Annotated in this window: 94 protein-coding genes, 1 tRNA gene and 1 pseudogene (2 of these 96 only partly in view); 40 read left to right on the forward strand and 56 right to left on the reverse strand. The window is 54.9% G+C overall.

From position 1 onward, the window contains the following. The 4 genes from ACB496_RS02475 to ACB496_RS02490 all read left to right on the forward strand — a co-directional run. Positions 1 to 339 carry the 3' end of a DgaE family pyridoxal phosphate-dependent ammonia lyase gene (locus tag ACB496_RS02475; protein WP_100777832.1) on the forward strand. Its footprint begins 780 nt before the window's first position, so the window shows 339 of its 1119 coding nt (coding positions 781-1119); the start codon falls outside the window, past its left edge; the stop codon is at positions 337 to 339. Further along, positions 336 to 1076 (forward strand): 2-dehydro-3-deoxy-phosphogluconate aldolase, encoded by a 741-nt coding sequence (gene dagF, locus ACB496_RS02480; protein ID WP_371974257.1) that lies wholly within the window; start codon positions 336 to 338, stop codon positions 1074 to 1076. The genes ACB496_RS02475 and dagF overlap by 4 nt, the downstream gene beginning before the upstream one ends. A 77-nt stretch (positions 1077 to 1153) precedes the next feature. Next, positions 1154 to 2299, forward strand: a complete 1146-nt coding sequence (locus ACB496_RS02485) for a lactonase family protein (RefSeq protein ID WP_371974258.1) — start codon at positions 1154 to 1156, stop codon at positions 2297 to 2299. Positions 2300 to 2318: 19 nt separating this feature from the next. Beyond that, the gene (locus ACB496_RS02490; RefSeq protein WP_371974259.1) at positions 2319 to 4229 is read left to right on the forward strand and encodes a transcription antiterminator; all 1911 of its coding nucleotides are present in this window, start codon (positions 2319 to 2321) and stop codon (positions 4227 to 4229) included. Positions 4230 to 4261: 32 nt separating this feature from the next. Here the strand turns inward: ACB496_RS02490 and nrdG are convergent, their stop codons facing one another. The 5 genes from nrdG to treR form a co-directional block, all read right to left on the reverse strand. Then, positions 4262 to 4726, reverse strand: coding sequence for an anaerobic ribonucleoside-triphosphate reductase-activating protein (gene nrdG / locus ACB496_RS02495; protein WP_123429588.1), 465 nt, complete (start codon positions 4724 to 4726; stop codon positions 4262 to 4264). A gap of 70 nt (positions 4727 to 4796) precedes the next feature. Beyond that, complete coding sequence (gene nrdD, locus ACB496_RS02500; protein WP_100777827.1) at positions 4797 to 6935, reverse strand: anaerobic ribonucleoside-triphosphate reductase; 2139 nt, start codon at positions 6933 to 6935, stop codon at positions 4797 to 4799. A 375-nt stretch (positions 6936 to 7310) separates the two neighbouring features. Further along, the gene (gene treC, locus ACB496_RS02505) at positions 7311 to 8966 is read right to left on the reverse strand and encodes an alpha,alpha-phosphotrehalase (protein WP_371974260.1); all 1656 of its coding nucleotides are present in this window, start codon (positions 8964 to 8966) and stop codon (positions 7311 to 7313) included. 51 nt (positions 8967 to 9017) lie between these two features. Next, positions 9018 to 10436 carry a PTS trehalose transporter subunit IIBC gene (gene treB / locus ACB496_RS02510; RefSeq protein ID WP_181827912.1) on the reverse strand — a complete coding sequence of 473 codons (1419 nt, stop codon included), beginning with the start codon at positions 10434 to 10436 and terminating at the stop codon, positions 9018 to 9020. 125 nt (positions 10437 to 10561) lie between these two features. Then, positions 10562 to 11509: a trehalose operon repressor TreR gene (gene treR / locus ACB496_RS02515; protein WP_371974261.1), complete on the reverse strand. Its 948-nt coding sequence runs from the start codon at positions 11507 to 11509 to the stop codon at positions 10562 to 10564. A gap of 191 nt (positions 11510 to 11700) precedes the next feature. Here treR and mgtL point away from each other — a divergent pair, with 191 nt between their 5' ends. The 3 genes from mgtL (at position 11701) to ACB496_RS02530 (ending at position 17257) form a co-directional block, all read left to right on the forward strand. Further along, positions 11701 to 11754, forward strand: coding sequence for a mgtA regulatory leader peptide MgtL (gene mgtL / locus ACB496_RS02520; protein WP_220186778.1), 54 nt, complete (start codon positions 11701 to 11703; stop codon positions 11752 to 11754). A 213-nt stretch (positions 11755 to 11967) separates the two neighbouring features. After that, a complete protein-coding gene (mgtA, locus tag ACB496_RS02525) occupies positions 11968 to 14676 on the forward strand; it encodes a magnesium-translocating P-type ATPase (RefSeq protein ID WP_371974262.1) in 2709 nt (902 codons plus the stop codon). Positions 14677 to 14872: 196 nt separating this feature from the next. Beyond that, entirely contained in the window at positions 14873 to 17257 is a 2385-nt protein-coding gene (locus ACB496_RS02530) for a beta-N-acetylhexosaminidase (RefSeq protein ID WP_371974263.1), read from the forward strand. Positions 17258 to 17313: 56 nt separating this feature from the next. Here the strand turns inward: ACB496_RS02530 and ACB496_RS02535 are convergent, their stop codons facing one another. The 11 genes from ACB496_RS02535 to arcA form a co-directional block, all read right to left on the reverse strand. Next, complete coding sequence (locus ACB496_RS02535; RefSeq protein ID WP_371974264.1) at positions 17314 to 17544, reverse strand: hypothetical protein; 231 nt, start codon at positions 17542 to 17544, stop codon at positions 17314 to 17316. Further along, positions 17528 to 18097 carry a hypothetical protein gene (locus ACB496_RS02540; RefSeq protein ID WP_371974265.1) on the reverse strand — a complete coding sequence of 190 codons (570 nt, stop codon included), beginning with the start codon at positions 18095 to 18097 and terminating at the stop codon, positions 17528 to 17530. The genes ACB496_RS02535 and ACB496_RS02540 overlap by 17 nt, the downstream gene beginning before the upstream one ends. A 194-nt stretch (positions 18098 to 18291) precedes the next feature. Beyond that, entirely contained in the window at positions 18292 to 18678 is a 387-nt protein-coding gene (locus ACB496_RS02545; RefSeq protein ID WP_100777818.1) for an enamine/imine deaminase, read from the reverse strand. Between the two features lie 190 nt (positions 18679 to 18868). Continuing rightward, positions 18869 to 19330 (reverse strand): aspartate carbamoyltransferase regulatory subunit, encoded by a 462-nt coding sequence (pyrI, locus tag ACB496_RS02550; protein ID WP_100777817.1) that lies wholly within the window; start codon positions 19328 to 19330, stop codon positions 18869 to 18871. A 12-nt stretch (positions 19331 to 19342) separates the two neighbouring features. Next, complete coding sequence (pyrB, locus tag ACB496_RS02555) at positions 19343 to 20275, reverse strand: aspartate carbamoyltransferase (RefSeq protein WP_100777816.1); 933 nt, start codon at positions 20273 to 20275, stop codon at positions 19343 to 19345. A gap of 34 nt (positions 20276 to 20309) precedes the next feature. Continuing rightward, positions 20310 to 20414: a pyrBI operon leader peptide gene (locus ACB496_RS02560; RefSeq protein ID WP_095280562.1), complete on the reverse strand. Its 105-nt coding sequence runs from the start codon at positions 20412 to 20414 to the stop codon at positions 20310 to 20312. A 100-nt stretch (positions 20415 to 20514) separates the two neighbouring features. After that, entirely contained in the window at positions 20515 to 20994 is a 480-nt protein-coding gene (locus ACB496_RS02565) for an arginine repressor (protein WP_095280563.1), read from the reverse strand. Between the two features lie 106 nt (positions 20995 to 21100). Then, on the reverse strand, positions 21101 to 22504 hold the full coding sequence (locus ACB496_RS02570; protein WP_371974266.1) for a YfcC family protein: 1404 nt from the start codon (positions 22502 to 22504) through the stop codon (positions 21101 to 21103). Between the two features lie 47 nt (positions 22505 to 22551). Next, the gene (argF, locus tag ACB496_RS02575) at positions 22552 to 23556 is read right to left on the reverse strand and encodes an ornithine carbamoyltransferase (RefSeq protein WP_371974267.1); all 1005 of its coding nucleotides are present in this window, start codon (positions 23554 to 23556) and stop codon (positions 22552 to 22554) included. 103 nt (positions 23557 to 23659) lie between these two features. Beyond that, positions 23660 to 24571: a carbamate kinase gene (arcC, locus tag ACB496_RS02580; RefSeq protein WP_100777813.1), complete on the reverse strand. Its 912-nt coding sequence runs from the start codon at positions 24569 to 24571 to the stop codon at positions 23660 to 23662. Positions 24572 to 24581: 10 nt separating this feature from the next. Next, on the reverse strand, positions 24582 to 25802 hold the full coding sequence (arcA, locus tag ACB496_RS02585) for an arginine deiminase (RefSeq protein WP_107702354.1): 1221 nt from the start codon (positions 25800 to 25802) through the stop codon (positions 24582 to 24584). 675 nt (positions 25803 to 26477) lie between these two features. On the opposite strand from arcA, the gene ACB496_RS02590 reads away from it, so the two are divergent. The 5 genes from ACB496_RS02590 to ACB496_RS02610 all read left to right on the forward strand — a co-directional run bounded on the left by ACB496_RS02590 (position 26478) and on the right by ACB496_RS02610 (position 33389). Next, on the forward strand, positions 26478 to 26930 hold the full coding sequence (locus tag ACB496_RS02590; RefSeq protein WP_371974268.1) for a YhcH/YjgK/YiaL family protein: 453 nt from the start codon (positions 26478 to 26480) through the stop codon (positions 26928 to 26930). Between the two features lie 199 nt (positions 26931 to 27129). Beyond that, complete coding sequence (locus ACB496_RS02595; RefSeq protein ID WP_371974269.1) at positions 27130 to 28038, forward strand: dihydrodipicolinate synthase family protein; 909 nt, start codon at positions 27130 to 27132, stop codon at positions 28036 to 28038. 14 nt (positions 28039 to 28052) lie between these two features. Next, positions 28053 to 30020 carry a YjhG/YagF family D-xylonate dehydratase gene (locus ACB496_RS02600; protein WP_371974270.1) on the forward strand — a complete coding sequence of 656 codons (1968 nt, stop codon included), beginning with the start codon at positions 28053 to 28055 and terminating at the stop codon, positions 30018 to 30020. A 354-nt stretch (positions 30021 to 30374) separates the two neighbouring features. Further along, on the forward strand, positions 30375 to 31757 hold the full coding sequence (locus ACB496_RS02605; protein ID WP_100780771.1) for an MFS transporter: 1383 nt from the start codon (positions 30375 to 30377) through the stop codon (positions 31755 to 31757). A gap of 12 nt (positions 31758 to 31769) precedes the next feature. After that, on the forward strand, positions 31770 to 33389 hold the full coding sequence (locus ACB496_RS02610; RefSeq protein ID WP_371974271.1) for a glycoside hydrolase family 43 protein: 1620 nt from the start codon (positions 31770 to 31772) through the stop codon (positions 33387 to 33389). 4 nt (positions 33390 to 33393) lie between these two features. On the opposite strand, the gene ACB496_RS02615 is transcribed toward ACB496_RS02610, so the two are convergent. The 3 genes from ACB496_RS02615 to argL form a co-directional block, all read right to left on the reverse strand. Further along, entirely contained in the window at positions 33394 to 34152 is a 759-nt protein-coding gene (locus tag ACB496_RS02615; protein ID WP_100777807.1) for an IclR family transcriptional regulator, read from the reverse strand. A gap of 153 nt (positions 34153 to 34305) precedes the next feature. Further along, the gene (gene argF, locus ACB496_RS02620; RefSeq protein WP_181827253.1) at positions 34306 to 35310 is read right to left on the reverse strand and encodes an ornithine carbamoyltransferase; all 1005 of its coding nucleotides are present in this window, start codon (positions 35308 to 35310) and stop codon (positions 34306 to 34308) included. After that, positions 35280 to 35375 carry a putative translational regulatory protein ArgL gene (argL, locus tag ACB496_RS02625; protein ID WP_228483316.1) on the reverse strand — a complete coding sequence of 32 codons (96 nt, stop codon included), beginning with the start codon at positions 35373 to 35375 and terminating at the stop codon, positions 35280 to 35282. Before argL ends, argF (ACB496_RS02620) begins: the two co-directional genes overlap by 31 nt. A 99-nt stretch (positions 35376 to 35474) precedes the next feature. On the opposite strand from argL, the gene rraB reads away from it, so the two are divergent. From rraB to ACB496_RS02650, 5 genes are all read left to right on the forward strand, one after another. Beyond that, positions 35475 to 35900 carry a ribonuclease E inhibitor RraB gene (gene rraB / locus ACB496_RS02630; RefSeq protein ID WP_100777805.1) on the forward strand — a complete coding sequence of 142 codons (426 nt, stop codon included), beginning with the start codon at positions 35475 to 35477 and terminating at the stop codon, positions 35898 to 35900. 182 nt (positions 35901 to 36082) lie between these two features. After that, positions 36083 to 36841, forward strand: coding sequence for a tRNA isopentenyl-2-thiomethyl-A-37 hydroxylase MiaE (gene miaE, locus ACB496_RS02635; RefSeq protein ID WP_371974272.1), 759 nt, complete (start codon positions 36083 to 36085; stop codon positions 36839 to 36841). 27 nt (positions 36842 to 36868) lie between these two features. After that, entirely contained in the window at positions 36869 to 37600 is a 732-nt protein-coding gene (locus ACB496_RS02640; protein WP_100777803.1) for a topoisomerase II, read from the forward strand. 106 nt (positions 37601 to 37706) lie between these two features. Continuing rightward, positions 37707 to 37791, forward strand: a tRNA-Leu gene (locus ACB496_RS02645). A gap of 188 nt (positions 37792 to 37979) precedes the next feature. Continuing rightward, on the forward strand, positions 37980 to 39242 hold the full coding sequence (locus ACB496_RS02650) for a tyrosine-type recombinase/integrase (RefSeq protein ID WP_371974273.1): 1263 nt from the start codon (positions 37980 to 37982) through the stop codon (positions 39240 to 39242). Positions 39243 to 39544: 302 nt separating this feature from the next. Here ACB496_RS02650 and ACB496_RS02655 read toward each other — a convergent pair whose 3' ends face one another. From ACB496_RS02655 to ACB496_RS02695, 9 genes are all read right to left on the reverse strand, one after another. Further along, positions 39545 to 40894 carry a phospholipase D-like domain-containing protein gene (locus ACB496_RS02655; RefSeq protein WP_371974274.1) on the reverse strand — a complete coding sequence of 450 codons (1350 nt, stop codon included), beginning with the start codon at positions 40892 to 40894 and terminating at the stop codon, positions 39545 to 39547. A 122-nt stretch (positions 40895 to 41016) separates the two neighbouring features. Further along, a complete protein-coding gene (gene brxL, locus ACB496_RS02660; protein WP_371974275.1) occupies positions 41017 to 43086 on the reverse strand; it encodes a protease Lon-related BREX system protein BrxL in 2070 nt (689 codons plus the stop codon). Between the two features lie 10 nt (positions 43087 to 43096). Then, positions 43097 to 45694, reverse strand: coding sequence for a BREX-1 system phosphatase PglZ type A (gene pglZ / locus ACB496_RS02665; protein ID WP_371974276.1), 2598 nt, complete (start codon positions 45692 to 45694; stop codon positions 43097 to 43099). Next, the gene (locus tag ACB496_RS02670) at positions 45694 to 46263 is read right to left on the reverse strand and encodes a hypothetical protein (protein WP_371974277.1); all 570 of its coding nucleotides are present in this window, start codon (positions 46261 to 46263) and stop codon (positions 45694 to 45696) included. The genes pglZ and ACB496_RS02670 overlap by 1 nt, the downstream gene beginning before the upstream one ends. Further along, positions 46257 to 47378 carry an AAA family ATPase gene (locus ACB496_RS02675; protein ID WP_371974278.1) on the reverse strand — a complete coding sequence of 374 codons (1122 nt, stop codon included), beginning with the start codon at positions 47376 to 47378 and terminating at the stop codon, positions 46257 to 46259. The genes ACB496_RS02670 and ACB496_RS02675 overlap by 7 nt, the downstream gene beginning before the upstream one ends. Continuing rightward, complete coding sequence (gene pglX / locus ACB496_RS02680; RefSeq protein ID WP_371974279.1) at positions 47378 to 51019, reverse strand: BREX-1 system adenine-specific DNA-methyltransferase PglX; 3642 nt, start codon at positions 51017 to 51019, stop codon at positions 47378 to 47380. Before pglX ends, ACB496_RS02675 begins: the two co-directional genes overlap by 1 nt. Positions 51020 to 51067: 48 nt before the next feature. Next, the gene (gene brxC / locus ACB496_RS02685) at positions 51068 to 54682 is read right to left on the reverse strand and encodes a BREX system P-loop protein BrxC (RefSeq protein ID WP_371974280.1); all 3615 of its coding nucleotides are present in this window, start codon (positions 54680 to 54682) and stop codon (positions 51068 to 51070) included. A 12-nt stretch (positions 54683 to 54694) separates the two neighbouring features. Next, a complete protein-coding gene (locus tag ACB496_RS02690) occupies positions 54695 to 55297 on the reverse strand; it encodes a DUF1788 domain-containing protein (protein ID WP_023285783.1) in 603 nt (200 codons plus the stop codon). Next, the gene (locus ACB496_RS02695; RefSeq protein ID WP_032634496.1) at positions 55294 to 55911 is read right to left on the reverse strand and encodes a DUF1819 family protein; all 618 of its coding nucleotides are present in this window, start codon (positions 55909 to 55911) and stop codon (positions 55294 to 55296) included. The genes ACB496_RS02690 and ACB496_RS02695 overlap by 4 nt, the downstream gene beginning before the upstream one ends. A gap of 256 nt (positions 55912 to 56167) precedes the next feature. Here ACB496_RS02695 and ACB496_RS02700 point away from each other — a divergent pair, with 256 nt between their 5' ends. Further along, the gene (locus ACB496_RS02700; protein ID WP_371974281.1) at positions 56168 to 59683 is read left to right on the forward strand and encodes an AAA domain-containing protein; all 3516 of its coding nucleotides are present in this window, start codon (positions 56168 to 56170) and stop codon (positions 59681 to 59683) included. Positions 59684 to 59850: 167 nt separating this feature from the next. Here ACB496_RS02700 and ACB496_RS02705 read toward each other — a convergent pair whose 3' ends face one another. The 7 genes and pseudogenes from ACB496_RS02705 to ACB496_RS02735 form a co-directional block, all read right to left on the reverse strand. Next, on the reverse strand, positions 59851 to 60792 hold the full coding sequence (locus tag ACB496_RS02705; protein WP_371974282.1) for a glycosyltransferase: 942 nt from the start codon (positions 60790 to 60792) through the stop codon (positions 59851 to 59853). Positions 60793 to 61336: 544 nt separating this feature from the next. Next, a complete protein-coding gene (locus ACB496_RS02710; RefSeq protein WP_371974283.1) occupies positions 61337 to 61729 on the reverse strand; it encodes a VOC family protein in 393 nt (130 codons plus the stop codon). A gap of 47 nt (positions 61730 to 61776) precedes the next feature. Continuing rightward, on the reverse strand, positions 61777 to 61986 hold the full coding sequence (locus ACB496_RS02715) for a zinc ribbon domain-containing protein (protein ID WP_371975206.1): 210 nt from the start codon (positions 61984 to 61986) through the stop codon (positions 61777 to 61779). 169 nt (positions 61987 to 62155) lie between these two features. Beyond that, positions 62156 to 63796: a methyltransferase domain-containing protein gene (locus tag ACB496_RS02720; RefSeq protein ID WP_371974284.1), complete on the reverse strand. Its 1641-nt coding sequence runs from the start codon at positions 63794 to 63796 to the stop codon at positions 62156 to 62158. A 7-nt stretch (positions 63797 to 63803) separates the two neighbouring features. Beyond that, positions 63804 to 64061, reverse strand: coding sequence for a YjhX family toxin (locus ACB496_RS02725; RefSeq protein ID WP_004131894.1), 258 nt, complete (start codon positions 64059 to 64061; stop codon positions 63804 to 63806). A gap of 252 nt (positions 64062 to 64313) precedes the next feature. Next, positions 64314 to 64424 (reverse strand): annotated as a pseudogene (locus ACB496_RS02730) (restriction endonuclease); the annotation flags it as partial. 210 nt (positions 64425 to 64634) lie between these two features. After that, positions 64635 to 65645 (reverse strand): LacI family DNA-binding transcriptional regulator, encoded by a 1011-nt coding sequence (locus ACB496_RS02735; protein ID WP_371974285.1) that lies wholly within the window; start codon positions 65643 to 65645, stop codon positions 64635 to 64637. A 197-nt stretch (positions 65646 to 65842) separates the two neighbouring features. Between ACB496_RS02735 and ACB496_RS02740 the strand changes: the two genes are divergently transcribed. Continuing rightward, on the forward strand, positions 65843 to 66931 hold the full coding sequence (locus ACB496_RS02740; RefSeq protein WP_371974286.1) for a cellulase family glycosylhydrolase: 1089 nt from the start codon (positions 65843 to 65845) through the stop codon (positions 66929 to 66931). Between the two features lie 45 nt (positions 66932 to 66976). Further along, positions 66977 to 68371 (forward strand): MFS transporter, encoded by a 1395-nt coding sequence (locus ACB496_RS02745; protein ID WP_371974287.1) that lies wholly within the window; start codon positions 66977 to 66979, stop codon positions 68369 to 68371. Between the two features lie 38 nt (positions 68372 to 68409). On the opposite strand, the gene trpS is transcribed toward ACB496_RS02745, so the two are convergent. Next, positions 68410 to 69414 carry a tryptophan--tRNA ligase gene (trpS, locus tag ACB496_RS02750; RefSeq protein WP_371974288.1) on the reverse strand — a complete coding sequence of 335 codons (1005 nt, stop codon included), beginning with the start codon at positions 69412 to 69414 and terminating at the stop codon, positions 68410 to 68412. 203 nt (positions 69415 to 69617) lie between these two features. Here trpS and ACB496_RS02755 point away from each other — a divergent pair, with 203 nt between their 5' ends. Next, positions 69618 to 70040 carry a FosA family fosfomycin resistance glutathione transferase gene (locus tag ACB496_RS02755; RefSeq protein WP_371974289.1) on the forward strand — a complete coding sequence of 141 codons (423 nt, stop codon included), beginning with the start codon at positions 69618 to 69620 and terminating at the stop codon, positions 70038 to 70040. Here the strand turns inward: ACB496_RS02755 and ACB496_RS02760 are convergent. After that, on the reverse strand, positions 70025 to 70843 hold the full coding sequence (locus tag ACB496_RS02760; protein ID WP_371974290.1) for a GNAT family N-acetyltransferase: 819 nt from the start codon (positions 70841 to 70843) through the stop codon (positions 70025 to 70027). The two genes, ACB496_RS02755 and ACB496_RS02760, sit on opposite strands and share 16 nt — an antisense overlap. A gap of 102 nt (positions 70844 to 70945) precedes the next feature. Next, positions 70946 to 71332 (reverse strand): VOC family protein, encoded by a 387-nt coding sequence (locus ACB496_RS02765; protein ID WP_371974291.1) that lies wholly within the window; start codon positions 71330 to 71332, stop codon positions 70946 to 70948. Positions 71333 to 71600: 268 nt separating this feature from the next. Between ACB496_RS02765 and ACB496_RS02770 the strand changes: the two genes are divergently transcribed. Then, entirely contained in the window at positions 71601 to 72371 is a 771-nt protein-coding gene (locus ACB496_RS02770) for a DeoR/GlpR family DNA-binding transcription regulator (RefSeq protein ID WP_149044991.1), read from the forward strand. A 64-nt stretch (positions 72372 to 72435) separates the two neighbouring features. Continuing rightward, positions 72436 to 73041: an ATP-dependent Clp protease proteolytic subunit gene (locus tag ACB496_RS02775; RefSeq protein ID WP_102104512.1), complete on the forward strand. Its 606-nt coding sequence runs from the start codon at positions 72436 to 72438 to the stop codon at positions 73039 to 73041. A 29-nt stretch (positions 73042 to 73070) separates the two neighbouring features. Here the strand turns inward: ACB496_RS02775 and ACB496_RS02780 are convergent, their stop codons facing one another. Next, a complete protein-coding gene (locus tag ACB496_RS02780) occupies positions 73071 to 73367 on the reverse strand; it encodes an SH3 domain-containing protein (protein WP_129035776.1) in 297 nt (98 codons plus the stop codon). 205 nt (positions 73368 to 73572) lie between these two features. Between ACB496_RS02780 and ACB496_RS02785 the strand changes: the two genes are divergently transcribed. The 3 genes from ACB496_RS02785 (at position 73573) to foxA (ending at position 77981) form a co-directional block, all read left to right on the forward strand. Beyond that, a complete protein-coding gene (locus tag ACB496_RS02785; RefSeq protein ID WP_371974292.1) occupies positions 73573 to 74694 on the forward strand; it encodes a JmjC domain-containing protein in 1122 nt (373 codons plus the stop codon). 85 nt (positions 74695 to 74779) lie between these two features. After that, entirely contained in the window at positions 74780 to 75751 is a 972-nt protein-coding gene (locus ACB496_RS02790) for an AraC family transcriptional regulator (RefSeq protein ID WP_371974293.1), read from the forward strand. 121 nt (positions 75752 to 75872) lie between these two features. Further along, entirely contained in the window at positions 75873 to 77981 is a 2109-nt protein-coding gene (gene foxA, locus ACB496_RS02795; RefSeq protein ID WP_371975207.1) for a ferrioxamine B receptor FoxA, read from the forward strand. A gap of 39 nt (positions 77982 to 78020) precedes the next feature. Here foxA and ACB496_RS02800 read toward each other — a convergent pair whose 3' ends face one another. Further along, positions 78021 to 79436, reverse strand: coding sequence for a PLP-dependent aminotransferase family protein (locus ACB496_RS02800; protein ID WP_181827279.1), 1416 nt, complete (start codon positions 79434 to 79436; stop codon positions 78021 to 78023). A 176-nt stretch (positions 79437 to 79612) separates the two neighbouring features. On the opposite strand from ACB496_RS02800, the gene ACB496_RS02805 reads away from it, so the two are divergent. Continuing rightward, positions 79613 to 79783, forward strand: a complete 171-nt coding sequence (locus tag ACB496_RS02805) for a DUF1127 domain-containing protein (protein WP_100777782.1) — start codon at positions 79613 to 79615, stop codon at positions 79781 to 79783. Positions 79784 to 79828: 45 nt separating this feature from the next. Here the strand turns inward: ACB496_RS02805 and ACB496_RS02810 are convergent, their stop codons facing one another. Next, positions 79829 to 80083, reverse strand: coding sequence for a DUF4282 domain-containing protein (locus tag ACB496_RS02810; RefSeq protein ID WP_102104517.1), 255 nt, complete (start codon positions 80081 to 80083; stop codon positions 79829 to 79831). Positions 80084 to 80188: 105 nt separating this feature from the next. Then, entirely contained in the window at positions 80189 to 81580 is a 1392-nt protein-coding gene (locus tag ACB496_RS02815; RefSeq protein WP_107702327.1) for a PLP-dependent aminotransferase family protein, read from the reverse strand. A gap of 101 nt (positions 81581 to 81681) precedes the next feature. Between ACB496_RS02815 and ACB496_RS02820 the strand changes: the two genes are divergently transcribed. Further along, positions 81682 to 82161, forward strand: a complete 480-nt coding sequence (locus ACB496_RS02820; protein ID WP_100777779.1) for a carboxymuconolactone decarboxylase family protein — start codon at positions 81682 to 81684, stop codon at positions 82159 to 82161. On the opposite strand, the gene ACB496_RS02825 is transcribed toward ACB496_RS02820, so the two are convergent. Continuing rightward, positions 82148 to 83050: a LysR family transcriptional regulator gene (locus ACB496_RS02825; protein ID WP_371974294.1), complete on the reverse strand. Its 903-nt coding sequence runs from the start codon at positions 83048 to 83050 to the stop codon at positions 82148 to 82150. The two genes, ACB496_RS02820 and ACB496_RS02825, sit on opposite strands and share 14 nt — an antisense overlap. A 99-nt stretch (positions 83051 to 83149) precedes the next feature. On the opposite strand from ACB496_RS02825, the gene ACB496_RS02830 reads away from it, so the two are divergent. The 8 genes from ACB496_RS02830 (at position 83150) to ACB496_RS02865 (ending at position 94405) form a co-directional block, all read left to right on the forward strand. After that, positions 83150 to 84559, forward strand: coding sequence for an aldehyde dehydrogenase family protein (locus tag ACB496_RS02830; RefSeq protein ID WP_371974295.1), 1410 nt, complete (start codon positions 83150 to 83152; stop codon positions 84557 to 84559). Between the two features lie 126 nt (positions 84560 to 84685). Continuing rightward, positions 84686 to 85150: a MarR family winged helix-turn-helix transcriptional regulator gene (locus tag ACB496_RS02835; RefSeq protein WP_100777776.1), complete on the forward strand. Its 465-nt coding sequence runs from the start codon at positions 84686 to 84688 to the stop codon at positions 85148 to 85150. Between the two features lie 2 nt (positions 85151 to 85152). Then, the gene (locus ACB496_RS02840) at positions 85153 to 86220 is read left to right on the forward strand and encodes an HlyD family secretion protein (protein WP_371975208.1); all 1068 of its coding nucleotides are present in this window, start codon (positions 85153 to 85155) and stop codon (positions 86218 to 86220) included. Further along, entirely contained in the window at positions 86210 to 87277 is a 1068-nt protein-coding gene (locus tag ACB496_RS02845; protein ID WP_181827284.1) for a DUF2955 domain-containing protein, read from the forward strand. Before ACB496_RS02840 ends, ACB496_RS02845 begins: the two co-directional genes overlap by 11 nt. Positions 87278 to 87346: 69 nt before the next feature. Further along, positions 87347 to 89020 carry a hypothetical protein gene (locus ACB496_RS02850; protein ID WP_371974296.1) on the forward strand — a complete coding sequence of 558 codons (1674 nt, stop codon included), beginning with the start codon at positions 87347 to 87349 and terminating at the stop codon, positions 89018 to 89020. Positions 89021 to 89270: 250 nt separating this feature from the next. Continuing rightward, complete coding sequence (locus tag ACB496_RS02855; RefSeq protein WP_371974297.1) at positions 89271 to 91658, forward strand: hypothetical protein; 2388 nt, start codon at positions 89271 to 89273, stop codon at positions 91656 to 91658. Next, entirely contained in the window at positions 91655 to 92743 is a 1089-nt protein-coding gene (locus tag ACB496_RS02860) for a glycoside hydrolase family 105 protein (RefSeq protein WP_129035758.1), read from the forward strand. The genes ACB496_RS02855 and ACB496_RS02860 overlap by 4 nt, the downstream gene beginning before the upstream one ends. A 33-nt stretch (positions 92744 to 92776) precedes the next feature. After that, positions 92777 to 94405 (forward strand): alpha-glucoside-specific PTS transporter subunit IIBC, encoded by a 1629-nt coding sequence (locus ACB496_RS02865; RefSeq protein ID WP_371974298.1) that lies wholly within the window; start codon positions 92777 to 92779, stop codon positions 94403 to 94405. Positions 94406 to 94432: 27 nt separating this feature from the next. On the opposite strand, the gene ACB496_RS02870 is transcribed toward ACB496_RS02865, so the two are convergent. The 4 genes from ACB496_RS02870 to xapA form a co-directional block, all read right to left on the reverse strand. Continuing rightward, the gene (locus tag ACB496_RS02870; RefSeq protein ID WP_371974299.1) at positions 94433 to 95704 is read right to left on the reverse strand and encodes a DUF445 domain-containing protein; all 1272 of its coding nucleotides are present in this window, start codon (positions 95702 to 95704) and stop codon (positions 94433 to 94435) included. A gap of 47 nt (positions 95705 to 95751) precedes the next feature. Beyond that, positions 95752 to 96687: a LysR family transcriptional regulator gene (locus ACB496_RS02875; protein WP_233210362.1), complete on the reverse strand. Its 936-nt coding sequence runs from the start codon at positions 96685 to 96687 to the stop codon at positions 95752 to 95754. A 65-nt stretch (positions 96688 to 96752) separates the two neighbouring features. Further along, positions 96753 to 97907, reverse strand: coding sequence for an MFS transporter TsgA (gene tsgA / locus ACB496_RS02880; RefSeq protein ID WP_371974300.1), 1155 nt, complete (start codon positions 97905 to 97907; stop codon positions 96753 to 96755). A gap of 44 nt (positions 97908 to 97951) precedes the next feature. Continuing rightward, complete coding sequence (gene xapA, locus ACB496_RS02885) at positions 97952 to 98785, reverse strand: xanthosine phosphorylase (protein ID WP_371974301.1); 834 nt, start codon at positions 98783 to 98785, stop codon at positions 97952 to 97954. Between the two features lie 401 nt (positions 98786 to 99186). On the opposite strand from xapA, the gene ACB496_RS02890 reads away from it, so the two are divergent. From ACB496_RS02890 to ACB496_RS02900, 3 genes are all read left to right on the forward strand, one after another. Further along, positions 99187 to 99327, forward strand: coding sequence for a hypothetical protein (locus ACB496_RS02890; RefSeq protein ID WP_164971804.1), 141 nt, complete (start codon positions 99187 to 99189; stop codon positions 99325 to 99327). A gap of 136 nt (positions 99328 to 99463) precedes the next feature. Next, positions 99464 to 100834 carry an NAD-dependent succinate-semialdehyde dehydrogenase gene (locus ACB496_RS02895; protein WP_371974302.1) on the forward strand — a complete coding sequence of 457 codons (1371 nt, stop codon included), beginning with the start codon at positions 99464 to 99466 and terminating at the stop codon, positions 100832 to 100834. A gap of 216 nt (positions 100835 to 101050) precedes the next feature. Then, positions 101051 to 103591, forward strand: a complete 2541-nt coding sequence (locus tag ACB496_RS02900; RefSeq protein ID WP_371974303.1) for a penicillin acylase family protein — start codon at positions 101051 to 101053, stop codon at positions 103589 to 103591. A 59-nt stretch (positions 103592 to 103650) separates the two neighbouring features. Here ACB496_RS02900 and ACB496_RS02905 read toward each other — a convergent pair whose 3' ends face one another. The 5 genes from ACB496_RS02905 to ACB496_RS02925 form a co-directional block, all read right to left on the reverse strand. Continuing rightward, positions 103651 to 104196 carry a YfaZ family outer membrane protein gene (locus ACB496_RS02905; RefSeq protein ID WP_100777764.1) on the reverse strand — a complete coding sequence of 182 codons (546 nt, stop codon included), beginning with the start codon at positions 104194 to 104196 and terminating at the stop codon, positions 103651 to 103653. Positions 104197 to 104556: 360 nt separating this feature from the next. Continuing rightward, positions 104557 to 105510, reverse strand: a complete 954-nt coding sequence (gene yjiA, locus ACB496_RS02910) for a GTPase (RefSeq protein ID WP_371974304.1) — start codon at positions 105508 to 105510, stop codon at positions 104557 to 104559. Between the two features lie 10 nt (positions 105511 to 105520). Beyond that, a complete protein-coding gene (locus ACB496_RS02915; protein WP_100777762.1) occupies positions 105521 to 105724 on the reverse strand; it encodes a YbdD/YjiX family protein in 204 nt (67 codons plus the stop codon). Between the two features lie 97 nt (positions 105725 to 105821). Then, on the reverse strand, positions 105822 to 107975 hold the full coding sequence (locus tag ACB496_RS02920) for a carbon starvation CstA family protein (protein ID WP_371974305.1): 2154 nt from the start codon (positions 107973 to 107975) through the stop codon (positions 105822 to 105824). 211 nt (positions 107976 to 108186) lie between these two features. Continuing rightward, positions 108187 to 109089, reverse strand: coding sequence for a helix-turn-helix transcriptional regulator (locus ACB496_RS02925; protein WP_371974306.1), 903 nt, complete (start codon positions 109087 to 109089; stop codon positions 108187 to 108189). Between the two features lie 239 nt (positions 109090 to 109328). Here ACB496_RS02925 and tsr point away from each other — a divergent pair, with 239 nt between their 5' ends. Then, positions 109329 to 110999: a methyl-accepting chemotaxis protein gene (tsr, locus tag ACB496_RS02930; protein WP_102104533.1), complete on the forward strand. Its 1671-nt coding sequence runs from the start codon at positions 109329 to 109331 to the stop codon at positions 110997 to 110999. A gap of 96 nt (positions 111000 to 111095) precedes the next feature. Here the strand turns inward: tsr and opgB are convergent, their stop codons facing one another. The 4 genes from opgB to dnaT form a co-directional block, all read right to left on the reverse strand. Beyond that, on the reverse strand, positions 111096 to 113387 hold the full coding sequence (gene opgB, locus ACB496_RS02935) for a phosphatidylglycerol--membrane-oligosaccharide glycerophosphotransferase (protein ID WP_371974307.1): 2292 nt from the start codon (positions 113385 to 113387) through the stop codon (positions 111096 to 111098). Between the two features lie 271 nt (positions 113388 to 113658). After that, entirely contained in the window at positions 113659 to 114144 is a 486-nt protein-coding gene (locus ACB496_RS02940; protein ID WP_371974308.1) for a DUF2501 domain-containing protein, read from the reverse strand. An 83-nt stretch (positions 114145 to 114227) separates the two neighbouring features. Continuing rightward, a complete protein-coding gene (gene dnaC / locus ACB496_RS02945; protein WP_100777757.1) occupies positions 114228 to 114965 on the reverse strand; it encodes a DNA replication protein DnaC in 738 nt (245 codons plus the stop codon). Position 114966: 1 nt separating this feature from the next. Beyond that, positions 114967 to 115343, reverse strand: the 3' portion of a protein-coding gene (gene dnaT / locus ACB496_RS02950; RefSeq protein WP_100777756.1) for a primosomal protein DnaT. It continues 163 nt past the right edge of the window; 377 of the gene's 540 nt are visible here — the last part of the coding sequence; its start codon lies beyond the right edge, outside the window; the stop codon is at positions 114967 to 114969.

Genomic DNA, 115343 nt, shown 5'->3' on the forward strand with positions numbered 1-115343 from the left:
CTGACGGCGACCAAAGAGAGCGGGGCAGAGATGGTGGCGAAGATGACGCCCTTTATCGATGCGCTGAATACGCTCAATGGCGTCACGGCCCGCGTGGTATGGGACAGTGCTGGCCGCGATATCGCTCGTACCGAAATTAAATTCGATGAAGCCACCACCGGCGTGGGCACCGGCGAGCTGGTCAGTCAGCTCAAGCAGGGCGAATACGCGATCTATTTCCGTGGCTACAAGGCCAACGAAGGGATTATCGAAGCGGATGTGCGCAGCGTCAGCGCCGATCAGCTGAACATTGTTTATCGCCGCATCCGCGAAGTCTTAAGCCAGGAGAAACAAGCATGAAACTGACCCCCAATTTTTATCGTGACCGCGTGTGCCTGAACGTGCTGGCCGGTTCCAAAGCCAACGCCAGCGCGATCTATGAAGCCGCAGAAGGCCATGTACTGGTGGGCGTGCTTTCCAAAAACTATCCTGATGTGGCGACTGCCGTCGCTGATATGCGCGAGTATGCAGCGCTGATCGACAACGCTCTCTCCGTCGGACTCGGGGCGGGCGATCCGAACCAGTCGGCGATGGTCAGCGAAATCTCTCGCCAGGTGCAGCCGCAGCACATCAACCAGGTGTTCACCGGTGTGGCGACCAGCCGCGCACTGCTGGGGCAGAATGCGTCGGTGGTTAACGGTCTGGTCTCGCCAACGGGAACCGTCGGAATGGTCAAAATCTCCACCGGCCCCCTGAGCAGCGCGGCACCGGACGGTATCGTCCCGGTTGAGACGGCGATTGCCCTGCTGAAAGATTTCGGCGGCAGCTCCATCAAATACTTCCCGATGGGCGGCCTGAAATGCCGTGACGAATACCAGGCCGTTGCCGAAGCCTGTGCCCGCCACGATTTCTGGCTGGAGCCAACCGGCGGTATCGATCTGGAAAACTTTGAGGAGATCCTGCAGATCGCCCTCGATGCAGGAGTGAGCAAAATCATTCCGCATATTTATAGCTCGATTATCGACAAAGCCAGCGGCGATACCCGTCCTGAGGACGTGCGCACGCTGCTGGAAATGACGAAGAAGTTGGTCAAGTAGTTCTCGCCGCGCCTGAACCCTCTCCCTTCGGAGAGGGTCGGGTGAGGGCATCAAACCGCACAACACCAGGAGCCGCCATGCATACCCATCACCTGCTCGTCGCTTCACTCTCCCTGCTTGCCACCGCCGCCGTCGCACAACCCCAATACGCCTGGGTCGGCACCTACAACCCGAACGGCGAAGGGCTGTACCGTTTTACGGTCGATCCCAACAATGGCGCGCTCGGGGAGAAAACCCTCGTGAGCCAGTTACCCAACGCGGCACAGCTTACGGTTTCTCACGATGGCAAAACCCTCTATCTGGCGAGCGAAGCGGAGAAAGGGGTGATTCAGGCGTTACGCATCGGGGCAAACGGTGAACTGACCGAGCTGAATCAGGTGGCGTCCGGCGGGGCGGGACCTGTGTATGTGTCTCTGACGCCAGAGGGGCGTCATCTGCTGGTGGCGAACTATGTCAGCGGCTCGATTGCGGTGCTGCCCGTGAAGGCTGACGGCAGTCTGGGAGAGGCGACGGACACCCATCAGGATCAGGGTGAACCCGGTGCGGCGAAACCGGAAGCGGCTGTCGAAGGCAGCTTTGCCATAAGCGATCATAACGGCCCTCACGCCCATATGATCGCCGCCGATCCGAGCGGGAAATATGTTTTTTCGACGGATCTCGGTCTGGATCGGATCTATCAGTACCGTTTTGACAAGCAAAGCGGAAAGCTCACCCCAAACGAGCCGCCGTTTATCAACGCCTCGTCCAAAGGCGCCGGGCCGCGCCATTTTGTCTTTACGCCGAAAGGCGACGGTCTGTGGCTGATCAACGAAGAGTCCTCGACCCTGACCTGGTATGTCCTGGATCAGGCCTCCGGCACGCTGAAAGAGGGCAAAACGATCTCTTCCCTGCCGAAAGAGTATAAAGGCACCAGTTTTGCCGCAGGGCTGGCGTTGAGCGCTGATGGCCAGCAGCTTTACGTCGCGAACCGTTTGCATAACAGCATCGCGCACTTTAGGGTAACGGCCGAGGGCACGCTGGTGCATCAGGAGGATGTCTGGACCCGTGGCGATTACCCACGCTCTCTGACCCTGGATACGCAGGGCCGCTGGCTGTACGTTATGAATCAGCGCAGCGATAACATCACCCGTTTTCGCGTTGCACCCGATGGCAAGCTAAGCTTCGAACCGGACTACACGCCGGTCGGCAGCCCATCACAGATGGTCATTTCAACCGGGCCATGAGCCGTAAGAGGATAAAGACGTGCGATTTCCGAACCAACGTTTAGCGCAACTGTTTGATCTGTTGCAAAACGAGACGCTGCCGCAGGACGAGCTGGCGCAGCGGCTGTCGGTATCCACACGTACCGTGCGGGCGGACATCACCGCCCTGAACGCGCTGCTGGCAGGCCACGGCGCACAGTTTATTCTCAGCCGCGGCAACGGCTATCAGCTCAAGATTGACGATGCCGCGCGCTATCAGTCGTTGCAGGATTCTCGCCCGCGCGCGCTGCGGATCCCGCGCACCGGACAGGAGCGCGTGCATTATCTGGTGGTGCGTTTTCTCACCTCTGCTTTTTCGTTAAAGCTGGAAGATTTGGCTGATGAATGGTTTGTCAGCCGCGCGACCCTGCAAAACGACATGGTGGAGGTGCGAGAGTGGTTCCACCGCTACAGCCTGACGCTGGAAACGCGCCCGCGCCACGGCATGAAACTGTTCGGCAGTGAGATGTCGATTCGCGCCTGCCTGACGGATTTGCTCTGGGAACTGGCGCAGCAGGACAGCCTCAATCCGCTGGTGACCGAAGTCGCCCTGAATGCGGGTGTGCCTGAGCAGCTGGTCATGGTGCTGCATGACACCCTCACGCGCCATCACATTCGTCTCACGGATGAAGGCGAGCTGTTTGTGCGGCTCTATTGTGCCGTGTCCGTGCGCCGCATCAGCGAAGGCTATCCGCTGCCGGAATTTAACGCCGAGGATGTCGAAGAGAACGTGCGTGACGCCGCGCGGGATATTGCTGCGGCCATCGCCCGGCTGGCGGATAAAGTGCTCTCACCGTCAGAGGAGAACTGGCTTTGCGTCCACATCGCTGCGCGCCAGATCCAGGAGATCGCCCCGAGCGCGATTAACGCTGACGACGACGAAGCGCTGGTGAACTATATCCTGCGCTACATTAACACCCACTATAACTACAACCTGCTGAACGATGCCCAGCTGCACGCGGATCTGCTGACGCATATCAAAACCATGATCACCCGCGTGCGCTACCAAATCATGATCCCCAATCCGCTGCTGGATAACATCAAACAGCACTACCCGATGGCGTGGGATATGACCCTGGCGGCGGTCTCCGGCTGGGGGAAATACACGCCGTACGTGATCAGCGAAAACGAGATTGGTTTTCTGGTGCTGCACATCGGCGTCGGGCTGGAACGCCATTACAACGTCGGCTATCAGCGCCAGCCGCGCGTCCTGCTGGTGTGCGACGCCGGGAACGCGATGGCGCGCATGATTGAAGCGGTGCTGCAGCGCAAATACCCGCAGGTGGAAGTGACGCGCACCGTCACCCTGCGCGAGTACGAGCTGGCGGAAAGCATCAGCGAGGATTTCGTGATCTCCACCGCCCGCATCAGTGAAAAAGCGAAACCGGTGGTGCAGATCGCGCCGTTCCCGACCGACTATCAGCTGGAGCAGATCGGCAAGCTGGTGCTGGTGGATCGCACCCGTCCGTGGATGCTGGAAAAATACTTCGACGCCGACCATTTCCGCGTGATTGATTCAAACAGTGATCAGCAAACCTTGTTCCAGGAACTGTGCGGGCAACTGTGTGAGGAAGGGTTTGTCGACGCGGAGTTTCTCGACTCGGTGGTCGAACGTGAAGCCATCGTCAGCACCATGCTCGGCGACGGTATCGCGCTGCCCCACTCCCTCGGTCTGCTGGCGCAAAAAACCGTGGTCTACACCGTACTGGCTCCGCAGGGAATAAAGTGGGGCGACGAAACGGCGCACGTGATTTTCCTGCTGGCGATCAGCAAAAGCGAATACGAAGAGGCGATGGCGATTTACGATATTTTCGTCACCTTTCTGCGCGAGCGGGCGATGACGCGCCTGTGCGGCTGCCGTGATTTTGCAGAATTCAAAACGGTGGCGATGGAGAGTTTGAGTCGATTTTGAGGCGATGGGCGGAAAACGTCTCCGCCCACGGTTTATCGCAAATGATGTACAACCTGGTTGCTGCTGCCGCGCCAAATCAGCGCCGGGTCTTTCAAATCCTGCACGAACTTACCATCCACCAGCACGTTAATCAGGTCGACGATTTCCATCTGAGCGTCGTTCAGCTCATCCAGCTTATAGCCGGTCCACACCCAGATATCCTTCCCCGCGCACTCTTCTCGAATGCGTTTCACCAGTTTCAGAATGTGCGGCACGTTCTGCGGATGGAGCGGATCGCCGCCGGAGAGGGAGATCCCCTGGCGCGGGATCCGCGTGTCGTTCAGATCCCTGATAATCCGGTTTTCCATCTCGTCGTCAAACGGCAGGCCCGAGTTCAGACGCCAGGTGCTTTTGTTGTAGCAGCCAGGGCATTCGTGAACGCATCCGGACACAAACAGCGTGCAGCGGGTGCCGGGGCCGTTGACGATGTCGACGGGGTAATACTGGTGATAATTCATTTTCGCTTCTCAATTATCGCAATGCCCGCGCTGGCTGCTCTTGCTCACCCGGCATCAGCGCGGCAGAGGATTACCCGATCTGGCCATTCCCCAAATGTTTCACGCGGCGCTTCACTTCTTCCTGCTTACCGGCGTTGAACGGACGTGCGTCCGGGCTGCCGAGATAACCACAGACACGGCGGGTCACGGAGACACGCGCGGCGTCGTGGTTACCGCATTTCGGACAGGTAAAGCCCTTGCTGGTACATTCGAATTCACCGGTGAAACCGCACTCGTAGCACTCGTCGATCGGCGTGTTGGTGCCGTAATACGGCACGTGCTGATAGCTGTAATCCCACACGTCTTCCAGCGCTTTCAGGTTGTGCTGAATGTTCGGGTACTCGCCGTAACAGATAAAGCCACCGTTCGCCACCGGCGGGTAGGCCGCTTCAAAGTCGATCTTGTCGTACGGATTGACCTTTTTCTCCACGTCGAGGTGGAAACTGTTGGTGTAGTAGCCTTTGTCGGTCACGCCGTTCACCACGCCAAACTCGGCGGTATCCAGACGGCAGAAGCGATCGCACAGGTTTTCGCTCGGCGTGCTGTAGAGGCTAAAGCCGTAGCCCGTTTCGTCTTTCCACTGGTCGACCGCATCGCGCAGGCGCTGAACGATAGCGATGCCTTTCGCGCGCAGGGCTTCGCTGTCATACATGTGCTGATTGCCAAACAGGGCGTTGATGGTTTCGTGGATGCCGATATACCCCAGCGAAATTGACGCGCGGCCGTTCTTGAAGATTTCAGAAACGTCATCGTCTGCTTTCAGGCGCACGCCACAGGCACCTTCCATATAGAGGATCGGCGCCACGCGCGCTTTTACTCCTTCCAGACGCGCAATACGGGTCATCAGCGCTTTACGCGCCAGCTGCAGACGTTCGTCGAGCAGGGTCCAGAACGCGGCTTCGTCACCCTTCGCTTCCAGCGCGATGCGCGGCAGGTTGAGGCTGATCACGCCGATGTTGTTGCGGCCTTCATGCACCTGCTCGCCGTTTTCATTTTCATACACGCCGAGGAAGCTGCGGCAGCCCATCGGGGTTTTGAACGAACCCGTGACTTTCACCACCTGGTCGTAGTTCAGAATATCCGGATACATGCGCTTGCTCGCGCATTCCAGCGCCAGCTGTTTGATGTCGTAGTTCGCATCACCAAACTTGTGATTCAGGCCATCGCGAATGGCGAAGACCAGTTTTGGGAACACCGCGGTTTTGCGGTTTTTGCCGAGGCCCGAAATACGATTGCGCAAAATCGACTGCTGAATCAGACGCGACTCCCAGCTGGTCCCCAGACCAAAACCGAAGGTCACGAACGGCGTCTGGCCGTTGGCGGTGTGCAGGGTGTTCACTTCGTATTCCAGGGACTGGAACGCGTCGTAGCACTCTTTCTCGGTGCGGGAGCGGGCATAGCCGTCCGCGTCCGGGATCTGCCACTCCTGCGCCACTTTGCGATGCTTGTTAAAGCTCTCGGTGACAAACGGTGCCAGCACTTCGTCGATGCGGTTAATGGTTGTGCCGCCGTAAATATGGCTGGCGACCTGGGCGATGATTTGCGCCGTTACCGCCGTGGCAGTAGAGATGGATTTTGGCGGCTCAATCTCGGCGTTGCCCATTTTAAAGCCGTGGGTCAGCATGCCTTTCAGGTCGATCAGCATACAGTTGAACATCGGGAAGAACGGGGAGTAATCGAGATCGTGGTAGTGGATCTCACCGCGTTCATGCGCCTGCACCACGTCGCGCGGCAGCAGATGCTGACGGGCATAATGCTTGGCGACAATACCGGCCAGCAGGTCGCGCTGAGTCGGGATCACTTTGCTGTCTTTGTTGGCGTTTTCATTCAGTAGCGCAGAGTTGGTCTGCTCGACCAGGCCACGGATCTCCTGATTCAGGCGACCGCGCTTTTCACGCTGGATGTCACGGTCGTGACGGTACTCAATGTAGGCGCGCGCCAGCTGCTTGTACGGGCCTGACATCAGTTGGTTTTCTACCGCAGTCTGGATCTCGTTGATATCCACCTGACTGCGCTCATTCATCTGGCTACTGACGATTTCTGCGACGGTGGCGCAGTAATCTGCGTCATCGACTCCCGCTGCTTTAGCTGCACGCAGAATCGCTTCTTTGATGCGCTCTGATTTAAACGGCACTTTACAGCCATCTCGTTTCATCACATGCGGTGTCATGATCACTCCATTAAAAACAGGTTATCCACAGAGGTGGGGAAGGCTGCACAGGACGCAAGTCCCGATGCCTCAGTCACTTCCCTCGTTCCCGACGCTTGTTATCCACAATTCCGGCCGGCGTCGTCGCCGTTGTCTTGTTGGAATAGTAGACGATAAATACAATATGTTGGGTCGGCGTGCATTTTAAGTTCTATATGTAGTGATTTGCATCAAACATGTTTGCGATTTTTTTGATTCAGAACAAAGTAAAAAGACGAGAGTACAAACGGCGGGCACTACAGCGATTGTAAATCCGGGCAGGAAAAATCTGATTAAATATTCAACAAAAACAGTAAAATATTGCCGGGCAAACGCAGCGCTGCCCGGCATTTTGTACTACGCCTGCAGCCACCACACCGCCTCAAACGGACGCAGTGTCATCGCGGCGGGTTGGCTGGCGACTTCGGCGTAGTTGCTGAGCACTACGCGCCAGTCGCCGCTGAGGGCGTCCGGCTGCCACGCCTGGCATTCATGACTCAGGTTAGCGACCACGATCAGCGTCTGCCCCTGCCACTGGCGGCGGTAACACCACAGGGAAGGATGCGTCGGCAGCAGATCCTGATAGTCGCCCCAGGTCAGCAGCGGCAGCGATTTGCGCAGAGCGATCAGCGACTGATAGGTATAAAACACGGAGTCGGGATCGCTGAGCGCCGCGTCAACGTTGAGGGTTGCGACGTTATCGCACAGATCGATCCACGGCTCGCCGGTGGTAAAACCGCCGTTCGGGGTGGCATCCCACTGCATCGGCGTGCGGCTGTTGTCGCGGGATTTACTCGCCAGAATCGCCAGAAGTTCCTCTGCATCGCGCCCCTTTGCACGCTGTTCGGCGAACATGTTGTGGCTCTCCACATCGCGATAATCGGTGATGCGGGCGAAGTGCGGGTTGGTCATGCCAATCTCTTCACCCTGGTAGATGTACGGCGTGCCCTGCATGCCGTGCAGCACCATTGCCAGCATTTTGGCGGAGGTGGTGCGGTATTCCCCCTCGTCGCCAAAGCGCGAAACGATGCGCGGCTGATCGTGGTTACACCAGAAAAGAGCGTTCCACGCAACGCCATGCATCCCTTGCTGCCAGTGGCTGAACAAAGTTTTCAGCGCCACGTAATCGGGCTTCGCGAGTGTCCACTTTTCGCCGTTCGGGTAATCGACTTTCAGGTGATGGAAGTTAAAGGTCATCGACAGTTCGCGCCCGTCGAGCGCGGCGTATTGCTGGCAATTTTCCAGCGAGGTGGAGGACATCTCGCCCACGGTCATCAGGTTGCGCGGGGTGAACACATCCCGGCTCATCTCCTGCAAATATTCATGGGCGCGCGGGCCGTCAGTATAGAAACGGCGGCCATCGCCGAGGTTATCATCCGGGAAATCCTGGTCCTTGGAAATCAGGTTGATCACGTCGAGACGCAGGCCGTCCACGCCGCGATCGGCCCAGAACTCGCACACTTTTTTCAGCTCGCTGCGGACCTGCGGGTTTTCCCAGTTCAGATCCGCCTGCTCGGGGGCGAAAAGGTGCAGATAATACTGCTCGCTCTCGGCGTGCCAGCGCCAGGCGTTGCCGCCAAATTTGGAGCGCCAGTTGTTCGGCAGCGCGTCCGGCGTACCGTCACGCCAGATATAGAACTCACGGTACGGGCTCTCTTTATTGAGAGATTCGCGGAACCACGCGTGCTGCGTGGAGGTGTGGTTGAGCACCATGTCGAGCACCAGACGGATGCCGCGCGCATGGGCCTGTTTCACCAGTTCGTCAAAATCATCCAGCGTGCCGTAGGCCGGATCGATGGCGGTATAGTTCGCCACGTCGTAGCCGTTATCGATCTGCGGGGAAATATAGAATGGCGTCAGCCAGATGGCATCCACGCCGAGGGTTTTCAGATAGTCCAGACGCTGCGTGACGCCGCGTAAATCACCGGTACCACGTCCGGTGGTGTCCTGAAAACTCTTTGGGTAAATCTGATAGATGACGCCGTTTTGCCACCAGTGCGGAAGGGTATTCATAATGCGTTCCTGCAAATGCGAAGGGGCGCAACTGCGCCCCGAAAGAAGACGTTAAACAATCTGCAGCGTGCCCTGACGGAACTTGCGCTGATAGATAACCGTGGTCAGCGCCATCGGGACGATAATCGCCACCGCCATGGCCAGGGCGAACACCTGCCAGTAGGACGGCTGAATAGAGAGGATACCCGGCAGGCCACCGACGCCGATGCCGTTCGCCATCACGCCGTTCAGCCCACACAGCAGCCCCGCCAGACCTGAGCCGATCATCGCGCACAGCATCGGGAAGCGGTATTTCAGGTTGATGCCGTACATCGCCGGTTCGGTCACGCCGAGATAGGCGGAGATGGCTGCCGGCACCGAGATTTCACGCTCGTTGTGTTTACGGCTGACCAGGATAATCCCAGTGACTGCCGACGCCTGAGCAATGTTCGACAGGGCGATAATCGGCCAGACCGGCGTACCGCCGAGGCTCTGAATCATCTGCATGTCGATGGCGAGCGTAGTCTGATGCACACCGGTAATCACCAGCGGCGCATAGAGGAAACCAAACAGCGCGGCGCCAATTGGGGCGAAGCTGCCGGTCATCAGGTGACGCACCGCGAAGGCCACGCCGTCGCCAATCATACGGCCAAACGGACCGATAAACGCGTGAGCGAGGAACACGGCCAGAATCAGCGAGCAGACCGGCACGACCACCAGATAGAGGTAATCCGGGACGATGCGTTTCAGGCGCGTTTCAATAAACCCGAGTGCGAGACCGGCCAGCAGGGCGGGAATAACCTGCGCCTGATAACCCACTTTAGCGATGGTAAACAGGCCGAAGTTCCACACTTCCGGCACCTGTTGGCCAAGTAAGTAAGCGTTCATTAACTGCGGGGAGACCAGCGTTACGCCGAGCACGATGCCGAGGATCGGCGTGCCGCCCATTTTGCGCACCGCCGACCAGCAGATCCCGACCGGCAGATAGAAGAAGATCGCCTCGCCAATCAGCCACAGGAAGTCATAGATGCTCTGCAGCGCGGGGTAAAGCTGCGCCAGAGTTTTGCCGTCGCTCATTGGCACGTCGCCAATCACGTTGCGGAAACCGAGGATCAGACCTCCGCTGATCAGCGCTGGCAGCAGCGGGAAGAAGATTTCCGCGAAGTGGGAGATCAGCTGCTCGTGCCATTTCATATTCTGGCGCGCCGCTTTCTTGGCCTGCTCTTTATCTGCCGACGAATGCCCGGTGGTCGCCAGCAGCGCGTGATAGTAATCACCCACTTCTGTGCCAATCACCACCTGGAACTGCCCGGCGTTGGTAAAGCAGCCTTTGACCATCGACAGCTCTTCGATGGCCTTCGGATTGGCTTTGGCCGGATCGTTCAGCACAAAACGCAGACGGGTAATGCAGTGGCTGACGGTGGCGATATTCTCGCGTCCCCCAACCAGAACGATCAGCTGGTCGATATCAGTTTGTTTAACTTTGCTCATCATGAAGCCTCATGACAGATGTGGAGGGTAATGACCTGGACGCAAGCCTACTCTTTGAGCGAGACGCTGAAAATGGGAACGTTCCCGAAATTGGGTGAGGATCACAATAATCCGTTTTCGGAGGGTTAAGAAATGTGGGCGGGGATAACGATTTGGCGTGGTTCAGAGCGACCGTTTATCTGCTCGATCAGCTGCATCGCCGCCTGACGGCCCGCTTCGGCGTAGCCCGGATCGACGGTGACAATCTCCGGGTGCAGGAACTTCATCAGCGGTGTACTGCCGACGCTCGCGAGCTGGATAGTGTCGATGCGTTGCTCCTGCAAATACTTGCTGGCGCCCAGCGCGAGGGTATCCGTGGCGCAGATGAGGGCGGTAGTTTGCGGGGTGAGCACGCTTGCCACCTGTTCGTAGCCCTGTTTCATTGCCAGGCCAGGCAAAGAGGCCACCGCCGGGAGAGCGTGCTGTTTGCAAAACGCGAGATAGGCTTCGTGGCGGCGCTTGCCGGTGGTGACGTCGCTGTGCGGCACGCCGAGGAAACTGATATGGCGATGGCCATGCTCGTACAGGCGCTGCATCAGGGTAAGGATCGCCCCTTCGTCGTCGTAGCAGACGGAAGCAAAGCCGCTGGCGTCGCGCGCCAGCAGCACCAGCGAGGCCTGCCAGGGTTTCAGAATTTCATCCTGAATGCCGGTAAACCCAAACAGCACCACGCCGTCGATATTGCGTCGTTGCAGCATCCCAAGATGCTCTTCCACCAGTTGAGGCGAGAACTGGCTCTCCATCATGATCGGGTCGTAACCCTGCTCGTAAAAGGCGGGGAGCATGGTTTGCACCGCCAGATTTTCCGACAGAGAATCGAGACGCGAAACAATAATGGCGACCACTTTGTCGCTCTGTCCGCGCATGGCGCGCGCGGAACGGGAAGGAGAAAAACCGTGCTGATTCATCACCGCCTCGACGCGCTCGCGCGTGCGTTCACTGACGCCACTTTCGTTGTTCAGTACGCGCGACACGGTGGATTTCCCCACGCCGCTTAAACGGGCGATGTCTTTAATGGTCAGGCGATTCTGCATCCTTTATTCCCTGTAACAGCATGGTCGTCAATTGAGACTACTGCTTACGATTTAATTCGCAATGAGCAAAGTCTGGTATATGTACGGTTTAAATCTGCGGGCGTATCATACCGCCCGAACCGCCACTAACGGTATGGTTAAAACCCATAACTGCGCGGTGATAACCCCTTTTTTCACTTACCGGAGGCCGTATGGATCCCGATCCCACCCCTCTCCAGTCATGGAGACTGAGTCCTTTCCGGTAAGCCAGCCTTTTCGCTGTCTCACCGGTGATGTGTGAGGCAGTGACGTTACCCGTCCTATTTCAGGCTGCATATGCGTTGGCTATGCGCCGGCATACAGCCTGAAAGAGTGGGGTAAAAAATCTCTGCTTTGAAAATTTAAGTGCCCTTCAGGTACCGCCTTGCTGTGCCTGAAGTTAACACTGCGTCCGCCTTTGCGGATGCGGGGGGCTTACTATGCTGAAAAATATCACCCAGCAGCTGCTCGCGCAGCTAAACCGCCACCTGCCGCGCCGTCTGGTTCAGCGCGATCCGCTGCCGAATGCCAAAAACCTGGCAGGCGCTGCCATTCCCTCCACGCTGACGGAGCATTGCCTGAAAGCCGCCGCGATGGACGAAAACGAAGTCTGGCGCACTTTCGGCGGTCATCCGGAAGGGCTGAACGCAGCTGAAGTAGAAAAAACGCGCGCCGAGCACGGCAACAACAAAATCCCGGCGCAAAAACCGGCCCCGTGGTGGGTCCATCTGTGGCTCTGCTACCGCAACCCGTTCAACCTGCTGCTGACGGTGCTGGCGATCATTTCGTATGCCACGGAAGATCTGTTTGCAGCAGGCGTGATCGCGCTGATGGTGGCGATCTCCACCATGCTCAACTTTATCCAGGAGGCGCGCTCCACCCGCGCGGCGGACGCCCTGAAGGCGATGGTCAGCAACACCGCCACCGTGCAGCGTGTCATTAACACGAAAGGCGAAAGCGCCTGGCTGGAACTGCCGATCGATCAGCTGGTGGTGGGCGACATGATCAAACTGGCGGCAGGGGACATGATCCCGGCCGATCTGCGTGTGATTCAGGCCCGCGATCTGTTTGTCGCCCAGGCGTCCCTGACCGGGGAATCTCTGCCGGTCGAGAAAGTGGCACGCAGCCGCGATCCGCAGCAAACTAATCCGCTCGAAAGCGATACCCTGTGCTTTATGGGCACCACCGTGGTGAGCGGCACCGCGAAGGCCATCGTTATCGCCACGGGCGGCAACACCTGGTTTGGTCAGCTTGCCGGGCGTGTGAGCGAGCAGGAAAGTGAGCCAAACGCGTTCCAGAAAGGTATCGGTCGCGTCAGCATGCTGCTGATCCGCTTTATGATGGTCATGACGCCAATCGTATTGCTGATCAACGGCTACACCAAAGGCGACTGGTGGGAAGCGGCGCTGTTTGCCCTCTCCGTGGCGGTGGGCTTAACGCCGGAAATGCTGCCGATGATTGTCACCTCCACGCTGGCGCGCGGGGCGGTGAAACTCTCCCGACAGAAAGTGATTGTGAAACACCTCGACGCCATTCAGAACTTTGGCGCGATGGATATCCTCTGCACCGATAAAACCGGCACCCTGACTCAGGATAAAATTGTGCTGGAGAATCATACGGATATCTCCGGAAAAGTCAGCGAGCGCGTGCTGCAAACCGCGTGGCTGAACAGCCATTACCAGACCGGGCTGAAAAACCTGCTGGATGTCGCCGTGCTGGAAGGGGTGGATGAAGATTCTGCGCGCGCGCTCTCAACGCGCTGGCAAAAAGTGGATGAGATCCCGTTCGACTTCGAGCGTCGCCGCATGTCGGTGGTGGTGAGTGAGCAGGCGAATGTGCATCAGCTGATCTGCAAAGGGGCGTTGCAGGAGATCCTGAATGTTTCCACGCAGGTGCGTCATAACGGTGAAATTGTACCGCTGGACGACACCATGCTGCGCCGCATCAAGCGTGTGACAGATAACCTGAACCGTCAGGGGCTGCGCGTCGTGGCGGTGGCCAGCAAATTCCTGCCGGGACGCGAAGGGGATTACCATCGTCTTGATGAGTCGGATCTGATCCTCGAAGGGTACATCGCCTTCCTCGATCCACCGAAAGAGACGACGGCACCGGCGCTGAAAGCGCTGAAAGCCAGCGGCATTACCGTCAAAATTCTTACCGGCGACAGCGAGCTGGTGGCGGCGAAAGTGTGCCATGAAGTGGGGCTGGATGCGGGTGTGATTGTCACGGGCAGCGATATTGAAACGCTCTCTGACGATGAACTGGCACAGCTTGCCAAAACCACCACGCTGTTTGCGCGCCTGACGCCAATGCACAAAGAGCGCATTGTGACGCTGCTGCGCCGCGAAGGGCACGTGGTTGGCTTTATGGGCGATGGTATCAACGATGCGCCTGCGCTGCGCGCGGCGGATATCGGGATTTCCGTCGACGGCGCGGTGGATATTGCGCGCGAAGCGGCCGATATTATTCTGCTGGAAAAGAGCCTGATGGTGCTGGAGCAGGGCGTGATCGAAGGACGCCGTACCTTTGCCAACATGCTGAAATACATCAAAATGACCGCAAGCTCTAACTTCGGTAACGTCTTCAGCGTGCTGGTGGCGAGCGCTTTTCTGCCGTTCCTGCCGATGTTGCCGCTGCACCTGCTGATTCAGAACCTGATGTACGACGTCTCCCAGGTGGCGATCCCGTTTGATAACGTCGACGACGAGCAGATCCAGAAGCCGCAGCGCTGGAATCCGTCTGATCTGGGCCGCTTCATGCTGTTCTTTGGCCCGATCAGCTCGATCTTTGACATTCTGACCTTCTGCCTGATGTGGTTCGTGTTCCACGCCAACACGCCAGAACATCAGACTTTGTTCCAGTCCGGCTGGTTCGTGGTCGGGCTGCTGTCGCAGACGCTGATTGTGCATATGATCCGCACGCGCCGTATTCCGTTCTTCCAGAGCCGCGCCGCCTGGCCGCTGATCATCATGACCGGCGTGGTGATGGTGCTGGGGATCGCGCTGCCGTTCTCACCGCTGGCAAGCTACCTGAACCTGCAGGCGCTGCCGCTGAGCTATTTCCCATGGCTGGTGGCAATTCTGGCGGGCTACATGGTGCTGACGCAGATGGTGAAAGGGTTCTATAGCCGTCGTTACGGCTGGCAGTAAATCTCATGCCCGGCACCGCCGGGCCTAGGTTCCAAATCTGCCGGGTAAGGTGTCGTCGCCGCCCGGCAAAATAGCCTTCCTCCCAAATTCCACAACCTGTGATCCCCGTCATGCACTTTGCTTGACGACAATTTGTACGCATGTTAACAAAATGTTTTGTCTGTTTTTGGCCCGTCAAATTCTGATAAGGAACATTATGTTACGTCTTAGCCTCATCACCGCCGGGCTTTTGCTCGGTACCTCTGCGCTGGCGGCTCCGGCAGGCGATCTGCCGTTAATGCCCTGGCCCGCCCACGTTGAACGGCCCGCACAGCAGGGCGCATTCGTCCTCAGCGATAATATTTCCGTAAGTATCAGCGGCGACGATCTGGGCGATGCCGCAAACCGTCTTCGCCAGCGCATCGCGCTGCAAACAGGGTGGACGCTTCAGCCCCAGGCCGACAAACCTGAAAAGCCCACTATTTCAGTGACCATCGCCAAAAAAGTGAAGCCGCAGCCGCTGCCGGACAGCGATGAGAGCTACAAACTCACCGTGGATGCAAGCGGTGTGAACATTACCGCTAACACGCGCTTTGGCGCGCTGCGGGCGATGGAAACGTTGCTCCAGCTGATTCAAAATGGCGCGGAAAACACCTCGATTCCGTGGGTGTCGATTGACGACTCTCCGCGCTTCCCGTGGCGCGGGCTGCTGCTCGATTCGGCGCGTCATTTCATCCCGCTGGAGGACATTAAACGCCAGATCGACGGCATGGCGGCGGCGAAGCTAAACGTCCTGCACTGGCATCTGACGGACGATCAGGGCTGGCGATTTACCTCGAAGCGCTATCCTAAACTGACCCAGCTCGCCAGCGACGGGCTGTTCTACACACCGGAGCAGATGCGTGACGTGGTGCGTTACGCCACCGCGCGGGGAATTCGCGTGGTTCCCGAAATTGACATGCCGGGCCATGCGTCGGCGATCGCCGTGGCCTATCCGGAACTGATGAGCGCACCTGGCCCGTATGAAATGGAGCGCCACTGGGGCGTGCTGAAACCCGTTCTCGATCCAACAAAAGAGGCGACTTACACCTTTGCCGACGCGATGGTCAGCGAACTGGCTGCGATCTTCCCCGATCCGTATCTGCATATCGGCGGTGATGAAGTTGACGATAGCCAGTGGAAAAACAGCACCGCCATCCAGCAGTTTATGCGCGACAACAAACTGGCGGACAGCCATGCGCTGCAGGCCTATTTCAATCGCAAACTGGAAACCATTCTTGAGAAACACCATCGCCAGATGGTCGGCTGGGATGAGATCTATCATCCCGATCTGCCGAAAAGCATTCTGATCCAGTCCTGGCAGGGGCAGGACGCGCTCGGCGAGGTGGCGAAGCAGGGCTATAAAGGCATTCTCTCCACCGGTTTTTACCTCGATCAGCCCCAGTCCACGGCCTATCACTACCGCAATGAGATCGTACCGCAGGGCTTGAACGGTATGGACATCATCGCCGATTCCGACAGCGCGCAGAGCTGGACTTTCACTATGCCGCGTCTGAAAGGCAAACCGGTCGAGGGCAGTTTTACGCTGATTAAAGGCGTTTCCGGCTGGCGCGGATTTATCGATTTCAGCGGCAAATCCCGCCGTGCGATTGATCATATCGAATGGCGCGACGACAACCAGCTGAGCTTCACCGTCGACACCTGGATGGGTGAAACGCGCCCGGTGGTCAATGTGTCGGACGACAAACTCACCGGCTACTTCCTGGTGGGGAACGCTCGCTATCCGATTTCCGGCGCACGCCTCAATGAGGTGCCGAAAGGGATTCAGCCGACGGTGCCGGATGCCGATCAGCAGGCCAATTTGCTCGGCGGCGAAGCGGCGCTGTGGGCGGAAAATGTGATTGCCCCGGTTCTGGATATCAAACTCTGGCCGCGCGCGTTTGCAGTGGCGGAGCGCCTGTGGTCTGCGCAGGATGTGAATGATATCGACAATATGTACACCCGTTTGCAGGCGATGGACAGCTGGACGACGGTGTCGGTCGGGCTGCAACAGCATAGCCAGCAGCAGGCGCAGTTCACTCGTCTGGCGAATAACGCCGACACCCTGCCGCTGCACATTCTCGCCCAGGCCGTGGAGCCTGCGCAGTATTACACCCGTCAGCACCTGAAATTCCAGGCTGGAAATTATCATCAGTTTGAGCCACTAAACCGCTACGCCGACGCGCTGAACGCCGAGAGCGCCACGGTGCGTCAGATGGATAAATGGGCCGAGAGGCTGATAAGCGATGCCGAAGACACGGAAAGCGCCGAAGCGCTGCGCCACGTCTTTACGCGCTGGCAGAACAATACCAGCGACGCGCTGGCGCTGAGTGAAAACAGCTATCAGCTGAAAGCCATCAAACCGGTGATTCAGGAGGTGGACAAACTGGCGTCGATTGGCCTGCGCCTGACGGATCTGGTGGCGCGGCAAGGCACGCTGGACGATAAGGAGATCGCCTCGATTCAGACCGAGCTGGATAACGCGGCGAAGATTCAAGATGAAGTGGTGATTGCAGCGGTTTATCCACTGGAGAAGTTGCTCAGGGCGACGCGGAATCAGTAGCAGTGATGTTGATATAAACACAAAAAAGGCCTAATTTTCAGGCCTTTTTAACGCTGTCAGATTTCGCGCAGTTCACGCACCAGAGGGCCTTTGAGCTTTTGGCGTAATAAGGTAGCAGAAGAGCGTTTCTTTGCTGCCGTCAGGCTGGCTTTAGCCGGGCTGGTATGCGCGTCTGCGTTGACATAATGCGTGGTCAGTTGAGCAAATGCGAATGTGTGAAACAGAATTTTTTCACCATTTTTAGAGGTGGAAAGTGCCGGGCATTGTTGCTTAATGTAATACGACATAGCTGGCTCTCCCCTCTGTAACTGTTTTGTATGCCCGTAAATCTTTGGCTATCAGTGGCCGCGGAACTTTCTTTGGCAAGCCAGTCTTTTGATTATAACGCGGTTCATTTTTTAACCCAAGCATGTAGTCATAGGTCTCTTCAAGCGTGATGCGGCGGCCGATATCGACCACTCCACCGGAGGCGGCCTGGAAGACGAAACCGCCGATATTGAATGTCTCATAGTGGGCGATTAAAGCCAGTGAGACCATTTGCAATACAACAGCGCTGCCTAGCCCCTCAAATCGGACATGACGAAAATCGGCCAAATTATCCATCCCGTCAAAGGCATCAAAATAGACTTCCGCCATACCGTTCAACGGGAACGTCACTCCGGCTGGCATTTTGTAACCGATCCGGGTAAAGGTTAGCTCCTCAACCAGGCTACCAATAATGACGGTGTAAATTTCTTTAGCGGCGACAAAAACATAGCTGTGGTGAATACGATGGTCATAGACGAACCTCTTTCGCCGCATGCCGTATTCATCAAGAAAAACCTCTTCTTCAATACGCACTCATTCCCTCTTTTAAAACACCCTAATTTGTGGGTGTTAACCCTACTCCTCTGTATAAAAAAGTGAGTTCTGATCATGGGAAAAATTCCTGAACTGCGAAGGTGATTCAGAGAAAAATGGAGGGGGATGAAAAAGTTGCGGGGAAGGGGGAGGTAGCAGAAACAGCCCCCTCCGCAGCGGAGAGGGCACATCGATCAGCGACGAACTGCAATCGCCTCAATCTCAATCTTCACGTCTTTTGGCAGACGCGCGACTTCTACACAAGAACGCGCCGGGAAGGTTGCGTCATGTTCGTTGAAGAACGCTTCGTAAGTGGCGTTAACGGTCGCGAAATCGTTAAGATCTTTAACGAATACGGTCGTTTTCACGATATCGCCCACTTTCAGGCCCGCGGATTCAACGATCGCTTTCACGTTTTCCAGTGACTGACGAGCCTGAGCCGCCACATCTTCCGGCACTTCGCCGGTTTTCGGGTTCACCGGGATCTGACCGGAAGTGATAATCATGCTGCCGAGATCTACGCCCTGAACGTAAGGACCGATAGCCGCTGGTGCATTTTCCGTCGCAAGTACTTTGCTCATATTTTCTCCAGGATTACAGCGTTAAGAAGGGTCCCGGCCATTATACACATCATCCTTCACGCCGCCTCTTCGTTGGCCGCGTCCTCATACCCCGGTCACAGAGTTTCCTGTGCTTCCGGGGATATTTGGCCTTGATGCGGTGCGAATGATTTCGTGTAACAGGAAGCCGGAATCTCAATACCAACCTCAATTAGTTGGCCAGCACCACATAATGAGAAAACTCTTTTTCGCAATATTTGCATTTGAGTGCGATGTCATTCGCCCGTTTTTTCACTGCAAAACTGGATGACACCGGCTCAGCATGACTGATGCAGTTGCTGTTTGGGCAGATCAGCACGTGCTCGATGCGTTCCGGTAAGTTCGGGCGCGATTTGCCCACCACTTCGTAATCGTCGATGCGGTTCACCGTCGCGTCCGGCGCGTACAGGGAGAGCTGGTTGACCTGCTCGTCAGTCAGGAAGGTGTTCTCGATTTTGATCAGGTCTTTGCGGCCCATCTCGCCGGACGGCAGGTTCAGGCCAATGGTGATGCGCTGGTCGGTTTCGGTCAGCTTGAACAGCGTCAGCAGTTTAAAGCCCACCTGCGCAGGGATATGGTCAATCACGGTGCCACGTTTGATGGCTTCAACCTGGAGTTTATTATCATGTGTCATTGTCATTTCCCCTTACAGAACGAATTCGCGATTCAGAACCAGTGCCAGTAACGCCTGGCGAGCGAAGATGCCGTTGCCTGCCTGCTGGAAATACCAGGCGTGCGGCGTCTTATCCACGTCGGTGGCAATTTCGTCAATGCGCGGCAGTGGGTGCAGCACTTTCATGTTCGGGCGTGCGCCTTCGAGGTCGCTGGCACGCAGGATGAACTGCGCTTTGACGTTGGCGTACTCGGACGGGTCGAGGCGCTCTTTCTGCACGCGCGTCATGTACAGCACGTCCACTTCACCCATCACCTCTTCAATGCTGGCGTGCTGGCTCCACTGGATGCCTTTTTCATCGAGCATATCGAGAATGTACTGCGGCATCGCCAGCGCCGCCGGGGCGATAAAGTAGAAGCGGTTGCCGTTAAATTTCGCCAGCGCCTGGGCCAGCGAGTGGACGGTGCGGCCATATTTCAGATCCCCGACCATGGCGATGTGCAGATTTTCCAGACGCCCCTGCGTTTCCTGGATGGTGAAGAGATCCAGCAAGGTCTGCGTCGGATGCTGGTTCGCACCGTCACCGGCATTCAGCACCGGAATACCGCCGGAGAACTCGGTCGCCAGACGCGCTGCGCCTTCCTGCGGGTGGCGCATTACAATCGCGTCCACGTAGGTGCTGATGACGGAGATGGTATCCGCCAGCGTCTCGCCTTTTTTGCCCAGCGACGTATTGCTGCTGTCAGAGAAGCCGACCACGCTCGCGCCGAGACGGTGCATTGAGGTCTCGAACGACAGACGGGTACGGGTGGAGGCTTCAAAGAAGCAGCTCGCGATCACTTTGTGCTTCAGCAGCTCGGGCTGTGGGTTGGCCTTCAGTTTTGCCGCGGTATCCAGAACCAGTTCCAGCTCTTCGCGGCTGAGGTCATTGATGGAAATGATGTGTTTTTGATAAAGCGGATTCATGTTTATCTCCTGACGCCGGGCAAAAAAAAGCCCCTCAAATGAGGGGCTCTGGGAATAGGGTTATCAACGGGAAGAAAAACGGCAGGCCAGCGTCTGTTTTCAGACGCGGTATGACTGTATGTCGTACACGCTTGACCATGACTTCCTCCCGGCAAATTGTCGGGCATTATACTCAGCTCGATTTTCTGATCAAGCGATTAATGCACACTTTACTCAGTGCAAACGGTTCTATTTGAATATTAATGCGTTCTGAGTAAATAATTAATTTGCTTATGTACCAGCGCCGTGCGCTTTACTACGCGGGGCGCGACCCAGACAATACTGCTTCCGGCCACCACACCTAAAATTTCCGGTAACTGGTGATAATCCAGAATTCGCGCCACGGCGCGCCCGTATCCGGCGACGGTATGAATAAGGATAAATTCGCTATTGTGCTCCACGCTGACCACCATTTCGGAGATCGAACGGGCTGCATCCGGCGCAGGGCGCAACTGCGGATTCATCGAATAAATCTTTTGTCCTTTGGCATTTCGAATTTTTATGACACCAAGCAATTTCAGCAGCCGGGAGACGCTCGACTGGCTGATGCTGTCAAACCCCCGTTCCTGCAGGTCGCGGCGGATCTCTTCCTGAGAAAGGTAGCTGTTTTCGCTGATCAGGCTCTGGCATACCGCGAGCTGAAGCTGTTCTTTTGGGGAGTATTCTCCATATTCCATCATCTGGTTCCCATCTCTGTTGCCAACAAAAAATGCCCGGTGGCGCAACGCTTACCGGGCCTACAAAAAGATTACCGCAGGCCGGATAAGCGCAGCACCATCCGGCAAATCAGATAAGCGCACCCAGGCTCAACGCCACCATGATCACCACCGTCAAAATACCCAGCAGCGGGGCGACCCACTTGAGATAACGCACGTAGGGTACGCGCGCGATCGCAAGACCCCCCATCACCACGGCGGACGTCGGTGTGACCAGATTGACAATCCCGGAGGCTGACTGGTACGCCGTCACGACCAGGTCGCGGTTGACGTTAGCGAAATCGGCAAGCGGTGCCATGATCGGCATCGTCAGAACGGCAAGGCCCGAAGAAGAAGGCACCAGAAACGACAGCACCACTTCCAGCCAGTACATCACGTTGATAAACGCCACCGTCGACAGTCCGGTCACCAGGCCTTCGGCACTGTGCAAAATCGTGTGCGTAATCATGCCCTTATCCATGATGACTACGATACCGCGCGCAATACCAATAATCAGCGCGACGCCCAGCAAATCCCGCGCCCCGTTGATAAATGTTGATGTCAGCTCTTCTTCGCTCATGCGGGCAATCAGGCCGACGATAATGGCGCTGGCGAGGAAGACTGCGGAGATCTCTGCCATCCACCAGCCGAGCACCGCCACGCCGTAGATCATCACCGCGAAGGCGAGGGCGAAAATCACCAGAATAACTTTGCGCACCGGGGTAAATTCCAGCGACTGCTGGCCTTTATCGCCGAGGAAATGCGCACGGTTCTCGACCTCTTTGTCGGCGACAATCGACAGGGACGGATCCTGGCGCACCTTGCGGGCGTAACGCATCACCCACCACACGCAGATGATCCAGCCGATCGCCAGCAGTGCGATGCGCAGGGCGATCCCGTTGGTGAACGGAATGCCCGCGGCGTTGGCGGCGATGACCGTAGCGAAGGGGTTAATGGTTGAACCGAGCGTGCCGATCCCCGCGCCGAGCAGCACCGTGGAGGCGGCGACCACCGGGTCGAAACGGGCGGCCAGCATCACCGGCACTAACAGCGTGTAGAACGGCAGCGACTCTTCCGCCATACCGTAAATTGTCCCGCCGGCGGCGAACAGCGCCATCAGGATCGGGATCATCCACTCTTCGCGGCCGCGCAGCCGGGTGGTGACGCGTTCGATCCCGGCGTCAATCGCCCCGGTTTTGGTGACGATCCCGAGAAAGCCGCCGATGATCAGAATAAACAGCGCGACGTCGATCGCCCCCGCCTGGCCGGACTCAGGATCGTACAGCCCGGCGATCGGCGCCATCAGCACCGCAACGATCCCCTGCGGATGCGCGGCGACGTGTGCGTAGGTTCCGGCAATGGGCACTTCTTTGCCGAGGGCGGCATTCATTGCCATCTGGTACTGTCCGGCCGGAACAATCCAGCTCAGGGCGGCGACCACGGCGATCAGGAAAAAGAGAATGGTGTAAGCGGAAGGAAATTTGAACTTGCCCATGATGTTCTCCTTGCCCCGGCGCAGCCTGTGGCCGCGCCGGGCGGTGATTAGTCGCCGAGTGTCGCCACCATGACCGCTTTAATGGTGTGCATGCGGTTCTCTGCTTCGTCGAAGACGATAGAGTTCGGGGATTCGAATACCTCTTCCGTCACCTCCAGCCCTTTCAGGCCGTACGCCATTTCGATTTCACGGCCTACTTTGGTGTGTTCGTTGTGGAACGCGGGCAGGCAGTGCATGAATTTCACGTTCGGATTGCCGGTGGCTTTCATGACGTCACCGTTGATCTGATACGGTTTCATCAGGCTTACACGCTCTGCCCAGGCCTCTTTCGGTTCGCCCATCGACACCCACACGTCCGTATAGAGGAAATCGGTGCCGTGAACGCCCTCATTCACATCGTCCGTCAGAGTGATGCGTGCGCCGGTCTCTTTGGCGATGGCGCGGCACTGCTCGACCAGCCCGGCTTCCGGCCAGAAGGATTTCGGCGCCACCAGACGGATATCCATGCCCATCTTCGCTGCGCCGACCATCAGGGAGTTGCCCATGTTGTTTCGCGCGTCGCCCAGATAGGCGAAGCTCAGCTCCGGCAGGGTTTTGCCCGGCGCGTGTTCGAGCATGGTCATCAGATCGGCGAGGATTTGCGTCGGGTGGAATTCATCGGTCAGCCCGTTCCACACCGGCACGCCCGCGTATTCGCCCAGCTCTTCGACGATGGCCTGGCCGAAGCCGCGATACTCGATGCCGTCATACATGCGGCCCAGCACGCGGGCGGTGTCTTTCATCGACTCTTTGTGGCCAATCTGCGATCCGCTTGGGCCGAGGTAGGTGACCTGCGCGCCCTGGTCAAAGGCGCCCACTTCAAAGGCGCAGCGCGTGCGGGTGGAGGTTTTTTCGAAGATCAGGGCGATGTTTTTGCCGACTAAGGTCTGCTTTTCGCGCCCGGCTTTTTTGGCGGCTTTCAGGTCGATGGCCAGATCGATCAGGTACTGGATTTCTGCCGGGGTGTAGTCCAGCAGTTTGAGGAAGTTGCGATTTTTCAGGTTAATGGTCATGTGGCGATCCTTGTTAAATGTTGAGCTGTCTGGTGCCCTCCACCCGCCCTCTCTTTCAGGGAGAGGGGAAATGCCAGGAGCAGGGTGAAGGGAAAAATAGGAATCAATTGCGAATCAACGTCCCCTTGTCGCCTGCCAGAATCGCGGCGCCGTCGGCCAGCGCGCCGATCCCGGCGATACCGTTGCAGGCCTCGACAAATTCACGGCAAGCGGCAACTTTCGGCCCCATCGAACCGGCGTCGAACTGCAGGGTTTTGAGCACCTCCGGAGAGACCTGCGCCAGCGGGCGTTGGGTCGGTTTACCCCAGTCGAGGTACACCGCGTCGGCGTCCGTGAGGATCAGCAGCGCGTCGGCCTCAATCTGGCGGGCCAGCAGGGCGGCGGAGAGATCTTTGTCGATGACCGCTTCAATACCGCGGTAGCCGTTGGCGTTCTCCACCACCGGGACGCCGCCGCCGCCGTTGCAAATCACCAGATGATCCCGCGCTATCAGGGCAGTAATGGCGTCGCTCTCAACGATGCGTTTCGGCTGTGGCGACGGCACCACGCGGCGGAAGTAGCTGCCGTCGGCTTTAAATACCCAGCCTTTTTCTGCCCGCAGGGTGTTGGCCTGCTCTTCGCTGTACACCGGACCGATGTATTTGGTCGGATTGCGAAACGCCGGGTCGTTGCCATCGACTTCGACCTGCGTCAGCAGGACGCTCACCTCGCGCTGCGGCAGGTTGTTTTTCAGCGCTTGCTGGAGCATGTAGCCGATCATTCCCTGGCTTTCAGCCCCGAGAATGTCGAGCGGATAGGGCGTGACCTTGTCGTAGGCGCTGTTTTGCAGCGCCAGCAGCCCGACCTGCGGCCCGTTGCCGTGGACCAGCACCACGCGCCACTGGGCGGTGAGTCCGGCGATAGTGCGGGCCGCCAGCTCGATGTTCTGGCGCTGAATGTCCGCTTCCAGCGGTTCGCCGCGTTTGAGCAGCGCGTTACCGCCCAGCGCCACGACCAGAGTGGGTTTTCTTTCCATGATGGCTCCTTTAAATTCCGTCGCGTTCCAGCGGGCAGCTCATGCAGCGCGCACCGCCGCGACCGCGTCCGAGTTCGTCGCCCGGAATAGGCAGCACGGTGATCCCGGCTTTGTCGTATTTCTCGTTGGTCCAGATGTTGCGCTCGTAGCCAATCACCACTCCGGGGCGAATGGTCAGCACGTTGTTGGCGTCGTTCCACTGCTCGCGTTCGGCTTCGAAAGCGTCGCCGCCGGTGGTGATCAGTCGTATCTGGTTAACGCCGAGGGCTTTTTCGAGGGCGTGGAGCAGGTCAGTTTCCTGGGTGCGCAGCAGGCCGCCGCGACCGTCCGGGGTGAGCGTCCAGCACTGGGCGTCTTTGCGCACCACTTCCGGGTAGACGGAGAAGGTGTCGACGTCGATGTGGGTCATGACCGTGTCGAGGTGCATACAGGAGCGGTGTTTCGGCAGTTCGACGGCAATCACGCGTTCTGCCTGGCGGTGTTTAAACAGGCTTTGGGCCAGGAATTCGACGCCCTGCGGAGTGGTGCGTTCAGACATGCCAATTAATACGGCGCCGCGACCAATCACTAATACGTCGCCGCCCTCTAATGTGGCGTGATCGTAATTAATATTCTCATCGCCAAAGTATTTAATAAAATCACCGTCGGCAAACGCCGGGTGCCAGCGATATATTGCGCGCAGATTATTGGTTTCACGCTGACGGGCCGGTTTTGCCATCGGGTTAATTGAAACGCCGTTATAAATCCAGCATGAGGTGTCGCGTGTAAATAAATGGTTGGGCAGCGGCTTCATAATAAAATCATTGGCCGTATGGGTATCGACCACCATATTTTTAATCGAGGCCGGGATTTCGCCGTAGGTCAAACCCCCGCTCAGACGGCGGGCCAGTTCGCGATGGGACATATCCGCCAGCCAGCCGCGCACATCGTTGGCGAAGGTGGGGCCGAGGCGATAGTCAGAGATTTGGGTGTCCAGCAGCCAGGCTTTTGCGTCTGTGTTATCAAGCGTTTGGGTGAGTAAATCGGTTAGCAGCAGGACTTCCACTCCCTGCTCGCGTAGGGTGTTTGCGAAGATATCGTGCTCTTCACCCGCCCGCTCGACGGACAGAACGTCATCGAACAACAGCTCCTGACAATTCGACGGCGTTAAGCGTTTCAGACTTAAATTCGGGCGATGCAGCATAACGCTACGTAATTGACCAATTTCAGAACCGACGTAATGCTTTTCCATAATTATTCCTTTAACTGTTTTTTCAGAATAAAAAGGGCTGTGCTATGAATCGTTATTAATTCATAGCCCTTTAAGCTCAATTGATTTCAAGGCCCATAGTAGGCAGTTAAGAATTGTATTTTGTGATGTGGCTCACGTGAGATCGGATATTGTCGGCTTTGTTTTCTATTGCATGATTCGCGTCAGATTATGCTTAATTAGGTTATATTCGGGAATGAATCATTAAGCATAATTGGCTGGGGTTATTTGAGATTGTTATTGTTATGTATAATGAAATAATCAGGCATAAATAACTAACAGTATGATTTAAAAGGATAAAAATTTTCACTAAGAATGAATATGCACTTATCTTCGTTAACTATTTTTGTCCTAAGGTAAATTAATAAATAACTATCCAGATTATTTGAAATTAAACGGATTGATAAACTGTGACCCGACAAGGCGTTTTTTACTTAGCACCGCGAAATCAGTGGCTTATAAGAATCTACGCAAAGTCTCTGACCGTGGTTATGCATAATCGATGCATAGTTGCCTGACAGGGTTTAACAGACGGATAACACATTTCCCGATAAACATGCGCTGGCGCAAAGAGGGTGTAAAAAGGGGTGGTATGGCAGAGAGAATTCTCGTATAAAAGTTGAAAATGAAACATTGTTTTATATTGAGGGTTTACTCATGATCGTTGGCAACATTCATCACCTCCAGTCCTGGCTGCCGGAAGAGCTGCACCAGGCTATCGAACACGTCAAAGCGCACGTCACCGACGACACTTCGCTTGGCAAGCACGATATCGACGGTAACAACCTGTTTTATCTGGTCTCAGAAGACATGACGCAGCCATTCGCCGAGCGCCGCGCGGAGTATCATGCCCGCTATCTGGACATTCAAATCATCATGAAAGGCCAGGAAGGGATGACGTTCAGCACGCTGCCTCACGGCACGCCGGACACCGACTGGCTGGCGGATAAAGACATCGCGTTCCTGCCGGAAGGCGATCAGGAAAAAACCGTGGTGTTAAGCGAAGGGGATTTTGTGGTGTTTTACCCGGGCGAAGTGCATAAACCGCTGTGTGCGGTGGGCAGCCCGGCGCAAGTGCGTAAGGTCGTTGTGAAGATGCTGGTGGCTTAATTTCCCTCGCCCGGTGGCGCCTCGCTCACCGGGCTACAACTTTTATCCCTCGTTTCATCATTTCGTGATCCAGTCTAAAAAATCGCCCCTTACTGATTTTTCCCGGTTTACCTCTTTGCGCGTCGCGGCTTAGTATGAGAGTTAAATAAATGAACGCTGTTCTATAATGTAGAACAGACTGTATCAACAGGGAGATCACATGCAGCAGACCGTGCAGTTCTCGGGGATTATTCCTCCTGTCTCCACCCTTTTCACCGCCGAAGGCCAGCTCGATAAATCCGGCACCGCCGCGCTCATCGACGACATGATTCATGCGGGCGTCGACGGGCTGTTCTTTTTAGGCAGCGGGGGAGAGTTTTCTCAGCTCAACGCCGAAGAGCGTAAAGCGATTGCCGAATTTGCGATTGAGCATGTTAATCGCCGGGTGCCAGTGCTGATTGGCACCGGTGGAACCAATGCCCGGGAAACCATTGAACTCAGCCAGCATGCCCAGCGTGCGGGTGCCGATGGCATTGTGGTGATCAACCCTTATTACTGGAAAGTGTCCGAGCAGAATCTGATCCGCTATTACCAGCAGGTGGCAGAAAGCGTGACGCTCCCGGTGATCCTCTATAACTTCCCGGCGCTGACCGGCCAGGACTTAACGCCCACGCTGGTGAAAACGCTGGCCGATACGTGCGCCAATATTGTCGGCATCAAAGACACCATCGACTCTGTGGCCCATTTGCGCAGCATGATCCAGACCGTGAAAGGGGCGCATCCGCACTTCACTGTGCTCTGCGGGTATGACGATCACCTGTTCAATACGCTGCTGCTCGGCGGCGACGGGGCCATTTCGGCCAGCGGCAACTTTGCGCCGCAGGTCTCAGTCAAACTGCTGCAGGCTTTCCGAGACGGCGATCTGGCCCAGGCCGCGCAGTATCACCAGACGATGTTGCAAATCCCGCAGATGTATCAGCTCGATACGCCGTTTGTGAATGTGATCAAAGAGGCGATCTCTCTGTGCGGGCGGCCGGTTTCGACCTATGTGCTGCCGCCAGCCAGCCCGCTGGATGAGTCACGCAAGGCGCAGCTGAAATCGCTGTTGCAACAGCTGAAACTCTGCTGAACCGGAAGGATAAGATGGCGATAGAGACGATATTTACCCCGCAGGATGATGCATTTTATTCCGTTATCACCCATGCGGCCGGGCCGCAGGGCGCGCTGCCGCTGACGCCGCAAATGCTGATGGAGTCGCCGAGTGGCAACCTGTTTGGTATGACGCAGAACGCGGGCATGGGCTGGGACGCCAATAAACTCACGGGTAAAGAGGTGCTGATTATTGGCACTCAGGGCGGGATTCGCGCGGGAGATGGCCGCCCGGTGGCGCTTGGGTATCACACCGGCCACTGGGAAATCGGCCTGCAAATGCAGGCGGCGGCAAAAGAGATCACCCGCAACGGGGGAATTCCGTTCGCGGCGTTTGTCAGCGATCCCTGCGACGGGCGCTCGCAAGGGACGCACGGGATGTTCGATTCTCTGCCGTACCGCAACGACGCCGCCATCGTTTTCCGTCGTCTTATTCGTTCGCTCCCCACGCGCAGGGCGGTGATTGGCGTCGCCACCTGTGACAAAGGCCTGCCTGCGACCATGATTGCACTCGCCTCCATGCACCATCTGCCGACCATTCTGGTGCCGGGTGGCGCGACGTTGCCGCCAACGTTCGGCGAAGATGCCGGAAAGGTGCAGACCATCGGCGCGCGCTTCGCTAACCATGAACTCTCATTACAGGAAGCCGCTGAACTGGGCTGCCGCGCCTGTGCTTCACCGGGCGGTGGCTGCCAGTTTTTGGGCACCGCCGGAACATCACAGGTAGTGGCCGAAGCGCTCGGGCTGGCATTACCCCATTCAGCGCTGGCTCCATCCGGGCAGGATGTGTGGCTGGAAATTTCGCGCCAGTCGGCCCGCGCTGTGGCGCAGCTCGACGATCGCGGGATCACCACGCGCGATATCCTGACGGACAAAGCCATTGAAAACGCGATGGTGATCCACGCCGCGTTTGGGGGATCGACCAATCTGCTGCTGCATATTCCTGCGATCGCCCATGCGGCGGGTTGCACGATCCCGGATGTCGACCACTGGACGCGGATCAACCGCAGCGTGCCGCGCCTGGTGAGCGTGCTGCCGAACGGGCCGGATTATCACCCGACCGTGCGCGCGTTCCTCGCGGGCGGCGTGCCGGAAGTGATGCTCCATCTGCGCGATCTCGGCCTGCTGCATCTGGATGCCATGACGGTGACGGGCCAGACGGTCGGTGAAAACCTCGACTGGTGGCAAGCCTCCGAGCGTCGCGAACGTTTCCGTCAGTGTTTGCGCGAGCAGGACGGTGTTGATCCTGATGATGTGATCCTGCCGCCGGAACGGGCTAAAGCCCGCGGGCTGACCTCCACCGTGGCGTTCCCGGTGGGGAATATCGCGCCGGAAGGATCGGTGATAAAAGCCACGGCGATCGATCCGTCGGTGGTGGGTGAGGACGGTGTGTATCGTCATACTGGCCGGGCGCGGGTATTTGTCTCCGAAGCGAGGGCAATCAAAGCCATCAAAAGTGGGGAGATCGTGCGCGGCGATATCATGGTCGTTATCGGCGGAGGCCCGTCCGGTACCGGAATGGAAGAGACTTACCAGCTGACCTCGGCGCTAAAACACGTCTCCTGGGGCAAGACCGTATCCCTGATCACCGACGCCCGTTTCTCCGGCGTATCGACCGGCGCCTGTTTTGGCCACGTAGCACCCGAAGCACTGGCCGGTGGGCCGATTGGCAAGCTGCGCGATAACGACATCATCGAGATCGAGGTGGACAGGCTTTCATTAACTGGCCGGGTGAATTTTATCGGCACGGCGCAACATCCGCTCACGCCGGAAGAGGGCGCTGCGGAGCTGGCGCGTCGGGCGCCGCACCCGGAGTTACATGCCCACGATTTCTTGCCGGACGATACACGGCTCTGGGCGGCGTTGCAGTCGGTGAGCGGAGGAACCTGGAAAGGCTGTATTTATGATACCGATAAAATTATCGAGGTGATTAACGCCGGTAAAAAAGCACTCGGAATATAGAGCATTAAATAAATTTAACTGCCTGTGATGATAATTTGCGGGCGGTTTTATTGTGCCTGTGATATAGCAAAATTTAATAAATGGCTGTTTTCATAACCTATTAAAAATAAAAGCTAAAACTATATTTTAATTTATGGATATATAACGACGATTATCACAAAAGCAAAATATCATAATTCATAAATAAGATATGACCATTGCTGGTTAATCGATCATTTACTTACACTCAATTAACACGAAATAGTCCGATCAGCACACGAAAAAAGGGTGTATTCCTGACGATGCACCAGGTATTGCTTTTGCCTGGAACAGGTCCCTGACGTTTGCACTTTTTCACTTTCTGCGTTGGGGGTCATAATGCAATTAACCATGAAAGATAAAATTGGCTACGGGCTGGGTGATACCGCCTGTGGTTTTGTCTGGCAGGCCACGATGTTTTTGCTGGCCTATTTTTATACGGATGTGTTTGGTTTATCGGCGGGCATTATGGGGACGCTGTTTTTAGTGTCGCGCATACTCGACGCCGTCACCGATCCGCTAATGGGGCTGCTGGTGGATCGCACACGCACGCGTCACGGCCAGTTCCGCCCGTTCCTGCTCTGGGGTGCAATCCCATTTGGCGTCGTCTGCATGCTGACCTTCTACACGCCGGACTTTTCCGCCAACGGCAAAATCATCTACGCCTGCGTGACCTACATTCTGCTGACGCTGGTCTACACCTTCGTGAACGTCCCTTACTGCGCCATGCCCGGAGTGATTACCGCCGATCCGAAAGAGCGTCATGCGCTCCAGTCGTGGCGTTTTTTCCTCGCCGCCGCGGGATCGCTGGCGATCAGTGGGATTGCGCTGCCGCTGGTGGGGATCATCGGTAAAGGCAACGAACAGCTGGGCTACTTTGGCGCGATGTGCGTGCTCGGCCTGAGCGGTGTGGTGCTGCTTTACGTATGCTTCTTCACCACCAAAGAGCGTTATACCTTTGAGGTGCAGCCGGGTTCGTCGGTATCAAAAGATTTGAAGCTGCTGTGGGGCAACAGTCAGTGGCGGATTATGTGCGCGTTCAAAATGATGGCGACCTGCTCGAACGTGGTGCGCGGTGGGGCCACGCTCTATTTCGTAAAATACGTGATGGATCATCCGGAGATGGCCACGCAGTTCTTACTCTACGGCAGCATCGCCACCATGTTTGGCTCGCTCTGTTCATCCCGGCTGTTAGGCCGCTTCGACCGCGTGAAATCGTTCAAGTGGATTATCGTGGCGTACTCCCTGATCAGCCTGCTGATTTTCATCACGCCGGTGGCGTATATCGGCCTGATTTTCGCCCTCAATATCCTGTTCCTGTTTGTCTTTAACACCACCACGCCGCTGCAATGGCTGATGGCCTCCGACGTTGTCGATTATGAAGAGAGTCGCAGCGGCCGCCGTCTGGACGGGCTGGTGTTCTCTACCTATCTGTTCAGCCTGAAAATCGGCCTGGCGATTGGCGGCGCGGTGGTCGGCTGGATCCTCGCCTATGTCAATTACTCCGCCAGCAGCAGCGTGCAGCCCATCGAAGTGCTGACCACCATCAAAATCCTGTTCTGCGTGGTTCCGGTGGTGCTCTACGTCGGCATGTTCATCATGCTCTCGCTCTACAAACTCAGCGATGACCGCGTCGAGGCCATCAGCCAGCAACTGCTTAAACACCGTGCGGCGCAGGGCGAGGATCTTCCCGCTGCGGCGACGGCGGCATCCCATTAAGAAGGAGACGCTATGTACACTATCACTAACCCGATTCTGAGCGGATTCAACCCGGACCCGTCCCTGTGCCGGCAGGGTGAGGATTATTACATTGCCACCTCGACCTTTGAGTGGTTCCCCGGCGTGCGGATTTATCACTCGCGCGATTTGAAAAACTGGTCGCTGGTGAGCACGCCGCTGGATCGTGTGTCGATGCTGGATATGAAAGGCAATCCTGATTCTGGCGGCATCTGGGCGCCGTGTCTGAGCTACGCCGACGGGCAGTTCTGGCTGCTGTACACGGACGTGAAAATCGTCGATTCACCGTGGAAGAATGGCAAAAATTTCCTCGTCATCGCGCCGTCCATCGAAGGGCCGTGGAGCGAGCCGATTCCGATGGGCAACGGTGGCTTTGATCCGTCGCTGTTCCACGATGACGATGGCCGCAAATATTACATTTACCGACCGTGGGGGCCTCGCCACCACAGCAATCCGCATAACACTATCGTGATGCAGGAGTATTTCCCGCAGACGCAGCGGCTTTCGCCGGAGCGCAAAACGCTGTTTACCGGCACACCGCTGTGCTACACGGAAGGGGCGCATCTCTATCGCAAGGAGGGCTGGTACTATCTGATGGTCGCGGAGGGGGGCACCAGCTACGAACATGCCGTGGTCGTGCTGCGATCCAAAAACATCGATGGCCCTTACGAGCTTCACCCCGAGGTGACGATGATGACCAGCTGGCATCTGCCGGAAAATCCGCTGCAAAAGAGCGGGCACGGCTCGCTGCTGGAGACGCACACCGGCGAGTGGTATATGGCGTATCTGACCAGCCGACCGCAGCGTTTGCCGGGCGTGCCGCTGCTGGCCTCTGGCGGACGCGGGTACTGTTCGTTAGGGCGTGAAACCGGGATCGCACGCATCACCTGGCGTGACGGCTGGCCCTATGTCGAGGGCGGGAAACACGCGCAGGTCCACGTACCGGGGCCGCAGATGGCGGAGAGTCAAAGCGTGTCGACGGCAAACTGGCGCGATGATTTTGATACATCAACGCTTAACCCGGAGCTGCAAACCCTGCGCATTCCGTTCGACGATTCTCTCGGATCGCTGACGGCACGCCGGGGATTCCTGCGGCTGTATGGCAACGACTCCCTCAACTCGACCTTTACCCAGTCCACCGTGGCGCGGCGCTGGCAGCATTTCGCGTTTCGCGCCGAGACGCGCATGGAGTTTGCCCCGCGCCATTTCCAGCAAAGTGCCGGATTAACCTGCTACTACAACAGCAAAAACTGGAGCTACTGCTTTGTCGACTACGAGGAAGGGAAGGGCAGTACGCTCAAGGTGATTCAGCTCGATCAGAACGTGCCGTCGTGGCCGCTGCACGAGCAGCCGATCCCCGTACCGGACGACGCGCAGGGCGTGTGGCTGCGTGTTGACGTCGAGCATTTAGTTTATCGCTACAGCTATTCGTTTGACGGCGAGCAGTGGCAGACCGTGCCTGTCACCTATGACGCGTGGAAACTGTCGGATGATTACATCGGCGGCCGTGGGTTCTTTACGGGGGCGTTTGTCGGACTGCACTGTGAAGACATCAGCGGCGATGGCTGTTATGCCGATTTTGATTACTTCAGCTATACGCCTGCCACCGCGTGACGCTTCAGGCCGGGTAGCCCAGCGCTTTTGAAAGCTGCAGCCCGGCCTCTTCCAGCATTCCGCGGAAGCGGGCGAACGCGTCATCATCGACCCGCGAGGTTAAGGTCGAAAGACTCAGCGCCGCAATCACGCGGGATTCATGATTCCACACCGGCACCGAAACGCAGCGCACACCCTGTTCGTTCTCTTCGCTATCGAGGGCGTAACCCTGGGCGCGGGTTTGCGCCAGCGCCGCCAGCAGCGCCTCGCGCGAGGTTATCGTCGCCGGGGTGAAAGAGGTGTACTGATAGCCGTCGAGCAGGGCGTTGAGGTCGGTATCGTTGAGCCAGGCGATCAACACTTTCCCGATGGCAGTCGCATGGACAGGAAGACGACGACCAATGCGTGAATAGGCAATAGCTGCCAGCTTGCCTTCGATCTTCTCGATATAGACGCCTTCGCGCCCGTCGAGAATGCCCAGATGGGTGGTCTGTCCGGTGCGCTGCGACAGATCCGTCAGCCAGCCCTTCGCCTTCTGGCGAATATCCATCGAACTCACCACAAAATGGCCGCGCTCTACCAGTTTCATGCCGAGGCGATATTTGCCATTTTCTGGATTCTGATCGATATAGCCGTGCAGCTGGAGCGTTTTGAGCAGCGAGTGAAGCGTGCTTTTGCTCAAACCCATCTGTTTACTGATGTCAGTGATCTTCAGCTCCGTCGCCTGTTCATTAAACAGGTCGAGGATCTGCAAGGCACGTTCAACAGACTGAATAATAGGCATAATTAAGGACCGTCCACGCTGGAGTTCAGGTGAAAAAGTACCTTTTTTTCGCTGAAAAATCAATCGAATGGCGGTAAAAGCAAAACGGCAACCCCAGGTCGCCGTTTTTGCTGTTGATTCTTTCTGCCGTGTGGAGAAAGCGAGAGTGAAGGCTTACTCCGCAAGTGTCGCCACCATGACGGCTTTAATGGTATGCATCCGGTTTTCCGCCTGGTCAAAGACGATGCTCGCCGCCGACTCAAACACTTTATCGGTCACTTCCATTCCGCCGTGCAGATCGAACTCTTTCGCCATCTGCTTGCCGAGGGTCGTTTGATCGTCATGGAACGCCGGCAGACAGTGCAGGAACTTGACGTTCGGATTGCCCGTCAGGGCCATCATTTCGCAATTCACCTGATAGTTACGCAGCAGCGCGATACGCTCCGCCCACTTCTCTTTTGGCTCGCCCATCGACACCCAAACGTCGGTATAGATGAAGTCCGCGCCTTTCACTCCGGCGATCACATCTTCGGTCAGGGTGATTTTGCCGCCATTCTGCACCGCCAGCGCGCTGCACTCCGCCACCAGGCTCTCCTCCGGCCAGCAGGCTTTAGGCGCGACCAGACGCAGATCCAGCCCGACCAGCGCCGCCGCTTCCAGCATCGAATTGCCCATGTTGTTGCGCGCATCGCCCGCATACACCAGTGTCATCTGGTTAAACGCTTTGCCCGGCAGGTGCTCCTGCATGGTCAGCAAATCCGCCAGCAGCTGGGTAGGATGGAACTCGTTGGTCAGCCCATTCCACACGGGGACACCGGCATATTCCGCCAGGGTTTCGACCACCTCCTGGCCGTGGCCGCGATACTGAATTCCGTCGTACATCCGCCCGAGTACGCGGGCCGTATCCTTAATTGACTCTTTATGCCCAATCTGGCTGCCGCTCGGGCCGAGATAAGTGACGCGCGCGCCCTGGTCAAATGCGGCAACTTCGAAAGAGCATCGTGTACGGGTTGAGTCTTTTTCGAAGATGAGCGCGATGTTTTTGCCAGTAAGCGACTGAACTTCAGTGTTATTTTTTTTATCCGCTTTAAGCTTTGCCGCGAGCGTCAGCAAAGAGTTGAGCTGTGCAGGCGTAAAATCGAGCAATTTCAGGAAGTGCTTTTTATACAGTTCAGACATGTTATCCTCACATGGCAAAGGCCACTTATTGAATTAAAATTCACTTTATATGTATGAATATTCATTTGCAACCCTGTTTAACAATTCTTTCTTACATTAGGTGGAGGCAAACACGTCCGTGTGTGAAAATAGAAGTATCTGCCGAACTTAAAGAGGAACGAGCCATGGCAAACCCAGAACTGCTGGAAGAGCAACGCGAAGAGACGCGCCTGATCATTGAAGAGCTGCTGGAAGACGGCAGCGATCCGGACGCGCTGTACACCATCGAGCACCATTTCTCTGCAGATGACTTTGAATCGCTGGAGAAACTGGCGGTAGAAGCGTTCAAAATGGGTTACGAAGTGACCGAGCCTGAAGAGCTGGAAGTGGAAGAGGGCGAAACCGTCATCTGCTGCGACATCCTGAGCGAAGGGGCGCTGAAAGCAGAGCTGATCGATGCGCAGGTTGAGCAGTTGATGGATCTGGCCGAGAAGTTTGAAGTGGAATACGACGGCTGGGGAACCTACTACGAAGATCCAAACGGCGAAGACGGCGATGACGAAGACGATGAAGATTTCGTCGACGAAGATGATGACGGCGTGCGCCACTAATTAATAAAATACACAAAATCATTCACGCTGCGTCGAGGCGGCAACCGAGTGAGTCCCAGCGAGCTTACACAGGTAAGTGACCTGGGGGAACGAGGGAAGCCAACGAAGAAGCAGCGTGAAGGATAAAGTGTATTGCGGCAGCTTCGGCTGCCGCAGCTGTTGCCGCTTTGTAAGGTTTCATCATGGACTACCCGCAGATACTCACCCCCGTTCTTAACTTCCTCCACTGCCCGACCCCGCAAGCATGGATTGATAAAGCCCGCGACCCGGCAAACCTGCCGCTCCTGCTCACCGACCACATGGTGTGCGAACTCAAAGCCGCCCAGACTGCGCTCCTGCTGGTGCGTAAATATGTCGCCGACAAAAGTGGGGCCGACGCGCTGCTCGACTGGCTCAAACCCTACGAAGCCTTTACCTTCCGCGAAGGGCCGGAACCGGATTTTACCGCCCTGCATAAGCAGATTGGTAAAAGCGTGATGCCCAAAACCGACGACCCGTGGGGTCAGGCGCTGATCGACAGTATGGTGCTGCTGATAAAAGAAGAGCTGCACCACTTCTGGCAGGTGCGCGAGGCGATGCTGGCGCGCAATATTCCGTACGTCAAAATCACCGCCAGCCGCTACGCCAAAGGGATGCTGAAGGAAGTGCGCACTCACGAACCGCTGACGCTGATCGACAAGCTGATTTGCGGTGCGTACATCGAAGCGCGCTCCTGCGAGCGTTTCGCCGCGCTGGCGCCATTCCTCGACGACGACCTGCAGAAGTTCTATCTGTCGCTGCTGCGCTCGGAAGCACGCCATTACCAGGACTATCTGACACTTGCCCAACAGGTGAGCGACAACGATATCTCTTCACGCGTACAGCTTTTTGGTGAAATTGAAGCCACACTTATCTCGACACCGGACAGTGAGTTTCGTTTTCATAGCGGCGTGCCGGTGTAATCCGACAGATCAAAAGGATGCGAGACGATGAAGAGAGCCTGGAAACCGATTGTGATTGTTGCCGTACTGGCCGCTGCCGTGGCGTGCTGGGTCTATTACGATAAACAACGCCTGCAACAAAACCCCGAACAGCAACTCGACACCACGCTCAACAGTATGCCTGCCTGGCAGGTGCTGAAGGAGCAAGAACCCGCATTCCAGCAGCGCATTCGTGAACAGATCCTCGCGATGCAAAAAGAGGGTGATTCCGAGCAACAGATCATCGACGTGATTCAGCCGCAGATCTTGCACCTGCAGATGTCGCGCCTGCAGACCGCGCCGGACGCGAACGTGGTGGATTATATGAAGGCGAATATGGAGCAGACCGCCGCCATTCAGAAGGTGAGCGACGACGCCTGTTTCCGCTTTCTCTACCCGGACGTGAAGGGCGGCATCAACCCGATGCGGGTGCTGGATAAGCCGATGATGCAGCGCCGCATGCAGGCCGACGCCGACATGATGCGCGCCGCCTACGGCAAAAACCGCCACACCGTGACGGCGCAGGAGCGCGACACCGCCGTCGCCGACGTGCGCCCCATCATGAAAGAGCTGGCCGCGAAGTACGGCGAGGATATTCAACTGCTGCAGATGCCGGACAAGGCGACGGGGAAAGAGAAGCTGTCGTGCGATATGGTGCAAGAGATGTGGGCCAAAGTGCTGCAACTGCCTGAAAGCCATGCCGCCGGCGTGATTCGGCTGGCAGTTTCCGAGCTGGAGTGACGATGGGCGCTGGTTTTTTGGGCACTTAGCGCGGGTTTAGCGCGTCGTCGCTTGCATGGCGGCGCGCGACAGGTATAATCCACAACGTTTCCGCATCCCCTTCAGTGCCGAAGTGGCGAAATCGGTAGACGCAGTTGATTCAAAATCAACCGTAGAAATACGTGCCGGTTCGAGTCCGGCCTTCGGCACCATCGGAACATCAATAGACGTCAACAGACGTCTTTTTTTGTGCCTGAAATCCAGTATCCGCAAGGCTTTCCTCGCTTTTTTACTCAACCTAAGTCAACCTACATCAACTTACTGGTGCGGGTACAAGTGCGGGTATATCCCGGTTCGATAATGTTTGTACCCACACAGAATCCTTGAAAGGATACTCATCATGGCTCTGAGTGATGTGAAGGTTCGTTCGGCAAAGCCGGAAGCAAAAGCCTATAAACTGACTGACGGTGAAGGCATGGTTTTGCTGGTTCACCCTAACGGCTCAAAATACTGGCGATTTCGTTATCGCTTCGGTGGTAAAGAGAAGATGCTGGCGCTGGGGAAATACCCTGAAGTCTCGCTGGCGGATGCCCGGGCACGCCGGGATGAGGCCCGTAAGCTATTAGCTAACGGCGTCGACCCTAGTGAGAATAAGAAAGCTGTTAAGGTAGAACAAGAGCAGGAAGCGATAACGTTTGAAGTGGTTGCCCGAGAATGGCATGCCAGCAATCAGAAGTGGTCCGCATCGCATAGTGCTCGTGTATTGAAAAGTCTTGAGGATAATCTCTTTGCTGCTATCGGCAAACGCAATATTGCTGACCTGAAGACACGAGATCTGCTTGTGCCCATTAAGGCTGTGGAGTCATCTGGGCGTCTTGAAGTCGCCGCCCGTTTACAACAGCGAACTACCGCGATTATGCGCTTTGCTGTGCAGAGCGGCTTAATCGATTACAACCCAGCACAAGAGATTGCCGGTGCAGTTGCTACGACAAAAAGACAGCATCGTGCTGCGCTAGAACTTAATCGAATTCCTGAATTACTTCATCGCATCGATCACTATTCTGGTAGACCGTTAACCCGACTGGCGGTTGAGCTCACTTTGTTGGTTTTCATCCGTTCAAGCGAGCTGCGATTTGCCCGTTGGTCAGAAGTGGATTTTGAAACAGCTATGTGGACGATTCCTGGGGAGCGTGAACCGCTAGAAGGTGTGAAGCATTCACATCGAGGATCGAAAATGCGGACTCCTCATCTTGTTCCTTTATCCCGCCAGGCTCTATCGATTCTGGAAAAGATTAAAAGTATGAGTGGGAATCGCGAGCTAATTTTCGTTGGCGATCATGATCCTCGTAAGCCGATGAGTGAGAACACGGTTAACAAGGCTCTGCGTGTGATGGGCTACGATACGAAGGTTGAGGTTTGTGGGCATGGTTTCAGGACTATGGCATGTAGCTCATTGATTGAGTCGGGTCTATGGTCGAGGGATGCTGTAGAGAGGCAAATGAGCCATCAGGAACGCAGCTCTGTAAGGGCGGCTTACATCCATAAGGCGGAGCATCTGGGGGAGCGCAGGTTGATGCTGCAGTGGTGGGCTGATTTTTTAGATGCTAACCGAGAGAAGGGAGTAAGTCCGTTTGATTTTGCAAAACTCCATGGCTCCATGTAAGAAAAGAGACTTATGTGGCAAATTAGTTTCAGAGAAACTTGCAGTATGGGAGTACATTTCTTCCATAAAGTCACATAAACGCCGCGAAGTGCCTGAATCAAAGCATGCTTTAATGGGAAAAATCATTCTGGGTTCAAAGTAATATGCAGAGTGATCTTGGCCGATTGGATAGAGTATTGATATGTAAATTAACTCTATGCTGTACTATCTGTCACCGGTAGGCGTGTTCTAGTAAACTGAGCACGCCTTTGGACTGCTTCATTGAGTGATAATGATATTTACTGGAGTTGGGAGAGATATGTTCAAATATTCACTTGAACTGGATAGCCCAATGCCCGCAATGCTTTATTGGTTCTGCCATTTCTGGGAGGCGTATCATCAGGTCTGGCCCAGCCAACAACTTCAGCAATGGAGTTAATACCGTAATGCTGGAATTTATATTGCTCATCTTTCCCTGCCTGATAGATCCTTTCCCACATAAAAGAAGGCGTTCCACCGTAGAGCACATAATTGAGTAATTCAACAATAGTCATGCCTTTTTGATTTGTTTGGCCCATGATCCATTTTGTAAATAAAACGGCACGTTCTTCCTTGTTTAAGGACTTTGTGGCAGGTTGGCCAAATGTTTCAGCACTCATTTTTATCACATGGTCCATTGTTGCATGTGTATAAGAGAATATTTGATGGATCTTATCCTCAGTCAATGAGCCAATATTATTTTTTGACAAGTTTTCGCGAATATAGGGAGCGTAAATCCCAAGATGAATACCCTCATTAGACGGCGGGGCTGAAAGGCTTTTCCACCAGGAGAGCATACTCATCAATGCTGCTTGTGGGTTTTTACTGTTAGTACGATTAAAATCCTCAAAAGGATAAGTATTATCTTGCTGATGAACTTGCTTATAATAATAAGCATGTAAAAACTGATCGGTTTGCCAGAATATCGGTGTATCTTCTGATACCCATATAGGCCTGTAATCATTTATCTGGCTTGAGATATTATGAATGATTGAAAGTGTGCTTTCCCATTCTTTATGAAAATTCTCTTTTCTTTTATCTTTGTTTTTTTTGTTATCAATAAAGTTTACGCCGCCCCATTCAGGAATTTTTCTCTTTTTGATAAGCTCTTGCTCTTTTTTCTCTAACTCGAGTTTTGATTTTAAAAATAGTCTTTGTTCATTAATGATATCGTCACTAAGATCAACACAACAGTCAAGAGACACTAAGCTATCGAAGAATTCCTCAAGTTGCTCAATTAGATTAGAACTATATAAATCACTCTCAGTGAAGAAGATACCTGCTTCTATGTTTGTATGCCATGCACGATCGGTTAAGTTAGCCGATCCAATATATGCGCCATAACCCTTCCACCAGATGACTTTACTGTGAAGACGATCCGGAACAAGTTTGCAGAAGATATTATTTTTTGTATTAGCAAGAAATTTCGCCAAGAGTGAGGGGGATACAGGGACGGTGTGATCATATCGCATCCAGATATCAAGGCGATGATGATTTTTTAGACAATGGTCAAGTAGAGCAGTTTTATCATCACCATAGGCTATGGCTGCAACGACACCGTCAATTTCGCAATTCGGAGGAGGTAAAAAAGAACTAAAAAACTGTTTGTTCAATCCATTTGCAATTAGTTTCATTATTTTTTAACCGTACATCATTCCAGATGAAAAACAGGATTAAAGAATATAGTTTAAAAAAATAAACAAGAAAAGACTTACGGATTATTTAACTGAGGAGTGTGACTCACTCCTCGATATATTTAGTTGACACCCAGTGCCTTATATACAGCATCCACCGGATCGGCATAAAAGCTAACCTGAAACTTTGTGAACAATTCAGTCGGCACGGTCGGAATATCCATAGCTGAGGCCATAGGGAGCAATACCTTTTTAGCACCGCTATCGAATGCTACCTGCAGGCAGGCTGCTAAATCCTGAACGGGGTTCGTCACACCGCCCAATGTCATGCCTCCCAATACGACCATTTGTTCCTGAACCGGTTTTGCCAGCAATACCGAACAGAACGCGATTAACGCGGCCAGACTGGTGGTTGTACTCGGACCGGTGCTGTGCAGCTCCACCACATGAAGATGGTATTCATGTTCAGAGAATTTAGCCGCAGCGCTGATACGGCTCAGGTTACCTTTGAAGTAGTCAAACCCTACGCGGATCGCTTCTTTCGCTGCTGTGTTCGACCCCAAACCTGACACCGCATGTTTGCCGTTGCCTGCAGTCATCTGTGTTTCAAAACGATAGAGGCCCGTCATGCCTGAATCCGCCTGCGTGACCAGATGCACTACGCCAGGTTTCGGCATACCGGCGGGAATCAATTCACTGCCGCCCTGCTCCGGTACGCTCACGAAGAACTCTTCAAGACTCTCGTTATCGATATAACTGAAGTTCACATCAAAGAACTCCAGGCCACCGAGTTTCTTAAGCTGCTCTTTAACTCGACGGCGGACCTCCAGTGCATAGGTCAGGCAAACCCGTACATCTTCTTTGTCGTAAGCGCCGTCTGGGTGCATTAGCTTCAACAAACCGGATACCGTGCGACGTACGGCAATCACGTCACGCTGATTGAGGTTATTTCCCAGCTTGAAGAATTTATCAATTGCATCGGAGAAGCTACGTTTACGCATCTCGCGCATATATTCAGCGAGATAATCCGTAATCAAACCATAGCGATTGGTGAAAAATTCCGGGCGCATCTTAGGAATTTCCCAACCAGGAATATAGGCATGGAAGCGGTCAAAAAATGCAGTATCAATCATTGCATCCGGGAACGGTGCAAGCAGATGGCTGGTTTTGACCAGTGTATCTACGCTCTGATTGATGTTGCCAACAAACACCATGGAGGCTTTGCCTTCAATGGAGTCCCGACCACGAGAGAATGAGCCTGATGCCATGTAGTCCTTCATGATCTGCACGCCATCTTTGTCTTTGAAGGTGATCCCTGCCACTTCATCGAACGCGACGACGTCCCACATTCCCACCAGACCAATCTGGCGACTGGACATGTTGTAAAACAAATTAGCCACTGTCGTTTGTCCACCAGAAACTAACAGCGAATTTGGTGAGCACTCTTTATAAACGTGACTCTTACCGGTCCCACGAGGGCCAAGCTCACAGACGTTATAATTGTTTTCCACGAAGGGGATCATGCGAGTAATCAGATGCCACTTGGTGCGTTGTTCGATATTCGCAGGCTCCATCCCAATAGAACGTAACAGCACGTCAATCCACTGGTCGCGATCAAACTGCTTGCGAGCTTCAAACACCTCATCCATATCCATGTTTGGCATCTGGATAGGCTTCAAGGTGAACAGTGAAAAAGGTGACGTTTTTTGCCCTTCCTCGTAAAAGTAGTTCACGGTGATCATGCACCAGATGCCACCCGTCAGCAGTTTCTCGTTGTCTTTCACCATCTGCGACGGTACCAGGGCATCCTTGATGCCGAGGTTAGATAACTGTGCTTCATAGACATTTTTCTTTTCTTTTAAAGAAACAGTCACCTTATCGATTATTTTGTACGATCCGCGTTCACGGATATACGACTTCACCTTCTCAGCTTCATCTGGGCGAACATAGTTCTCAGAAAGAATACGCTTAACCGACTGTAGCCCCTGCTCGACAACCTCATCGTCATCGGAGGCACAGTACATACCGAGAAGATATTCCAGTACATAGACCGGAACATTCGCCCCTTCTTTAAGTTGTTTAGTCAGGTCTTTACGCACCACGCGGCCACGAAAGTGCTGATTCAATAATGAATCCAGGTCCTGAGCAGAGGCCATTTCCATGTTGGTCGCCGAGTTATCCTGCTGTTGCATAACGCCTCACTTAAAAGAAGTCATCCTGGAAAGCCAGGTCGATTGTAATCGGATAGCGACCATACTCTGTGGCGCTGTCCGCATTCTCCAGGATCAGCACATATTTGTTTTTACGGTTAAATGTGGAACCAATAAGTTTCATCGTCACGTCGCGGGTACGTTTACCCATATCGTCATTGTCACTGTCGAAGCAAACCGTTTCCGTGCCGGAGACAACCTGATTATTTTCATCAACGATAAAGATATTCAGCGTGCGCGGTTCATTGAGGTCGTCCACCGCCGTAGTCTGGATGAAGCCGATTTTATCAATACTGTTAACCAGTTTTATTACGTGGTCCCGTGCAACAACTGACACTGGTTGGCGCTGTGGTTGTTTCTCTGCTGCTTTTTTCTCAAGCGCGCGAATCTTCAAGACGGGAACACACACTTCCTGCAACATGGCACCGCCATGAACGAAACGCGCACCACCTACAAAGTGGAAACGCTGTACCCCTTTGGGTAACAGGAATTCACTCTCATCGCTTGCGCCTGCGGTATCTGCCAGTTTGCCGTGCCAGCAAAATTCACTTTCAGGCAGCTGATGCCCAATAATGAATCGCTTATTCGCTTCAATCGTATTTACTGCTTTACTCTCCAGCTTCGTTTTATCTTGCTCCACCAGCGCCTGTTGTTGGAACAGGAACCCATGATCGGCAGTGACAAAAATTCGGCTGGCGTTAAATCGATTTCGCAGGCGTGATACAAGATCTTTCAACTCCGTGATCGCACTTCTACAGGCTTCAAAAGTCTTGTCTTCTGTTGCCGCCTTATCACCAATGGCATCAATAGTGTCGTGCCAGATATACACCACTGAGGCGTTGCGGATTTGATCGTTCACTTCCTGGTTATTGGAGTTCTGCAGATCCTTCGCTTTCAGCGCAACACCATTTACCTTTGCCAGGATAGCTGCGCGTTTTTCAAACCCTGAGGTAGACATCCCATCGGCATACACTACGCCGGAATTGTCAGGCAGATAACTCAACGACTCATGAGGTAACAATGCCGCCATACCTAGTTGCGTGTAGCTCGGCAAGACTCCTGTCTGGGAGCGCAAATCAGCACTGAAGTGCTTCTCATGATTGATATGTCGACCCAGTTCTTCTGCTACTTCGTAGCGCAATGCATCTGATATGACGACAAAAACACGTTTCACCTGTGAAGTGTCAAATTGCCGTTTCACATTCTCTTTATAGAAATTACGCTGCAACGGCACGCCGCTAATTTGCCAGTTTTGCATGCAATTTTCTGCTTCCAGAAGTTTGTTCCAGCCACGGCTCAGCTCTGCCAGGTACCAATTGCTGTAAAGCTCTTCAATGAATTTATCCAGCTCATGGAGGATCATCGCCCCTTTGCTGTGCACCGGTGCGGCATATTCATTGAACAGGCGGTAGGTCTGATCGAAGCGATAAATTTCGTCGCAGTAGGCTTTCCAGAACGCGCCAGTATCAGGGAAATTAAACCCGTCGGTGTAACGGTTACGCAAATTCAGCAAACGCTCGGCCTGGCGGATAGCATTCCAGATGGATAGATACACTGGCTGCGTCTGGCTCCAGTATTTCGCACTACGCTCTGATACCAGTGCTTTAAACGCGTCCCTGTCCAGGGTCGTGCTTTCTTCCTGTAGTTGAGTTACCAGGCCACGGATAATCAATTGCTCGATAGCTTCGAAAGTGTCACATTTTGCCAGCGCATACGGCGAGCTGTAGTTGTAATGCTCTTTCGGTTGCAGTGTCTGCTGGAGATCGGCTGCGCAATAATCATATTCCGCTTTATAGCGACGATCGTTTCGCCATGCCCCCATAAAGGCCAGGGCAGAGGCACGACCTGCGGCAGTAGTCAGCACATTTTTACTTAACCACTCACGATGAGAGTCATCACCTTGTGCCCAAAGATCGGTACAGAACAGTTTCAGCAGTAGGTTTTCAAGCGTTGGTGCTTCTGCCTGGTAGCCCAGTTCAAGACTAAGGACTTCCCAGAGGACCTTATCCAGCCCCAGCTTTTTCAGCACGGCAAAAGTATTTTTCAGGACACTATCATCCTGCTGACTTGCGGCAACAAATTGCTGGATGAGAGCAAACAGGATCTCTTTGGTTTCAAAGGTGCTGGCTCCGGCAACCACTGCCAGCATCTTTTTATCGAGGGATTTTTCTGTCTCGCGTTCGGTAACCCAGCCTTTAAGTAACTGGGTACGTTTGACGGTAAAGAAGGCTTTGCGAAGCTGAACATGTTCACGTAACCCTAGTTGTGGGATGCCCAATGAGTTCAGTGTGATCGAGGCATAGTCAGCGTGGAATTCGGTGCTATAGAGGCGGATATCCAGTAGCCAGTCCTGCTCGCGGGCGGGGACTTCGCTGGTGAAATAAAGTAGAAATTTCTGTGCTGGCTCGTCGATTTCGATTCTTTTTTTGGTGGCGAGCACAGAAACGCCGCGCATATCCAGCAGCGTGACATTGTCGAGACCCAGCTCAATGAGCGAATCGATGAAGCGTAGTTCCGGGTCGTGCCAGAAGACGATGCGATTGTCGGTAAACTTCTGACGAAGCCCGGATTCCAGTTCTTTAAATTGCATTATTGATTCTCAAACCATTCGACCAATTCACGGGCGCTAGGGCAAGAAGGGTGGCGAGCCGAACTCTGAATATCAAAACCGTGATGTGTAACCATCCTTTTAGCAAATGCGGTTTTAGAACTTCCTGGCCCTCGTTTTCTTAGTTTCCGTGAGACTTCTTTTAAGCGATCCCATGGCATTTCGGCTGTAGCTTCAGGCTGCTCTTCATTAAATTCGTCTACCTTAAGCCATTTTTTCATTGCCTCTGAATCGGCAAGAAACCAGGCCTCAACCGCTTTGACTGCGATAAACGAGACATCAACATCTTGATGAGCAATTCGTGCCTGCACATCAGCAATCGAAGCGGCATCTTCCAGATCGGTGAGAATACAGAACCGTTCTGCGCCGATATTTCTGAGCCTTTCAACGAAGTTCTCAACATACTTCGGCAACAGGTTACCACCGCCTTTGGCATCAATGACGGGGGTCACCAGTTCAAAATTATTAGCACGTAAAAATGAAATGAATGCTGGCGAATTGACGATAATTGACTCGGTATCGCCTTCTACAATGAATCCTATTTTTACCATGGCAGACCACCATCGAACATGTTCATCAGCCACGCGGTATCCAATGGGATTTTCTTCTTATCAATGCCAGCTTCCAAAGCATGTTTCAGTTTGGTTTTCCCTTCTTGCTTACTCACAAACCACAATTCATCCGGTTCCAGGTTGCGAACAACAGATTCACTATGGGTGGTAATAATAATCGGATGATCCATAGTGGCGTTATCACGCATCAATTGCACAAGTTCCCCGATGGCTTTTGGGTGAATGCCTCGTTCGGGTTCTTCGATGATGGTCATCCCCGTGTGCTGAGCTCGACTCAGTATGGCCGTCATGATGCACAAGGTATAAATAGTGCCATCGGAGATCAAATGTGCTGGAAAACGCGCTTTAGTTCCGTGTTCTTTGAAAGTCAGTACTGTTGAACCATCCAATTTTTGTTTTTCGGTCGATACATTTTCCATACCTGGAACAATGAGTTCCATCCACTCCAGTATTTGCTCTTTAAAGTCGCTATTCGATTCGAGAGCAGAGAGCACAGAGGCAATGTTACGGCCATGACTGTCCAGAAATGTCGCGTCGGTTTTGGCGCTATCTGGCTCTTTAGCTCGTAGCGGATCGATGCGAAAAACAACAATGTTGGTTAAAAAAGCATACAATTCACTTTTGCCCAGCAACATTAGCGCTGTCATATCCGACGAATAATTAGGGATATAAGTAGCTGGTGTTTCCTCATCATCGCTTAGACGAATCATAAGAGTATCTGGGTGCTTACGATCAATATGAATATCTCCATCAATGACCAACTTTTCAGTGATTGATGGTTTTTTATCCATGCTTTTGATCGTCAAGTCATAGGTAAATTGCATTCCCTCCAGCTCAATCTTAAGGTGCAGCGAAGCGGTAGTCCGGTTTTCCTTACGTAGTTTGTAGCAATGAATCTGCTGAAAACCACCAAAATCGCGGATTGCCTGAGTGGCACCCGTTTTCACTACTGCACCAAAAAAAGCTAATGCATCGGTAATGTTACTTTTTCCCGCGCCGTTGGCCCCGGCAAAAGTAATGAAAGGTGGGCTTTCCGCAAGGGAAAGCTCCGCAATGCTCTTGTAACCTTTAATAATAAGGGGATGTTGATCCATTATGCCTCCTGTGGAGCGCAGCCAGTGATCGCTTTGACATCTGCCAGCAGATCGCCAAATTTGCCGTAGTTAACCTTAACGCCGTCATCCAGATCAATAGTGATACGCATATCAGCATAGTGGCGCAAGCGGTCGTCGAAGTTGCGCAGCTCGTTGAATTTTTTAGTCAGGCCATCCAGCTCTTTTTTCAGACGCGTGGTGGTGGCACCGGATTCGGCACTCTTGAGCTGATCGTTAACCAGATCGATATTGCCCTGGTAACGGGCGAGCAGCGGAACTACGTATTCGGTACGCATACGCGACAGCGTGCCTTCATTATAACGGTGCAGATACACTAAGCACTCAAACGCTTTCTCTTTACCGGAGCTGAACAGCCAGTAAATTGGGCGTTTTTTGTACATCTTCATATGATCTTTCCAGAACTGAGTGGAAAGATAGCGGCGAATGGTGTCCAGCGAAGATTCGCCTTTTTTTGGTTTGATTGCGTACAAACAGAGGCTTTCGGCGATAAAATCGAGGTTTTCCTGCAGATGCTCTTCCCCCCAGACGGTGCGGACAAATTCTTTGACACGGGCGGTGACATCGTCGTCGAACCAGTCGGAATCCATCAGCGGCAGGATGCCGTCTTCGTCGGCAGGGAAGGTTTTGTAGGCACCTTCAGCGACTAATTCTGCAAAGCCTTTGTTACCTTCGTGGGCGTAGATCAGACCTTCACTATCGAGGGAGTAGCGGCCCATCATGCAGCCTAGGACGTATGATAAGAACTCACAAATGGTGTCTGAGCGCTCTCTGATTTTCAATAAGTTCTCATCATCCAGTTTGTATTTAAACTGCGCATTTCGATACAACGTGACATCATGCATTTCTACATAATTTGACACCTCATCCTGCAGCTGGTAAGCAGAAATGAAGATGCTATTATTCTTTTGCTCCAGATCCCTAGCGGCTTCGACAATTTCATAAATTAATGTCTGAAATTGCTTGTAGATAGCTTTGAGCCTTTTTTCGTTTGTGACCTTCAATAAGGGGGTGCGTAAAAAATCCCAAGAAACTTCATAGGAATCATAGTCTGCTCGGAAAATATCAACCATTTTCTCAGCAATGTTATCAAATTCGTGATCGATATAAGGGACGCGAGCGACATCGCCTGACTGGAAGTTTAAAGTAGGGTTAATTTCTGAAAATAGTTTGGTAAAGACCACCGAGTTCATAAAGCACAATAGCTTTCTCAGGATATCTGGCTTACCAAACACACAGCATCCACCATTGTCAAAAATAAAACCATTGCCAAAGTTGCGGACGCTAAAATTCCCTGATGAAACCGTTGACCAAGTGAGTCCTGGCTGGAAGAAAAATTTCTCATTAGCGACAACTGATAATGGTATCTCTTTAATTTCTCTGCCGTTATCTTGCCAGTTAATGACAAATTCATTGAAGCCATACCACTTTTTATAGCCTCCACCTTTATTGTAAGGGACCCATTTCAACCCTGAACTCTGGAGTTGTTCGACAGAACTAATACCAACACCCATTTTTTTTCTATCTACCTCAGACCACGAACGTAAAAAACGGTTGTTATCTGAAGTGGAGTTACCTTTTCGCGGTGAGGCAATTTCACCAATCGGTGTGCCTTGGCTAAATACTGTGCGAACCTGTTCGCTAACCCAGTAGGCGATAGGCTTGCCTGAGATAATACCGAACTCTCGCTGTTTCATATTTGAATATGCAAAGTGCCTATTTAATAGGGCATTCTCTTTGGATGACTCATCTCCATTAGTCAAACGAAAGAACATGGGTTTGTATTCAGGAATAGGAAGGTTTTTAATTATCCATGCGGTGGTCTGAACAACCTCACCGGCTATTTGGCCAAATGCACGAGCTCCAAAATGGGCCATCGTAACGAGAGTTTTCTTTTCTAAAACCCATTCTCGGAGTTGTTCAAAACTGGAAAGGAACATCCAGGACTGCATATTAACCTGAGCATTAAAGCCACTGATTTTTAACAGCGTGAACGCGTGGCGCATGAACATAGCGAAAAGGTCATATTTGGTATCAGGGAATTTTTGCTTAGCGAACTCTTTCAGTTCACCAAACATTCCTTTTCCTCCCATATATGGTGGGTTGGCCACCACCGCATCATAGCGTTGCGCCAAGATCCATGCCTGCTGAATACACGGAATCAGCTCCATCGCAGCCTCTTTTTGCTGAATATCACCTTCAACAGCCAGACGATACAACCCATCGAGGAACGCTTTCAGCGCCGCTTCATCTTCCTGTGATACCTGAATTAAAGAACCCAACGTTTTCGCACTGGTGAACAACTCCAGCGTACGCATCATTAGCTTGTATTCCGCGCTGTCGGTATTTGCCAGCGTATTCCCTTCAGCAAACATATCTCCCATGCTGCCGCGCTGCACTTGCTGGTGGAAGTTCAGCTTGGTCCATAGCTCAGCGATATCCAGCTTACTTTCCTGTAAGGAGACAATATTCAGCCGCACGCTGCGGGTCAGAATACGACGGTCATCCTGACGCGCCAGCATCAGCATCGCAAAGCCAGAGAGTTGTGCGGCGCGGTCGTCGATATCCAGACCGAAAATATTGTTTTCCAGAATCAGCTGCGGAATATCACGGGTGCGGTAGCCACGTTCTTCGTAAATCGCTTTCAGTACGTTATAGGCTTCGGTCAGGATATGCCCGGAGCCGCAGGCTGGGTCCAGCACCTTGATGCTTTCTGGTTCAATGCTGGATGGGGTGATTGCTGCAAGCTGTGCCTGAACTTCTGGCGTCTGTTCTGCGGGCTCAATGTAGTAAGGCATTTTGCCTTTCAGGCTGGAGTCCGGGTAGGTTTGCAGCCACTGACGGCCCACCGAGTTCTGCACCAGATACTGCACAATCCAGTTCGGTGTAAACAGCTGGGTGGCTGCGGGAATATCTTCGCTCTTTACCACCTTGCCGATCACGTCGTCTTTCTTATCTGAAATGTAGAACTGATACAGCCAGCCGATCACTTCGACCTTCTCCCAGTCTTCTTCAGGAATGGTGTCCACCAGCCCACGTAGAATAGAGTCGGTGCGGGTCAGGTTATCCGGCAGTACCAGTTCGATATCATCATTGACTGCTTCGAACAGGAAAGGCATCGCGCCATGAAGAGCATGACACTGCGCAAGCAACAGTTCGCGATATAGCTCTTCATCACGATCGCCAGCCAGCTTCATCTCCACCAGGCGCGCTTTGTCCAGCCCCAGAGCATCAGCTACTTCCGGCACATGATCCAGAACCTCAAAACCACCTTCCAGTGTCGGGTGAGACAGCAGACGGAAACCGTGCTCAAGATAGCCATGCAGCTCCATATAGCGAATAGCGCAGAAGCGGTTAAACCAGGTGTAAGCGATGTGCTCCACCAGCACTTCGTAGCCCTGCTTTTCTGCACGCTTGACCAGACGTTCACGGCGTGACGCCAGTGACTTATCCAGCGAGAACTGACCATAACGCACGCTGTCGCCAAGATCGGTTGCTTGCGCAATTTGCAGGTTGCCTTTTTTATCGGCCTCAATGCCCAGCGTGGTCAGTTTTTGCATAACTGCATCACGGAACTGTTTACGTGCCACCGGGGCGTATTTTTTGATGTTTGACGTATTCATGTGTAATCCTGAAACGGGCAGACAACGTCTGCCCTGAAAATGGGGAAATTACTGAAGCTGTACTCGTTCGCCGGCGTTAATGGCATCCATCAGTGTTTTGCGGAGCTGTTCCAGCGCTTTATCCACCTGTTCGGCGTTATCAAGCGTTGTCACACCCGCAGCTCGTTCCATCGTTTTACGCGTGTTCACGTAGATGGTCTTTTTCAGCTTGGGTTCAGGCTTAACTACTGGGTCGATAATCCCTGGCTGAGGGACGGTTTTTGGTTCAGGCACTTTCTTACGCTGTTCTTCAACCCAGCCGTTCAGTCGTTCGTTTGCTTTGAATTGTAGCGCCCGAACCTCAGCCTGTTCTTCCATGATTTGCGGGATCAGACCGTTCTGCTCCACTTTCTTACGCGATTGCTGCATCGGGTGTAAAAGCGAGTGCTGCAAGTCAGCAGGGACGAGCATCTCCTGCATGCTTTGCTTCAGTTCATTGATATGACCATCTATCTGTAGCAGCGCATGGCTTCGGTATTCTTCCACCAGACGCTGGTTGATGATTTCAACGTTTTCAATCAGCGGAATAATCCTGTGCAGTTCTCCGTAAGGGCTGGGCATGCCGTATATAGCTTCCAACTCGCGTACAGCTTTTTGAGCCGTTTCGTCTTTTTCCAACGCATTACGGTTAGCTTTAAAACTGCCATTTAACGCCGCACTCAAGCGCTGCCAGGTGGCGTATTGGTTTTTGTAGAAGCTGACCAAATCGTCCCAGACTTCCGAGAAATCTTCGAGGTCGTCAGCCGCTGCGGTGACTTTTTCAATGACCGCGTATTCTTCTTTCTCGTTGAGGATCCCGTTCAGTAATACCAGACCTTCTTCTATCTCTTTACGGCCAGGGTTTTGTCCACTCTCTGCACGAGTTTTAAAAACGGTCAGCTCGCTCTTCCAGCGGCCAAAGAGTTCGCGAATATGAGAGACCAACGACTGTTCTTCACGCTCGTTAAACGGTTCTCCGGCAATCTCAGCCATCAGCTGCGCAGCTTTAGTCAACTGTGCTTCATCATGGCGACGAACTTTATGCAGACGCAAATCGCTGTAACGACGTGAATTATTAAACGCGTCCCACGCCTGCTTCAGTGCAATTTCACTACTTTGTAGAGTGAAGCTGTATTTACCGCTGCGTGCCAGCCGAGCTACCAGCAATTTGACTTCATCTTCCGGCCAGCCAAATGGGCGACGGCCAAAAGTGGTAAGAATATCCCGCAGGTAAACTGGCTTATGAGTCTCAATACTCATACTGATCCAGTTGTCCACTTCACGCATCGCCTCTGGGTTGGATTCTTCCATATCACCGAGGTCGAGCTGGGTATCATTTTCTACTGTCAACAGCGCGTGAGTTTCACGATTTACGTCCCCAGTACTCAGGCGCAGCAATTTCAGTTTAGAGAAACTGTTCTCGATAACGTAACTGCAGGCTGCATCTACGATAGCTAACGGCGAAGAGGATTTTTTATCCAACCGCTCACCCAACGCCCAGACATCAGCCTGAGCCAGCAAGCCTTCAATCTGCGCCTTCAGCGTTTTTTCGCGCATGCCATTTTCACGGCCTTTTTCCACCAACAGTGTTGCCTGTTCTGGGCGCTGACCGCTTTGCTTGCTAAGGAAGGCTTTGGTCTGCGCGTACATGGTCAGGTCTTGCCAGGTACGAGCCTCATCAGGCAGGCAAATTAAAATGCAGTCTTTACTGTCCGTCATCAGCAGACTATTGGAATGCGCCCCCTTGTAGCTCTCGTAGTTCGAGTCCAGTGGCGTGAGCACTTTAACTACCAAATCGTTAAGATTTGCGCCATCCAGTGGGTGCCCGTTACAGAAGCGACTGATATCAAAATCCTGCTTATTGGCTGGATAGCGATATCTTTTGTTCTTCAGGATCTCTTCGAAAATGATGGTCGAAAGCTGCTTATTGATGGTGGTGAATTCAACATCAATATTGCGGATTTCGTTTTCAATCTCTTTTTCTTCGTTTGTGAGGAAAACGAATTTGTCATCAATACGCGAGATCAGCATCTCAGCCTGCAGACGATTAAGGCTGGCTTCAATCTGTCGACGGAGTTCCACTTTATCAGTATCAATACGCTCAATAGAGAGCGTGACGAGATTATCGAGCGTACTTTTCAGCACATCAACGTAGCGGATCAGGAACAGCGTCTTTAGCAGTTTGCCGTCAAATTCCGTCAGCGACGGAGACTGGCAGGCCTGAATGATAGTGCGGCTAACCGCAGGTTCCAGGAAGCTTTCAATCGCAGAGTAGAAACGCCAGAACGGAACCAGGCTGTCCAGACCATCTGCGGAGATTTGCACAGCAGCCGACTGGAAGGCATCCAGCAGAGAGCGCTCCCCCATTGCCAACTGCTTACCTGCAGCCCCTTTGGTACGGATTGACTCAAAGACCTTTTGCAGGATCTGGTAATGCCACGGCACAAACGGATAGTTATCCACGAACTCGCGACTGTTGGTATAGGCACGCAGCGTAGCAGTGGTTGTCGTGTCGAACGCCAACTGGTTACGCAAAATATCGCCTTTTTCCTGCCAGACAGCTTCCAGCGCCGGTATTGCCGCTTCTGTTTTCACCAGCAGACGTTTCTGGATAACTTCTGAGGTATTCGAGCTGGAGAGTTGTAAGCGCGTTGAGAAACGTCCCTGAATCTTGGAGAAGTCCTGACCATCACGACTGCTCATACCGCCAATAGCGGCATTAATGTCAGCCTGGGAGGTAACAATCACCCATGCCCGCCCACCACAAATAACACCTAAGTTTTCGGTGATGGTTTGCAGCTTCAGCATCATCTGGGCATCTTTACCAATGAACTGACCAACTTCATCGACCATAAACAGGATATTACGATTACCCTGGCTGTCGAGCCACTCTTTCACCCACGTACAGAAATTTTTGATATCCAGTGGGAAGTTCTTATCAAGTTGCTCGATCCACTGACGAGAAGACTCTTCACTCTGGCCTGTAGCTACGCTCAGCGCCTGAGCCATCTGATCGTTTATCATCAGATAAACATCGCGTTCGTCTTCCCAGCGAGACCCGGTAATGTCCGCGAAGGCGGCTTTAAAGGTATCAAACTGTCCACGCTTATCAAGCTCACGTTCCAGGTGTGCAATATGTGGGAAGTCTCCACAATAACCAGCTAGTTCGTTAAAGACTTTCAGAAATACTTTTAGGATGGCATCAACGCCATCTTCAACATTCGCACGTGAGTCAATATTGAATAGTACGACATCAGTCGGATGTTGAACCGATTTCCGAATATCGGCCAATAGCAGTGCATCATCAATTTTCTCTTCAAAGAAGGAGAGCGCATTACGCGTGACGCCATTGTGGCTAACTTCGCGGTTCGCCAGCAGATAGGAAAGTATCTTAATGAAGTGTGATTTACCGGACCCAAAGAAGCCTGAAACCCAGACGCCCATTTTGTCGGCAAGCTGTAATCTGCCAGGACCTGTAGCTGGGGCATATACTTCAAAGAACTGACGCAGGTGACCATCGAGCTCCCGAGTTATGACATACTCATCCAGTTCTATCCAGGCGCTTTCGTCGTCGGTCTGCTCGGCTTTAACCACGCCGTTAATATTACGTTTTAGCGGTTTCTCAAAAATTTGTTCAATATTCATTGCTGTCGTCTTTTAACGAGGAGTCAAAGTCGCCGCCGGTCCGGTTTCGGGTACCAGTCTGAAGGCGCGGTAATAGTTACGGGAGTGAATGCCATCGAGTGGTGAAAGATCATATCCGCTGTAGGTGCCTGGATAGAACATCAGCAGTGGTGTAAACCCCATCACGTCCTGAAGCGCGCTCATTAGCTCATGACCACGAACCAACGGCCAGGCGTTACCGAGGCCCGTCAGAATGACAAATTGCTGCGCCGGAAGATCAACAGTGCGCGCAATATATTCCGCGATTTTTTTCTGGCTCAGTGGGGCTGCTAGATGCTTTTTCAGTGTTTCCAGGCCAAGTTCAGGCTCTCGCTGGCAGATACGGTCAAAGAGCTTACGTTCCTCCAGCATCTCAACGATGACCTGGAAGATATTTAACGTTTTATAGGTGTACTTTTTATCCAGTTTTTTGAATAAAAAGTGAAGGTATTCGCGGACCTGAAGCTCTTGCTTTGCCGGATAATCAAAAATCCAGAAGCCAATCTCATTACCGGAACCTTGGTTTTTCAAAAAACGGTCGTCGCCGATACGTTCTTCTAACTGCTTTAATCGATATTCAAGGATCGGGTCATTCATGCGTTACCCTCCAGAATAGGGAGCAGTTCGGCTTTGTTTAAACGATGCAAGGCCGTTGCAACATCTGGTAGAAGGAAAACGTTTTGTAAATTGCGGCGGCGTGGGCTATCTAGGTAACCAGCTTCAGCCAGTGCCTTAATCAGATTGTTACCCATCTTTTGGATAGATGAATCAGAGAAAGCCGCCAGCTCCGGGTGCAATCGCAGATTCTCATCCACAAATTCATTCCAGCAATTTCCGCTGAGTTTTTCTTTAAACTGCTGGCGTGCCGGGTTCACCACATCAGCGACAAATTCCGCGACAATGGGAGACTGAATCATCAAGGCGACTAACAGCATTTGCAGACGTTCACTTTCACTACCATTGACAATCAATTGCCAGCATTCGCGGTCCAGTGTCATAAGCCGAAGTTTTACAGTCCTGGCATAACGATTCGCTGTGCTGGTGGATGATGCCTGAAGGATATTTTCATCGATTATTTGCTGCTGCCAGGTTGTTTCATCGGGTTCAGAAAGCAGCAATTCAGCAATAGTCCGGCTCTCACGAACCATCAGCGAACCGCCCAGCAGATCGCCAATCCAACGTTTATCATTTTTTATCATGGTATTTGTCATCAAAAATCCGGAATGCTGCTCGCAAAAATCAAGTAATGATTGTAATCGGCATGCAGGATAGATGCTATGACTATGGTCAGCTCAATATACGTTCACAGTACGAGTGCGGTCACAAAAATAGGAGGGTTAACCTGTTCCGGTATCTTTCCCTACACAAACATATTCTTGCGATCGTGTCCGCATCGTGGACAATGTTTAACCATGAGGGTTTTATATCAACGAAATCAATAGTTTTATTTAAGTCACGGGACGGGGAATGGACAGCAATACTCAAGGATTCACTTCATACTGGCGTAATACCTTAGCTGATGCCGAGTCTGGAAAAGGGGCATTTGAGCGCAAAGATGAAGATTCATTCACGCAATGGATGAACGTTGAACAGGGAAGGTTGGGTGAAGAGATCGTGCAATCTTTCTTCGAGGGCGAAGACGGGCAGGTTAAGACCGTTGAGGTACTACTACGGCCACAAGTATGGATCCGCCTGTTAAAGCATGGCAAGGAACGTACGGCAGGCGCACCAGGTATAGTTACGCCTATGGTGACTTCCGCACTGTTGAACCGCGAAGGCTTTTTATTCCCCACATCGCCTGCCACCATTCCCCGTGACCTGCTCGAACCACTCCCTAAAGGTACCTTTTCTATTGGTGAAATGGCGGAATATGACAAATACAAAACCACGCATGATTCGATCACTTTTAGTCCCGGTAATGAAGATGAACTGCATGAGGAGACTGACGAAAAACGAGCGGAACGATATGCTCGTTATCAGCAGTTGTGGCAAAAGTACCTTAAAGATTCAGATGAACTTTTAAAACATGTTGCTGGCGAATGGCTCGCATCACCTGAGCAATATGAACCAGCTGGATATGGCTACATCATTAAAGCCAATCAGTCTGGAGGGGCCAGCATCCATATCCTGCCTATGTACGATCATTTGCTGTCGTGCAAAAAAGAAGTGCCATTACTGGCGCGCTTTGCCTCGAAAGAGAAGTCTCCTGTTGAACCGCTCCTTGCTAGCAATGCCATGTTCAGTGAGCGTCTGGGGCATTCCGGTGATAAATTTCCGCTGGCTGTGGCGCAGCGCGATGCCCTTAGCCATTATCTCACTCAACAGCCGGGCGATATTCTTGCCGTGAACGGTCCTCCGGGAACCGGGAAAACTACTCTGGTTCTCTCAATCATAGCTACTGAGTGGGCGAGAGCGGCTGTAAACAAAACCGAACCGCCAGTGGTGATTGCGACATCAACCAACAATCAGGCCGTTACCAACATTATCGAGGCCTTCGGTAAAGATTTTGCTACCGGCACTGGGTCTATGGCCGGGCGTTGGTTACCTGATGTAAAAAGCTTTGGCGCTTACTTCCCGTCTTCGGGACGAAGAGCCGAGGCGGTAAAAAAATACCAGACGGAAGACTTTTTTAACCGTGTTGAATCCCTAGAATATGTTGAAGATGCTCGGTGTTTCTTCCTTGAAAAGGCAAGGGCAGCTTTTCCGAATGAGGAATGTCATTCACCTGAACTGGTTGTGGAGCTCGTGCATCAGCGTTTGGTTGAACTCTCTGCAGAGCTTGAGCAAATCGAGCCTGCGTGGGATGACCTGAACGCAATCCGTCAGGAGAGGCATGCCATCAGTGACGATCTCGAGCAGTATATTCAGGATAAGAGAACGTTACTGCTCAATAGTACAAATGAAATCTCGCTATTAACACAGGGCAAAAAACAGTGGGAACAATATCGAGCCGGTGAATCGATCATGTTCGCTCTCTTCTCCTGGCTTCCCGCCGTTCGTACTAAGCGTCACTATCAAATGAAGCTGTTTTTGGAGGATACGTTTGGCGAAAGAATGACAGCATTCCAGGGATCTCAGCCTGATGGAATTGATGCCTTTATCGATGGATTGATTGAACAAACTCATAAAGAGCAGGCCGGGTATCAACAGCAAATTGATCTTGCTGAGGACATTTCCCGACGTGAAAGTGAAGCAGCTATACGCTGGCACGATATTACTCACTCACTGGGAAATCCGGGCGAAACAGAGTTGAGCCTGCACGAAGCCGATGAGCTTGCTGATACACAGCTCCGTTTCCCGGCGTTTTTGCTGGCGACGCATTACTGGGAAGGCCGGTGGCTGATGGATATGTCTGCTATCGATAACCTTCAAAAAGAAAAAGGTCTCAAAGGGGCGAAGGCCATTAAAGCCCGCTGGCAGCGTAGAATGAAGCTCACCCCTTGTGTCGTGATGACCTGCTTTATGCTTCCTCACCATATGCTCATCAGGGAGCATGTTGGCGGCAAGAAGTTTGATGATGGTTATTTATATAACTTTGCCGATTTGCTAATTGTCGATGAAGCGGGGCAGGTGTTGCCTGAGGTTGCGGCAGCCTCTTTCGCACTGGCGAAGAAAGCCCTGGTGATTGGTGACACAGAACAGATTGCGCCTATCTGGAATAGCTTGCCCGGTATTGATATCGGCAACATGGTTGAGGAGAACATCCTTCCTGGTGGTACTCAAGAGGAACTTACCGAATCTTATGCCCTGGTGTGTGACTCAGGAAAGAGTGCTGCATCTGGCAGTGTCATGAAGGTCGCTCAGTTTAATTCGCGCTATCAATATGATCCGGACTTTGCGAGGGGGATGTATCTGTACGAACATCGTCGCTGCTTCAATAACATCATTGGCTACTGTAACACCCTCTGCTATCACGGTAAGTTGCAGCCCAAACGAGGGGAAGAAAAAGAGACAATATTTCCAGCAATGGGATATTTGCATATTTATGGTAAAGGTATGCAGGCCAATGGGGGAAGCCGTTATAACGCCTTTGAAGCTGAGACGATGGCTGCGTGGCTTGCGGCGCACAAAGAGGAAATCGAGCACCATTATGGCGAACCTCTACATAAAGTAGTGGGGGTTGTTACCCCATTTTCGGCACAAGTCAGTACGATTAAATCGTCATTACGTAAGCTGGATATTAATTGTAGTGGCGATGAAAATTCGCTGACAGTCGGTACTGTCCATTCATTGCAGGGGGCGGAAAGGGCGATTGTGCTTTTCTCTCCTGTATATTCGAAGCATGAAGATGGCAGTTTTATTGACAGCGACAGTAGCATGCTGAACGTCGCCGTTTCACGAGCTAAAGACAGCTTCCTGGTCTTTGGTGATATGGATCTGTTTGAGATCCAACCCGGATCGTCACCTCGGGGATTGCTGGCGAAATACCTGTTTGCTTCCACTGATAATGCATTGCAGTTTGAGTTTCAGGAGCGTCAGGATTTAAGTACCTCACAAACGCAGATTTCAACCCTACACGGGGTGGAGCAACATGATGCGTTTCTGAATCAAACTTTTGATGCAACTAATCAGAGTATTACTATCGTTTCCCCGTGGCTCACCTGGCAAAAGCTGGAACAGACAGGTTTTCTGGCGTCAATGTTACAGGCGCGCGCCCGTGGTATTGATATCACTGTAGTAACGGATAAAACGTTTAATACAGAGCATGCAGATTTTGAAAAGCGCAAAGAGAAACATCAGCGGCTAAATGAAGCAGTGGAAAGGTTGAATGAAATGGGCATCACAACGAAGCTGGTTAACCGTGTTCACAGTAAGATTGTGATTGGTGATGAGGGACTGCTCTGCGTCGGTTCCTTTAACTGGTTTAGCGCTACGCGCGATGAGAAGTATCAACGATACGATACGTCGATGGTATACCGTGGCGAAAGTTTAAAAAGCGAAATTAAAACGATATATTCCAGCCTGGAACAACGTCAGTTGTAATTATCAAGTATCGTTTTCCAGGTTAACTTTCGAGACACCACCAGGTAACATTGCTTTAGAGATGTTACCTGGTGATGACATACGGCAATATTTTGTAGCGGTAGGACTACAATTGTCTTGCACCTAAGAAGGTTAGACGGTGCCAACAGAGCATTATTTTATGCACGCTAAAAAATTTTACGCATTAGCTTGATAAAGAAAAATATGTCACTGAGGCTGCTAATACCTTGGAATAAACTGATAAAGGATATATTTTTGTTGAAACTGGTTTTAACGTTGGAATTATCCATAACCTTTTTCCGATATAACCCCAAAAAGTGACGAGCCTCCACCAGCGCATGTCTGTAAAAAAATACCTTTATTTTTTTGTTTTGTTCCTGTCCCGCTAGCTGGATGATTTCGGCGATCACTTCAACATAGCTTATTGCACGAACATCGTAGTAATCCGGTCGGTGCGTGATAGAGGTCCTATTGCTGTTATAGATATAGTCCTTAACATCCAATACGCAGAACCGGCCATTTCTCGCTGCAAGATGAACCGTCCAGATAATGTCTTTATGGCTCTTACCGGACTGGAAGTGCAGTAAGTGTTGTCTGATATAGGCTGACTTGACCATCTGCAACCACAGGTAATGTGGCCATTCACGGCGTGTAACGCAATGTCTAATCCACTCATGGCCTGACAGGGTCGCCCCATATGGCTGCTTTCGATGGACTGCTCTTCGATGGTGGTGGTCAGCATCAAAATGCCAGCCATTGAAGATCATTACGTCGGTCTGCGACGCACTAGCTGCTTGCCATCTTTTTTCAATGAACCCATCTGCTATATCGTCGTCCGCATCAAGGAATATAACCCACTCTCCCTGGTGCAAGGCTAGAGCAGTATTTCGGGCAGCATAGACACCTTGATTGGCCTGCTCAATGAGAATGAGCCGCTCATCGTGGATTTGACGGATAATGTTGCCGGTACCATCGGTAGAACCGTCGTCGACAACGATAAGTTCAATAGCTACGTGGGTTTCGCTGAGGATTTTATTAACCAGACTTATAATGGTCTCAGCGGCGTTGTAAGCAGGGATAATGACGCTGAAATCGATTCTATTTTTCATATTGAGCTATGATCTCCCTTCGTTGTCATCTTTGAGGCGTCTGATTGGTATAATCCGTCTTTCCCTGATTTCCTAATCGATATCAAACAAGCACTCGTCGCAGAATTCTTTATCGAGTGAGAGCAATCGCTCAAGGACACTTCTTTTTTTGTTGCAACGTGCGCATCTCTTCATCTTTCCGCGTCTTTGCGACCTCGTAATTTGGGATACATGGAAAATGGGCGTAGCAAGCCTCGGCTAGATAACTAACCGTAATAAAAGGCTTTTCTGCGAGTAAGTTAAGACAAGGATAACCAGGCAGGGCGCATGAAAGATAATCGTTTTGATAGATCAGTTTTTCGATATTGATCGTTGGCACCGATCGATATGAAATGCGGTTCCGTGACTTATATTACCGGCAGGCTCATGAATTCAGGCAAAATGGCGACTGTGTTTTTGAATGTGAGAACGACCTTTAGAATGCGCAGCTGTTTGGTCTGGAGCGGGTTTTATAAAGGATATATGAGCGGCAGGTAGGGGCCCTGAGGCCCCCGATTTATCGTTCTCAGGATTGTGCGGTGTAATACACGAAAGCCAGCTTGTTGCCATCGGGGTCTCTGACGTAAGCGCTGTAGAACCCTTCGCCGTATTGCGGCTGTAGGCCAGGTGCTCCCTCGTCCGTGCCGCCGTGATTTAAAGCGAGCGCGTGAAGCTGCTGGATGTGTTCGGCAGAGCGCGCAATCAGGGCGACCATCACACCATTTCCGGTCGTGGCATCCTGTTTATCAAAAGGTCTGCCGATACCCAGTGCCGTCGTGTTATTACCGTTGAATACGCCCCACCATGCGACGTTCTCATTCCTGCCGCCACGGGGATATCCCAGCAACTCCATCAGCGGATCGTAGAATGTAATGGCGCGTGGCAGGTCGTTGGTTCCAAGCATAAGGTAAGAAAACACTGGCTCTCCTTAATGGATTCAGGGGGAGTGTAGATAATCAGCTCAAATCACTCGTTCGCTTTATGAGCCCAGGCGGGCATTGCCGTCAGATAACTTTTTGCCCGCTTCTGTGCTTCTTCCGGGCCGACTTTTTGCCAGGAATCAAGGAAGCTGGCTAAGCCTGATACCGCTTCTTCCCAGGGTTTAAGATTGCCGTTGCTGTCGCTGCAGTACGCGCAATATTTATCACTGGCACTGCGTGCATCGGGTGCCGACATCGGCATTCCGCAAGCCTGACAGAACTGTTCATGTTGTGACATATGATGCTCCTTATGGTGACGTCCTGATCAATAAATATACTGAATATGTATTGTGCAGGTGATGCATCCGATCAAAGCAAAGGCGAAGCTCCCGGTATCTCCAGTCAGAAATACCGGGAACCTGTTGTTACCTGGCGATAAGAGCGAACACGCCCCAGCCAAAGTATTCCCGCGCGTACGTTACGTGGCGTTTCGGCGAGATGTTTAGCTCGGCCCTGACTTCGGCGGCGAAGTCGTCGTCAGGATTGGCCTCCAGCCAGCGGCGCATGGTCAGCCATTTCGCGGCTTCATAACGGTCCCAGCCTTCCTGGTCTGCCAGTACCATTTCCACCACGTCATAGCCGAGGTCGTCGAACGCGCTGACAAGCCCTGGCAGCGTCAGGAAATCGCTTGTCGAGCCGACGCCGCAGGCCTGGGCTATCTCGTCCGTTGCCGGAAGCTGACGCCAGTAAGGTTCGCCGATAAGCATGATCCCGCCCGGTTTCAGGCTTTGCGCCAGCAGTTCGACAGTCCCGGCAAACCCACCGGCAATCCATGTCGCGCCAACGCAGGCGGCCACATCGCATTTCTCTTCTGCCACATATCCGGCGGCGTCGTTATGTATGAAATGAACCCGACTGCTGAGGCCGAGTTCTTCCGCGCGGCGTCTGGCCTGCTCGCTGAATAACTGGCTCATGTCGATACCGACGCCGGTAATGGCGTGATCCCGGGCCCAGGTGCAGAGCATCTCGCCCGAGCCACTGCCAAGATCAAGGATTTTTGTCCCCGGTTTCATACGCAGCACACGGCCCAGCGTGGCGTACTTCTCTTCGGTGAACGGGTTGTGGATACGGTGTTCACTTTCACTGATGGTAAAAATACGTGGGATATCCAATGTGGAATTCCTTTTATTGCGTTGAGTATTAAGAGGAAGTTGCTCTGAGGTTTTTGCTTTTTCAGCCAGTAGAGCAAACAGCTTTCCTTCAAATGTCTCACTGACTGGCCAGTCGTGGCTTTCAGGAGGAGGAAGCAGGGTAAAACCGACATTACCGAGCAGGCTGACGTACTCATCATCGCGCCAGGCGGTCATCTGGCTGCCGAAACGGGTGGTGTGACCGTTTGCCTCTATGGCCCAGAACTGTGTTGAGCTGGTCTGTGCTTCTTCATCCCAGCCATGTTCCGTCAGCAGCAGGTGAGGGACGCCAAGAAACAACCCGTCCGGACAGCGTTGCCAGCTCGGTTCAGCCATTCCCTGACGTTTAACTTCGTCGAAAGTATGGACTTCAGTGAGCAGCCTGCCACCCGGCTCCAGCCACAGCGCGCAGCGGCTGACGAGTGAGCGCGCATCCGCCGCGCTGAAAACATTCAGTTCCCCGAACGTCATCATGATGAAATCGAAAGATTTATCCGGCCAGTATGCGCGGATATCCTGCTGGACATAGTCGATATTCAAACCGGCATTCTGCGCCTGCTGACGGGCCCAGCTCACGGATGCCGGTGAGAAATCCACGCCGGTGCAGTGAAATCCGCGCTCTGCTAAGCGGTGGGTATAAAAGCCGGGGCCGCAGCCGAGATCGAGGATGCGTGCGCCAGGGGGTAACTGGCTGGCGATCCATTCGACCTGCTGCTCAATAACCTCCTGCCTGCGACTGGCCCAGTCGTGGTCCTGCGACAAATGGTTCGCCAGCATGCGCTGGCTGAAGGCCGGTTCGTCCCAGGGGATTCTACTTTCCTCCGCTGACAGCTGGATGTGTCGGGATGAGGAAATAAGGGTGCTGATATCCATCATGCTCTCCTTAGCGGTTATCAAGCTGCGCGCGAACGTTATTCAGCCCGGTGGTGTTGATGCGGTAGGGCTGACCGTTGACGGACTTGATCAGTTTTTTGGTTTTGAGTTTTTTGAAGGTGGCAAGGGTGCAGTCGGTCAGCAACAGCCCTTCGCGGGTGTAGCATTCAACGGCGGTGACGCGGCCAGACGCATCGCGGACGTGCGCGATTCGGCCACCTTTGGCGAGAACGTGTAAGGTACGTTGTTCCTGACGGGATAAATTCATACTGGAAAACCTGTTTAATCATCATGTGCAAAACGTGCAAACACACAGCGGTGTCCGCATTCGATTTCGGCGCATTGATAATCAGTCCGGCCTGAAAAGGTCGGGGACCTGATTATCGGATGATTACATTCTCCAGCATCAAAGCCTCGGGTTGAGTTGAAAGGTATTTACGGGGTGAATAATAACACCTGGTTTTTGTAAGTGAATATCCTGAGTTGAAAAGTGTGATCCAGACAGGAGCAGTCCACGTTAGTTTGCCAGCACATACAAGAGCAATAACGGTTTATGTGGCGCACGTTCCCCGCCTTTGCGCCAGATATTGATATTGGCAATTGCCTGTTCGAGGGTTTTACTGGATCTCATCGCGTTACGAAATAAGAAAAATAATTGCGATGATGCTCGCAAAACCCTTTTCAATCAACCTACGTGCTTCTCACTACCCACAAAAAAAGGCGCCACCGGCACCTTTTCACTCAATTGATTTTTCAGCCTTTTATAATTTGCGTCGATAAAGCCCAGAGGAATATAAAACGCAATAAGCACGATTAGAGCTTTATTGAATAAAGCTTTTATTCAACTACGCTCACTCGATCTCCTCACCCGCAACCGCCCCGCCAGCGTCACATGCGTCGCCGCATCTTCCTGATTGCACAAATACTCCACCGCCAGTCGTCCCAGTTCGCTGTACGGGAGCTGAATACTGGTCAGCGGCGGGGTGAGCTGCTCGGAAATCTTCTGATCATCGTAGCCCGCCAGCAGCATGTCCTGCGGGATCTGCACGTTGTTCACGGCCAGCGCCTGATAGCAGCCGATCGCCAGCCAGTCGCTGGCGCAGAAGATCGCATCCGGGCGGGTAGGGAGTTGCAGCAGGGACTCGGTGGCCGTGTAGGACTCGCTGAACTGCCAGTTGGTCGGGCGAACCAGGCTCTCGTCGTACGCCAGCCCGGCCTGTTCGAGGGCAGCCTGGTAACCCGCTTGACGCTGGCGGGTGGCTTGCATCCAGCTCTCGCCCGTGATGTGCGCTATGCGTGTTGCCCCCTGGGCAATCAGATGACGCGTCACCTGGAAGGCGTTGGCGTAGTCGTCGGGAATGAACGACGGCAGCAGCGGTGAGCCGGGATCGCGCTGATTCAAAAGCACAAGCGGGAGCTGCGTGCAGTCCTGGAAATCGGTCATGTCCACCAGCGTGGTGACGGGGGAGGCGAGGATAATCCCCACGCAGTTGCGCTTCTCCAGCTGGCGAATGATGTTCAAGGCAAGCTCCACGTCGTCGCCGTAATCGTACACGGTCAGCAGCGTCTCGTTGCGCCAGGCCGCATCCCGCGCCTGGCTGATGGCGTCGATAAAGGGATCGTAACTTTGCAGGGAGCTAACCAGTAGCGCCACCTCTTCCTGGTTGCGCGGCGTGTGAATGGCGGGCAGGCGATCGTAGCCCAGCTCTGCGGCCACGCCGATCACCCGCTGGCGCGTCTCGTCGCTGAGTTTGATGTTGCGGGACTGGTTAAGCACCAGCGATACCGTCGCCTGCGACACCCCCGCCGCCCGCGCAATATCGTTCATTGTGATTTTGTTTTTCCGCTTCATCCGTCCGCTCCCCCTTCAGAAACAGCATCATACCTCACGGCTTTGTCATCGGTCAGGCGAAAGCGCGGTCGATCACGTTTCTTACGCGCTCAAGCCTGAACTTTGTGATTGCTGTCGCTTTTCTGAACGCGCCTGTTTGCTCATTTATAATGCAACTAATATTTATTAGCTAAATATTATCAGCAAGTGAGGCGACGATGAAACAGCAATGGAGCAAGGAACAGGCGCAGGCGTGGTATCAGCAAAAAGGGTGGCTGTGCGGGTTTAACTATCTGCCGTCGACAGCGGTGAACTGGACCGATATCTGGCAGCAGGAGACGTTCGATGTCGAAACCATCGACCGCGAGCTGGGCTGGGCGGCGGAGGCGGGCTATAACACCTTGCGCATAAATCTGCCGTTTATCGTCTGGGAGCACGATCGCGACGGGTTACTGGCGCGCATTGAGCACTTTTTGACGCTGGCTGACCGCAACGGGTTCAGCACTATGCTGACGCTGATGGACGACTGCGGGTTCTCGGGTGACGAGCCGTATCTCGGCCCGCAAAAGCCACCGGTGCCGGGCAAACACAACAGCCAGGCGGCGGCAAGCCCAGGGCGCGATAAAGTGTGCGATCGCGACTGCTGGCCGCAAATTGAGCGCTATATCCGCGACGTTATCCACCAGTTCCGCGATGATAAGCGCGTTCTGCTCTGGGATCTCTATAACGAACCGGGCAACCGCGGTATTTTTGCGACGGGCACCGTGGAAGTACTCTATGACGAAAAACTGGAAACCTACGCGCATGAATTAATGAAACTGGCGTTCCAGTGGGCGCGGGAAGAAGATCCTGAGCAACCCCTGACGGTCTGCGCATGGCGCGTGCCGGCAGAAGAGGCAGGGGAGACGTTCTTCCAGCATCCGCTCGATCAAACCGCGCTGGGCCTGTCGGATGTCGTGAGTTATCACGCCTACACCAATACCGGGCGTATGACGGCGATTATTCAGCAATTACAGGAGCTTGGCCGCCCCCTGTTTTGCACCGAATGGCTGGCGCGTCACGTCGGCAGCACCATCGAAGAGCAGCTTCCGCTGATGTACACCGCGAAGGTCGCGCCCTATCAGTGGGGCCTGGTGCGCGGCAAAACTCAGACCTGGCTGCCGTGGCCGGTGATCATGACCGGCGCCACCGACTACTGCCGCCTGTGGTTCCACGACGTCTTTGAAGAGAACGGCATCCCCTTCTCGCGCAGTGAAATCGCCCTGATGCGCAAGCTCCGCCAAATCGCCCCGCAGCCGCAGGCATAACAATAACGATCCGGCGGTACGCCGCCGGACAACAAGGTACGCACTATGGCAACGACAATGAAAATACCGTCTCGCGAGTTGTGGTCCTATTTTGGCTATGGTTTAGGTCAGTGTTTTAGTTTTGGTTTAGTGGGTTCATTTATTAACTATTTTTACACCGACGTGCTGGGGATCTCGGCGCTGGCGGCAAGCTCGATCTTCCTGATTGCCCGCGTCTGGGATGCGGTTCACGATCCGCTGTTCGCCAGTTTTATGGACACCATTAACAGTCGTTTCGGTAAGTTCAGGCATTTTTTACTCATCGCACCGCTGCTGATTACCTGCGTCACGCTGCTGTCGTTCTATAAAATCGAAGCGGACATGACCACCAAAATCCTCTACGCCGGGGTGACGTACATTCTGTGGGGGACGCTGTACGCTATCTCCGATATCCCGTTCTGGTCCATGTCATCGGTGATGACTAATGACTCCGGCCAGCGCACCCGCGCAGTGACGGCGGCCATGCTCGGGGTTAACGCCGGTATTGCCTGCGCGAATATTTTCTTCCCGAAACTGGCGGCGTTTTTCGCCCAGTACAGCAACGACAAAGGCTATTTTATGGCGGCGCTGGTGATGATGCTGTTCGGCCTGCCGCTGATGCTGAACGGGTTTATGCAGATTAAAGAGCGCGTGCCGCCGAGCACCGAGAAGGTGACGATGCGAGACACCTTCCACAATCTGCGCCAGAACAAGCCGCTGTTTATCATCCTGCTGTCGTTCTTTTTCTGCGTATTCCACAACGTCGCCAACGGGATTTACATCTACTTCTTTATCTACAATCTGGGCGACGGCAGCCTGCAGATGGCGATTGGCGTGATGGGGATCGTGGCGGCGGTGGTGTGTTTGATTGCGCCAATGCTGACGCGCAAAATGCAGAAACGAAAACTGTTTATGATCCTCTGCGGGCTAGATATCGCCGTGCGCGCGGTAATGTGGTTCGCGGGCTATCAGCACACGGCGCTGCTGTTTTTGCTGCTCGGCCTGAGCACGCTGTTCGTGATGATGAGCAATATCCTCACCTCGTCGATGATCGCCGATACCATCGAATACGCCGAGTACCACACCCATAAACGCTGCGCGGCGATCACCTTCTCCGGGCAGACCTTTACCGGCAAGATGTCGGTGGCCGTGGGAGGGGGCTTAATCGGCGTGTTCCTGACGATGATCGGCTATGTGCCGCAGGCGCAAACTCAGAGCGACGGCGTGCTCACCGGGTTGTTCTTCGGCATCTGCCTGCTTCCGGCCATTGGCTCGCTGATCCGCCTGGGCTGCATGTCGCGCTTCACCTTTACCGAAGAGAAACACGCTGAGATTTGCCGTCTGCTGGCGGAGCGGCGTCATGCGACGACGCAGGAGAATCAGGGCGACGAGCGTCTTGATCGCCCAGTGTCAGTCAACTAACCGACGTTGACGCCTGCTTGCCAGGCGTCAATGCACTTTCAGAACACTGGTACGCCCAGCCCCCGTTTTACCTCTTTTAAGGTCGCCTCCGTGACTTCATGGGCGCGTTCGCTGCCTTTTTTCAGTATCTCCATCAGCTGGCTTTTGTCCTGGATGTAGGTCGCCCGCCGCTCGCGCATTGGCGCGATCAGCTCCTGCAGGCACGCTTCCAGCTCGTTTTTACAGGTCCGATCGCCCAGCCCGCCTTGCTGATAGTGGGCTTTCATCGCCGCGACTTTGGCTTTGTCCGCGTGAAACGCATCCAGCCAGGTGAACACCACGTTGCCCTCAATCTGGCCCGGATCGCTCACTTTCAAATGGTTAGGGTCGGTATACATGGCGCTGACGGCGCGGTGAATCGTCTCTTCGCTAGCCGAAAGGTGCAGCGTGTTGCCGAGGGATTTCGACATTTTGGCGTTACCGTCGACGCCCGGCAGGCGGCTGGTGTCGCTCAGCATCGCTTTGCAGTGGCGCAGCACCGGGGCGGGCAGCAGGCTATTCATCTTGTGTACGATTTCGTTGGTTTGTTCGATCATCGGCAACTGGTCATCGCCGACGGGCACCACTTCGGCTTTAAACGCGGTAATGTCCGCCGCCTGGCTGATGGGGTACACCAGGAAACCGGCGGGCAGCGAGCGGGCAAACCCTTTCTGCGCGATCTCATTTTTCACCGTCGGATTACGCTCCACGCGCGCCACGGTGACGATGTTCATATACAGCATCGTCAGCTCGGCAAGCGCCGGCAGGGCGGATTGCAGGCAGAGGGTGGTGAGGTCGGGGTCGATACCTGCGGCCAGATAATCGGCCAGCACTTCGGGGATGTTGTCGCGTATTTTTTGCGGGTTACTGCCGTTATCCGTCAGGCCCTGCAGGTCGGCGACCAGCACAAACTGTTGATAGTCGTGCTGCAACGCAACACGCTGGCGTAGCGATCCGACATAGTGGCCGAGATGCAGAGGGCCAGTAGGACGGTCGCCGGTGAGAATAGTCGTTTTAGGGTTCATGAAAGACTCCTTAAGGTTTTAAAAGCCGAAAGACGTCTCTGAAATGCAATAGCCGCCTTTCGGCGGCTATCTGAAAAGAGGAAAACACTTCCGGGCCGCCTTTAAGAAGGCAGCCACCACTGGGTGTGATGTAAAGCGGGGAGGTGTTTTCTGTTCATCGAATTACCGTATCATGTTCTGAGCGAAACACAACAGGGGAGCGTATGCTGCAATCACTCAACCACCTCACGCTGGCCGTCAGCAATCTGCAAACCAGCGTGGCGTTCTGGCGCGATCTGCTGGGTTTGTCACTGCATGCGCAGTGGGACACCGGCGCGTATCTTACCTGCGGCGATCTCTGGCTGTGCCTGTCATTTGACGAGACCCGCGACTTTGTTCCGCCCAACGAAAGCGACTACACCCACTATGCGTTCAGCGTCGCACCGGCAGATTTTGAGTCGTTTTCACATAGGCTTGAGCAGGCTGGGGTCACCGTCTGGAAAAGCAATAAAAGCGAAGGGGCGTCGTTCTATTTTCTCGATCCAGACGGGCATAAGCTGGAACTGCATGTGGGCGATCTCGCCGCGCGACTGGCGGCGTGTCGGGAAAAGCCCTATGCCGGGATGCAGTTTTATTCACCAGCGTGATCGCAAACCATCTCACGCTGCGAAATATCCATCTGCGCGTAGCCTGCCGCCAAAAACAGCCGAGCAAAACGCTCCGGCACCGCGACCGGGGTGCTGATTGCTGGATACTGCTCGATCAGTGTTTGCAACAGGCGCAGCGCCTCTCCCTTATGCCGCGATACCGGTTCCACAAACAGATAGCGCAGCTGCGGCGCAGGGCCGTGAATCGTGATGGCCGCCCATGCACCTCCGGTGGTTAACACCTTGCAGGGTAACGAGCGCAGCGCCAGCGGATCGAGCTGCCAGGGCGTGGTCTCCCGTGGCGCAGAAAAGAGCGCACGGTAAAGCGTATCCAGCGTGGTAGTGTGCAGTTCTGCGCCCGGCGGGTTCTCCGTCGTGATAGCTTTAAAGCCGTACAGCGCCTGTGAATCGCGAAAACCCAGCGATCGGTACAGCGCAATCCCGGCGTGGTTCTCGGCGATCACTTCCAGATAAAAACGCGCTACGTCTTTGGTTTTCAACGTGGCGAACAGCGGTGCGAGCATCGTGCGGGCTAGCCCTTTCCCACGAAGTGGCGGAACGATAGCAAACGCCGCGAGACGGGCCAGTGCGTCGCGTCGGGCGATAATGGCGATTGCTACCGGCTCACCGTTCTGCAGCCAGACGCAGGAGTCTTCCATGCTCATCCCCTCTGCGGCAAAACGCAGGGCAAAAGCCTCGGGCGTGAGCGAAAACGGGACGAAATAGTCCTGAAAGCAGCGTTCCAGAATGCGAGTAAGTTCCGTCACGCTGAAGTGAAGGGCGCTGACTGCGGTCAGTTCCATGAGGGCGATCCTCGGTAAGGGAGAGGACATCAGTGTAGCGGATGAACCCTCTCCTGTATTTCTGAATGCCACGCGTTTTCAGCTTACTGGGAACGGCAGAAATTACTCCCCCACCAGCTCAATTCTGTTGCCGTCGGGATCGGCGATCACCGCTTCGTAAAATCCATCGCCTGTCATGCGCGGTGCGCTGAGCAGGGTACTGTTCTGCCGCGCCTGTTCCGCCATACGATCCACATTCGCTTTGCTGCCGACGTCGAGGGCGATATGCGCCCAGCCGACAAATTCCGGGTAAGCGGGCGCGTCGGCCAGCTCCGGGACCGTCATCAGCTCAATCGTCGGGCCGTCGGTGAGCGTAATAAAGTGCGACGCAAAGCCGGGGCGGTTTTTGCTGATGTAAATCTCGTTGCTGCGACCCTCGAAAACCGTTTCCCAGAACTGAACCTGCGCGGACAGGTTGCGGGTCCAGAGGGCGACATGTGCAATTTTCATATTAAGCCTCGTTGTTTGCTGCGCGTTGTTGGGTGATGTTCCTGAAACCGGGCGGGCAACTCTTCCCGCTGCACTTTTTGCTGCGATCGCTCAGTGTGGCTGACGGGCTGGAACCAGAATCCGTCGTAAGGCTGAGTAGCCACAAGCGGGTGAGACGGCTTGCTGCGTTTTATCATCACGCTCCCTTCCAGGCTGTATTGTTGACAGGGTGAGCGCCATGCAACATTATGCGCATTGATGCTCGATTTGGATTTTAACAGGACTCTTTATGCTCGATTATGCTGCTTTTCCGGAACAACGACAAGACCTGATCCGCAAGATCCTTCAGGAGAAGGGCCGGGTGGTCTGCACGGAGTTAGCCACCCAGATGAAGGTGTCTGAGCACACAATTCGCCGTGATTTACATGAGCTTAGCAAAGAGGGCTTATGCAAAAAGGTCTACGGTGGCGCGGTGCTTCAGCTGCCGGATGCGGGAAACTTCCTTAGCCGCGAGCAAAAAAATCCTGCAAAAAAAGACATGATCGCGCAGAAAGCGGCAACCTTTATCAAACACGGCAGCTGCATTTTTATGGATACCGGCACAACCAATCTGGCCCTGGCGAAAGCGTTGCCTGCCGATCTGAAGGTGACTATCGTGACCAATTCGCCGGCAATTGCGGCGGAGCTGCTGCGCCATCCGCTGTGTGAGGTGATCATGACCGGCGGGCAGATTCAGCGCGCCTCCGGCGGCGCGGTTGGGGCGACGGCGGCCAGCCAGATCCAGGGGATTATCTTCGATCAGGCTTTTATCGGCGGCTGCGCAATGGACCCAGAAATGGGGCTGACCGGCTTTGATTTTGCCGACTGCGAGTTCAAGAAAACGGTGATTGCCCAAAGCAATCAGACCATCGTGGCGCTGACCACCGACAAGATCCCCGGCGTCGCGCGCTTCGTGGTCGCCAAAACCGGTGATATCGATGTGCTGGTGGTTGAAGCGAATATGAACCAGGACGTTCTTAACGCGTTCGCGACTCAGGATGTTCGCATTGTGTGCGCCTGACGACTTTGCCAGGCAAAACAGGCTACACTCTCACTTTGAGCGCTAAAAGCCGAGGATAATAACAATGCACTTCACACAGAAAGATCGCGACAACACAGAAAAATCAGAAGGGAAAAACGGCGCGGGCGCGCTTCAGCAAAAACTGCTTGAGTCTCGCTCGATCATTATCTCCGGTGAAATTGACCAAGCGCTGGCCGAGAAAGTGATCACCCAACTGATCCTGCTGCAAAGCGTGAGCAACGATCCGATCAAGCTGTATATCAACAGCCAGGGCGGCCATGTGGAAGCGGGTGATACCATTCATGACTTTATCAAGTTTATCCGCCCGGACGTGCACGTGATCGGGACCGGCTGGGTGGCGAGCGCCGGGATCACCATCTTCCTGGCGGCGAAAAAAGAGCACCGTTATGCGCTGCCGAATACCCGTTTCATGATCCATCAGCCGCTGGGCGGCGTGCGTGGTCAGGCAACGGATATTGAAATCGAAGCGCGTGAAATCATTCGCATGCTGGACCGCGTGAACAAGCTGATCGCCGATGCGACCGGCCAGCCGCTGGAAAAAGTGAAGAAAGACACCGACCGTAACTTCTGGATGTCTCCTGCCGAGGCGCTGGATTACGGCGTCGTGGGCAAAATCATCACCCAGTATGATGAACTGAAACTGGATTAAGTGTTCCTGTTAGCGCCCGGTTTCGGGCGCTAACGTTCATGTAAAATAATCGCTGTCCAGTTAGGTCTTATGACCTCCGGAAATTCCGGATACGGCTCCAGCCGTGTACAAGCTCCGGCCCAGATAAAGGTATCCTCGCCCACCCGATACCAGTGCGCATTGCCCTCCACCGCATCTCCCACCACCGCCCCCTGAACCGTCACGCGACTCCCGGCAGGTAGCGCATTCGCAACGGGCGAAAAAACCGACGGATTTTCCCTGCGTGTGAAAACGCCCATCGTGGTGCTAACCGTTCCTGAAACAGGAAGTTCGGTGTAATGGCTCATATCAGGCCTCGTAACAGCGCGCTCATAGTCATTAACGATATAAGTCGCCAGGGATCGGGCGATAACCTTAAAGGCTGAAACTGTCACGGTGTGTCATGCGAACGGCTGAAGGGGAGGGATTTGGCGGCCACTTGACCCACGACAAAGCAGCCTCACGGCTCGTCTCTCATAATCGGACCTGTTTCCCTTCTCACTGGTGCTTTCCATGGCGTATCAACTGAATCTCAACTGGCCGGAATTTCTCGAAAAATACTGGCAAAAACAACCCGTTGTGCTGAAAAATGCCTTCCCGAATTTTGTCGATCCGATCACGCCTGATGAACTCGCGGGCCTGGCGATGGAGCCAGAAGTCGACAGCCGTCTGGTCAGCCATTTCAACGGTGAGTGGCAGGCGAGCAACGGTCCTTTCGAGCATTTTGACGGACTGGGTGAAAACGGCTGGTCGCTGCTGGCGCAGGCGGTGAACCACTGGCACATGCCGTCCGCTGAGCTGGTACGCCCGTTCCGCGTGCTGCCAGACTGGCGTCTGGACGATCTGATGATCTCCTACTCCGTGCCTGGCGGCGGCGTTGGCCCGCACATCGATCAGTATGATGTGTTTATTATTCAGGGGATGGGCAGCCGCCGCTGGCGCGTGGGCGACAAGCTGCCGATGCGTCAGTTCTGCCCGCATCCGGCGCTGCTGCACGTTGATCCCTTTAAGCCGATTATCGACGAAGATCTGGAGCCGGGCGATATCCTCTACATTCCGCCTGGATTCCCGCACGACGGCTTTACCCACGAAACCGCGCTGAATTATTCCGTGGGCTTCCGTGGGCCTAACGGTCGTGATCTGATCAGCAGCTTTGCCGACTACGCGCTGGAAAACGATCTGGGCGGCGAGCACTACAGCGATCCGGATCTGACCTGTCGCGAACACCCTGGCCGCGTAGAGCAGTACGAACTTGATCGTCTGCGCAACATGATGATCGAGATGATCAGCCAGCCAGAAGATTTCAAAAAATGGTTCGGCAGCTTTGTCAGCACTCCGCGTCACGAGCTGGATATCGCCGCGGCGGAACCGGCTTATGAACCCGAAGAGGTGCTGGATGCCTTGCAGGGCGGCGAAACGCTCTCCCGCCTGAGCGGTCTGCGCGTGCTGAACGTGGGCGGCAGTTTCTTTATCAACAGCGAACTGCTCGAAACGGTGGATGCGAAAGCGGCCGATGTGCTGTGCCGTTACACCGAGTTTGGCCAGGATGAACTCGGCGACGCGCTGCAAAACCCGGCGTTTATCGCGGAACTGACGGATCTGATTAACCAGGGTTACTGGTACTTCGAGGAGTAATCCGAACGATGAACCTGCGGCGGCGTAGCCTTTGCGCCGCCGCAGTGTTAATGTTCGTGTGTCATCCGCCCACGCAAACGCCATCATGAATCTTGCCGCACAGCCTGATAGCTCAACCAAACGCCTGTTCTGCGTTGAGGATTTTATTGGCTTCGGCGAGCGCTACGGTATTGATTATCGCTTTCCGCATCTGGCAGATAACGCCTGGGACAGCCCCGTTCTGCACGGCGATGTCGAAGAGATGACCCTCTCCTCCGGTATTTCCCTGACGCATTCCGACGTGCGCGTGCTCCAGCCCTACGAAACCACCTCCCGCCACAGCAGCCCGCTTTATATGCTGGTGGTGCTGGAAGGTTGCGTCACGCTGACGCTGAACGGCCAGGAATATCAGGTGCTGCCGGGGATGGCCTTTAGCTCGCAGCTGAGCGAACAGCAGGCGATGAGCGCCCGTCACGACGCAGACTGCACTCTGAGAACCCTCTCCTTTGGCGTCTATCCGAATAATGCCGATCGCCAGAGCTTACTGGAAATGCTGCTCCAGGAATGGCAGCGTCTGGATGCGCCAACGTTCGTCTGGCCGGTGCCTGGATTTGTATTGATCGGCATTCAGCATGCGCAGCAGAAGGGGCTGAGCGCCGTGGCGCGCACGCTGTTGCTCGAAGGGCTGATGTACCAGTTGCTTGGCCACGGTCTGAACCAGTGCCAGCCGCAAACAGGACGCAGTGCTTTGCCGCCGAGCGGGGAACATGCCCGCCTGGAACGCATCCGGCGCATGCTGGAACAGTCGCCGGAACAGGAGTACACCCTCGCACAGCTGGCGACGCAGGCGGCGATGAGCTCTGGCAGCCTGCGGACGAAGTTCCGCCACGCCTATGGCAAAACGGTGTTTGATTACCTGCGCGACTGCCGTCTGGAGCTGGCACGCCGCTATCTGCTGGAAGGGCACAGCGTGCAGCAGGCCGCGTGGATGTCCGGCTATCAGCACGCGACCAATTTCGCCACTGCGTTTCGCCGTCGATACGGTATCTCCCCCGGCGATCTGCGCCGACACGGCTAACTCACTTTTCGCCATCGCGCGAATCTCCCGCATACGATTTGTCATTTCGCATACGTCACCTGGCGTCGCGCATAGCTGTTTGCGATCTCAAAAAGGTAATAATTCTTATTAACAATTAGAAATACCTTTGGAGACTTTCATGTTCGCTAAATCACGGCTGGCACTGCTGGTGGGATGGGTGACCGGCAGCGCTGCGTTCCCTTTGCTGGCGCAGGATACGCCGAAAACCGAAACCGTCGTTGTCACCTCGCAAATGCAGAGTGGCGCCACCAAACTCGAAACGCCGGATATCGAAACCCCGCAGTCGGTGTCGATCGTGACGCGCGAGCAGTTCGAAGAGCAGGGCGCGACCAGCGTGCGCCAGGCGGTGAGCTATACGCCTGGCGTCTACAGCAACCAGATCGGTGCGTCGAACCGTTTTGATTACATCGTGCTGCGTGGCTTCTCCGACGGCAGCCTGGATAACGTCTATCTCGACGGTCTGAAGATGATGGGGGACACCAACTCACACAGCTCGCTGGTCGTCGATCCCTGGTTCCTGGAAAATATCGAAGTGGTGCGTGGCCCGGCATCCGTGCTGTACGGGCGCTCCTCGCCGGGCGGTATCGTGGCGCTGACCTCGCGCAAACCCTCATTTGATGCGGGCGGTGAGATCAAACTCTTCGCCGGGAATAACGATCAGCGCGGGGCGATGTTCGACGTCACCGGGCCGCTGGACGATAACGACCGCGTGGCCGCACGTCTGAGCGGGATGACCCGCTACGCCGATTCCCAGTTTGGCCCGCTGAAGGAAGAGCGCTACGCGCTGATGCCGAGCCTCACCTGGCGTATCACCGACAATACGCGTCTCGATCTGATGGCCTATCTGCATCGCGATCCGGAAGGCGGGAGCCACTCTGGCCTGCCGTACGAAGGCACCGTGGTTCCCCACGACGGCAAGAAGATTTCCAATACCTTCTTTGAAGGCGAAGACGATTACGACAAATATGACCGCCGCGAGAACATGGTCGGCTACAACATCGAACATATGTTTGATAGCGGCTGGTCGGTGCGCCAGAAGCTGCGCTACCTGCATACCAAAGTCGAGCTAAATCAGGTCTATGCCGCAGGATGGCTGAACGAAACGGATCTGAATCGCGGCTACTCCGGTTCCGACGAGAAGATGAACGCGATTACGCTGGATAACCAGGTGGACGGCAGCTTCGATACCTGGGCGGTGAACCACCGCGTGCTGATCGGTCTGGATTATCAGGATCGCAGCAACAATACCACCGGCTACTACGGCGGTTTCCCGCCGATCAATGCCTTCCACCCGGTGTACGGCGCGAAGCCGGATTACATCACGATGTACAGCAAAGAGAAGCACAAGCTGCGCCAGACGGGCTACTACCTGCAGGATCAGATGTCCATCGACCGCTGGCGTCTGACGCTGGGCGGGCGTTACGACCAGGTGAGCGTCTCCAATATCGACAAGCTCAACAGCAGCCGCAGCGATCTGGATAAGAACAACTTCAGCAGCCGTGCGGCGCTGCTGTACCTGTTCGATAACGGTATTGCGCCGTACATCAGCTACTCCACGGCCTTTACGCCGACCAGCTTTGCCGATGAGAACGGCCAGATCCTGGACCCGATGAAGGGCAAGCAGTGGGAAGCGGGCGTGAAAGTGGAGCCGGAGGGGATGAACAGCCAGTTCAGCGCGTCGGTGTTCCGAATTAACCAGAAAAACATCGCCACCAAAGAGGAGCCGACAGATCCGTACCGCTCCATCGGGGAGATCGAATCGGAAGGCGTGGAGCTGGAAGCTATCGGCCAGCTCACCGACAGCCTGCGCGTGCAGGCGGCCTATACCTACACGGACATTCGCTATAAGAAGAGCAGCCCGGAAGAGGAGGGTAAACGCGCCGTCTACGCCCCGCGCAATATGGCCAGCACCTGGCTGAGCTACGATGTCAAAACCGGTCCATTTGACGGCCTGACGCTCGGTTCCGGCGTGCGTTACGTGAACGGTGTGACGAGCGATCGCCAGAACACGCACACGCTGCCGTCCTATACGCTGGTGGATGTGGCGGTGGGATACGATCTGTCGAAGCTGGGTGTGAAGGGGTTGAGCGCGCAGCTTAACGTGAACAACCTGACGGACGAAAACTACGTGGCGGCCTGTAACTCGCTCTCTTACTGCTACTTCGGCGCAGAGCGCAGTATCGTCGGCAGCGTGTCCTGGAAGTTCTGATGTGAGGCTCATGGAGAGTGTTGCCACCCCCCGGCAACACTACTCCTCCATGGCGATATAGATCGCCTCGCCCATTTTCTTCAGCGCCTCACGATTTCTCTCGTTGGGCGGCAACGCGACGTTAATCCGCAGACAGTTGCGATATTTCCCGGATGCGGAAAACAGCGATCCCGCCGCAGCCTGAATCTTCAGCGCGCACAGCTGCTTACTGACGCACACCATATCCACCTGCTCCGGTAATTCCACCCACAGCAAAAAACTCCCCTGCGGGCGCGTCACGCAAATCTCAGCCGGGAAGTATTGCCGCACCCAGCAGGTGTAACGCTCCATATTTTGCTGATAAATCTGACGCATACGCCGCACATGCCGGTGGTAATGCCCGTCGCGGATAAACGCCGCCACCGCCATCTGCGTGGCGGGAACGTTAAACCCGCCCGCCGCGTATTTCATGTGCATCACCCGGTCGTAATAGCGACCTGGCACAATCCAGCCGACGCGCAGCCCAGGGGCGACGGTTTTGGTAAACGAACTGCACAGCAACACGCGCCCGTCGATATCGAAAGAGTGAATGGTGCGCGGGCGTGGGTATTCCGCCGCCAGCTCACCGTAAATATCATCTTCGACGATCACAATATCGTGTCGCTGGGCCAGCGCCAGAACCTGCCGTTTGCGCGCTTCGGGCATGATAAAGCCGAGCGGGTTATTACAGTTTGGTACCAGGATCACCGCTTTGATCGGCCACTGCTCCAGCGCCAGTTCCAGCGCTTCAATGCTGATCCCGGTTTCAGGATCCGTTGGGATCTCAATGGCTTTGATATCAAACCCGCGCAGCATCTGCATGGTGCCGTGAAACGACGGCGACTCAACCGCCACAATATCTCCCGGCTTACACACGGAGAGCAGCGCCAGAGAGAGCGCGCCGTGACAGCCGTTGGTGATGACGATCTCGTCTGCCGCGACGGTCGATCCGCCGTCGAGCATCAGGCGCGCGATCTGCTCACGCAGCTCTTTACGCCCCTCAAGCACGTCATAGCTCAGCATTTCCGCCGGATTATGCTGCGCGATGCGGCTCATCTCTCGCCACAGGGGTTTCAGGCTCGGCTGGGTCAGATCCGGCGAGCCGCCGCCAAAGGAGACCATCTCGCGATCGCCGCGCGCATCGAGCAGCATCATCACTTCATCCCACTGGGTGACGTCCACCGGGCGCTGCACCGGGCGGGTCATCGCCGGAACGGGCGGCAGGGCTTTTTTCTGCGAGACAAAATAGCCTGAACGCGGCTGGGGGGTAATCAGCTGAAGATTTTCGAGGATCTGATAGGCCTGCTGAATGGTGCTGATGCTGACGCCATGCTCCTGGCTAAGGGCACGCACCGACGGCAACCGCTCGCCGCTGCGATACAGCCCCTGTTCAATGCGTTGCGCCAGAAGATTGGCCAGATGTTGGTAGCGCGTCATGCTGTATCCTCGAATGGGACCATACAGATGGTTAAACCAGTACAGATAAGGGCGAAAATCGCCATGCAGATTCATTTTTAGCGGATCTGTATGTTAAAGAAAAGTTGTTTTTGAATCTGTATTGTAAAGCCGGTTTCCGACGATGATAGAGCCTCAAACAGCGTGAGGAGAACATCATGGAATTCAACGAAAACCGCCCAAACAGACCTTTTATTGGCTTCGTTTTTATCTGGCAGGCGTTTATTAAATGGCGTCGCCGCCAGCAGACGCGACGTGTGTTGCAGGGCATGAGCGACGAACAGCTGAAGGATGTTGGATTAACGCGAAATGATGCATGCAATATCTGAATGGCAGGGCATTTATCTGCGGGGGAGCAGATAAATGCCTGAAGATTACTCTGCGGTGGTTTTGCTGGTGTTCTCCGCGATGCGGCGCAGGTATTCGTTATTTTTAAACGCCACCATAATCAGCTCGAACATCACGCGACAGCCGATCAGGCTGAAAATCATGCCGATAAAACCGGTAAACAGATGCTCGGTGAACATGGAATACACACCGCCGATCAGAATCAGCACCATGGCGATCCAGTAGAAAAAGACCAGCACGCGCGGCGTTAACAGATAATCAAATCCTAAAATTGACTTCATTTTCTTGTCCTTAGAAAAATGTCGGAATCCGACGAAATAAGCCCGCAGAGTATAAAGAGATGTTCTGCCACGCACACCTACGAAATTTATCGGGTCCGATACTGGCTACTCCAGCAGGCGCAGGGTCTCGGCCTGCGGGCGTCGCAGCAGTTCCAGTGCCTCGTCATAGCTGCGCACGTTGTTATAGCCCATCACCAGCCCGTAGCGTTTACCGGAACCGCGATACCACTCTGAAAGCGCATTGACCTGCAGCTGCTGCGCCTGCCAGCAGCGGGCGATCTCGCGGTCGCAACTGCCTGCGCTCAGGAATGCCACGATATGCATTCCTCCATCGTTTTGCTCTGTGAAAAACCGCTCGCCATACACCTCATGCAGCGCGGCGATCATCCAGTCGCGACGCTGCTGGTAGAGTGTGCGCATCTTTTTCAAATGGCGAAAAAAGTGGCCATCGTTAAGAAAGGTGGTGAGAATTTTTTGCGTCAGCACCGGCTGGCCGCTGGCAACAATATCCGCGCAGTCGGTAAAGGCCTCGACGGTGCTGGCGGGCATCACCAGATAGCCCATGCGCAGGGAGGGCATCACGGTTTTGCTGAACGTGCCCATAAAGATCACCCGGTCGTGACGATCGAGGCTTTTCAACGACGGCAGCACTTTGCGGGTGTAGTGAAACTCGCCATCGTAGTCGTCCTCGATGATCCACGCCTCGTTATGCGTTGCCCAGTCGAGCAACTGCTGTTTGCGCGGCAGGGAAAGCGTTACCGCCAGCGGGCTTTGATGTGAAGGGGTGACGATGGCAAAACGGGCGTCGCGGTGGTGGCGCAGAAGATACTCCGTGTCCATCCCGGCGCGATCCACGGGCACCGTGTGCAGGCGCGGGACGATCCGCTTTAACAGCTGCTGCCCCATAAAATAGCCCGGATCTTCGAACACCACTTTATCGCTGCGACTTGCCAGCGTATCGAGGATCAGCCGTAGGCTGCCGCTGTACCCGCTGGTGATCAGCACCTGTTCTGCCGTGCAGGACAATCCGCGCGAAATGTTCAGGTAGCTGGCAATCGCCTGGCGCAGGGGATACCAGCCCATGACCGGCGGGTTCAGCATCTCTTCCTGACGCATCGATCGCGTCGCCTGGCCTGCCAGCAGCAGCCACTTTTTATAGGGAAAACTGTCCAGCGCCGGAATACCAGGACGCAGGAAACCGGCGCGCTCGCGCTGGCTGATGAGCGATTCCGGCAGCGTGCCGGTGGCCTGCTCAGCGGGAGCCGGTTGTTTCGCCGGGAGGGTTAAATCAGGATTCACCCGCGTCCCGCGCGCCCCCTCGCTCACCAGATAGCCCTCTCCGATCAGGATCGCGTAAGCCGTTTCGACGGTTTTGCGCGCCACTTTCAGCTCCTCGGCCAGCACGCGGATGGCAGGCACTTTGTCGCCGGGCTTCAGCACGCCGCGCGTGATGTTGTCGCGATAGCGGGTGTAGATATCGTGATAGCCCGATTTCATGTCCTACCTCGTTTCCTGGATATTGTATCTTTTTACTATGTCATGATCGGCGTAGATTTGCCCCATCGCATTTGATATGCCGCACAAAAAGAGGAAAGACAATGAGCACTCGCGTTAACCACCATAAAGCCACACCTGCACTTGCCAAAGCCCTGTCCGACCTGAGCATGGCGATCGGCAAAACCTCCATCGACCCGGCCCTGAAGCACTTGATCGATATCCGCGTCTCTCAGCTGAACGGCTGCACGTTCTGTCTGGATATGCACTCGAAAGAGGCGAAAATTGCCGGTGAGCGCGAGCTGCGCCTGTATCATCTGACGGCCTGGCGCGAGTCGCCGCTGTTCAGCGCTCGCGAAAAAGCGGCGCTGGCTTTTGCCGAAGCACTGACCCAAATCAGCGTCCACGGCATCAGCGACGAACTGTACTGCAGCGTGGCTGAGCACTTCTCCGACACCGAGATTTCAGAGCTTAACTTCGCCATCGTGGCGATCAACGCATGGAACCGTCTGGGCATTACCTCGCGCATGGAGCCGGGTGCAATGGATGCAGCTTACGGCCTGAACAAAGCTAACCTGGAATAATCCCGCGTTCGCGAACCAGCGCCACCAGCGCCCGCAAACCCGGCGGGACGTGCCGGTGGCCGGGATAGTAGAGGCGCAGCCCGGCAAAGGGCTGCGTCCAGTCATTTAACACGCTCACCAGTTCCCCCGATGCCAGCTCTTTCTGGATATAAAGTTCCGGTAAAAAACCGACTCCCAGCCCCGCTTTCACCGCCCGTATCGAGGCAAACAGATCCGACGTCGCAAAACGCGGCGGGACGGCCAGGGCATAGCGCTCGCCGCGCCGTTCCAGCTCCCAGCGATAAATCCCGCCGTGCGACATGCGCATTCCAATCCCCTGATGGTGGCGCAAATCATCCGGCGTTTGCGGAATACCGTGGCGGGAAAAATAGTCCGGTGTGGCAGTGACTAACTGGCGGATGTCGGCGGTGAGCGGGATGGCGATCATGTCCTGTGGGACAGACTCTTCCAGGCGAATCCCGGCGTCAAACCCCTCGGCGACAATGTCGATCATGCGCGCTTCACTGACGGTCTCCACGCGCATTTTGGGGTAGCGGATCATGTAGTCGATCAGCAGATCGTCCAGAAAAAGGGTGCCGATATTGTTCGGCACATTCAGGCGCAGCGTTCCGGCAGGTTCGTCCGTCTCGCTGTGGATCTCTTCGCTGGCCTGGCGGATCGCCTGCAATGCCGGGCCGATACGCGCCACATAGCGCTGCCCGGCGTCCGTCAGCGCAACGCTGCGGGTGGTGCGGTTAAACAGCCGCGTCTGCAGGCGGCTTTCCAGCCCGGCGATGGCATTGCTCACTGCCGTCGCCGACATGTTGAGTTCCTGCGCTGCGCCGCGAAAACTGCCGCGCCGCACCACGGCCATCACCACTTCCAGCTCTGTCAGTCCTGAACGGTGCATAGATTATCCTGAAAATCGCAATAACCTTTGCAGGATAGCGTGGATTATCGAAACGTAAAAGGCGTGCCAGACTGGGCTCTTCCAGCCTGAGGAGGTGTTATGCGTCATATCGATCGGATTTTTATCAACGGTGAATTTGTCACACCGCACGGCACAGAGCGTTTTGATCTCTACAACCCGGCGACCGCGCAGGTGTTCGGGCAGGTACGGCTTGCGGATGAACTCGACGCGGAATGCGCCATCAGCGCGGCCAAGGCTGCGTTTCCGGCATGGGCGAGGACCACTCGCGAGGCGCGCATAGCTGCCCTCAAACGGATGCATGCGGCGGTCGCGGCGCGTCATGACGATTTGCTGGAGGCGATTATCGAAGAGTACGGTGCCCCGGCGTCGCGATCGGCGTGGATGGCGAGTTATCCGGCAGAGGTGATAGCCCAGGCCATCGACGCGCTGACGGAATTTGAATTCACGACCGAGGTCGGCGCCGCCACGGTACAGATGGTGCCGCTTGGCGTAGCGGGGCTTATCACGCCGTGGAACAGCGATGCAGGATTTATCTGCGGCAAGCTGGCGGCATCGCTGGCGGCGGGCTGTACGGCAGTGATCAAACCGAGCGAAATGAGCGCATGGCAGACGCAGATTATCACCGAAGCCCTGAGCGAAGCCGGATTACCGCCGGGGGTGTTTAACATCGTCACCGGGCGCGGCGAGACGGTGGGGGAGACTATCAGCCGTCATCCGGACGTGGCAAAAATATCGTTTACCGGATCAACCGCTACCGGCAAAGCGATTCTGCGCAACGCTGCTGAGAGCTTTAAGCGCGTAACCCTGGAGTTAGGCGGTAAATCGCCGACGATTGTGCTGGAAGACGCCGATTTAAGCCAGGCGGTTCCGCTGGCAATTCAGGCTGGCCTGATGAACAGCGGCCAGGCGTGCGTGGCCGGAACGCGTATTCTGGTGCCACTCTCGCGCAAAGCGGAATGCGAAGCGGCGCTGGCGCAGGCGATGGCCGCAGTAAAATCGGGCGATCCGCGTGACCCGGCGACGGAAGTGGGGCCGATGGTCAGTGAAAAACAGTGGCGGCGCGTGCAGGGTTACATCCGCAAAGGCACAGAAGAGGGGGCGCGTTTGCTGGCAGGGGGCGAAGGGCGTCCGGAGGGCACACAAAACGGCTGGTTTGTCCGTCCGACGCTGTTTACGGATGTCGATAACCAGATGACCATCGCCCGCGAGGAGATATTTGGCCCGGTGCTGTCGATTATCGCCTATCGCGATGAGGCCGAAGCCATCGCCATTGCCAACGATACGGATTATGGCCTGAGCGCGCTGGTGCTGGGCGGCGAGCGTGCGCGTGGCGTTGCACAACAAATTGAGTCTGGGCGGGTACTGGTTAATACGCTTGCCCACGAACCGAAAGCACCTTTCGGCGGATTCAAACACTCGGGCGTAGGCCGCGAGATGGGCGCGTGGGGGATCAGCGCGTTTATGGAACCTAAAACGCTGATTGAATAAAACCCCGCCCGGTGGGCGCAGTGCCCACCGGCCTATGAATTCGCAATTCCTGCTCTTTCCCCTCTCGTTTCTTGATAGTTACCCTGATAACTATTATCTTGCTTACGGTGATGAGAGGGGGTTTCCGTGAGCGAAGATGATCTGTTTTGCCGCAGGCCGATGGGTATGCGGATGGCGATGATTGTGCGTCAATGGCGCGCGGTTATTGATGATGCCATTCTCGATACGGGACTCACCCAGTCGAGCTGGACGGTGATGATGCAGCTTAAATCGCTTGGCGATAACGTCTCGGTCAGCGAACTGGCGGAAGTGCAGGGTATCGAACTGCCGCCGCTGATGCGCACCCTGACTCAGCTGGAAAAGCAGGGTTATCTGCTGCGCACGGTATCCCCTTATGACAAGCGCATCCGCTTGCTCACCCTCACGCCGGAAGGTCACGCGGTCCTGAAAACGCTCACCCAGGTGGTCGAAAATTTTCAGCAACGCGTGTCATATAATATCGCGCCTGAACATCTTGAGATTTTCTGCGCAACATTAAATCAAATCGCCTGCAATTTGCGGTCAATCCGCGAAGAAGACAACAAGATCTAAAAATAATGACTCCTGAACAAAAGTTTGCCCGCTGGGTTAGGGTGAGTATTGCCTCTTTCCTGCTGATGTTTGTCTATTTTATCGTCGCGGATATCTGGATCCCGCTGACGCCGGACTCCACCGTGATGCGTGTGGTGACGCCGGTGTCCGCGCGCGTTTCCGGCAACGTCGCGGCGGTGTACGTCCACAACAACAGCCAGGTTAAAAAGGGCGATGTGCTGTTCGAACTCGACCCGACGCCGTTTCGCAATAAGGTCGAAGCCGCCCAGATCGCTCTGGAACAGGCCCGGCTCGCTAATCAGCAGCTGGACGCGCAGATCGTCGCCGCGCAGGCCAATCTGAAAACGGCGCAGCTGACCGCCCGCAACGATAAAGTCACTTTTGACCGCTATCAGCGCCTGAGCACCCTGCAGAACGTTTCGCAATCGGATCTGGATAAAGTGCGCACCACCTGGCAGAGCAGCGAACAGTCGGTGGCGAATCTGGAAGCCAACATCCATAACCTGCGCATCGAGCGCGGTGAGCGGGATGAGAAGCGCAACGTGACGCTGCAAAAATATCGCAACGCACTGGAAGAGGCGGAGCTAAACCTGAGCTGGACGAAGGTCTACGCGCTGGCCGATGGCACCGTGAGCAACGTGCAGCTTAGCCCCGGTTTTTACGCCTCGTCAGGCTCTGCCGCGCTGGCGCTGGTGAATAACCAGACTGATATCGTCGCCGATTTCCGCGAGAAGAGCCTGCGCCATACCCGTCAGGGCACCGACGCTGCGGTAGTGTTTGACGCCTTCCCGGGCCGCGTTTTCCGCGCGCACGTCACCAGTAGTGACGCCGGGATTTTGGCGGGACAGGAGGCGGTAAACGGTGAATTATCTCAGCCTGAAACCTCCAACCGCTGGGTGCGCGACGCGCAGCGTATGCGTATTCACATTGCGCTGGACGAAACGCTGCCAAAACACCTGCCAACCGGCGCCCGCGCCACGGTGCAGCTGTACAACAGCGAAGGGCCATTCGCCCGCTTCTTCTCCGGGCTGCAAATTCACCTCGTGAGCCTGCTGCATTATGTCTATTAATACGCTCGCGCGGGTCTTTACCCCGCACGGCAACATCGTCTACACGGCGAACGACTTTCGCCAGACCCTGCGCATCGTCTTTGCCGGGATGATCGCGCTGAGCATTTCGACGTTTTACAACACCAGCTACGGCGTCTTTTACGTGGTCTACCCGATCATGCTGCTGTCGCTGGTGCCGGTGTTTAACCGCCACGTGGCGAAGCAGTTTATCTTTAGCGCATCGCTGAACTGCATCGAAATGGTAATTATCATCGGCTACCTCTCACAATGGCCGCTGATCATGACGCTGGTGGTGTTCGCCCTCTACGTGATGCGTTTTCGGTTTATGAGTAAGGGGCCGCTGTTCCTGTTTGGCTCGATGGGGGTGGTGTGTCAGAGCGTGATGCTCAATTTCATGAGTTACCCGACCACGAACTGGCACACGCTGCTGTTCTCAAACATAGAGGCCAGCATCATGGCGGTCTGTTTAAGCGCGCTAATGAACTACCTGCTGCCGGACGTCGAACCGCGCAAGCCGCCGCCGCTGATTGAGAAAAACGCTGCCCGCGTGCGCCACGAATCCCTGCTCTCCGGCACCGTGGCAACGCTGATTTTTGTCGTCTTTCAGATAAGCGATCTCAGCGATTCCCTCTCGGCGCTGATGGCGGGCGTGCTGATCCTCTTCCCGATGAACTATCGCGGCGCGGTGATAAGCTCCCTGTGGCGCGTGGTCGGGGTGATCCTCGGCTGTCTGTACATTCTGGTAATGCAGCTGGTGCTTTACGATCACAGCAGCCACATGTTGCTGATGATGCCGCTGATTGGCCTCGGGCTGGCGTTTGGCGCACGTCTGCACGTCATGGAAAAAGTCGGCGCGGGCGTCGGGTTTGCCAGCATCACCACCATCGGCATTATGTTTGGTCAGAACATGCATCCTGACGGCGATCTGGTGTTCAGCGATCTCTATCGCATCGTCTCGGTGACGGTGGCGCTGGTCTCGACGCTGACGCTGGTGTTCCTGGTGCATCTGTTCCTGAACCTTTTTGAGCCGACCCGCTACGTCATTCGAGAACCGTGACACACCTATTTTCTGCGTTCTGTGCTATGACTGTCGGCCGGTCAATTGGGCGACAAAAGGAGCAGGGAGATGTGGCAGACAAGGGCGCTGGAGCTAAATAATCAGGCTTACTGGAACTGGGATAAGGCCTGCGAGCTGGTGGATTACGCCGTCGCGCATGATTTCAATACCGTGATTGTCGGGCAGGTGGACCTGTTCGACATGCTGGTTTCGCCCAAGGGCTACACCCCGCTTCAGTACAACGATCGCCTCTCCAGCCAGCAGCGCGCCCGCTGCGTCCATCTCAATCGTCTCGGTAAACTGTGCCAGCAAAAAGGGCTGCGTTTTTATCTGCAGGCCAAAGAGTTCAACTTCCCGACTGACCTGCTGCTGGCGCATCCGCATCTGTTCGAGCCGGGCCACGGCGTGCGCTTTGACATCGATTTCTGGTGCGCGTATCTGAGCGAGAAAGTGTCGCTGATTTGCCAGCGTATTCCGGCACTGAGCGGCCTGCTGGTGGCGATTTCCAATACTGACGGCCTGCTGCCCATTTCGCGCCCGAACTGGGAGCTACAGGGGCAAGACAATGCCCGGCTTCCCGAGCGTGACGAGCGCAGTTTTTCCCTCTACAGCCGCTGTTTCAGCGCACTTTCCCGGACGATGCAGAAAGAGAGCAAGCATCTGGTGCTGCGCGTGTTCCCGGCGAGCAATCACGATCTCGGCAACGTGCTGGAGGCGATCCGCCCGCTGCCCGAAAGCGTCAGCGTCTCCATCAAACTGACTCCCGAGCGCTTCTGGCCATCGTTTCCGAATAACCCGGCGCTGCTGGCAGTCCGCGAGCGCGAAGTGTGGGCGGATATCGATCTGGTGGGCGAAGAGGTGGGCTGGGGGATTTTCCCGTTTCCGCGCATCGACGAGCTGCAGGGCCGTCTGCTGTGGTGTCGCAGCAATCCAGCGATCCGCGGCGCGGTGTGCAAAACCAGCTGGGAAGGGGTCGATAACCACTGGATCATGGGTACCCTGAGCGAGTGTAATCTGCTGGCATGCAGCCGGATGCTGGCGAATGATGGCGCCCATTTGTCGCGCGATCAGCTGCTGACGTACTGGCTCGACGAAAGCTACGGCTGGCGCCCTGAACCGCCGGTCTTTCACCAGTTCACTGCCCTGCTGGAGCAGGCCGGACAGGTGCTCTATAGCGCGATTTACGTCCGCGACCACGTGTTTCACCGCCACAGTCAGGTGCCGGAAAGCTACGGTCAGGCGGTGTGGAGCCTCTACGGACAGCTCAATCGCAACCACTGGCTGCCAGGCTCCGAGCGCGACATCTCCTTTGACGCCAGCGATGTGGAGACATCCGCCGCCTGCCTGACGCGCATCGCCAAAGAGAAAGATGACGCCCGCGACGCCTCTGTGAGCTTACGTGAACGCGCGCTGCGTTTCACGGAGATCGCCGCGTTCCCGTATGCCCTGAAAAACCGCTGGCTGGAGGAGTGGCAAGGCTTTGCGCTCTACTGCCACCTGTTCTTGCATGCTCAGAAAGCCTTCTTCACTCTGCGCTTTGCCCGTGAGGTGGAAAACAGCTGGAGCATGCGCGAGATCTGCCAGATCAACATTCAGGAGCTGTATCGCAGCGCCTCAGAAATGGAAGACTACTGCGCGAAACACGCGGACGCCTCGCCGGGATTGCACGTGCTGTTTGATGCCTCACGCGTACGGGCATTGGCCGATAGCCTGGGCGAGGAGCTAAAGGCGCTGAAGGGCTAAAACCTGCCAAAAATGTGACGAACGTCGCGCAAGTCAGTCGCATGGCGCGATGGCTGTGCGCCCATCGTCACATTCTCTTTTTTCATTTCACGTAAGGCGTGATCGTCGTCACGTCGTCTCCCCGGTGGTGGCTCGCTTTGTGAGTTGCCAGGCAGTTCCGGCCAATCCCCACTATTGGCTGCTCGCCGAAGAGTGCAATCCCGCTGATGATTGGCCCGCAATCGATAAGTCGTATGAAGGCGAGGAAAATATGTCACAGGGTGACTGGCAACTTAAACAGGGCGAAGCGCTGACGCGTTTTCTCTTTTCCGCGGCAAAGGAAGAGCGCTTTGCTGAATTCTATACCGGCGAAGCCATCGACCCGGAAATAGACTATCACTTTCGCAACGGCTCCGGCCCGAAAGCGGAGGCGTTCTGCCGCCGCGTCTTTCGCCAGACGCACGCCCGGCGCGCGGTCGATCCCGCCCAGGCGCTGCCGTGCCGTGAAGTGACCTTTAGCGGTGAGAACGACAGCGTTTCATTTTCTGATTTTCGCCATTTGCCTTTCCACCTTCAGCGCTGGCTGACGGTTGATCTTTTCGCGCCACACACGGGGGAATTTTCGTTTCGTGTGGACACCTGCGGCGGCGTACGGATATGGATTGAGGGAGCAGAAACCCTCTGCCATACGCCGTTTACGCGCAATACCCTGCAGCATGTCGAGGTGCGCCTGCCGCTGAACGCGGGCAAAAATAGCCTGCTGATCCATCTCGACGAGCTGTTTGAGCGCGACACCCTTTTTGCTCTGCAGATGGTCTATCTGGATGACGTGCCCCTGGGCGTGGCACTGCCCGGCATGTCGGGGGAGGCGGTCGATTGTCTGAGTGAGTTTGCGGGCGGGCTGCGACCGGAACTGGCGGTCATTGACCACAGCGTGCGGCTGCACGGCAGTGTGCCAGTCCCTGCGGGCGTTGTGCTTCGCGGGGAACTGCGCGGCATGGGCAACGACAATTTTACGCCGAGAACCCTCGATTTTGGCGCGCTAAACGTCGGGGAAACGGCGATCGCCCTGCCGTTACCGGCGGATATCGGTGAGGCGCACTATCAGCTGCGTCTGACGCTCCAGCGCGGTGAAGTGACACTCACGCGTCACGTCGGCATCAACGTCATGCCCGATGCGCCAGTGCTTGCCCGCGCCACCACCCTTGCAGGGCGCAAACAGGAAGCGCTGCGCTATATCGCCGCGCATGGCATGGATCGTACCTGCCGCCTGCTGGCGATGATGCACCTGCACGAATACGGCCCTCAGTGTGAAACCCTGCTGAACAGCACTCTCAAGCGCATCAGCGCGCGCGAAGACTGCTCTGATTTTTCGCTGGTGCCGCTTCTGTGGATCTGGAGCTATCACCAGGGGGATCATTTCCCGCCAGCCCTCTGGCGACGGGTGAAATCGACTCTGCTGGGCTATCGCTACTGGCTCGACGAACAGGGCTGCGACGTGATGTGGTTCTGGAGCGAAAACCACGCGCTCTGTTTCCATACCGCCCAGTATCTGGCGGGGCAGTTTTTCCCGGACGAACAGTTTATCGCCTCGGGCCGCCTCGGACGCGAACAGCAGGCGATTGCCGAAGCGCGTCTGGTGAAGTGGTTCGACGCCATCGATGTGCATGGTTTCGTCGAGTGGAACTCCGCACCCTATTATCCCGTTGATTATATTGGCCTGTTCGCACTGTATCAGCTGGCCGAGAGCCAGGCGATTCGCACCCGCGCAGGTCAGCTCATTGACCGCTTAATGCTATTAAGCTCGCTGCATTACCAGAACGGCGTCGCCGCCGGAACTATGGGCCGCGTCTACGAAAAAGAGCTGCTGGCAGGGAGACTCACCGAGCTGTCGGCTTACGGCGCGGTGGCCTGGGGTGGCGGCAGCTATAACCGCAAATGCGCCTCGCTGCCGTTGTTCTGCGCCAGCGACTACGTGCCACCTGCCGAGTCAGAGAGGTACGCCACGCTCTGCGAAGGCGAACTGGCCGCGTGGTACACCTGCGGCGGCGGGAATATTTGCCTCTGGAAAGCGCCGGGCGTCAGTTTGTCCTCCTGCGTCGATCACCACACGGGTGAGCCAGGCCATCAACAGCATCTGCTCGACCTGCAATTTGCTTCCCGTCCTGACGCCAAAATCTGGATTAATCATCCGGGTGAAGCCGAGCCAGGCGGCGAAAAGCGGCCTTCATTCTGGGCGGGAAACGGCGTAATGCCGCAGGTCATGCAGCAGGAAAACGGCGCTGTGATGCGCTGGCACATCGCTGACGAAGAGGCCCTGCCGTGGACGCATCTTCACCTGTCGGTACAGGCTTTTGATCGTGTCATCGCCTCGACGCACGCCCGTATCGTTCGCGCCGGTCAGGCTTTTGCTGCGGTGATCTGCTCTGCTCCCCTGCACACCCTCGACCACGGGCTTACGGCCGGAACCGAGTGTCGCGCGGCAGGACGCGACGTGGCGTGGTACGTGGAAGCGGGCTACGGCGACGACGTGGCTTTTGCGGCGTTCAGCGCCCGGATGAGCGCAATGAGGATCGAGAAAGATCACGATCTCGCCGCGACATTTCCCGCTCTGCACAGCACTGCCCCACGCATTATTTTCAAGGACGTAAACGCATGAACAAGGATGAACGGATGAGCACGCTGGACCGCGTGGTGCGCGGATTTTGCCGTCTGAAGAATTTGAATGAAGTGGGCGTTGGCGACGGTTTTGCGATCCACTTTGAGGAGTGGGAGTGGGAAATCGGCGTCGGGCTTTACGGATTCTGGCGTTACGCCGCGCACCAGCAGGACGCGGCGCTGCAGCAGTCGATCCTCGCATGGTATGAGGCGCAGATCGCCAAAGGGTTGCCGGAGATACAGATCAACACCACCGCACCGATGATCGTGCTGGCGCTGGTGGCGGGGCAACATCAGCGTGAGGATCTGCTGAAAACGGTCAACGACTGGGCCGACGCCCTCCTGCGTGATCTGCCCAAAACTGAAGAGGGCGGCTTCCAGCACGTGGTGAAAGAGCAGCCCAACACCGGCCAGCTCTGGGACGACACGCTGTTTATGACCTGCCTTTTCCTTGGCGTGGCGGGGATTGTGCTCAAACGTCGGGACCTGATTGACGAGGCGGGATACCAGTTTCTGCTGCACACCCGCTATCTGAGCGATCCGGCCAGTGGGCTGTGGTATCACGGCTGGACGTTTGTCGATAAACACCACTTTGCCGGGGCGTTTTGGGCGCGCGGCAACGCGTGGATCACCGTGGCAATCCCCGAATTTATCGAACTGATGGGCGAGCATCTGGACACCGGCGTGCGTCGCTATCTGTCGCAGGTGGTGGCGCGCCAGGTGCGCTCCCTGTGCACGCTCCAGGCTGACAACGGCATGTGGCACACGGTGCTCGACGATCCGCTCTCACCTCAGGAATCCTCCGCCACGGCGGGGATTGCCTACGGCATGCTGCGCGGCGTTCGGATGGGCATTCTGGATGATTCCGTCAGCGTTAACGCGCTGCGGGCGTTTGACGCCGTAATGGCGCGCATTGACGAGGACGGCATCGTCCTCGAAGCCTCACGCGGCACCATGTTGGGCTGGGATATTCAGTATTACTGCGATATCGCGATGGCCCCCGTTCCCTACGCTCAGGCGTTAACGATGCTGCTTCTGCTGGAGAGGGAGCAGGGTGACTGGCCTGGCAAAACCTCTGTGACCTGACCCGCGAGAGCGGATAGCTGGAGATAATAATAAATGAAAAAACTCAACATCATGGGCGCCTTCCAGACGTTTGGCGGCGCGATGGCGGTCCCGATAGCATTCCTGCCGTTCACAGGGTTGCTGCTGGCCGTCACCAACATCCTCACCATGCCCGATATCATGGGCGATCTGGCCCACCCGGACGCGACTTTTTACAAGGTAATGACGATTCTGAAGTCCGGCGGCTGGACGATTTTCCGCAACTTCCCGCTGCTGTTCTGTATGGCACTGCCGATTGGCCTGGCGAAGTCCGCCCAGGCGCGCGCGGCGCTGGTGGCCTTTTTCTCCTACATGGCGTTTAACTATTTTACCAACGGGATGCTCACCTTCTGGGGCGCTGATTTCGGCGTCAACTTCAGCCAGGAAGTGGGCGGACAGAGCGGGCTGGCGCTGGTGGGCGGCATCAAAACGCTGGATACCAGTATCGTCTTCTCCCTGATCGTCGGCGGGATCGTCACCTGGATCCACAACCGCTTTTTCGAGAAAAAACTCCACGACTACTTTTCGATTTTCCAGGGGATGGCGCTGGTGTTCATTATCGCCTTCTTCCTGATGATCCCTCTGGCGTGGCTGACCTGTCTGGTGTGGCCAAAAGTGCAGTTGGGCATCAACGCCATGCAAACGTTCTACATCGAAGCCGATGTGCTGGGAATGGGGCTATTTGCGTTTGTGGAGCGAATTCTGGTGCCGACGGGGCTACACCGTTTCGTCTATTTCCCGTTCTTCTTCGGCCCGGCGGTGGTGGATGGCGGTCTCTACACCCACTGGATCGAAAACGTCTCGACCTACGCGGCCTCTGCCGTGCCGCTGCGCGAGCAGTTCCCGGCGGCGGGCTACTCCCTTTACGGCAATATCAGTGTCTTTTGCTCGTTAGGTGCGGGGCTGGCGATTTACGCCACGGCGAATAAAAGCCAGAAGAAAAAAGTGGCGGCCCTGGTGATCCCGGCGATCATCACCGCGATGAGCGTGGGTATTACCGAACCGATCGAATTCACCTATCTGTTTATTTCGCCGGTGCTTTATCTGCTCAACGCGCTGATCGGCGCGGTGCTGTGCATGGCGCTGTACATGGCCGGAGTGGTGGGCTTTATGGGCGGCGGGATGAACGACATGATCCTGTTCAACTGGATCTTCTACGCGCAAAACCACGCGCACCTGATTTGGATCCATCTGGCCATCGGCTTTGGTTTTGCGGCGATCAACTTTATGGTCTTCCGCTACGTGATCCTCAAATACAACATCCTGACGCCGGGGCGTAACGAGGATGAAAACGAGGTGCGTCTCTATTCGAAACAGGATTACCGCGATAAAAAGGCGGCGGGCAAACAACCCGATCGCGAGAAGGCGATTGCGATCCTGCAGTGCGTCGGCGGCGCGGAAAACGTTGAAACCATCAGCAACTGCCAGACCCGCCTGCGGCTGGTGATCCACGATCCCTCGTGCGTGATGGATGACAACGCGTTGAAAGCTGCGGGTGCGTTAGGGACGATTCGTAATGGCAGGAACCTGCAAATCGTGATCGGCCTGTCGGTCACCGTGGTCCGGGAATTCTTTGAGGCGGAAGTGATTCGCGCGCGCGAGGCGGGGAGAGATTCGCCTGCGCCGCAGCCGGTAAACTCATAACAAAATGGGGCACTCAGCCCCATTTTTTTAGTGGGGGAGCAGCACCGGAATTTGCGACAGCAGAAACAGAATCAACCCGATAGTTCCGCCGACCAGCGTGCCGTTAACGCGGATAAACTGCAGGTCCTTGCCGATATTCAGCTCGATCTGTCGTGACATGTCTTTTGCATCCCAGCCCTTCACCGTATCGCTGATATGGCGCGTCAGGAAGGCCGCGAAATCCGGTGCCACGCGATGCGCCGCCTGCTCCAGATGTTCGTTCAGCGAGGCGCGCAGGCTGGCGTCGGCCACCAGCGTTTCGCCAAACCACTGCCCGGCGTTGGCGATGCGCTGCTTCACGCGGGAGTCGTCGCTCTGCATATCGGCTTTCAGCCATGCGCGCAGGTCGGCCCACATCTCGCCGAGATAGCGGTTAAACGCTTCGTCATTCTTCAGGTAGTGTTTGATGTTCTCGGCTTTGCTCGCCATCTCCGGATCGGTTTTCAGGTTGTCGATAAGCTTCAGCGTGGCGCGATCAAACGCCTGACGGATCTGGTGCGTGCGATCGTGGCTGATATCGTCGAGGATCGCGTTCACCGCATCGGAGACCAGCTCGGCGCTCTGATCGCCGAGCCACTCGGTCGGCAGCATCATCGCTTTGCGCGGATGTTCGGTTTTAAGCCAGTGAACGATCTGCGCGGCGATAAAGTCCCGCGTACTGTCGCGCTGAATCAGGGTGATCAGGCGGTTGATCACCGCGTCCAGCAGCACCTGATGACGGTTGTTTTTGGTCATGCTCTCCAGCATCGCCGCGCTGGTTTGGGTAAAATCGACCTTATCGATGGCCTTGTGTACGGCGCGTTTCAGTAAGCGCTGAATGCGCCCGTCGTCCGTCAGTTCCAGGAACCCGCCCATCACCTGAATCAGATGCTGCCCGACACGCTGGGCGTTATCCGGTTGGCTGAACCAGTTGCCGATCATCTGTGCGGGTTCGTAGCGGCGGATCAGCGCAACTAAAGACTGGGTATCGAGAAATTTTTCCTGCACGAACAGGCCCAGATTGTCGGCGATCCGATCTTTGTTGCGCGGGATAATCGCCGTATGGCGCGAGATAAACGGGATCGGCACCCGGCGGAAAAGGGCCACCACGGCGAACCAGTCCGCCAGCGCGCCAACCATCGCCGCCTCGGCAATCGCCTTCGCGCCGCGTACCCAGAACGTTTGTGGCAGAAACAGCGTGGCAATGAAAATCGCGGCGGCAACCAGCAGCAGCGACAGCGCCAACAACTTGGCGCGTTTGAGTTCAGCTAATTTTTCCATAGGGTTAAGGATAGAGCGGAACGTGGGAGGAGTGCAAAAAAGTGTGATCAGTCGCGCAGGGCTGCCAGAAAACGGCTGAACAGATCCGGCAGCGGCTCGTCGTACCACAGCGCGTAGAGATCGGCGGGGATAGTCTCGGTAAGTTTCAGGAACACCACACCCGGCCAGTGGATCAGCGCGCAGGATTCGGGTAACAGCGATACGCCGTTACCGGTGCTGACCAGCGCCAGCGCGGTCTGCGGTTCAAAGACCTGATGCGTCACCAGCGGCGAGACGCCCAGCGCGAGGCAGCTGTCATACACCTGACGGGCAAAGTCGCTGTGGGTGAAAGAGAGGGAGATAAACGCCCGATCAACCAGATCTTTCAGGGATATTTTGCTGCGACGACACAACGGATCGCTCTCATGCACCGCCACGCACACCGCTTCACGGGCAATCATCTGGCAGCGGATTTTGGCTTCGACGTGAGGGATCACGTTGCGGTTGATGGCGATATCCACGGTGCGCGCGCGCAGGGCCTCGGTCTGTTCCTGCTGGCCCAGCTCGTGCAGCGTCCAGTTGACGTCCGGATTGGCCTCGCGGAACGCTTTCATGCGCGTCAGCAACGGCCCCCACATCGCGCTGCCAATCACCCCGATATTGATGTGCTGCTTTTCACTGCGGCCAATCTGGCGCACATAGTTCAGGGACTGTTCGGTGGCGCTAAGCAGACGGTCGACTTCCGCTTTCAGCACTTTTCCGGCGTGAGTCAGCACGACTTTGCGGCTGGTACGCTCAAACAACTCCACGCCCAGCAGCTCTTCCAGCTCTTTGATTTGCATGCTCAGCGGCGGTTGGGAGATATTCAGCCTGGCGGCGGCGCGCCCAAAATGCAGCTCATCGGCGAGGGTCTGGAAATAGCGTAGCATCCGGAAGCGAATGCGGCTGTTGGCCTGTGAATCGAGCATACCGGGCACCGAGAAAAAGGAGGGTGGCGATATCATGCAACCCTCCCTGGAGCCTGTCAAACCGCGACCGCCTCGCCCTGGTGCAGGCGTTCAGCCTTGCTTCAGGCGATGGCCGCCAGCAGCGTCACCATCAGCAGCGCGTAGGCGCAGGTGGAGGCATTCACTGCGCCGTGCAGGCCGTAGCGGCTGTTAACCAGCGACGAGACAGTGGCGAACAGCAGCGTGCCGACGGTGCCGCAGGTGAGCAGCGCGGAGATAAGCGTCGGGGAGCTGCGGCTGACCTGCAACGAACCGTAGCTCATCAGCCCGGAGAACAGGCCAGAGTTGAAGAAACCGAACGCGCCGCAGGCAATCAGGATCAGCGTGGTATTGGCGCTGTTGCTGATAAGCGCAATCGCCACCAGACCGACGGCGGTGCAGATCAGCAGGAAGGTGCGCAGTTTCATCCACTTCACGGTGAACTGATTGAGGAACAGTCCGGTCGCTTTCGCCACCCAGTAGACCGTGGTGTACAGCGCCGCCTGTTCTGGCAGCATCTGGAAACGCCACTGCAGATAGCCTGGCGTCCACATTGTGAAAATCGGCTCCGCCAGCAGGAACAGGAACAGCGCGCCGCACAGCAGCCAGACGGAACGACCCCACGGCTCTTTGCGGGTGGTGTCCTGATGCGCCGGTTCTGGCGCAACGGTGCTTGGGTAACGGCTGCGCAGGGTGAGGATCAGCATCAGCACGCCCAGCCCGCCCATGATGCCGTACATGGCAATCCAGCTCGCACCCATTTTGAACAGCCACGCCAGCAGGAAGGAGAGCGTCGCCCCCGCCAGGCTGAAGAAGAAATCGGTGAAGATCAGGCTCGATGAACGGCTTTTTTCGTCCGGATTGATGCGCACCACCAGGTAGCTGCCGATGGTCATAAAAATACCGCCGCAGGCACCGATAATGGCGACCGCCACGCTGAACATGGTCAGCGTCGGGGTGGCGAACAGCAGGGCGCTGATGAGGATGGTCAGCGCGGCGGCGATCACCAGCGGCTTTTGCAGACCCCATTTTTTCATCAGAATGCCGCCGAGCATGATCGGCACGAACATGCCGATATTCATCAGGGTAAACACCTGGCCGATGAAACTCGGATCCTTATTGAACGCGGCGCACAGCGGGCCGAGGACAATCCCCAGCGTCGAGACCAGCGCGCCGACGAAGTAGTAGCTCAGATACGAAATCGCATTCAGACTGCCGCGAGAGTAATTTTCTGACATCTGCATTTCTCCTGGCGGGCGCGTGCCCGCCGCTGGACGGGAAGTTAGCGGCAGTTCTTCACGAACTGGCTAATCAGGCGAATGAAATCGTCGGTGACCATCGCCGCACATTTCAGGGTTTGTTCGTGGGAGAGTTCCACGTCGCTCAGCCCTTCCGCCATGTTGGTGATGGCCGAGACCGCCAGCACTTTCAGGCCGCAGTGGCGCGCAACAATCACTTCCGGCACCACCGACATGCCAACAACATCGCCGCCCATGTTCCGCATCATGCGGATTTCTGCCGCCGTTTCGAAGTTTGGCCCCGGGTAGGAGACGAACACGCCTTCGTGCAGAGTGATGTTGAGATCACCCGCTGTGTGGTGCAGTTTTGCGCGCAGATCGTTGTCGTAGGCGTTGGCGAGGCTAAAGAAGCGCGGCCCAAAACGGTCGTCGTTCGGCCCAACCAGCGGCGTGGACGGCATGGTGTTGATGTGGTCATTGAGCGCCACCAGGCTGCCCGCCGGGATGTTCGGGTTGAGTGAACCGGCGGCGTTGGTGCAGAACATGAATTCGCAGCCGAGCAGCTTAAAGGTGCGCACCGCGTGGGTCATGATGCCCATCCCGACGCCCTCATAGAAATGCCCGCGTCCTTTCATGCAGATGAGATCCACGCCGTGCAGCGAGCCCATCACCACTTCACCCGCGTGACCAATCACGGTGCTGACCGGGAAGCCCGGCAGTTTTTCGTAAGAGATAACGGTTTTGTTATCGAGCTTATCCGCCAGCGCGCCAAGGCCGGAGCCAAGGATAAACGCGATGCGCGGTTTAAAGCCGGGTTTGGCAGCCTGAATGATTTCAACGGCTTCATACGGGGTGTTGTTAATCACGGAAATAGACATGGGAACTCCTGAATGCGTAGGTTTATACACATTCTGTGGAGAGCGTGATTGCAGATCCAATTGGATAAAAAGGGTTATTGATAGTATTTTTCGAATGAATGATTGTTGGGTATGTGGATTTTCAACGGGTTAGGATGAGCAGCCCAAAGGTAGTGGGGGAAATGACGCAGAGGAATTGTGATGGGAGTCAATGGTGAGTCTTGTGGCTTTGCGGTTTTGTCGCTGCCATTCTGAACGGGGTACTCCTCTTATTCATAAAAAATTCATCGCGCAGCACAATCGTTAATCTATTTGCGACATCCGTTAATTAATAACCCTATTCACCGGGGGTATAATTTCCCTTCCCGTTTGTTTACGCGGGGAAATATAAATAGGAATTATTTATTTCGCGGATGGAATACATGAAAAAGATTATTGTAGCAATGTTTTTGGCTTTATTTACGATGACTTCATTTACAGCACTGGCCTGCCCAAAAGGACAGCACCCTCACGGCGGAACCGGCTCGCATCATAAAGGCGGTTACTGCTCTTTTGACGAATAAACAGGTAAGGCACATCGGGTGATGTGCCTTTTTTACAACATGTTTCTAAGAAACGTCCGTATATACCCAACTTTACGCCCACCCCCGGCCATTTTGACTACCCTTAATACCCTAAGCGGTAATTAAGGAGACCTATATGGCTTACCAGACAGTGAATCCTGCTAACAACAAGCTCATTAAAGAGTACAAATCCCATACCGATGCTGATGTCGAGGCCGCGCTAAAAACGGCGGATGCCCTTTACCATTCCGACTGGGCGAAAGGCGCTATCGAACAGCGTCTGCCGGTGCTGCATAAGCTGGCGGATCTGATCGATAGCCGGAGCGAAGAGCTGGCAAAAATCGCCAGTCAGGAGATGGGGAAACTCATCGGGCAAAGCCGCGGGGAAGTGAAGCTTTGCGCGCAAATCGCCCGCTATTACGCAGACAATGCGAAGCAGTTTCTCGCCCCAGTGAAGTACAAATCGGAACTGGGTGACGCCTGGGTGGAGCACCATCCTATCGGCGTGGTGATGGCCGTTGAGCCGTGGAATTTCCCGTTCTACCAGCTGATGCGTGTGCTGGCGCCGAACCTGGCGGCGGGCAACCCTGTGGTGGCGAAACACGCCAGCATCGTGCCGCACTGCGCGGAGGCGTTCGCCCATCTGGTGCGTGAAGCCGGTGCGCCGGACGGTGCCTGGACGAACCTCTTTATCTCGCAGGATCAGGTCGCGAAGATCATTGCCGATCCGCGCGTACAGGGTGCAGCCCTGACCGGGTCTGAGAAGGCCGGGAGCGTGGTCGCAGCGCAGGCGGCGAAGCACATCAAAAAATCGACCCTCGAATTGGGCGGTAACGATGTGTTTATCGTGCTCGACGATGCGGATCTCAAGAAAGCGGTGAAGATCGGCGTCAATGCCCGACTCAACAACGCCGGGCAGGTGTGTACCGCCGCGAAGCGTTTTATCGTCCATGAGAAAGTGGCCGATCAGTTCCTGACGGCTTTCACCGAGGCGTTCCGCGAGGTCAAAATCGGCGATCCGCTGGATGAGAGCACCACTTTGGGGCCGCTGTCTTCGAAAGATGCGCTGGAGACGTTAACCAGACAGGTTAACGAGGCGGTGAAAAACGGCGCGAAAGTGCACGTGGGCGGCAAGCCGGTGCAGCGCGACGGCAACTTCTTTGAGCCGACAATCCTGACTCATATCTCCCGTGAGAATCCGGCCTATTTTGAAGAGTTCTTCGGGCCTGTGGCGCAGTTCTATGTCGTCAAAAACGACGACGAAGCGGTGAGCCTGGCAAACGACTCGAACTACGGGCTGGGCGGAGCGGTGTTTAGCCAGGACATTGAGCGTGCGAAGAAAATGGCCTCGCGAATCGAAACCGGGATGGTCTACATCAACTGGCTGACCGACACGGCGGCTGAACTGCCGTTCGGCGGCGTGAAACGCTCCGGCTACGGTCGCGAGCTGTCGGATCTGGGCATTAAAGAGTTTGTGAATCAGAAGCTGGTGGTCGTCCGCCGCTAACCGATTTCACAGCAGTAAACAGGGTGGCTTACGAGCCGCCCTTTTTTTGCAATCAACAAATGATTGTGATTCGCCAAGCATCACATAATTGATATATTCGTATCATGAATTAGTTACCAGACTCACAGTTCGCAGTGAAACAAACTGGCTGTTCTGGATAACAATTCGCCTCTTGCTAGTATCAAATCGAAAATCATACACCTGCAAGAGGATACAATGAAAAATACAAATCGTATGATCGTGAACTGTGTTGTGGCTTCCCTGACGCTAAGCTGGAGCCTCGCGGCGCTGGCGAATACCGCCCCGACAGAGGTCAAGATCGTTCGCGATAGCTACGGCATGCCGCATATCTACGCCGATGATACCTATCGTCTTTTTTACGGTTACGGCTATGTGGTGGCGCAGGATCGCCTGTTCCAGATGGAGATGGCCCGTCGCAGCACCCAGGGCACGGTGTCTGAAGTGCTCGGAAAATCTTTTGTGAGTTTTGATAAGGATATCCGCCAGAACTACTGGCCGGCGTCGATTCACGCGCAGATCGCCGCGCTCTCCGCCGATGACAAAGCGATCCTTCAGGGTTATGCCGACGGCATGAACGCCTGGATTGATAAAGTGAACGCCGAGCCGGGTAAACGTCTGCCTGCGCAATTTACCGAGTTTGGTTTTAAGCCTGGGCACTGGCAGCCCTTTGATGTGGCGATGGTTTTTGTCGGCACGATGGCCAACCGTTTCTCCGACAGCACCAGTGAAATCGACAACCTGGCGCTTCTCACGGCGTTAAAAGATAGATACGGCGCGCAAAAAGGGATGGGGGTGTTTAACCAGCTGAAATGGCTAGTGAATCCGGCGGCGCCGACCACCATCGCCGCGCAGGAGAGTCGTTATCCCATCACGGTCGATCTGAAAAACAGTCAAACCGCCGCGCTGCTCCCGCGCTACGATCTCCCCGCACCGATGCTCGACCGACCGGCGAAAGGCAGGGATGGCGCACTGCTGGCGCTTACCGCCGGGCAAAACCGCGAAACGATCGCCGCCCAGTTTGCCCGTAGCGGGGCCAATGGCCTGGCGGGTTACCCGACCACCAGCAATATGTGGGTGATTGGCAAGAAAAAGGCACAGGACGCGAAAGCGATTATGGTCAACGGACCGCAGTTTGGCTGGTACGCCCCGGCGTATACCTATGGCATTGGGCTGCACGGCGCGGGTTATGACGTGACCGGCAACACGCCGTTTGCCTATCCGGGGCTGGTATTCGGCCACAACGGGACCATTTCATGGGGCGCGACGGCGGGATTCGGCGACGATGTGGATATCTTTGCAGAGCAGACCTCCGAGAGCAAACCGGGTGAATATCTGCATAACGGCGAGTGGATCAAAATGCAGCGTCGCGAAGAGACGATCGCCGTGAAAGACGGGCAGCCGGAGACGTTTACCGTCTGGCGAACTGTTCACGGCAATGTGATCAACGTCGATCCGGCGACACACACCGCCTACGCCAAAGCGCGCGCATGGGAGGGGAAAGAGGTGGCCTCCCTGCTGGCGTGGACGCACCAGATGAAGGCTAAAGACTGGCCGAGCTGGACGGCGCAGGCGGCAAAGCAGGCGCTCACTATCAACTGGTATTACGCGGATATCGACGGCAATATCGGTTACGTTCATGGGGGCGCATATCCGAAACGCCAGCCGGGGCACGATCCGCGCCTGCCGGTGCCTGGCACCGGAAAGTGGGACTGGCAGGGGCTGCTGTCGTTTGATCTCAATCCGAAGGTGTATAACCCGCAGTCGGGGTATATCGCTAACTGGAACAACGCTCCGCAGAGAGATTATCCGGCCTCGGATCTGTTTGCGTTCTTATGGGGCGGGGCGGATCGCGTTACTGAAATCACGCAGCTTATCGATAAACAGCCCACGCTGACTTATGAACAAGCCTGGGGATTGATCCAAAAAACCAGCCGTCAGGATCTGAACCTGCGTCTGTTCCTGCCTGCCCTGCAAAAAGCGACGGCCAGTTTGCCGCAAAGCGATCCCCGCCAGCAGTTGGTGCAAAAGCTGACGAGCTGGGACGGTCAAAATCGCTTACGCGACGACGGGAAAACCTATGATCAGCCCGGTTCCGCCATTCTCAATGCCTGGCTGACCAGTATGCTGCAGCGCACGGTGGTTGCCGCCGTACCGGCACCCTTTAACACCTGGTACAGCGCCAGCGGCTATGAAACGACGCAGGACGGGCCGACCGGCTCGCTGAATATCAGCGTCGGGGCCAAGATCCTCTTCGAAGCGCTGGAGGGGGAGAAATCGGCGATCCCGCAGGAGGTCGATCTCTTTGCCGGACAGTCGCAGGAGACGGTCGTCCTCGCGGCCCTGCAGGATGCGTGGCAGACGCTTTCGGCGCGCTACGGTACGGATATCAACGCCTGGGAAACACCTGCCATGGCGCTGACCTTCCGCGCGAACAACTTCTTTGGCATGCCACAAGCGGCGGCGAAAGAGGCGCGTCATCAGGCCGAATATCAGAACCGGGGAACGGAAAACGACATGATTGTCTTCTCCCCTCAATCGGGAGCAAGCCAGGTGCTGGCGTGGGATGTGGTTGCGCCCGGTCAAAGCGGATTTGTGGCCCCGGACGGGACGCCGAATAAGCATTATGACGATCAGCTGAAAATGTACGAAACCTTTGGCAGGAAGCCGCTGTGGTTAACGCCGCAGGAGGTGAGTGCCAATCAGGAATCGCAGGAGATTTTGCAGGTTCAGCGTTAGCGAATCTCTCATATAAAAAAACCTGCCCTGGGGCAGGTTTTTTGTTTTGTTCGCAAGCCTTAGAAGCTCACGCCGCCGCCGACGTAGGCACCGTCAATCAGGGTATGGTTTGGACGACCGTCTTTGCCGTCAACGCTTACGTGGCGATAGCCCACTTTCAGCGTAACCGGTTTAACCGGCGTCCAGCTCACGCCGCCATTGGCTTCGACGTAGTTTTTCACGCTGTTGTTCAGGCCGTTAGGCGCTACATAACCTTCGCCGAAGACGTTAATGCTGTCGGTCAGAGCCACGTTTACACCACCGCCGACCGGGAATGCGACACCGTTATCGCCTTTTTTCGGGCCGAGGTAGAGGGCTTTCGCACCTGCATTCAGCATTACCGGACCCACTTCCAGGTTATAGCCTGCACCTACACCACCCGTCTGAGTACCGTCATCGGTATTTTTGAGCCAGTTACTTTCAGCATAAATACCGGAGGTGGATTTGCCCATTTCGATATTTAAGTTGGTGAAGTTTTTACCCTGTTCAATAGATGCGCCCATCGCCAGTGCGGAGCCAGATGTTACGGTCAGAACAGAAAGCAGAATGAAGTTAATCTTTTTCATGGTGTATTTCCTCGTCATCAAATTAATCTGAGGACACCTTAACAAGCGATGTTTATGACTGCAAATGTGACGTGACTCGCGGTTTTATGCTGGTTTTGTTACTTTTCGGTATGATTGTTGTTGAGCTAAAGTGGGTTTGTCACGGCGTCAACTATTTATCTTTTCGTGTTTAGACTTCGTTTTATTTATTAGCTAAACAAAGCCTGAATATCGCGGAAATAATGATGAGAAGTGAATTAATGAGGATTATCATTATTTCAAAATAATTTTGTAAATGACGAAAAATTACATTTCTCTAATCGACATTACGCGATATTTGCCATAACCGCCCAAAGTTAGGGCGGTTATGTTGTCTTGCGATCAGGGCTTGAGTGAGGCAAACGCCGCCCGGATTTCCTCTTCGGGCAGTTGAATCCCGATAAAGACCATGGTGCTGTGCGGCGTTTCATCATCCCACGGACGGTCCCAGTCGGCGCTGTAGAGGCGCTGAACGCCCTGGAATAGCAGGCGGTTTGGCTCGCCGTCAATCCACAGCATCCCTTTGTAGCGCAGCAGTTTGTCGGCAAACGACAGCAGCAGATTTTCCATCACGCGGGACACGGCGCTGATATCGACCGGATAATCCAGCTCGACCACGATGGAGGTGACGTCGTTCTGCTTATCGCCAATAAAGTGGAAGCGTGGTTTTGAGGTGACGTTCTCCTCCAGCATAAAGCCGTTGGTGTTGAACAGTTGCGCCAGGTCGATATCGCCGTGGACCACCGTATAAATCGGCGCGCGGGCGTTGATGCGCGTCAGGCGTTCACGCAGTTTTTCGGCGTCGCCAGCCACGTCGGTTTTGGTCAGCAGAATGCGGTCTGCGTAACCCACCTGCGACTGGGCGATGGTGAACTGGTTCATCTGCTCGTCGGCATGGACCGCGTCCACCAGCGCAATCACGCCGTCCAGCTGGTAGCGCTGGCAGAGGATCTCATGGGAGAAAAAGGTCTGGATAATCGGACCGGGGTCGGCCATGCCGGTGCATTCGATCACCAGGCGGTCGAAGGCGATATCGCCGCAATCGCGGCTGTCGAGCAGATCGAGCAGAGCGTCTTCCAGCTCGTTTGAGCGGGTGCAGCAGATGCAGCCGTTGGTCAGGGTTGTGATCTGGGTGGCGCGATCGCCTATCAGCTGGTCGTCAACAGAGACTTCGCCGAATTCGTTTTCGATCACCGCGATTTTAAAGCCGTGCTGTTCGTTGAGGATGTGGCGCAGCAGGGTGGTTTTGCCCGCGCCGAGAAAGCCGGTTAACAGGGTGACTGCAATGGGGGTCATGTTCTCTCCTTTAGCAACAGCGTACGCCGCCTTTGCCATCGCCGCCGTAGCGCGCTTGCTGGCGCTCGCGGAAGAATTCTGTGTAGGTCATGTACGGTTTATCCGGATGGTTGGTCTGCATATGTTCAACGTAGTTGTCATAGTCCGGAATGCCAATCAGCATTTTCGCCGCCTGACCGAGGTATTTTTTTGCTTCGCCTAAGTTACCAAACATTGTGCCATCCAGATAGAAAAAGCCCGGCGACGCTACGCTTGCCGGGCTTACAGGTATTGCGTAGGGCGGGTTAGCGTAGCCGCCACCCGCCAGGGTTTTAGTGGTGTGAAGAGGTCTTCACGCCGCCTTCCGGTACAGGCACATACGGGGTTTCTTTATCCGTACGTCCTTCGGCGTTGCGCACTTTCATCCAGGTTTTGATGCCGTAGAAGATGATGCTGTAGACCACGACCAGGAACAGAATGCTCAGACCCGCGTTGGTGTAGTTGTTCACCACGATATGGTTCATGTTGGCAATCTGCTGTGCAGTCAGGTCACCGCCGCCTGCGGCAATTTTCGCTTTGTACTGGTTAGCCATAAACAGGAAGCCTTCCAGCTGCGGGTTGGTGCTGAACAGTTTCAGACCCAGCGCCCAGGTGGTGCACAGAAGCAGCCACAGCGCCGGAACGACCGTCACCCAGATGTATTTGGTGCGTTTCATCTTCACCAGCACCACGGTACCCAGGACCAGCGCCACGGCCGCCAGCATCTGGTTAGAGATACCGAACAGCGGCCACAGGCTCTTCACGCCGCCCAGCGGGTCAACGACGCCCTGATACAGCAGGTAACCCCACAGGCCCACACAGCCCGCAGTACCCAGAACACCCGCCACCAGAGAGTCGGTTTTCTTCAGGAATGGCACGAAGTTACCGAGCAAGTCCTGCAGCATGAAGCGGCCCGCACGGGTACCGGCGTCCAGCGCGGTCAGGATGAACAGCGCTTCGAACAGAATACCGAAGTGATACCAGAAGCCCATGTCAGCCCACGGCAGCACTTTGTGGAACACGTGTGCGATACCGACGGCCAGGGTTGGTGCGCCACCGGCACGGTTCAGAATCGATGGCTCACCGATGTCTTTTGCGGTCTGCATGATTTGCTCAGGCGAGATCACAAAGCCCCAGGAGCTGACGGTCGCCGCCGCGTGTGCGCTGGCCTCTTTCAGCTGCGCCATAATCAGCGCTGCGTTGTCACCACCCATCTCATGCAGGTTTGGCATGGTGATGCCAAGGCCCGCAGGTGGGGTGTTCATCGCGAAGTACAGACCTGGCTCGATGATGGACGCTGCAACCAGTGCCATGATCGCCACGAAGGATTCCATCAGCATCGCACCGTAACCGATAAAGCGCGCGTCGGTTTCGTTGGCCATCAGCTTCGGCGTGGTGCCGGAGGCAATCAGGGCGTGGAAACCAGAGACGGCGCCACAGGCAATGGTGATAAACAGGAACGGGAACAGCGCGCCTTTCCACAGTGGACCGGTACCGTCAATGTACTGGGTCACGGCTGGCATTTTCAGTTCCGGGTTGATGATCACGATACCGATCGCCAGACCGACGATGACACCGATTTTCAGGAACGTCGCCAGATAGTCACGCGGGGCCAGAATCAGCCAGACCGGCAGCAGGGCGGAGATAAACGCGTAGCCGATCAATGCGAAGGTAATGGTGGTGTCTTTGAAGGTCAGCGCCGGGCCCCAGTACGGGTCGTGAGCGATGATACCGCCGAAGTAAATGGACGCCACCAACAGCACGATACCAATCACGGACACTTCACCGACACGGCCCGGACGAATAAAGCGCATGTAGATACCCATGAACAGCGCAATCGGTACGGTCGAGCAGACGGTGAACACGCCCCACGGGCTTTCTGCCAGGGCTTTCACCACGATCAGAGCCAGCACCGCAAGGATGATGATCATGATCAGGAAGCAGCCAAACAGGGCAATGGTGCCCGGCACGCGGCCCATCTCTTCTTTGATCATCTCACCCAGAGAAGCCCCGTTACGACGGGTCGAAATGAACAGCACCATGAAGTCCTGCACCGCACCTGCCAGAACCACGCCGGCGAGCAGCCACAGAGTACCCGGCAGGTAACCCATCTGCGCGGCAAGCACCGGCCCAACCAGCGGGCCTGCACCAGCAATCGCGGCAAAGTGGTGACCAAACAGCACATAGCGGTTGGTAGGAACGTAGTTCAGGCCGTCATTGTTAATGACCGCCGGAGTGGAACGCGTCGGGTCGAGTTTCATGACCTTCTGCGCGATGTAAAGACTGTAGTAGCGGTACGCTACCAGATAGACGGAAACCGACGCGACCACGATCCACAGGGCGCTTACGTGTTCGCCCCGGCGTAATGCGACAACCGCCAGACAGAAAGCACCGAGGATCCCGAGGAGCGCCCAGGGTACGTGCTTAAGTAGTTTTTTCGTATCCATAGTTAGACCTGGTTTTTTAGCTGGAAAAAGGGCCTGAGTTTGTTTTGAGGAGGTATTGATTAATGCTGAGGCGATCTTGCCAGATCGTCGCGCGTGTAAAGGAAGGTAAATGGGTGAGTGGTTGATTGCGGTGGTTAAGCGGTCAAAGGCCGGGGCGAGTGGTTAAGGCTCGCCGCCAGCGGTCTGGTTTATGTGATTGAGATCACATCGTTTATTCGAGGGCGTCGGCGGTAGCATTTGTCATATAACCTTCGAGCGTGTCGAAGAGTTTATCCCGCAGCCACTGAGGCTCCAGAACCTGAATGTTCGGCAGCCAGTAGAAGATGAGCGGTAGGATCTGATTTTCATGTGCCGCCTGACAGCGGATCGTCACCCCGTCGTCGCTTTCAGCGACCACCTCCTGCTCCGGCAACAGGTCCCGGCGGGTGAAGTAGTGCGAGATACTATGGTTGGTAAACACTTTTACCTCGAACGTCTCTTCACTCACCCACGGGTCGAGATTTTTTTCCAGTAATTCAGCCGTATCGCGATCCAGCGAAAAAGTCTCTTTTTGAATATCCAGCCAACTGATCTGGCTTAATGAAAAGGATTTCAGCCTGCCATTTTCCGTAGCTTGTAAATACCATATATTTTTTTTGTTAATTAATTTGTATGGATTAATGAGCCGGGTTTTGTCTTTATAAACTATCTGGCAAACGTGACGCTCTTTTATCGATTTTTCAATTGCAGTGAGATGGCGACGAATATCATTCTGAACCGAGTGCTCAGCGTCGTTGTTGAGGATCAGAATATGATTCTCTTCCACGCGCGCTTCCAGACTCTGCCAGAACGCGGTGCCTCTGTCAGGGAAATAACTGTCAGCATTCAAAAAGTTAGCGACAGCGTTGTGCAGCCCTTGCCCGCTGGGATTTTGCTGGGCGTGAATCAGGCGATACAGACCATTCCCCGTATGCTGAACAATCGGCGACAGCGCATTCAGATCCCGATATACCGTACGTTCGGTTATTTTATATTTTTGCATCAGATCGCTGCGGTTAACGACGCCGTTTAAATGCAGCTCCATAAGAATATCGACGAGTCGTTCAGCAGAGCGGCTGCGGGCTGGAGTTGTCATATTATATTCCCGTTTAGTGCGGTGAGGATCTCTGAAGAATAAGGATGCCACTGACAGAATATGTCAGTGCGACAGAGATAAAATTTATCTTATGGAATATATAACGGCGCGATTTAGGATAAACATTAATAGTTTTTTGCGAAATCATCCGTAAATGTTCAAATCATCAACACGATTTTCGTAAAGTTTTCCCTAACCAGGCCGAAAATTCTGTTATCTGTCTGATGGAAAGAGAAAACATGTTAAATCGTATCAAGATTGTCACCAGCTTGTTGCTGGTTTTGGCTATTTTTGGCCTGTTACAACTGACATCCGGTGGTCTTTTCTTTAATGCCCTGAAGCATGACAAAGAAAACTTCACTGTCCTACAAACTATTCGCCAGCAACAATCCACGCTGAACGGCAGCTGGGTCGCGTTGCTGCAAACCCGTAATACCCTGAACCGCGCGGGTATTCGCTACATGATGGATCAGAGCAATATCGGCAGCGGCGCGACCGTTGCAGAGCTGATGCAGATTGCGTCCGCTTCCCTGAAGCAGGCGGAGAAAAACTGGGCCGACTACGAAGCACTGCCGCGCGATCCGCGTCAGAGCGACGCTGCCGCCATGGAGATCAAGCGTAACTATGATATCTATCACGGTGCGCTGGCCGAGCTGATTCAGCTGCTGGGCGCAGGCAAGATCAATGACTTCTTCGATCAGCCGACCCAGAGCTATCAGGATGGTTTTGAGAAGCAGTATGTGAACTATCTGCAGCAGAACGATCATCTGTATCAGACCGCCGTGGATGACAGCAACAGCTCTTACACTCAGGCGATCTGGGTGCTGATCAGCGTGCTGATCGCGGTACTGGTGGTGATCGTTGGCGTCTGGCTGGGCATCAAGCAATCCTTGATCTCGCCTTTGAATCGTCTGATCGACAGCATCCGTCATATCGCCAGTGGCGATCTGGTGAAGCGCATTGACGTCGAAGGCACCAACGAGATGGGACAGCTGGCCGATACCCTGCGTCATATGCAGAGCGAGCTGGTGAGCACCGTGGGCGACGTGCGTAACGGCGCGAACGCGATTTACAGCGGCGCGAGCGAAATCTCTGTCGGCAACAACGACCTCTCTTCTCGTACCGAGCAGCAGGCCGCGTCTCTCGAAGAGACCGCTGCCAGCATGGAACAGCTGACTGCTACCGTGAAGCAGAACGCCGAAAACGCCCGTCAGGCGAGCAATCTGGCGCTGAGTGCGTCCGAGACCGCGCAGAAAGGCGGGAAAGTGGTGGATAACGTGGTGCAAACCATGCGTGACATCGCCGGCAGTTCGCAGAAAATCGCTGACATCATCAGCGTGATCGACGGTATTGCCTTCCAGACCAACATCCTGGCGCTGAACGCCGCCGTCGAAGCTGCGCGTGCAGGTGAGCAGGGCCGTGGATTTGCGGTGGTGGCAGGTGAAGTGCGTAACCTGGCACAGCGTAGCGCCCAGGCGGCACGCGAAATCAAGAGCCTGATCGAAGACTCCGTGGGCCGCGTTGAGCTGGGTTCTACTCTGGTGGAAAGCGCCGGTGAAACGATGGGCGAAATCGTGAATGCGGTGACCCGCGTGACCGACATTATGGGCGAAATCGCCTCTGCGTCTGATGAGCAGAGCCGCGGTATCGACCAGGTCGGCCTGGCTGTGGCGGAGATGGACCGTGTGACGCAGCAGAACGCCTCACTGGTGGAAGAGTCCGCAGCGGCAGCCGCCGCGCTGGAAGAGCAGGCGAGCCGTCTGACGCAGGCTGTGGCGGTCTTCCGCATTCAGCAAGAGCAGCAGAAATCACGTGATAACGCCGGTCTGAAAACGCCAGTAATCTCGGCGAAGGGGCGTAAAGCCGCTGCCGCGACGACCGCGTCCAGTGAAAACTGGGAAACCTTCTGATGTAAAAAAAAGCGCCCTGTTCAGGCGGGGCGCTTTAGGCATTTGTGATGTTGTCGGGTGGCGCTGTGCTTACCCGACATACACGCAGATGTGCCGTTAACCGGCGTTCTGTACCACTTTCATTTCGACCATCCCAATCCCCAGTTTGCGCGGCGAATGCCCGAGAATATTGCCCTCGTTCGTTGATTGCGGATCGGGCGGAACGATCACGACCGTATTGCTGCGCGACGGGTTCTCAAAATGCAGCGTAGTGGTACTCACTTCGTTGCCGAGGGTCATCGTCTGCTCTTTGTCGCCGATACGCACCGGGATCGGTTTGTTGGCATTCGGGCCGAAGGCTTTCGCGGTGATCACCAGATCAAATTTCTCTGGCAGCGGCTGGGCGTATTCGATTTTCACCTCATCGCCGAGCTGCGCGTTGGACCAGCGTCCCCAGGATTCCGGGCGCGAAATACCGCTAAACTGCTTCACCTCTTCCGGCGCTCCCGCCACGTTAAACACGAAGCTGTCGGCTTTATAGCGAATATCGTTATCGACCACTTTCAGCATATCCACGTTGCGCTGATAGCGGTCGGTATTAATCACCGTATCCTTGAACGCGGTTTTGCCTTTCCACTGATCTTTATCGACGCGCTGCACGATTTGTTCGCCGCCGAGCTGGCCTTGCGACACGCACCAGTCCGTTGAAATCGACAGCGGCTGGGACCACAGCTGGCCCATTTTGTAGCAGCGATCGATCCAGACGAAGTTATCGCGCGGGGCGAAGTCGGCCAGCTGGAAGCGCAGCGGCGCGGAGTATTCGCTCTCCGGCAGCGGTTCGACGCGATTATCTGAGACGCGCAGCAGCAGCGGCAGGCGGAAATGGCTGCCCGAGAAGGCAATCATGTTTTTCTGCTGGTCGATGGTGAAATCTTTCATCTCTTTCGGGAAATTCCACAGGCGGATCACGTCCGGTTTCCACGCCAGAATCTTCTCTTTCATATTGAGGAAGACTTCAGAGAGCGACTGGCCGGAGAGCGTGCTGCGCCCCAGCCCGATGAAGTTATCTCCGCCCAGAATATCCAGCACCGTTGCGCCGTTATCCATGGTGTTACGCTTTGTGGCAATGACCTCCTGCTGAGGCTGGTCGCCGCGCATCACAAAGAACAGGTTGCTTCGATCCTGCTTGTTCAGCTCATCCCACGCGGTGTTTTTCATCGCCAAATGGTCGGAAGAGACCACGATCACCGTGTTTTTGAAATACGGCGAGGTTTTGATTTTATTGATAAACGCGGCGATGTGTTCCTGGCTGCAGGTCACGGCGCTGAACGACTGATTGTCCTTGCCGTTAATCGCGTATTTTTTGCGCTCGCAGGTACGCGAGATAAAGCCGTCCGGGTGGTGTGTATCCACGGTTAAGGCAAACAGCGAGAAGCGTTTGCCGGATTTGGACAGCTCCTCGAATTTCTTCCAGGTTTCGTCCAGCACCGTGTCGTCGTAGAAGCCCCAGTCATTGCGATAAGACGGGTCGGCGACGGTGGTTTTTAACTCTTCAGCACCGTAAAGGTGATCGAAACCGTGGGATTTCAGGAATACGTCTTTCCCGGCGAAGCGCAGGTTGGCCCCCTGCATGAAGTAGTTTTCGTAGCCGGAGTTTTTGAGGATATCGCCGAGGCAAATATTCTGCGGGAAGAAGCTCGACATCGACGCGGAGGCGTTACCCTCGAACGGCGCGAACAGCGGAATACCGCACTGAGAGGCGACCATCCCGGCGATGGTGTAATCGGTACCCGGCAACTGCGCCGTGTGGCTGAAGTCCAGCCCTTCGTCTTTCAGCGGGCCGAGATCTGGGGTCAGGTTCGGGAAGGCGTCGTTATCGAAATAGGTACGCTCAAGGCTCTCGCCGTAGATATAGACCAGATTCAGTTTCGGATGCGCGATGGTTTTTGACGGCTCTTTGTAATACGCCGTGAAATCGGGATCGCCGTCGCGGGACTGGGATTTCACCAGCTCCGTAATCTGATGGAAGGCCGGGCTGGCATCGACGGAACCGAGCGCCAGCACCAGGGCCAGCAGGCTATAACCCATATGATGCGGAAGATGGCGGCGGCGTCGCAGCACCCAGCCGAGGGTACCAAACACCGCCACCAGCGCCAGAACCAGCCCTGCGCCAGGAAGTATGTACTTACTAACTCCTGCGCCTGTCAGACTGTTGGTGAGTGTGTACAGCACGGCGTCGTTAATGCCGTCACCGGTAAAGTAATCGCTGGCGTACAGGGTAATGTTTAAAACAATAAAAATACCCAACACCAGTAATGTGGCAATAAACCACCAGGTGTTGCGGCCGGCCTTCCAGGCATAGATGCCAACGGAAGCCAGGAACAGGGCAAGGGAAATAAACTCTGACAACAGCTTATCCTCAATAGCGCCAGTCGTTTAGCTGGCTAACTGATTATTTTTTGGTTGATACAATTTAATGGCGAAGTCACATAGCTGCAATTCTAGTGTCACTAAAATGTGCTGTTGTTAGGATTTGGTTTAGAAAGTGGAAATTTTGATCGCCGTCGCATCGCGTTATACGCGGGCTGAGACGTAAAAGAATGAGCAAAATACGAGTCTGGCGCCGCGTTGTCAGAGTAACGGAACAATCGCGGCGTGTTGTGGCAGAAAATGGGATGGATCAGGAGAGGAAATTAACGCCTTGTTTCAGCACCAGATCGCAGGCTTTGGTCTTCACCTGTTTCGCCAGCGCGGAGTCACCGAGGGTGCTCAGGTTCAGCTGTTGGCCGTCTTTGGCATTCAGCAGACCCTGGATCCCATCCATATAGTTGGTGTCCTGCTTCTGCTCTTGCGTATCCAGCCCAAGTTTATCTAATACCTGGTTTTTGATGTTCTGCGTGTCAGTGACTGACGCCAGCTTCTGCTTGGCGCAGTAGCCCAGAATACCGGCCGCGTTGTTCATGGTGCCAGCGCTCAGACTCTGATTGCTGCCGCCCAGCAGGCTGGTGAGGGACGAAGCAGACAGGCCGCCGCTCTGTGTGCTACCGCTGCTTTTGCTCAACTCGTTCGCTGCGCTGGAGAGTGACTCCTGCCAGGAGGCCGCGTGGGCGGCGCCGGTGAGCAGAACGACGCTAAATGCTGTGCCGAGAAGAAGATTTTTTTTCATAAAATGCACTCTAAAAGGCCCTGATCGGGCTGGAAGTGGCTTCAGTATATACCTGTGAAAGGCGCGCCATTCCTGGAAATATCCTAATACTCTTTGCCGGTAACGCGATCGCGGTAGCTATCCCAGGTGAAGTTCACCCATAAGCTGTTGCCAAGACGCATGCGGTCCATGACGCGCTCACCCAGCAGCTTGGTCATCTCTTCCGCTTTATGGTTGGTGAGCATGCCGGTCGGGCGCTTCGACGAGGAGCGACGGTCAACGATCTGATTGATGATCACTTTTTCGTAGCGGGATTCAGTCTGGACGCCGATTTCGTCAATGACCAGCAGATCGACGTTGCTCAGATCGTTCAGCAGCTGCTCTTCCGTGGTTTCACGGTTGCTGAAGGTGTCTTTCATCGCCGACATGATGTCTGCGACGGTAATGATCAGAACCGATTTTCCGCGCAGCAACAGCTCATTACAGATGGCCGCCGCAAGGTGGTTTTTGCCGGTGCCCGGTTTGCCGCTGAAGATAAAGCTGGCGATGCTGCCGTCGAACTCTTCGACATACTGGCGTGCTTTTGCGAGGGCCATCATCTGACCGTCGTTTTCCACGCGATAGTTATCGAAGGAACAATTCTGATGCAGGGGACGAATGCCGGAGCGGTTGAAGGTACGCTGCATTTTCATGGCGCGGTTTTCCCGCGTCAGGGCTTCGGAGCGCATCTTTCCCTGCTCTTTTTGCCAGGCCAGCAACTCTTCACCCGAGGTGAAGGCCGGCTTCACGTTGGCAGGCATCATTTTTTGCAGACGTTTCATCAGGTCGCCGACGTTTTTCATATCATCCTCTGAATCCTGGTGGGATCTGATTATCGGGTTCGGAAATGGTGTTGATATCGCGCTTAGGCTGGCCGCCGTTGCTGGCGCGGTTGATCTGAATACTGCGCGCGAGCTTCTGCTGCCACTGCACGTGGTGGAACACTTTGCCTTCGGCCTGCCAGTACGCGACAAACGCCGCCAGCTCTTCCGGCGTGGCGGTCTGCGTCAGGGCGATACCCCACAGGGCGGCCTGGCGCTGGAAATCCGCATCCGGCTGCCAGCCAGAGTACATCGCAAATTTGCCCATCGGGACGGCAACCGGCGCGCTGGTCGGTTCTTCAAAGAATTGCGTATCTAACGCGACGTCACTGACCGGGCGCGACAGACGCGCTTCAATAT

This window comes from Lelliottia nimipressuralis, from assembly GCF_041464075.1.
GTDB classification, from domain to species: Bacteria; Pseudomonadota; Gammaproteobacteria; order Enterobacterales; family Enterobacteriaceae; genus Enterobacter; species Enterobacter nimipressuralis.

What these genes read in the sequence shown, in the direction of transcription:
- dagF (WP_371974257.1), top strand. Translation starts at nt 336, where the DNA reads ATGAAACTGACCCCCAATTTTTATCGTGACCGCGTGTGCCTGAACGTG.
- ACB496_RS02485 (WP_371974258.1), top strand. Translation starts at nt 1,154, where the DNA reads ATGCATACCCATCACCTGCTCGTCGCTTCACTCTCCCTGCTTGCCACC.
- nrdG (WP_123429588.1), bottom strand. Translation starts at nt 4,726, where the DNA reads ATGAATTATCACCAGTATTACCCCGTCGACATCGTCAACGGCCCCGGC.
- nrdD (WP_100777827.1), bottom strand. Translation starts at nt 6,935, where the DNA reads ATGACACCGCATGTGATGAAACGAGATGGCTGTAAAGTGCCGTTTAAA.
- treC (WP_371974260.1), bottom strand. Translation starts at nt 8,966, where the DNA reads ATGAATACCCTTCCGCACTGGTGGCAAAACGGCGTCATCTATCAGATT.
- treB (WP_181827912.1), bottom strand. Translation starts at nt 10,436, where the DNA reads ATGAGCAAAGTTAAACAAACTGATATCGACCAGCTGATCGTTCTGGTT.
- treR (WP_371974261.1), bottom strand. Translation starts at nt 11,509, where the DNA reads ATGCAGAATCGCCTGACCATTAAAGACATCGCCCGTTTAAGCGGCGTG.
- mgtA (WP_371974262.1), top strand. Translation starts at nt 11,968, where the DNA reads ATGCTGAAAAATATCACCCAGCAGCTGCTCGCGCAGCTAAACCGCCAC.
- ACB496_RS02530 (WP_371974263.1), top strand. Translation starts at nt 14,873, where the DNA reads ATGTTACGTCTTAGCCTCATCACCGCCGGGCTTTTGCTCGGTACCTCT.
- ACB496_RS02535 (WP_371974264.1), bottom strand. Translation starts at nt 17,544, where the DNA reads ATGTCGTATTACATTAAGCAACAATGCCCGGCACTTTCCACCTCTAAA.
- ACB496_RS02545 (WP_100777818.1), bottom strand. Translation starts at nt 18,678, where the DNA reads ATGAGCAAAGTACTTGCGACGGAAAATGCACCAGCGGCTATCGGTCCT.
- pyrI (WP_100777817.1), bottom strand. Translation starts at nt 19,330, where the DNA reads ATGACACATGATAATAAACTCCAGGTTGAAGCCATCAAACGTGGCACC.
- pyrB (WP_100777816.1), bottom strand. Translation starts at nt 20,275, where the DNA reads ATGAATCCGCTTTATCAAAAACACATCATTTCCATCAATGACCTCAGC.
- ACB496_RS02560 (WP_095280562.1), bottom strand. Translation starts at nt 20,414, where the DNA reads ATGGTCAAGCGTGTACGACATACAGTCATACCGCGTCTGAAAACAGAC.
- ACB496_RS02565 (WP_095280563.1), bottom strand. Translation starts at nt 20,994, where the DNA reads ATGATGGAATATGGAGAATACTCCCCAAAAGAACAGCTTCAGCTCGCG.
- ACB496_RS02570 (WP_371974266.1), bottom strand. Translation starts at nt 22,504, where the DNA reads ATGGGCAAGTTCAAATTTCCTTCCGCTTACACCATTCTCTTTTTCCTG.
- argF (WP_371974267.1), bottom strand. Translation starts at nt 23,556, where the DNA reads ATGACCATTAACCTGAAAAATCGCAACTTCCTCAAACTGCTGGACTAC.
- arcC (WP_100777813.1), bottom strand. Translation starts at nt 24,571, where the DNA reads ATGGAAAGAAAACCCACTCTGGTCGTGGCGCTGGGCGGTAACGCGCTG.
- arcA (WP_107702354.1), bottom strand. Translation starts at nt 25,802, where the DNA reads ATGGAAAAGCATTACGTCGGTTCTGAAATTGGTCAATTACGTAGCGTT.
- ACB496_RS02590 (WP_371974268.1), top strand. Translation starts at nt 26,478, where the DNA reads ATGATCGTTGGCAACATTCATCACCTCCAGTCCTGGCTGCCGGAAGAG.
- ACB496_RS02595 (WP_371974269.1), top strand. Translation starts at nt 27,130, where the DNA reads ATGCAGCAGACCGTGCAGTTCTCGGGGATTATTCCTCCTGTCTCCACC.
- ACB496_RS02600 (WP_371974270.1), top strand. Translation starts at nt 28,053, where the DNA reads ATGGCGATAGAGACGATATTTACCCCGCAGGATGATGCATTTTATTCC.
- ACB496_RS02610 (WP_371974271.1), top strand. Translation starts at nt 31,770, where the DNA reads ATGTACACTATCACTAACCCGATTCTGAGCGGATTCAACCCGGACCCG.
- ACB496_RS02615 (WP_100777807.1), bottom strand. Translation starts at nt 34,152, where the DNA reads ATGCCTATTATTCAGTCTGTTGAACGTGCCTTGCAGATCCTCGACCTG.
- argF (WP_181827253.1), bottom strand. Translation starts at nt 35,310, where the DNA reads ATGTCTGAACTGTATAAAAAGCACTTCCTGAAATTGCTCGATTTTACG.
- argL (WP_228483316.1), bottom strand. Translation starts at nt 35,375, where the DNA reads ATGAATATTCATACATATAAAGTGAATTTTAATTCAATAAGTGGCCTT.
- rraB (WP_100777805.1), top strand. Translation starts at nt 35,475, where the DNA reads ATGGCAAACCCAGAACTGCTGGAAGAGCAACGCGAAGAGACGCGCCTG.
- miaE (WP_371974272.1), top strand. Translation starts at nt 36,083, where the DNA reads ATGGACTACCCGCAGATACTCACCCCCGTTCTTAACTTCCTCCACTGC.
- ACB496_RS02640 (WP_100777803.1), top strand. Translation starts at nt 36,869, where the DNA reads ATGAAGAGAGCCTGGAAACCGATTGTGATTGTTGCCGTACTGGCCGCT.
- ACB496_RS02650 (WP_371974273.1), top strand. Translation starts at nt 37,980, where the DNA reads ATGGCTCTGAGTGATGTGAAGGTTCGTTCGGCAAAGCCGGAAGCAAAA.
- ACB496_RS02655 (WP_371974274.1), bottom strand. Translation starts at nt 40,894, where the DNA reads ATGAAACTAATTGCAAATGGATTGAACAAACAGTTTTTTAGTTCTTTT.
- brxL (WP_371974275.1), bottom strand. Translation starts at nt 43,086, where the DNA reads ATGCAACAGCAGGATAACTCGGCGACCAACATGGAAATGGCCTCTGCT.
- pglZ (WP_371974276.1), bottom strand. Translation starts at nt 45,694, where the DNA reads ATGCAATTTAAAGAACTGGAATCCGGGCTTCGTCAGAAGTTTACCGAC.
- ACB496_RS02670 (WP_371974277.1), bottom strand. Translation starts at nt 46,263, where the DNA reads ATGGTAAAAATAGGATTCATTGTAGAAGGCGATACCGAGTCAATTATC.
- ACB496_RS02675 (WP_371974278.1), bottom strand. Translation starts at nt 47,378, where the DNA reads ATGGATCAACATCCCCTTATTATTAAAGGTTACAAGAGCATTGCGGAG.
- pglX (WP_371974279.1), bottom strand. Translation starts at nt 51,019, where the DNA reads ATGAATACGTCAAACATCAAAAAATACGCCCCGGTGGCACGTAAACAG.
- brxC (WP_371974280.1), bottom strand. Translation starts at nt 54,682, where the DNA reads ATGAATATTGAACAAATTTTTGAGAAACCGCTAAAACGTAATATTAAC.
- ACB496_RS02690 (WP_023285783.1), bottom strand. Translation starts at nt 55,297, where the DNA reads ATGAATGACCCGATCCTTGAATATCGATTAAAGCAGTTAGAAGAACGT.
- ACB496_RS02695 (WP_032634496.1), bottom strand. Translation starts at nt 55,911, where the DNA reads ATGACAAATACCATGATAAAAAATGATAAACGTTGGATTGGCGATCTG.
- ACB496_RS02700 (WP_371974281.1), top strand. Translation starts at nt 56,168, where the DNA reads ATGGACAGCAATACTCAAGGATTCACTTCATACTGGCGTAATACCTTA.
- ACB496_RS02705 (WP_371974282.1), bottom strand. Translation starts at nt 60,792, where the DNA reads ATGAAAAATAGAATCGATTTCAGCGTCATTATCCCTGCTTACAACGCC.
- ACB496_RS02715 (WP_371975206.1), bottom strand. Translation starts at nt 61,986, where the DNA reads ATGTCGGCACCCGATGCACGCAGTGCCAGTGATAAATATTGCGCGTAC.
- ACB496_RS02720 (WP_371974284.1), bottom strand. Translation starts at nt 63,796, where the DNA reads ATGATGGATATCAGCACCCTTATTTCCTCATCCCGACACATCCAGCTG.
- ACB496_RS02725 (WP_004131894.1), bottom strand. Translation starts at nt 64,061, where the DNA reads ATGAATTTATCCCGTCAGGAACAACGTACCTTACACGTTCTCGCCAAA.
- ACB496_RS02735 (WP_371974285.1), bottom strand. Translation starts at nt 65,645, where the DNA reads ATGAAGCGGAAAAACAAAATCACAATGAACGATATTGCGCGGGCGGCG.
- ACB496_RS02740 (WP_371974286.1), top strand. Translation starts at nt 65,843, where the DNA reads ATGAAACAGCAATGGAGCAAGGAACAGGCGCAGGCGTGGTATCAGCAA.
- ACB496_RS02745 (WP_371974287.1), top strand. Translation starts at nt 66,977, where the DNA reads ATGGCAACGACAATGAAAATACCGTCTCGCGAGTTGTGGTCCTATTTT.
- trpS (WP_371974288.1), bottom strand. Translation starts at nt 69,414, where the DNA reads ATGAACCCTAAAACGACTATTCTCACCGGCGACCGTCCTACTGGCCCT.
- ACB496_RS02755 (WP_371974289.1), top strand. Translation starts at nt 69,618, where the DNA reads ATGCTGCAATCACTCAACCACCTCACGCTGGCCGTCAGCAATCTGCAA.
- ACB496_RS02760 (WP_371974290.1), bottom strand. Translation starts at nt 70,843, where the DNA reads ATGGAACTGACCGCAGTCAGCGCCCTTCACTTCAGCGTGACGGAACTT.
- ACB496_RS02765 (WP_371974291.1), bottom strand. Translation starts at nt 71,332, where the DNA reads ATGAAAATTGCACATGTCGCCCTCTGGACCCGCAACCTGTCCGCGCAG.
- ACB496_RS02770 (WP_149044991.1), top strand. Translation starts at nt 71,601, where the DNA reads ATGCTCGATTATGCTGCTTTTCCGGAACAACGACAAGACCTGATCCGC.
- ACB496_RS02775 (WP_102104512.1), top strand. Translation starts at nt 72,436, where the DNA reads ATGCACTTCACACAGAAAGATCGCGACAACACAGAAAAATCAGAAGGG.
- ACB496_RS02780 (WP_129035776.1), bottom strand. Translation starts at nt 73,367, where the DNA reads ATGAGCCATTACACCGAACTTCCTGTTTCAGGAACGGTTAGCACCACG.
- ACB496_RS02785 (WP_371974292.1), top strand. Translation starts at nt 73,573, where the DNA reads ATGGCGTATCAACTGAATCTCAACTGGCCGGAATTTCTCGAAAAATAC.
- ACB496_RS02790 (WP_371974293.1), top strand. Translation starts at nt 74,780, where the DNA reads ATGAATCTTGCCGCACAGCCTGATAGCTCAACCAAACGCCTGTTCTGC.
- ACB496_RS02800 (WP_181827279.1), bottom strand. Translation starts at nt 79,436, where the DNA reads ATGACGCGCTACCAACATCTGGCCAATCTTCTGGCGCAACGCATTGAA.
- ACB496_RS02805 (WP_100777782.1), top strand. Translation starts at nt 79,613, where the DNA reads ATGGAATTCAACGAAAACCGCCCAAACAGACCTTTTATTGGCTTCGTT.
- ACB496_RS02810 (WP_102104517.1), bottom strand. Translation starts at nt 80,083, where the DNA reads ATGAAGTCAATTTTAGGATTTGATTATCTGTTAACGCCGCGCGTGCTG.
- ACB496_RS02815 (WP_107702327.1), bottom strand. Translation starts at nt 81,580, where the DNA reads ATGAAATCGGGCTATCACGATATCTACACCCGCTATCGCGACAACATC.
- ACB496_RS02820 (WP_100777779.1), top strand. Translation starts at nt 81,682, where the DNA reads ATGAGCACTCGCGTTAACCACCATAAAGCCACACCTGCACTTGCCAAA.
- ACB496_RS02825 (WP_371974294.1), bottom strand. Translation starts at nt 83,050, where the DNA reads ATGCACCGTTCAGGACTGACAGAGCTGGAAGTGGTGATGGCCGTGGTG.
- ACB496_RS02830 (WP_371974295.1), top strand. Translation starts at nt 83,150, where the DNA reads ATGCGTCATATCGATCGGATTTTTATCAACGGTGAATTTGTCACACCG.
- ACB496_RS02845 (WP_181827284.1), top strand. Translation starts at nt 86,210, where the DNA reads ATGTCTATTAATACGCTCGCGCGGGTCTTTACCCCGCACGGCAACATC.
- ACB496_RS02850 (WP_371974296.1), top strand. Translation starts at nt 87,347, where the DNA reads ATGTGGCAGACAAGGGCGCTGGAGCTAAATAATCAGGCTTACTGGAAC.
- ACB496_RS02855 (WP_371974297.1), top strand. Translation starts at nt 89,271, where the DNA reads ATGTCACAGGGTGACTGGCAACTTAAACAGGGCGAAGCGCTGACGCGT.
- ACB496_RS02860 (WP_129035758.1), top strand. Translation starts at nt 91,655, where the DNA reads ATGAACAAGGATGAACGGATGAGCACGCTGGACCGCGTGGTGCGCGGA.
- ACB496_RS02865 (WP_371974298.1), top strand. Translation starts at nt 92,777, where the DNA reads ATGAAAAAACTCAACATCATGGGCGCCTTCCAGACGTTTGGCGGCGCG.
- ACB496_RS02870 (WP_371974299.1), bottom strand. Translation starts at nt 95,704, where the DNA reads ATGGAAAAATTAGCTGAACTCAAACGCGCCAAGTTGTTGGCGCTGTCG.
- ACB496_RS02875 (WP_233210362.1), bottom strand. Translation starts at nt 96,687, where the DNA reads ATGATATCGCCACCCTCCTTTTTCTCGGTGCCCGGTATGCTCGATTCA.
- tsgA (WP_371974300.1), bottom strand. Translation starts at nt 97,907, where the DNA reads ATGTCAGAAAATTACTCTCGCGGCAGTCTGAATGCGATTTCGTATCTG.
- xapA (WP_371974301.1), bottom strand. Translation starts at nt 98,785, where the DNA reads ATGTCTATTTCCGTGATTAACAACACCCCGTATGAAGCCGTTGAAATC.
- ACB496_RS02890 (WP_164971804.1), top strand. Translation starts at nt 99,187, where the DNA reads ATGAAAAAGATTATTGTAGCAATGTTTTTGGCTTTATTTACGATGACT.
- ACB496_RS02895 (WP_371974302.1), top strand. Translation starts at nt 99,464, where the DNA reads ATGGCTTACCAGACAGTGAATCCTGCTAACAACAAGCTCATTAAAGAG.
- ACB496_RS02900 (WP_371974303.1), top strand. Translation starts at nt 101,051, where the DNA reads ATGAAAAATACAAATCGTATGATCGTGAACTGTGTTGTGGCTTCCCTG.
- ACB496_RS02905 (WP_100777764.1), bottom strand. Translation starts at nt 104,196, where the DNA reads ATGAAAAAGATTAACTTCATTCTGCTTTCTGTTCTGACCGTAACATCT.
- yjiA (WP_371974304.1), bottom strand. Translation starts at nt 105,510, where the DNA reads ATGACCCCCATTGCAGTCACCCTGTTAACCGGCTTTCTCGGCGCGGGC.
- ACB496_RS02915 (WP_100777762.1), bottom strand. Translation starts at nt 105,724, where the DNA reads ATGTTTGGTAACTTAGGCGAAGCAAAAAAATACCTCGGTCAGGCGGCG.
- ACB496_RS02920 (WP_371974305.1), bottom strand. Translation starts at nt 107,975, where the DNA reads ATGGATACGAAAAAACTACTTAAGCACGTACCCTGGGCGCTCCTCGGG.
- ACB496_RS02925 (WP_371974306.1), bottom strand. Translation starts at nt 109,089, where the DNA reads ATGACAACTCCAGCCCGCAGCCGCTCTGCTGAACGACTCGTCGATATT.
- tsr (WP_102104533.1), top strand. Translation starts at nt 109,329, where the DNA reads ATGTTAAATCGTATCAAGATTGTCACCAGCTTGTTGCTGGTTTTGGCT.
- ACB496_RS02940 (WP_371974308.1), bottom strand. Translation starts at nt 114,144, where the DNA reads ATGAAAAAAAATCTTCTTCTCGGCACAGCATTTAGCGTCGTTCTGCTC.
- dnaC (WP_100777757.1), bottom strand. Translation starts at nt 114,965, where the DNA reads ATGAAAAACGTCGGCGACCTGATGAAACGTCTGCAAAAAATGATGCCT.